Origin of the sequence: Streptomyces sp. NRRL S-646, assembly GCF_000720765.1 — a bacterium.
Taxonomy (GTDB): Bacteria; Actinomycetota; Actinomycetes; order Streptomycetales; family Streptomycetaceae; genus Streptomyces.
In genome coordinates, this window is the sequence record NZ_JODC01000007.1 from 113,415 (window position 1) to 226,758 (window position 113,344).

The window sequence follows — 113,344 nt, forward strand, 5'->3', positions numbered from 1 at the left end:
CGGGACAGCACGGGGGTGGCCCGCAGGGCCGCCGGGATCGACGGGGAAGGCCCCTGAGCCCGCGCCCACGGCGGTGCTGCAAGAGGAGCGCTGTCTCTCCCTTGCGGTAGCCCCATTCCGGCGTATTCCCGACCCCCTGGTTCTCTGCTTAGCTGCCTCTCGACAGCCGCGGAGCCCGGGGGTTGCCGCTGTCGCTCAACTACGGGGGTACGGCTGTGAAAGCCTCTCAGAGAATGTGATCCCGCCCAGGCGGGAGCCGGCGAGCAGCGCCGTCCGTACCGCCCTTCAGTAGTTGCCACCGCTTCCAGCGTTTTCCGCCGTGCGGCGACGTGTGCCCGCACGGCGTGACGGACGCGCCCCGCCCCGTCCGGGCCCGGTCGCGCTCCGCCCTGCCCTGCCCTGCCCGCCGTGCGGCGGCCGGCAGGGGCACCGACACGCCCCGAGCACGAAGGAGGGTTCCTCATGCCTGTCAACGACCCGCTGGACCTCGACCACCTCAGGTCGGTACTCGACCAGGCGGGCAATCCGTGGCACATGACCACGACCAGCATGACGGCGCTCACCGAGGAGCAGCGCGTCGTGCGCCTCGGTGTCCCCGTCGAGTCCGGCGACCGCTCCGCGATCGAGAGCGCCAAGCAGAGCAACATCGCAGCCGCCCTGTCCGCCACCGCCGACTCGGTGGGCGCGCCCGCCGCGTTCGACCTGCGCAACATCGGAGGCGTCAACTACACGACGCCGGTCAAGAACCAGGGCTCGTGCGGCTCCTGCGTGGCCTTCGGCACCGTGGGCATGATGGAGCACGTCACGCGCTTCAGCTACGGCGCGCCGTATCTGCCGGTGGACCTGTCCGAGGCGCAGGCGTTCTACTACTACGGCCGCCAGGCCGGCCGGACCTGCTCCACCGGCTGGTTCCCGGAGCCCCTCGCCGACCAGGCGCGCGACAACGGCATCACCATCGAGGAGTACTTCCCGTACGCGGCGGGCGACCAGGACGCCTCCAAGCTCAACGCCGACTGGCCCAACCGGCTGGTGAAGATCCGCTCCTGGCAGTCCGTCACCAACAACCCGGCGGCGATGAAGGAGAACATCGCACGCTACGGCTCCATCACCGCCTGTTTCCTGGTCTACCAGGACTTCTTCAGCTACTCCGGCGGCGTCTACCGGCACAAGACCGGTGACCTCGCGGGCGGCCACTGCGTCACGCTCGTCGGCTACGACGACGCGCAGCAGTGCTGGATCGGCAAGAACAGCTGGGGTCCGGGCTGGGGCGACCAGGGCTTCTTCCGCATCGGCTACGGCGAGTGCGGCATCGAGACCTGGCACAACCTGGCGGCGCTCGGCACGCTCATCCACAACTGGCTGCCCGACCAGCGCATCCTCGCGCTGTGGAGCAACGAGGCCGACGCCAATGTGTGGGCGTACGGCGAGCTGCGCGGCTGGCTGAACCTCAACGGCTCCGTCGGCGCGACCGACGCGGCGATGCTCGCCGAACTCGCCGCGTCCAAGGCGAACGGCGCCAAGGTCGGCCTGTACGAGGACAACGGCAGCGTCCAGCAGATCTACGCCTGGTGAGACCGGGCAACCAGGGAGAGGAGAGTACGACATGAGCCCGCAGAACAGCGGCCCCGAGCAGCCCAAGCAGCAGCCGCCCACAACGCAGGCGGTCCGCTCCGCGGCCGAGCAGGACGAGGCCGGCCGGCCCGTGCTGCTGCCGCCGGGCGTGGACGTCGGCCTGAACGGCAGCGCGCTCACCGCGCCGGGCAAGCCGGCCAGTGATGTGATGGTCGCGCGGTTCGAGCAGACGGCGTCCGGCGAGGCCCGGCCGACGATCACGCCCGAACTCCGCGGCGACCTGCAGGCGTTCGCGGCGGCGCAGGCCGCCACGGCGTTCACGGGCACGTGGACGCAGAACGCGATCGTCGACGCGATGTGGTCCATCAACCAGCCCCGCAACGCCTTCCTGCACGTCAAGGGCGGCGCCTGGAAGAAGATCTTCAACGGCAGCGACTGGGCGTTCACCGCGCTGACGACGCTGGCCTCCCAGGCCCGCCAGACGGGCCGGCCGATCTCTTTCCGTGAGGAGGCGGACGGCCTGGTCCACGAGATCTACCTGCTGTAGCCCTGCCCGGCGAGGGGCCGCGTCCGAGCGTGCCGGGCGCGGCCCCTCGCGTGTCACTCGACGGTGACCCGCAGCGCGTACCGGTCGGCCACGTCGTCGCCCCAGGGCTGCCTGAGCACGAGCTCCAGCCGCCCCTGACCGGCCTTGGTCGGCCGCAGCCGCAGTACCCGGGTGCCGCCGGCGCCCGGGGCGAGCTCTCCCGGCGGCGCATAGTCGCTGGCCGCCACCTTCAGGCCGCCCTCGACGACTTCGACGTGCCACCGGTAGCCGGTGGTGGCGTTCTCGGCCAGCCGCACCACGAGGTCGTCGCCGATCCCCATGCGCACCTCGCCGTCCTGCGCCGACACCTGTACCTCACCCACGGGACCGCACCTCCTCGGCTCTGGTCCTCTCGGTGTACCCCGCCTTCCCGGCCCTGGCCAGCCGGAGCGACGGCCGAACCGGCCGCGGCGTCAGAAGCGGGACTCAGAGGCGGAACAGGGCCCACACGAGCTTTCCGCCGCGGGCCCGCGGGTTCCATCCCCATGCGTCGCTCAGCACCGAGACGACCTGCAGTCCCCGTCCCGACTCCGCGAGTTCATCGGCCTGCACGGCGACGGGGATCAGGTCGCTCTCGTCGGTGACCGCGCACACGGCGCAGGACCAGCGGTCCCAGTACGCGAGCCACAGCGCCGGCTGCAACTCCGCCTCGCCGTCCGCTGCTCGGCCGTAGCGCAGGGCGTTGCTCAGCAGCTCCGACACGGTGACCGCCACGTCCTCGACGCGTTCGTCCGTGGTCCGGTCGACGAGCGTCGTGCGCGTGAAGTCCCGGGCCATGTGGGCGGATTGGGCGATCGGCGGTACGACGAGCACCGAGCAGTGGGCGGGGCCGGGCCCGTCCTCGGAGCTTGGGACGAGAGGAAGGCTCAGCCCGGGCCCGGGCCGGCCGATGTGGTCCACGGCCTGGCTCAGCCACTGCCAAGTCTCCTCGATACGCAGGGGGTTGACCGGTTCTGCGACTTGCTCTGCGGACATCGCGACCCCTGGTACCCCTGCGGAGAGAACAACCGAGCGCTACACCTGTGCGAAGTATCGTGCTACGTCCGGCAGTCCGTACGCAAGTGCATCGGCAATTACCCCTGCAATTGCAGATGATCTTGCGGGCAGCGGGCGCCGGACGCTATCGTCCCGCACACCACCCGTGGATGCAATTGAGGATGCAATTGCAGCGCCGACCACGAGTCCACTCAACGCGACTTCATCTCAAAGAGGTTCAGATGCAGCACGTGAGCAACGGCATACCTGCCACCGAGCTGGCAGGGGCGGTCTGGCGCAAGAGCCACCACAGCAACCCGGAGGGCAACTGCGTCGAACTCGCCGCCCTCCCGGACGGCAGCGTCGCCGTCCGCAACTCCCGCCACCCCCAGGGTCCGGCGCTCGTCTACACCAGCGCCGAGATCTCCGCCTTCGTCCGCGGTGTGAAGGACGGCGACTTCGACGGCCTACTCCCCGCCGGCTGAGGTCGGGCACACCCGCGGACAGCCGGAGGGTACCGGCCACCGGTCTGTACCCTCCGGCCACTTCACGCACCGCAGCCGAACGACGCCTCGGTGCTACCCTCCTTGGTTGAGTCCCGAACACATGCACACGCAGCCGGTGCGGCGGCCGAGGGGATGACCATGACGGCAGTTCAGCGAGAACCCATTCCCTCCGACGTCGAGGTCCTGAGCCGACGCCACGGCGGGCCGACCGTGCAGCGCATCATGCTGGGCACCCGCCTGCGCCGCCTGCGCGAATCCCTCGACATCAGCCGGGACACGGCCGCTGCGGCCATCCGCGCCTCGGACGCCAAGCTCTGCCGCATGGAGCTGGGCCGCGTCGGCTTCAAACAGCGCGACATCGCCGACCTGCTCACGCTGTACGGCGTCCAGGACCCCGCCGTACGCCAGGAGTTCCTGGACTCGGTACGGCGGGCCAACGAACCCGGCTGGTGGCGGGCGTACGGAGACGCCTTCCCGAGCTGGTTCGAGCAGCACCTGGGCCTGGAGGAGGCCGCCTCCCTCATCCGTACCTATGAAGTCCAGTTCATCCCGGGCCTGTTGCAGACCCCGGCGTACGCCGAGGCCGTCATCCGGCTCGGCCACCCCATCACCTCCCCGGACGCGATCGCGCGCCGGGTCGAGCTGCGCATGACCCGGCAGGAGCTGCTCTCCCGGCCGGACGCGCCGAAGCTGTGGGTCGTGGTGGACGAGGCGGCGCTGCGCCGCCCGCTCGGCGGGGCCGAGGTGATGCGTGCCCAGCTGCAGCACCTGATCGAGGCGGCCGCATGGCCGAACGTGACGCTCCAGGTCCTGCCCTTCCACGTCGGCGGTCACGCCGCGGCCGGCGGGCCGATCACCGTGCTGCGCTTCCCCGTACCGGACCTGCCGGACGTCGTCTACCTCGAGCAGCTCTCCAGCGCCCTGTACCTGGACAAGCCCGAGGAGGTCGACCACTATCTCGCGGTCATGGACCGCCTGAGCCTGGTGGCCTCGCCGGCCGTGGACTCGGTGCCCTTCCTGGAACAGGTCCTCAAGGAGATCTGAGCCCGCCGCGCCGCGAGATCGACTCACCCGGCGGCTATCGTGCCGCCAATGACAGCACCGACCACCACACTGAGCGAGGCGGACTTCGTCGTACCCATCGAGGACCGCTATTTCGAGGACTACGTGCCGGGCGCGGTCTACGTCTACGGCAGCATCACCATGACCGAGGAGGACATCCTCCGCTTCGCCCGGGAGTTCGATCCACAGGGCACCCACATCGATCCGCAGGCCGCACTGCAGGGCCCGTACCAGGGGCTCATCGCCAGCGGCTGGCACACCTGCGCCGTCATGATGCGGCTCTACGCCGACCACTACATCAGCAAGGTGGGCGGCCTGGCCTCCCCGGGCGTCGAGGAACTGCGCTGGGTACGACCGGTGCGGCCCGGCGACGGTCTCTCCCTGCGCACGACCGTGCGGGAGACTCGCCTCTCCCGTTCCAAACCGGACCGCGGGCTGGTCCACACCGGAATCGAAGTCCTCAACCAGCACGGCGAGCCGGTCCTGACCATGACCGCCGTGAACTTCCTGCTGCGCCGGACGGCCGCGGGCCAGGCCGCCGCTGCCGGGTACTCGTACCCGGCAGAGAAGGGGGTCGGCAGATGGACGCTCTTGTCGACTGGCTCGCCGACCTGTCCGGTCCCGTGGTCTACGTCGTGGTCACGGCCCTGGTGTTCGCCGAGGACGCGCTGTTCTTCGGGTTTGTCCTGCCGGGCGAGACCGCGGCGATCGTCGGCGGGGTGCTGGCCCGGCGGGGCAACGTCGACCTGGCCTGGATGACCCTTGCTGTCGTCCTCGCGGCGATCGCCGGGGACAGCGTCGGCTACAAGGTCGGCCGGCGCCTCGGACCGCCGCTGCTCTCCAGCCGCCCCCTGCGCCGACGGGCCGAGCGGGTGGACAAGGCGCGCGACCTGATCCGCCGGCGCGGTCCGGCGGCGGTCTTCGTCGGCCGTTTCGTCGCCTTCTTCCGGTCCTTCGTTCCCGCGATGGCGGGTGCGTCGAACATGCCGTACCGGCGCTTCCTGCTCTACAACGCTCCGGGCGGCCTGGTCTGGGGTGTCGGCAACGTCCTCCTCGGCTATGCCGCGGGCGCTGCCTACGAACGCGTCGAGAGCATGGTCGGCCGGACCGTCGCCCTGGCCTTTGCCGCAATCGTCGTCGTGGCCCTTGTCGTCTGGCGAATCCGCCGGCACCGCCGCTCCCACTCCTGAAACGCACCGGTGAATAACGGCCGAGTTGCCGGGCGCCGAGTTGCATGGAAGCATAAAAAGAGGTATTCGCGTGTCCGGATCGGAGGTTTCCGATGCGCCTCGGACCATTCACCGGCATTGTTGCCGTCATTCTGATTGTGGTCGCTTTCGCCGTGGGCGGGTCGACACCGGACGTCGGAGATCCCGGTCCGCAGATCAAGCTCTTCTACCACCATCACGACACACGACAGGCAGTCGCTCTGTATCTGCTGGTTCTGGCCGCGGCGGTCCTGGTGTTCTTCGCCGGGAACCTGCGCCACCACCTCGCCGAGGCCGACCGGCACGGCTGGCTGCCCCAAGTCGCCTTCGCCGGCGGCATTCTGTCGGCCGTGGGGTTCTGGACCGCATCGAGTCTCACGCTCGCCATGGTCGACGCCAGCGACAAACGGCGGGTCGGCGGCCAGGCATTTCAGTCGATGAATGCCATCAGCACCGATTTCTTCATTCCCTTTGTCGCCGGAATCGCCATCATGATGCTCGCTGCCGGTCTTGACACAGCCCGCAGTGGAACGCCATTGCCGCGCTGGCTGGGCTGGGCCGGAATCGTTCTGGGCGTGGCCACCTTCATTCCGTGGGTGGGATTCTTCGCCTTCCTCGCGTCCGGTCTGTGGATCATCGCCGCGAGTGTGTTCCTCGCCCGCCCGCCGAAGGTCAAGGCGCCCGCAGAGCCTCCCGTCGCGGCGCCCGCCGGATGACCACACGGCCGCCGGCCGGCAGCGGGGCGGTCACCAGAGCGCCGACAACCCGGTGACCGCCCCGCCGCGGGTACGCCTCAGACCCGGGACCGGTACAGCTCGAACCGTGCGATCCGTACGGCGTCCCGCGCCCCTGTCACCCGCAGCCGCCACCGCCGGGCCCGTACCGGCGCCGGCAGGAGCAGGATGCGGCTCGCGCCGATCGTTCCGGCCCGGGTCACCTCCGCCCAGGCCCCGTCGCGGTACGCCTCCACCACGAAGGTCTCCACCTGCTGGCCGTGGCGGATGTCCTCCGCCAGCCGGATGCGGTCCACTTCCTGATCGGTGCCGAGATCGACGGCCCGCGTCCGGGACGAGCCGGTGACGCGTGCCCCGCGTGCCAGGTCCCCGGGCAGTTCGCGCTCGATCCGCTCACGGAACTCGCGCAGCCGGACGACGTCGGTGTCGTGCAGCCGGCCGTCCGTGTCCGGGGGGACATTGAGCAGCAGGACGGAGTTGCGGCCCACTGAGCCGAAGTAGATCCCGGTCAGGTCGTCGACGGACTTGGGCTGCTGGTCGGCGTGGTAGAACCAGCCGTCGCGGATGGACACGTCGCACTCCGCCGGCCACCACTGGAGGTAGTCCGTCTTCGGCTGAGCGGCGACGAGCGCGGCTCGGCTGCCCTCGTCGGGGGTGTCGTAGGACAGGGCCCAGTCGGTGCGGCCGTACTGGTTCTCCTTGACCGGGATGACGCTCCACTCGTCCTCGCGGGCCAGCCCGCTCTCGTTGCCGACCCAGCGCAGATCGGGTCCGGTGACGGCGATCGCCGCGTCCGGGGCGAGCGCGCGGACCAGGGTGTACCAGCTGTCCCAGTCGTAGTCCTCCACGTTGCCGGGCGGGATGCGGCCCTGGGCGCCGTCGAACCACACCTCGTCGACGGGTCCGTACTCGGTGAGCACCTCGTAGAGCGTGTTGAGCATGTGGGCGCCGTACTCGGTGGCGGGCAGGGTGAAGGTGCGGTCCAGGCTGCGGTCGTCGCCCGGCACCGGGGTGGGGATGGTGCGCTCGGTGCGGGCGCTGCCGTTGGCGTACACGCCGTGCAGGTACTGGTTCTCGTCGGCGGGCGAGATGTAGACGCCGACCTTGATGCCGTGGCTGCGCATGGAGTCGGCGAAGGAGCGCAATACGTCGCCATGGCCGCCCTGCCAACTGCTCGACGCCACGGTGTGGTTGGTGTAGCGGGACGGGTAGAGCACGAACCCGTCGTGGTGTTTGACGGTGAGGATGGCGAGCTTGAAGCCGCCGTCGCGCAGGGCGCGGGCCCACTGGTCGGTGTCGAGGCCGGCGGGCTGGAAGACGTTGGGGTCCTCGTCGCCGGTGCCCCATTCCAGGCCGGTGAAGGTGTTCACGCCGAAGTGCAGGAACGCCGCGGTCTGCTCCAGGGCCTGCCAGGCGATCTGCCGTGTGGTGGGCCGGACTTGGGAGGCCTTGCGGAGCAGCTCGTCCGGGGTGTCGTCGGGGCTGACGGGGATGCGGTGGCGGAGGTCGGCCGGGACGGGCGTCCCGGGCGCGGCGGCCGCGGGATGCCCGGAGGCGGCGAGTGCGGCGGCCGAGGTGATGGCGGAGGAGAGGAAGAGGCGTCTGGAGAGGGCCATGGCGGACTCCTCGGTTCAGTGAGCGGTCAGGTGCCAGACGGCGGGTGTGTGCTGGTCGGGCGGGTACTGCGCGAGGTGCCCGTCGTCGGTCACGCTCAGCGCCATCCGCGTGATGGCGTTGAGGAGCCGGTAGCCGCCCGTGGCCGGTTCCAGCTCCCAGCGCTGGAGGGTGTTCGCGGGATCGCAGGTCTGGGCCGTTGCCTGCTCTCCGGGCTGGAGCGGCACGTTGAGCGTGAGTTTGCCTCCGCGGACTTCGAGGCAGCCGTCCCCGGTGCGCACGGTGGCATAACCGTCCGCCGTGCGCCGGACCTGGGCGTCGAAGGACGTGCCCGCCGTCCGGAAGGTGTACGTGCCGTCCGCGACCGGCAGCCGCGTCAGGTCCCGCCGGCCGGGCGCGTGGCCCACGGCGGTGCCGCGTGCCGTGAACTCGGCGTAGGTGGCGTCGGGGTGCGGGGCGCCCCAGGTGGCCTGGGCGATGTGCCGTAGCGTGGGCCGGAGTTCGACGGCGACCTCGTTCTCGGTCTCGCCGCGGCCGTTGTCGGGCCAGAGGCTGATCTTCGCGCCGGTGATGCCCTTGTCGGAGGTCAGCTTCTCGCCTTCGAAGCTGCGCGGGTCCCAGCTCTGGTCGTACAGCGCCTTGGTGTCGCTGTGGAAGCCGCCCCGGACGAGGTAGAGCGAGTAGGCGGCGTTCATCAACGGGTAGCCCTGGGCGATGAGTCGGCTGGGTTTGGTGGTCACGTTCAGCCAGTGCTCTACCGTCGTGCCCGCCGCGACCGGGACGGTGTTGGCCCCGGTGAGGCCGTCGTTCCAGATGCGCAGTTGCCTGCCCTTGCTCGCGGCGTAGGCCTGGACGAGGTTGATGAAGTCGACGTAGGCGTCCTGCGGGGTGGCGTTCGCTCCGTACTTGGCCTGGGCGTAGCGCAGCATCTGCGGGTACTTGGAGTAGTCGGAGCCGAGCATGTACTCGTCGGCGCCCATGTGCCAGGACTTGGCGGTGAAGACCTGCGCGTACTCGTCCATCAGGCTCGTGTAGTAGTCGAAGGCGGCCTGCTGGGTGACGTCGAGGCGGGCGGGCTGCTTGTTGCCGTCGGAGTCGGTCAGCTGCAGGTCCGGGCGGTTCTCGATCCACGGGTCCATGTGCCCCGGGGAGTTGATCTCCGGAATGATCTCGACGTGGTACTTCTCGCCGAGGGCGACGAGGCTGCGGATCTCGTCCTTGGTGTAGTAGCCCCAGGTGTCGGCCTCGGGGTGGGCGTCGCTCTTCACCTTCAGTTCGAGGAGCAGCTGGTTGAGCTTGTGGTACGCCATCTCTCGGACCAGGTTCTCCAGCCAGGGCAGCGAGATGTGGATGTAGCAGGCGCAGACGCCGACGCCGCGTTCCTTGTAGCGCGGTACGTCGACCGTCCGGCCGGCCGGGATGCGGTCGCCCTGGGCGAGGAGCTGGAGGACGGTGCGGGTGCCGTGGAAGGCGCCGGTCTCGGTGGCGCCGGTCACCGTCAGCCGCCGGCCGGCGTGGAGTTCGTAGCCCTCGGCGCCGAGTGAGGTCGTCGCGGGCCGTACGTCGATCACGATGTCGCCGGTGCGGGCGCCGTCGCCGATGACCGGGACGGTGCCGTGGCCCGCCGCGCGCAGGTCGTCGGCGAGGGTGTCCGCGACCCGGCGCTCGGCGGGGCTGCCGGCCACCAGCCGCGTGCTCTTGCCGTACTGGTAACTTCCGCTCTCGGCCGTCCAGTTGGACAGCGCGGGGACTGTGACCGGCGTCTTCTCCTGGTCCTGCGCGACCGCCGACGTCGGCGCCACGAACAGCGTCAGCGCCGCCGCGACACCGAGCAGCCGCAGCTGTCTCCTTCTGAACTCACCCATGCCACTCCACCTTGAACACCCACACGTGCTGTCCCGCATTCCGGGCTGTCTCGGGTACGTCGATCACCAGTGCTCCCTTGCTGACGGTCCAGGTCAGCGGCCGGTCGTGGCCGAGCATCGTCACCTTGTCGCCGCCGCGGACCGGCACGGGCGCCTCGACGGTGAGCTTCGCGCCGGGGCGGGTCAGGGAGTGGATGTAGAAGGCCTGGTCGGGGCGGACCGTGAAGCGCAGGTCGTCGCCGAGCTGCGCCATCCGCGACCAGTACGTCGTGTCGTAGATCGCCTCGCCGTTGACCTTGAGCCAGGCGCCCGTCTCGCGCAGCCGCATCTGCATGATCTGCGGGATGGTGCCGTCGGCGCGCGGGCCGATGTCGAGCAGGAAGTTGCCGTTCTTGGAGACGATGTCGACGAGACTGTGCACGACCTCCTCGGCGGTCATGTAGGCGTCGTCGGGGGTCGCGCCGTTGTAGCCGTAGCTGAAGGGGTCCAGGCCGCGGCTGGACTCCCACTTGGCGACAACCGTGTTCTCGTACGTCGTGTACTCGGGTGTCGTGAAGTCGTGGAAGGCGATGCCCGAGCGGTTGTTGACCGTGACGTCGATCGGACGGGCCCGGTTCTTGGCGTGGTTGAAGTACTCGGCGAGGACGTGGAGGCTGTCGTTCACGCCGCCGATGTCGCACCAGATGAGCTCCGGGTCGTAGCCGTGGATCAGCTCGAGCAGCTGCGGGGCCTGGTAGTCCTTCACGTAGTCCTTGCCCGCGGTGTATCCGGTGTACGGGACCGGTTCGAGGGTGTACGGATTGCGCGGGGCGTGGCCCATCCACGGGTTGTCCGGGTTGAACCACTCGGGCATCGAGAAGTAGAGGCCGCGGTGGAGTTCGGGGGCGTAGCGCCGGGACGCCTCGAACAGCTCCTTGACCAGGTCCCGTTTCGGGCCCATCTTCACGGCGTTGCGGTCGGAGACCTTGGTGTCCCACAGGGCGAAGCCCTCATGATGCTTCGAGGTGAGCACGTGGTACTGGGCGCCCGCGTCCCGGAACAGTTCCACCCAGGCGCGCGGGTCGTACTTCTCGGCGGTGAAGCGCGGGATGAAGTCGTCGTACGCGAAGGCCTCGCCGTAGGTGGCCCGGTGGTAGGCGTGGGTGGGGTTGTTCGGGTCCTGCATCTGGTCCCAGTACCACTCGGCGTACTGCTTGCCGACCGGCGCCCAGGCGGGCACCGCGTAGACCCCCCAGTGGATGAAGATGCCGAACTTGGCGCCCTGGAACCAGTACGGGGCCTGGTGGCCGGAGAGGGAGGCCTCACTGGGCTGGTAGTCGGCCGTACCGAGCGTCAACCGGCCGTTTTGTACGGCGACTTGAGTGTCCCGTCCGGCGACGGTCACCGAGCCGTCCCGCTGCGTTCCGGGGGCGGTGCCCGTGCGGTTGCGGATGCCGACGCGGACGCGGGCCTGTTCGCCGGGGTCGAGGCGGCGGATGCGGGCGGGTTCGACGGTGCGGGCGCCGGGGACGTCGACGCGTACGGACACCCCGTCGGCGGCCAGGACGGCGACGGTGCCCGCGTTGACGACGGTGGCCTCGACGCTCTGGGCGCCAGTGGAGGGCAGCAGGGAGGAGGTGGAGCGGGCGTCGCGCAAGGCCAACGCCCGCCCCTGGGCGACGGGTTGGAGGGAGAGCGCGAAGACGTGCAGGGATGTCTTGTTCGCCTCGGCCGGGTTGGTGACCGGCAGGGTGACGGCGACGGCCTCGCGCTGCGGGTCCGTCCACACCTGCGAGGTGCCGATGCCGACGCTGTGCCCGTCCTTGGTGCCGTCCGGCTTGTAGCGGTAGGGCGCGGACAGGGCGCCGCCCGCCGCGTACCAGTCGGCGCCGCCGAGGCCGGCGGTGCTGGTCGAGCCGTCGGCGTAGTGGACGGTGGCCTTGCCGGAGGCGTTGCCGTAGCTGCCGGCGGTGAGGAAGACAGCCGACAGATAGCGGCCCTTGGGCAGTTCGATGCGCTGGCCGAGCGCGACGACGTTGTTCCTGGCGCCCGCCGTCGCGGCCGGGAAGAGGAAGGGGATGCCGTCGACCTCGACGCGACCTGCGGGGAGCTCCTCGCCCGGGAACGTGTAACCGGAGCCGTCGAAGTCGCCGCCGGGGGCGGAGGCGGTGTCGATGCCGTCGTTGTCGTAGAGGCCGTCGAGCGGGACGGGGACCGGGTCGGGGACGGGGACCCAGGGGGAGGATCCGGCCGGGTCGTCGGCCGGTGTGGCGGCGTGTGCCTCGGGTGCGGTGGTGAGGGGCAGGGCGGCCGCGGCGGCGACTCCGGCGGCGGCCGTCAGGACCTGACGTCTTGGACAGGGACTCATACTCATGAGCGGCTCCCGATTCATCCGATGTCTGATGATTGGGTGGACCCATAAGCCTGTCAATGGGGCGTGATCGCACAGGAGTTGACCCATTGATCGGATGACCTGCGAGTGAAGCCGCCATGCCCGACGGCCGCCCCGCAAAAAGTCCAAGAAGAGCCGCCCGAATGTCCAAGAGCGAATGCTCTCGACGCGGAGCCCACGGCGGGGCAGAGTGCTCTGCGTACTCATGAGTAGTTCCACGTCACGCACCCCGAGGAGCGCCCGTGACCAGCTGGGTCGGCCGGACCGCCGCCGAGATCGCCGCCGCCGTACGTGAGAAGCGGGCCACGCCCCGCGAGGTGGTGGCCGAGCACCTCGACCGGATCGAGCGGCTCGACGGCCGGATCGGGGCGTTCCGGGTCGTGCGGGCCGAGGCGGCGCTCGCGGAGGCCGACGAGCTGGCCTCCCGTGACGATCTGGCCGGACTGCCGCTGGCCGGGGTGCCAGTGGCGGTCAAGGACAATCTCGCGGTACGCGGTGAGTCCAACCGCGTGGGCTCCGCCGCGACGCCGGACACGCCCGCCGCCGACGATCACGTCACGGTGGCGCGGCTGCGGGCGGCAGGTGCGGTGGTGGTGGGCCTGACGAACGTGCCTGAGCTCTGCGTCTTCGGCACCACCGAGGGCGTCCACGGCACCGCCCGCAACCCCTGGGACCCGACCCGCACGGCGGGCGGCTCCTCGGGCGGCAGTGCGGCAGCGGTCGCCGCCGGCCTGGTGCCGATCGCCCTCGGCAACGACGGGATGGGCTCGCTGCGCATCCCGGCCGCCAACTGCGGTCTGGTCACCATCAAGCCGGGCCACGGGGTCGTCCCGGCGGGCATCAGCGACGGCGACTGGTTCGGCATGTCCGAGAACGGTCCGCTCGCCACGACGGTCGAGGACGCGCGCCTGATGCTGTCGGTGCTGGCGGACACCGAGACGGCGCCGCCGTCCGAACCCGCCATGCGCAAGATCGCCGTCTCGCTGCGCAGCCCCCTGGCCGGCGTCACGATCAGCCGGCCGTACACGACCGCGGCCCGCGACGCCGCCGGCGTCCTGATCAAGGCCGGCCACCAGGTCCGCCGGGCCGACCCGCCCTACCCGCTTTCCCTGAGCACCATGTCCCTCGCCCACTGGACCGCGGGCACTGCGGTGGACGCCCAGGGCCTGGACCCGCGCCTGCTCAACCGGCGCACCCGGGTACACGCCACCATCGGCCGCCGCTTCCTGAGCAGCATCCGCAACGGTGACAGCCGGGACCGACTGCGCCGCCGGATGGAGCCGTTCTTCGCCGAGTACGACGTCCTGCTCACCCCCGCACTCGCCCGCCGCTCCCCCAGGTCGGTGGCCTGGCACGAGCGGGGCTGGCTGGCCAACGTCCTCGCCAACACCAACTACTCGCCCCTGACCCCGCCGTGGAACCTGACCGGCTGGCCCGCCATGTCCGTCCCCTTCGGCACCCTGCCCTCCGGAGCCCCCTGCGCCGTCCAGCTGGTGGGCCGCCCGGGCTCGGAGGCGATGCTCCTGGAGGTGGCACAGCAACTGGAGAAGCTGCATCCGTGGCAGCGGACGGCACCGCTGGACCAGGAGGTCTGCAAAGGCGTGGATCCGGGGCGGTGGACGCCGGGAAAATGGAGCTGAAGAGCGGCCCCTGCCCGTGCTTGCATGGATCGCATGATGTCCACCGACCGTCTGCTCGCCTTCGCGGCGCTGTCCTTCCTGCTGATCGTGATACCCGGGCCCAGTGTGCTGTTCGTGATCGGCCGGGCGCTCGCGCAGGGGCGCCGGGCCGCGCTGACCACCGTCGTGGGCAATACGCTCGGCGCCTATCTGCTGGTGGTGGCGGTGGCGTTCGGCATCGGCTCCGTCGTGGAACGCTCGGTGCTCGTCTTCACCGTGCTCAAGCTGGCCGGCGCGGTCTACCTGGTGTACCTCGGCGTGAAGGCATGGCGTGAACGCGGGTCGCTGCGGGCTGCGTTCGCGGGCGGCGAGGTGCCCGCGCACAGCGGACTGCGCACCTTCTGGGAGGGGTTCGCGGTCGGTGTCACGAACCCGAAGACCATCGTGTTCTTCGCGGCCGTACTGCCGCAGTTCGTGGACCGTGACAGCGGACACGTCACGGTGCAGATGCTGCTGCTCGGGCTGGTCTTCAACGTGATCGCGCTGGCTTCCGACAGCGTGTGGGGCCTGATCGCCTCCACCGCCCGCGGCTGGTTCGCGCGCTCCCCGCGCCGGCTGTCCATGGTCGGCGGGGTCGGCGGCCTCACCATGATCGGCCTCGGGGTGACCGTGGCCGTGACGGGGCGCAAGGACTAGCGGGGCCCTACAGCGCCCGGTACATCACATGCAGCCCCACCCGCCCGTAGCGCGGATGCTCGTACGCCTCCGGCACCGTGCCCAGGATCTCGAAGCCCAGGGACGTCCACAGCTGCACGGCCGGGTTCGTCTCGACGACGGCGTTGAAGACCATCGCCCGGTAGCCGTCGGACCTGGCGGCGGCCAGGACGTGTTCGGCGAGGGCGCGGCCGATGCCGCGGCCCGCCCGGTCGGGGTCGACCATGAAGCCGGCGTTGGCGATGTCGGCCGCGGGGCCGCCGTAGTTGGGCGTGACGTATGCCGAGCCGACGACGGAGCCGTCCTCGTCCTCGACGACGTAGACATGCTTGGCCGGGTTCATCCACAGGGCCCGGGCCGCCTCCTCGGAGGTGTCCGGGTCCCAGGTGTAGGTCTCGCCTGCGGCGACGATCCGGTGCCAGAAAGGCCAGATCCGCGGCCAGTCCTCGGCCGCGGCTTCTCTGATCTGCATGGGCGTGAGTGTCGCACGCCCATGCAGCCGGCGATCGCGAAGGTCCTGCCGGGGTTCAGTCCACGCTGGGCAGGATGTGGGGCTCGGCGAGGTCGTCCTCGTAGCCTGCCAGGCGGATGGGGGCCGCGTGGGCCCAGACTTCCAGGCTGCCGAGTTCGTCCGACCGTCGGCCGGGGCGCTCCGTGCGTTCCTTGGGGCGCTGTTCGCGATTCGTCTTCTCCGGTGTCACCGCGCACTCCTTATGTGTCGGGTCACCCTCGGGGCGTGCCGGTCACTTTGCGGTCCGGCGCCTGACGCCCGCTCGGGTGTGAGTCGAAAGCAGTTCGGACGCGGTGGCGCCGGTAACTCGTGTGAGAACAGGCCGTTGTCTGCCGGCTTGCCCCGGGACGGACGTGGGTGTGGGTTGGACCCGGTGGAACTGTCCGTCCCCTACAGATTAACCAAATGAGCGGCCATCCGCTCTATGGGGCTGAAAACTTGGGGTTACTGTCATAAGTCGTCCTGTTTCAGACCCCTCTCCTGTCACTCGTTCGGTCTACAGGCCTGCCGAAGGGGCAACACCCGTTCCATGCTGGGTGCGAAGCCCTGTCCGGGAGGGGGATGTCATGGCGTCTGTCACCTTCGACCAGGCCACCCGGTGCTTCCCGTCGATGGAGCGGCCTGCCGTGGACTCGCTCGACCTCGAGATCGGGGACGGTGAGTTCATGGTCCTGCTCGGTCCTTCCGGTTGTGGAAAGTCGACCTGCCTGCGCATGCTCGCCGGGCTTGAGGACGTCGACTCGGGATCGATCCTCATCGGCGTCCGGGACGTGACCCATCTTCCGCCCAGGGACCGCGACATCGCGATGGTGTTCCAGGACTACGCCCTGTACCCGCATTTGTCGGCTGCCGACAACATCGGCTTCGCTCTGAGGATCGCGCGCATGTCCCGGGTGTGCGCCCGGCAGCGTGTCGAGTACGCCGCTTCCGTCCTCGACCTCGACCAGTTCCTGGGCCGTCGGCCCAGGTCGCTGGCGGGCGGCGAGCAGCAGCGTGTCGCGACGGGGCGGGTGCTCGTGCGGGACCCGCGGGTCTATCTGATGGACGAGCCGTTGTCCAATCTCGACGCCCGGCTGCGGGCGCAGACCCGCATGCAGATCGTCCGGCTGCAGCACCATCTGGGCATCACCACGGTGTACGTCACTCACGACCAGGCCGAGGCGATGGCCGTGGGCGATCGCCTCGCCGTGCTCAAGGACGGTGTGCTGCAGCAGGTGGGCACGCCGAAGGAGATCTACGCGCACCCGGCCGGCACGTTCGTGGCCGGTTTCATCGGCTCGCCCGCGATGAACCTCTTCCGGCTGCCGCTGTCCTCGGCCGGGGCCCGGTTCGGCGCCCTCGACGTGCCGCTGCCCCGTGGCACGTTGCGCGCGGCCGCAGCCGGGGGCGTCGGCGAGATCGTGCTCGGCGTCCGGCCCGAGAGCTTCGAGTTCCTCTCGCCGGAGGACCGGGAGACGCCGGGACTGGACCTCGTGGTGGAGAGGGTGGAGGACACCGGCGCCGTGGTCCACCTCCATGCGACGGCGTGGTCCGGCGAGGGGCTCGCCCGCATCGTCGTCCGGCTCCCGGGACGCCCCACGTACGGCGCGGGGGCCACTCTTCGGGTGGCGGTCCGCGCGGACGGCGTGCACTGCTTCTCGGCCGTGACGGGGCAGCGGCTTCCCTAGGACGCGGATGCCTCACCGGCGACGTGAGGTCACGGAGCGCGGTGAACTGGCCACGCAGTTCAAGTCCCGTTGGCCGAATCGCAAGGCGGCCATGATCTGCTGACGGGAAGGCAACGGCTTGTCCGGCGGAAGGACTGGCGCATGGAGCTGCGCAGTGTCGAGGAGCTGATGGATCTGCTGTACGCCTGCCGGGGCTCGTGGGATGCCCCGGGCCTGCGAAGTCGCCGGGTCGATCTGCACCAGCACGCGCTGCAGACCGCCGCACTGCTGCGGCGCCGCCGCCCCGCCGACAAGGAGCTCCAGGTCGCGGGCCTGGTCCACGCCATCGGCCCGCTGCTGCGGCCGGGCGACGAGAGCGCCCACCCGGACTGCGCGGCCGACGCGGTGCGGGGCCTGCTCGGCGAGCGGGTCGCCCGGCTGGTGCGCGAGCACCATCGCGGCGAGCTGCCCGCCGACGATGATCTGCTGCGCCTGCGCCAGGCGGACGAGGAGGGCAGAAGCGCCGGCTTCGACGCGGGGGTGCTGGAGGACTGGCGCACGGTGCTGGAGCTGGTCGCCGCACGCAACTCCCGTCTCGGGGCTGTCGACTGACGATCCGTCATGAGACCGTACGGTGATGACGTCGTCGTACGCACTCAAGGGGCACGCAGCCGACGGGTACGGGCTCGAGGGCAGGGCTGCCGTCGTCACCGGGGCGACCCGCGGGATCGGACGTGCCGTCGCCGGGCAGCTGGCCGCGGCGGGGGCGCTGGTGTGTGTGACCGCGCGGGACGTGGACGAGGTGCGCTCCACGGCCGACGAGCTGGGCGGCATCGGGGTGAGCGGCAGCGTCGCGGATCCGGATCATCTGCGGGAGGTCACGGAGCGGGCCCTGAGCGCGTTCGGCCGGATCGACGTCGTGGTCAACAACGCGGCGACGAACCAGCCGTACGGACCGCTCATGGAGGCCGGTCCCGATGCCTGGCGGGAGGCGTTCACCGTGAACGTCGAGGCGCCCCTGCGGCTGGTGCAGTGGGCGTGGCGGGCCTGGATGCGCGAGCACGGCGGCTCGGTCGTCAACGTCTGCACGGAGGGTGCCGCACATGTCGGGCCGAACGTGGGCGCCTACGGCACGAGCAAGGCGGCCCTGCTGCATCTGACGCAGCAGCTGGCCGGGGAGCTGGCACCCAAGGTGCGGGTCAACTCGGTCTCCCCCGGGCTGGTGCGCACCGAGATGGCGCGGTTCGTGTGGGAGCCGGGCGAGCAGGAGCTGGCCGCCGGGCTGCCGCTGGGGCGGATCGGTGAGCCGGAGGACGTCGCGCGGGCCGTGGTGTGGCTGGCCTCGGACGCGGCGCAGTGGATCACCGGCGCGGATCTGCTGGTGGACGGGGGTACACGCGTGAGGACGGCGTACTCCGCGCGGGAGTACGCCGTCCACGACCGCCTTCGCTCATACGCACCACCTCGCTCGTGACGGTGGCTGTGGCTCCCTCACGGGAACAGTGCGATCCCCAGGAGGATCAGCAGGATGATGCCGGCGACGAGCGCGACCGTGGCCCACGTGCCGCGGTGCTTCACCGGACTCGTGCCCCCGCCGCCGCGTGGCCGGTCCTCCGGCAGTACGGCGTGGTCGGGGCGGTCGCTGCCGTAGAACTGTTCGTCGGTCGGATAGCGGTTGCGCGGGTCGTTCTGCGCTCGCGGATCAATGCTGTGTGGACTGCTCATGGTCACTCCCTGGCGCGGTAATCACCAGGGTCCGGGTTCCCTACGGGCCCCGGGCCACACGTCACGGCGGGTGGTTCACCACTTGCCGGGCGCGTAGTCCTTCAGGAAGACGCCGTACAGGTCCTCGCCCTGCTCGCCGCGCACAATCGGATCGTAGACCCGTGCGGCCCCGTCGACCAGGTCGAGCGGGGCGTGGAAGCCCTCTTCGGCCAGGCGCAGCTTGTCGTAGTGGGGGCGCTCGTCGGTGATCCAGCCGGTGTCGACCGAGGTCATCAGGATGCCGTCGGTCTGGAACATCTCCTGGCCGCTGGTCCGGGTGACCATGTTCATGGCGGCCTTGGCGGCGTTGGTGTTGGGGTGGCCCGCGCCCTTGTAGCCGCGGCCGAAGACGCCTTCCATCGCGGAGACGTTCACGACGTACGCGCGTCCGCTGGTCGCCTTCCTGGCGGCGTCCGCCATGACCGGGCGGAGCTTGCTGATCAGGATGAACGGCGCCGTGTAGTTGCACAGCTGGGTCTCGAGGAGCTCGACCGGGGAGATCTGCTCGATGGTCTGCACCCAGGTGTTGCTGTCGACGACGTCGGGGACCAGGCCGCCCGCGTCGATGGCGGTCCCGTCGAGGTGCCGGGCGACGCTGGCGTTGCCCGCGACCAGCGCGAGGTCGGCGACCTGTTGTGCGTCGAGGCCGCTGGTGCCGAGGGGCAGGGCGGCCAGGCCGTCGACCGCGCCGGAGTTGAAGGCGCCGATGACGTGGTGGGCGGGCAGCTCTCCGGCGGGCAGCGGGGCGCTCTCTCCGTCGACCAGGGCGGCGTAGGCGGAGGGCAGGCGGCGCACGGTCTGCGTCGCGTTGTTGACGAGGATGTCGAGCGGGCCCGCCTCGGCGACCTGGTCGGCGAGGGCCACGGCCTGGGCCGGGTCGCGCAGGTCGATGCCGACGACCTCCAGGCGGTGCATCCAGTCCGCGGAGTCGTCCATGGCCTTGAAGCGGCGGATGGCGTCCTTGGGGAAGCGCGTGGTGATGGTGGTGTGCGCGCCGTCGCGCAGCAGCCTCAGCGCGATGTACATGCCGATCTTGGCGCGGCCGCCGGTGAGCAGGGCGCGCTTGCCGGTGAGGTCGGCGCGGGCGTCGCGCTTGCCGCGGTTCAGGCCGGCGCAGTCGGGACAGAGCTGGTGGTAGAAGTAGTCGACTTCCACGTACCGGGTCTTGCAGGTGTAGCAGGAGCGGGGGCGCTGGAGTATCCCGGCGATCTTGCCCTGCTCCGTCGCCGACGACGGCAGGATGCCCTCGGTCTCGTCGTCGATGCGCTGGGCGGAGCCGGTCGCCGTGGCCTCCGTGACCGCCTTGTCGTGGGCGGTCTTGGCGGCCCGGCGCTCCTGGCGGCGGCGCTGCTTGACCGTGCGGTAGATGCCCGCGGTGGCCCGGCGCACGGCGATCGCGTCGGGGTGGTCGACCTCCAGCTTGTCGAGCTCCTCCAGCACGCTGAGGCAGACGGCGAGCCGCTCCGGATCGATGCCGGGGCCGTACACGACCTCGTCACCGGGCTCGTACACGACCTCGTCCGTGATCGCCGAGCCTTCGTCTGTCACCGTCATCGCGCTGCCGTTTCCCTGATCACCCGCGCGGCGCTCCGACCGCGTCCGCTTTCGAACGGGGAATTGTACGGAGCGCCGGGCCGGTCCTCCAAAATCCGGGCGAGAGAGCCCATACGGAGGTCAGGAGCCGCAGGCGGTGATGAGCGTCTCGACCTCCTCGGTGAGGGCGGCGGCCAGCCGGTCCAGGTCGGGTACGGCCTTGGCGTCGGCGACGAGGCCGTAGTGGACGTGTCCGCGGTAGGTCGAGACGGCCACCGCCAGGGACTGGCCGCGGGCCAGCGGCGCGAACGGGAAAACCTGCGTGACCGGGTTGCCGCCGAGCTTCAGGCCGAGGCTGGGCAGCGGCACGCTGGTGACCAGGATGTCGAACCACAGCCGGGCGGCCTGGCTGACCAGCGGTCCGCCCAGCCGGTGGCCGAGCGCCGGCACATGGTCGGCGAGCAGGGCGACGGCGCCCGCACCCCGGTTGGGGCCGGCGTCCTTGTTGCGGTCCATGGCCGAGCGGACCGTGTCGAGGCGGCCGAGCGGGTCGGGGTCGTCGACGGGAAGCCGTATCACGTAGCCGGAGAGCCGGTTGCCCTGTGGGCTGGCGCTGCGCGGGCGGCGCTTGGAGACGGGGATCAGGGCGCGTGGCCGCACGCCGTCGCTGCCGTCGCCGCGCTCGTCGAGCCAGCGGCGCAGGGCGCCCGCGACGAGGGCGATCAGCACGTCGTTGACCGTGCCGCCCTGGGCCTTGCGCACGCGGTGCACGTCGTCGAGGTCGAGGACCACGCCGGCGGTGCGGCGGGTTCCGCTGGCCTCGGCGGTGAACGCCGTCGAGGAGCGCACCCCCAGGCTGGACACAGCCAGCGAGGCGCCGATGTCGAGGGCGCGCCCCACGTCGGACAGGGTGCCCCTGACCAGGCCGGGCAGCTTGCGCACGTCGGGCAGCAGGCCGGGCCTGGGCTCCTCGGGGCGGGGCTTGCGCGCCGGCATGTCCATCGGGTCCAGGATGGCGGCGGCAAGAGTCAGCGCGCGCAGGCCGTCGGCCAGGGCGTGGTGGAACTTGAACAGCACGGCGAAGGACGCGCCGTCCTCCCCCGGCAGCACATGCGCCTCCCACGGCGGCCGGCCACGCTCCAGCGACCGCTCCATGAGCCGGCCGGCCTCGGCGTGGAAATCCGCGGTCGGGGTGTGCAGCCGCACATGGTGGAGCGGATCGAAGCCGGGGTCGGGCTCACGGGTGGCGCTGCCGAAGGTCAGCGGCCGCAGCGCGGACGGCTGCCATATGTCCCGGATGCGCATCCGCAGTCCGGGTACGGCCGCGGCCCGCGCGGCGAGCAGGTCGGCGGCGTGGGCGCCCGCGGTGGGCGAGTGCGCCGAGAAGATCCCCAGCGCGCCGAGGTGCATGGGGTGTTCGGCGGACTCGATGTTCCAGAACGCCAGGTCGAGAGGAGCGAGCAGGTCAGAAGTCAATGGCTTGCCTCGCGTCGACGAAGGGTGAGCCAGCAGTCAACCCCCCCTTGGCGATTACGGTCAAGTACGATCAAGCTACGCACAGTTAACAGCAGATTAAGTCCCGCCTCTCCGTGAGAGGCGGGACTCAAGAGACACCTGAGGTCACTTCAGTGCAGGTGGCGCCGCCTGGGCCGATGTTCCCCACTCAGACGGGCGCGGGCCGACCGTGAAGTCGAGCGAGCGCAGGGAGCGCAGCGAACCGGTCGTCAGGTATGTCCGGTCATAGGCCACCCCGTCCGTCCGGGCCGACTGGATGTATCGCTCGGCGGTCGAGGTACCCCGCGCGGTGATCGTCAGGGCGCCCTGCGGGAAGTAGCGGCGGTCCAGTGTCAGGTCGACGCGGTCGAAGACCGGCGTGGACAGCCCCCAGGTGTCGTAGCCGGGCTGCACCGGGAAGATCCCGATCGACGACAGCACGTTCCAGGCGGACATCGTGCCGAGGTCGTCGTTGCCGGTCATGCCGGTCGGCGCGTCCGTGAACAGGGTCAGCGCCGCGTGCACCACGTCGGTCGTCTTCCACGGCTCGCCGGTCGACAGATAGGTGTACGGGGCGATGAGGTCGGGCTCGTTCTGCGGGTTGTACTTGTCGGCGTTGTAGTAGTCGTACGGGCCGTTGACCCACACCTCACGGGCCGTCTTCGCCGGGTCGGCCAGCAGCCGGTCGTAGGCGAAGAAGGAGTCGAGCCGGTCGTTCGCGGCCCGCTCGCCGCCGATCAGGGAGACCATGCCCGGCAGGTCCTGCGGCACCAGCCACTGGTACTGCCAGGACGTGCCCTCGTGGAAGCCCTCGCTCTGCGCCGGGTCGGCCGGCCCGGTGAAGGCACCGGAGGCGTCGCGGGCGCGGAAGAAGCCGGTCGAGGGGTCGAAGAGGCGGCGGTAGCTCTGCGCGCGGGCGGCATAACCGTCGGCGTCCGCCGTATGCCCGAGGTGGCGGGCCATCTGGGCGAGCATCGCGTCCGACAGGGCGTACTCCAGGGTCGCCGAGGCGCCGTGGTCGTAGTCCGAGTCGCCCGGCTTCACATGCGGGCGGCCCTTGATGTACGGCGCGAAGCCGTTCGCGATGTACTCCTTGTCGGCCTCGCGGCCCACCGCTGGCGAGTCCGCGGGCGGCGTCCCGTCGGCGTTCTGCTTCAGTGCCCGGTAGGCCCGCTCCTCGTAGCCCGTGAGCAGGCCCTGCTGGTAGGCGTTGGTGAGGAACGGGGTGACGGGGTCGCCGGTCATGATGTTCGTCTCGACCGTGCCGTAGCCCCACTTCGGCAGCCAGCCGCTCTCCTCGGAGATCTTGATCACCGAGATCGCCATGTCGCGAGCCTCGCGGGGCGCGAGCAGGGACAGCAGCTGGGACTGGGTGCGGTAGGTGTCCCACAGGGACCAGTTCTGGTAGTAGGTGAAGCCGTCGGTGCGGTGGATCTTCTGGTCCCAGCCGGTGTAGCGACCGTCGGCGTCGCTGCCGATGTTCGGCGCCAGGAACGAGCGGTACAGCGACGAGTAGAAGGTCCGCCGCAGGCCGTCGGCACCGCCCTTGGCGCGCACGTCGTCGAGGCGGTCCTCCCACGCCTGCTGCGCCTGGTGACGTACGGCATCGAAGGAACGCCCGCCCTCCGCACGGAGGTTGACCGCAGCGCCGTGCGTGTCGACATAGGACAGCGCGGTGGTCGCCTCGACCGTGCGGTCCTTGGTCGCGTCGAAGCGGACGTACGCGCCGTCGCGCCCGCTCTTCGAACCCGAGGTCACCGTGGAGCCGTCCCAGGTGCCGTAGGCGGTGAAGGGCCGGTCGAAGCGAGTGATCGTGTAGACGGTGTAGGGCTTGGTGTCCTGACAGAAGCCGCGGCCGGTGATGGCGGTGCGCACGGTGCGGCTGTCGAGGACCTCGACCTTGGTGGAGACCGTGGAGTGCAGCGACTGGGCCGCGTTCAGCAGGACGTTGGCCTTGTCGGTGGCCGGGAAGGTGTAGCGCTGCACGCCGGTGCGCGCGGTGGCGGAGAGCTCCGCCTCGATGCCGGTCTTCAGGCCGACCCTGTAGTAGCCGGGGCTCGCCTCCTCTTCGTCGTGGCTGAACTCGGCTGCGTACTTGGCGTAGTCCGTCTGTGTGACGTCGCCGGTGGTGGGCAGCACGGGCAGATCCCCGCCGAGCCCGCAGCCCACGCCCGACAGATGGACCAGGGAGAAGCCGCGGATGTGGTTCTGGGAGTAGTCGTAGCCGGTGTTGTGGCCGGTGTCCGGCGAGAGCTGCACCATGCCGAAGGGCACGGCGGCGCCGGGATAGGTGTTGCCCTCGTTCTCGGTTCCGATGAACGGGTTGACGAGATCGGTGAGTCGACCGTCGTTCGGCTCGGTGGCTTGGGCAGTGGCAGGTGCGGCGAACAGCGCGGACGCTGCCAGCGCACCTGCCGCGCACAGGCGCAGGTGCCGGGTCCATCTCATGTCGGAAGTCCTCCGGGGTTCAGGGGGTCGGGCAGCCTTCGGGAGTCGCCTGGGAAGCGTCGCGGATCAGGGCCTGCTGGGACGTGCGCACACGCTGGACGTCCGGCTTGAGCACCTTGCGGTCGTACGTCAGCAGGCCGTTCAACTCGCCCTCGACGTCCGAGATCTGGGTGTAGACCGCACCGTTGCTCCCCTTGCAGGCCAGGGCGCGCACTTCGGCGAGCTCGGCCAGGTAGTCGTCGGTGTAGGCCGCCGGGTCGACGTCGACGTACGACTGCTGCACGGACCAGGCGTGTCCCGGCACCGCGAGGCCGAGGCCGCCGTACTCACCGCTGACCAGGGCGCGTCGGCCGTCGGGGTGGGGCGGCAGCGCTGGGCTGGGGTAGCCGTGCTCGTCCATGACGTCGCCGGTGCCGCCGTCGGCCCCGAGGTTGAGCCCGGACATGGAGTTGACCAGGCGGGTCGGGTCCCAGGCCTCCGCCTGGTCGGCGATGCGGGCCTCGTCGTACTGGCCCCAGCCCTCGTTGAAGGTGACCCACATGACGATCGACGGGCTGCTGATGTGCTCGTCGATCATCTGCTTCATCTCGCGCTCGTACTCCGCGCGGGCCTCGGCGCTCGGGTCCACTCCGGCTGTCATCGCGGGCATGTCCTGCCACACCAGGAGGCCCAGCCGGTCGGCCCAGTGGAACCAGCGGTCGGGCTCGACCTTGATGTGCTTGCGCACGGCGTTGAAGCCCAGCTGCTTGTGGACCTTCAGGTCGTACGCGAGGGCCTCGTCGGTCGGTGCGGTGTACAGGCCGTCGGGCCAGAAGCCCTGGTCGAGGGTGGCCATCATGAAGACCGGTTTGCCGTTGAGGAGGGTGCGCGGGACGCCGTTCACCTTCTCGACGGCGATCGAGCGCATGCCGAAGTAGCTGCCGACGCGGTCGGCGCCCACAGTGACCTTCAGGTCGTAGAGGAACGGGTCGTCCGGCGACCACAGGCGCGGTTCGTGGATGGTCAGGGTGAGCGGGGCGCCGGTGCGGCCGCGGGCCGTGGCGACCTTTCGCCGTCCGTCGTACGCGGTCGCCGTGATCGGGACACCGTCGCGAACTCCCTTTGCTTCGACGGTGAGTTGGCTCTTGGCGACGTCGGGGGTCAGCTTGAGGGAGTCGACATGATCGCTCGCCACCGGCTCCATCCACACCGTCTGCCAGATGCCCGAGGTGGGCGTGTACCAGATGCCGCCGGGGTCCAGGCGCTGCTTGCCGAGCGGCGGGTTCTCGCCGGTGGCCGCGTCGGTGGGGTCGTACACGCCGACGATCAGTTCCTGGGTGCGGCCGGGCTTCAGGGCGTCGGTGATGTCGACGCCGAACTTGTCGTATCCGCCCTGGTGTTGGGCCACCTTGATGCCATTGACGTACACCTCGGAGCGCCAGTCGACCGCGCCGAAGTTGAGCCGCAGCCGCTTGCCGGAGCCGATGTTCCAGTCGGCGGGGACGGTGAAGGTGCGGCGGTACCACATGCGGTCCTCGTGCCGCTCCAGGCCGGAGAGCTGGGACTCCACGGGGTACGGGACGAGGATGCGCTCGGCGAGTGTCCTGCCGACGGGCGGCCGCTCCCCGGCCGTGGCGGCGGCGAACTGCCAGCGGCCGTTGAGGTTGCGCCAGGCGGGGCGGGTCAGCTGCGGGCGCGGGTACTCGGGAAGGGCGTTGTCCGGGCCCACCTGGTCGGTCCATTGCGTGCGCAGCTCGTACGTGGAGTGGTTGGGACCGCTGCTCCAGAACGCTTTGACAACGTTGCCGTCAGCCGTGATGAGACCGCCGTTTCCGTCGTAGCGGACGTCGGCGGTGCCGCGTGCGGTGCCGGTCTTGTTGCCGACGACGGGTTCCTTCAGGGCGACGAGCAGCGCCCTCGGGTCGGCGGGATCCGGCTGGGCAGCTGCCAGGGGCCACTTTGCCCCACCGATCACCGCTTCGAGGTGGTCGGCCAGGCCGGCCGGGGGCGCGGCGAGGCGCTGGGGGAAGTCGAGCTTGAGGGTGCGGCCGGCGCCGGTGACCGTCGCGGCGGTGGCGCCGTCGTAGGCCCATCCGTCGGGGAGGCGGAACGCGGACTGCGGGACGGCCTCCTTGCTGCCGCCGGGCTCGGTCCAGCACAGGTGGAGGTTGGAGCCGCCGTAGTGCTCGAAGTACTCGACCTTGATGTCGTAGGCCCTGCCGGCGGTCAACTCCACGGGTTCACCGGTCTGTTCGCGGTCCCAGTCGTCCACCCAGTGGTCTATGACGATCTTCCCGTCGATCCACAGCCGGAAGCCGTTGTCGCCGATGATCGAGAAGGTGTGGGGGCCGGTCCTCTCCGGGACGATCTTCCCGGTCCAGCGGACGCTGACGTCGTCCGACTGGCCGGTGGTGAAGGCGAGGCGCGGCTCGAGGTTGCCGAAGTCGAGGTTCGGGTCGAATCCGGTGGCCTCGAGCCGGTCGAAGTCGAAGGCGCCGGGGGCGGACTGGGTGTAGTACTCACCCTTCAGGCCGTGGATCTCCACGGGGTCGACGGCCGCCGCAGTCGCGGTGGGGGCGGCGGCGAGGCCGGGGGCGCCGAGCAGCACGGCGAGCAGTAAGGCAAGTCTGTCTCCGAGGCGGCGGAAGTGCACGGAACCTCCCATAACAACGTTGTCATGGACAGCAGTTGGCATGACAACACGGATTCCAGTGCACGTCCAGGGACATGACAAGTCCTACCGGATGCCGTTCGCTGGGCGGGCGCGGAGGATGGGCAGAGAAGCCACCTCGGCAGAGAGAAGGCGACGATCATGTCGAAGGTATCCAGGGAGACGGCCTCCCAGGGCGGCGACTTCGGAATCGTTCTCGACCGGTCCGAGGAGTTGGACGACTACACGGTGGACTTCATCACCTTCCGTGAGAACGTCGATCACACGCCGCTGCTCAAGGGACTGCCCGACGACCGGTGCCAGTGCCCGCACTGGGGCTATGTCTTCAAGGGGCAGCTGATCTTCCACTACGCGGACCGCGACGAGGTCTATGAGGCGGGCGACGCGTACTACGCACCGCCCGGACATGTCCCCGTGCGCACCGCGCCGGGCACCGAGGCCCTGCAGTTCAGCCCGACCGAGGAGGTGCGGCCCACCAGCGAGGCCATCATGAAGAACTTCCGGGCGATGCAGGAGACCTCCGGCTGACCGGCCCGCCGGCTACGGCACCACCTGCCCCTTCCCCAGCGCGATCACTCCGCCCTTGGAGACGGTGTACAGCTCCGCGTCCCGCTCCGGGTTGACGCCGATCGTCGCGCCCGGCGGCACCTCGACGTTCTTGTCCAGCACCGCCCCGCGCACGACCGCGCCCCGCCCGATGTGGACGTTGTCGTGCAGCACCGAGCCCTGGACCACCGCCCCCGGGTCGACCCTGACTCCGGGCGACAGGATCGAGCGGGTGACCTGGCCCCGGATGAGACAGCCGGCGCTGATGATGGACTCGCTGGCCATGCCGCCCGCATTGAAACGGGCCGGGGAGAGCTGGTAGGAGTGCGTGTAGATGGGCCACTGGCGGTTGTACAGGTTGAAGGCGGGGCGCTCGGCGATCAGGTCCATGTGGGCGTCGTAGTACGCGTCCAGGGTGCCGACGTCGCGCCAGTAGCCGCGGTCGCGGTTGGTCTCGCCGGGCACGTGGTTGGCGCTGAAGTCGTACAGCTGGGCCTCGCCGCGGTCGGTGAGCTGGGGCAGGATCGAGCCGCCCATGTCGTGCACGGAGTTCTCGTCGTCGGCGTCCCGCTGCAGCGCCTCGATCAGGGCCTTGGTGGTGAAGATGTAGTTGCCCATGGAGGCGAAGATCGTCTCCGGGTCGTCCGCCAGGCCGGGCGGGTCGACGGGCTTCTCCAGGAAGCGCTCGACCGTCAGGCCGTCCGAGCCCGGGGTGATCACACCGAACTGCGAGGACTCGGCACGCGGGACCCGGATGCCCGCGACCGTGACGCCCGCGCCGCTCTCGATGTGCTGGGCGAGCATCTGCCGCGGGTCCATGCGGTAGACGTGGTCGGCGCCGAAGACCACCACGTACTCGGGGCTTTCGTCATGCACGAGGTTCAGCGACTGCAGCAGCGCGTCGGCGCTGCCCAGGTACCAGCGCGGGCCGAGCCGCTGCTGGGCGGGGACCGGGGTGACGTAGTTGCCGAGCAGGCTCGACATCCGCCAGGTGGTGGTGATGTGCCGGTCCAGCGAGTGCGACTTGTACTGCGTCAGCACGCAGATGCGCAGGATGTCGCCGTTGACGAGATTGGACAGGACGAAGTCGACGAGGCGGTATGTACCGCCGAAGGTGACCGCTGGTTTCGCGCGGTCCGCAGTCAGGGGCATGAGGCGTTTGCCTTCTCCGCCCGCCAGTACGATCCCGAGCACCGAAGGTCCGCCACGACGCATGGCCGCTCCCCTCACCGTGGTTGATCCATCCCTGCCCCTGCCCAGGGCGGAGTAAGCCTGTTCGAGGAAGTCCCCTTCGTTCTAGTCCTGCTTGAGGATCTCCTCGTAAAGCCGGACCGTACGGCGGGCGACGGCATCCCAGCCGAACTCCCCCACCGCTCGCTCGCGCCCCGCCTCGCCCATCCGCCGGGCCGCCTCCGGGTCGCCGGTCACCTGGTCCAGCGCCCGCGCGAGGCCCGCCTCGAAGTCGTCGTCCACATCGACGAGCAGGCCGGTCTTGCCGTCGTCCACCACCTCGGGGATGCCGCCGACCCGGGAGGCCACGACCGGTGTCCCGCAGGCCATCGCCTCGAGGTTGACGATACCGAGGGGTTCGTACACCGACGGGCAGACGAACGCGGCAGCGTGGGTGAGGAGTTGGATCACCTCGGGGCGCGGCAGCATCTGCGGGACCCAGTGCACATGCTCGCGGACGCGGCTGAGCTCCTGGTAGAGGTCGCGGAACTCCCGGTCGATCTCCGGGGTGTCGGGCGCCCCGGCGCACAGCACGACCTGCACGCCCGGGTCGATGTCCCGCACCGCACGCAGCAGATGGGGCACGCCCTTCTGGCGGGTGATGCGGCCGACGAACAGGATGTAGGGACGGCCGGTGTCCAGGCCGATGCGGTCGAGGACATCGGTGCCGTGGTCGGGCCGGTAGAGCGCGGTGTCGATGCCGTTGTGCACGACCTGCACCTTGGCCGCATCGAGCGTCGGGTAGCAGGTGAGGATGTCCTCGCGCATGGCCCCCGACACGGCGATCACGGCGTCGGCGCTCTCGATCGCGGTGCGCTCGGCCCAGCTCGAGAGGGCGTATCCGCCGCCGAGTTGCTCGGCCTTCCAGGGGCGCAGCGGCTCCAGCGAGTGCGCGGTCATCACATGCGGTATGCCATACAGCAGCTTGCCGAAGTGGCCGGCGAGGTTGGCGTACCAGGTGTGGGAATGCACCAGTTCGCGGCCTTCGAGGCCGGCGGCCATCGCGAGGTCCACGGAGAAGGTACGCAGCGCGTCGTTGGCAGTGTCCAGGGCGGCCCAGGAGCGGTGGCGCACCACGCCCACTCCGCGGCCCTCGCCCCAGCAGTGCACCTCCAGGTCGACCAGGGAGTTCAACTCCCGGGCGAGGAACTCGACATGGACACCCGCGCCGCCGTACACGTCCGGGGGGTATTCCCGGGTCAGCAGTCCGACTCGCACCCGCAACCCCCATGTCTTGGCGACCGGTTCCTTCATGGTCACCCAGATGCGCCGCGCGCGGAAGGGCGCGGGGCTCGTGTGAAGCAACAGTCACCGCATACACCCCCGCCGGGCACCCGGTAGTAGAGGCAGCAGCTGCGGCGCCGGAAGGCGGTGCCGGTGAGGGTGCCGGTGTCCGACAGGAGGGGGTGCGCGAGGAGTTCCGCGGCGAGGGCGCGGGTGCGGGCGGCGGCCTCGGTACGGCCGTGCAGACGCGCCCAGTCGTCCAGTTGCCGGGCGGCTCCGGCCAGCGCGGAGGCCGCGTTGCCCCACAGCAGACCGGGGGCGATCCGGTGGTGCGCCCGCAGCGCCGTCACCAGTGGGGCGAGGTGGCCGTGCAGGACGACGTCCACCAGGGTCGCGAAGTCCGCGGGCAGCGGGCGGACCTCCGTCAGCCACAGGTCGTCGGGGGCGGAGGCGTCGGGGTCCCAGTGCAGCAGCCCGGCATCCAGGTCGGGCACGCGGCCGTACAGTGCGGCACAGCCGAGCGCCACCGACCACAGCCGTGCCGCCAGCCCCTGCTGGGCCACGGAGGCCGCGATCCGCAACTCGGGGGCGCGGAGAACATGCGCCACCTTTTCGACCCGGAAAGTAATAGCATTTCCGTATACATCGGAAGACCGGTTCTCGTACGCGTGGGCGAGCGTCGGCAGTGGCGTGCGTGACGCTCCGCCCGTCCGCAGTACGAAAAAGCCGCCGAGGGGTCCGAGGGCGGCGAGATCCTGATCGAGGTCCACGAAGAGCAGTAGTACCAAGGTCCCTAGGGGTTCCCACCGAGGGGTGTCCACCCCGTGTCGCCCACCCTGGGGAGGACGGCGCCCGATTCATACTCCATCGGCAGTAGGACCCATTGCCTGCTCTGGGACGACGACGGGAACAGATCGACAAGGCATCGTGTTCGCTATGAAGGCCGACCGTTCGTCGCGCAGGGCTCAGCGCCCCCGCCACACGCAGAGGAGCAACTCATGAGTGCCCTCGCGTTGTCCGTTCTCCTCTCGCTCGTCTCCGCCGTCGCCTACGCCGGCGGGGCGATCGTGCAGGAGTACGTGGCGGTGTCCTCGCCCGTTCAGGAGTACGCGCCGCTGCGCCGGCCGACCTGGTGGGCCGCGGTGGCGCTCAACGGCCTCGGCGGACTGCTGCATGTGGTGGCGCTGGCCTACGGCCCGCTGAGCCTGGTGCAGCCGCTGGGCGCACTGACCATCGTGTTCGCGCTGCCCATGGCGGCGCTGTTCGTGGGCCGCAAGGCGGGCGCCACCGCCTGGCGGGGCGCGATCATGGCGACCGTGGGCCTGGCCGGTCTGCTGGCCCTGGTCGGCACCTCCGACGCGCAGTCCCTGGACACGGCGCAGCGGATCGCCGTCGCCGTGGTCTCCGGCAGCGTCGTCGTGGCCCTGATGATCGCGGGCCGGGCCGCCCACCGGCACCCGGCGGTGCGCAGCATGCTGCTCGCCACCGCGTCCGGCATCGCCTTCGGCATGTCCTCGGTGTTCACGAAGACCGTCGCGGTCGACTGGACCGCCGGGGTCTCCGCGGCCGACATCCCCTCCCTGGCCGTGATCGGCGTCTTCGCCACGGCCGGCATGCTGCTCTCCCAGGCCTCCTACCGGGGCGCCGGACTCGCGGCCCCGCTGGCCACCCTGACCGTCGTGAACCCGGTGGTGGCGGCCGCGGTCGGCATCACGATGTTCGGCGAAACCTTCCGCTACGGCAGCACAGGCACCGCGCTCGCCCTGAGCTGCGGCGTCGTCGCGGCCGGCGGCCTGATCCTGCTGACGACGGAGCGCCTCGCCCGCACCACCGCCGAGACCGCGCCGCAGCCGGCCGCGCCCGCCACCGAGCCGATCCCCGTCACGGAATCCATCGGGGAATCCGTCGAGGAACTGCTCGCCACGATCCCCGAGCAGCCGGTGGCCCCGCTCCGCGAGGAGATCCTCATCCCCGCCCAGGTCGGCCCCACCGTCCTGGCGGTGGCCTACGACGAGGACGACGAGCTGCCTCCGGACCCGGCCCGCTACCGCTTCTACGGCCCCTTCTACGGCGGCTCGTACATCCCGTCGCCGGACGGCGACCGGCACCGGGTACGCGTCAAATCCTGACGCCACCGGCCCTGAGATACGCGAGAGGGTCGATGTCGGAACCGAAATCGGGCCCCGTCCGCACCTCGAAGTGCAGATGCGGGCCCGTTGCGTTGCCCGTCGCCCCGGAGCGGCCGATGCGCTGCCCGCCGCCCACGCCCTGCCCGGCCTTCACGGAGATCGCCGAGAGATGGCCGTACTGGCTGTAGCGGCCGTCGGCGTGCCGGATCACCACCTGGTAGCCGTAGGAGCCGCCCCAGCCGGCGGAGACGACCCGGCCCGCGGCGACCGCCTTCACGGTCGTGCCGGTGGGCACGGGGAAGTCGACGCCGGTGTGGTAGCCCTTCGACCAGGAGGAGCCGGCCACGTGGTACGGAGTGCCGATCGGGCCGCTCACCGGGGCGACGAGGGAGTGGCCGGTCGTGGCCTTCTCCTCGGTGGCCGAAGAGGCCTTCTCCGTCGAGGGCCTGGAGCCGGCGTGGTGCGTGGCGGGGGCCTTCGCCCGCAGGTTCAGCCGCTGCCCGGGAAGGATCAGGTCGGGGTCGGCTCCGATGGTCTTCCGGTTCGCGGAGTACAGCCGCTGCCAGCCGCCCCGGACGTGCTCGGTCTCGGCGATCCGGGAGAGGGAGTCACCGCGGACCACGGTGTACATCTCGGCCGTAGCGGCCCGGGACTGGGGCGTGGAGTGCGGCTTCACGTCCTCGACGGAGGCCTTCACGGGGGTCTTCTTGGCGGCGGAGGCCAGGTGGATGTCCGGGGTGGCGCCGTCCCGCGTCAGCCCCGCCTGCTGCGAACACACCGGCCAGGCGCGCGGCCCCTGCCCCTGAAGGACCTTCTCCGCAACGGCGATCTGCTGGTCCTTGGTGGCCAGATCTGCGCGCCGCGCGTACTTCGCACCGCCGTAAGACTCCCAGGTGGACTGGGTGAACTGCAGCCCGCCGTAGAAGCCGTTTCCGGTGTTGATGCTCCAGTTGCTCGTCGACTCGCAGGCGGCGACCTTGTTCCAGGTGGACACGTCGGCCGCGTGGGCGGTGCCGGTGCCGATCAGCGGGATCGCCATGCCGGCGCCGCCGACCGTGACGGTGAGTGAGGCGCGGTTGATCCTGTTCGGCTGATACCGGCGGTGCCGGCCGCGTACGGCCATGAAGATCCCCCTCGACATATGCCAGAAGGGCCAAAAGTAAGCGCCCCGAACAGGCCATGACAAGACGTCAATCAGCCGCCCTGCCCCTCAAACAACCAGTGATGCACGCCAGTTGCAGAACGGCTGAGGCAGCTGGGGCCCGTCGTGCGTATCTGCCTGCGGAAAGTCGGCCACCCCGGACATGCGCTCGGCGTACCGGCAAGTCAGGATGGTCGGTGGGGCGATACTGGCGTGCACGACCGGCACCACCGATACCGGATCCTTTAGGAGCCAACCGAATGAGCAACTCAGCCCAGATCGGCGTCACGGGACTCGCGGTCATGGGCCGCAATCTCGCCCGCAACTTCGCGCGCAACGGCTACACGGTCGCCTTGCACAACCGCACAGTGGCGCGTACGAACGCCCTGGTCGAGGAGTTCGGGCACGAGGGCGACTTCATCGCGGCGGAGACCGCCAAGGAGTTCGTGGCGGCGCTGGAGCGGCCGCGGCGCCTGGTCATCATGGTCAAGGCGGGCGACCCGACCGACGCGGTGATCCAGGAGTTCGCCCCGCTCCTGGAGCCCGGCGACATGATCATCGATGGCGGCAACGCGCACTTCGCGGACACCCGCCGCCGGGAGCGCGAACTGCGCGAACAGGGCATCCACTTCGTCGGCATGGGCGTCTCCGGCGGCGAGGAGGGCGCGCTGAACGGGCCGAGCATCATGCCGGGCGGCCCGAAGGAGTCGTACGACTCGCTCGGCCCGATGCTGGAGAAGATCTCCGCGAAGGCGAAGGACGGCGCGCCCTGCGTGACGCACGTGGGTCCCGACGGCGCCGGGCACTTCGTGAAGATGGTCCACAACGGCATCGAGTACGCCGACATGCAGCTGATCGGCGAGGCGTACCAGCTGCTGCGCGATGTGGCCGGATACTCCCCCGCGCAGATCGCGGAGATCTTCCGCACCTGGAACACGGGCCGCCTGGACTCCTACCTGATCGAGATCACCGCCGAGGTGCTGTCCCACGTGGACGCGGCGACCGGCAAGCCGTTCGTGGACGTGGTGGTGGACCAGGCGGAGCAGAAGGGCACCGGCCGCTGGACCGTCCAGATCGCCCTCGACCTGGGTGTTCCGGTGTCGGGCATCGCGGAGGCGGTCTTCGCCCGCTCGCTGTCGGGTCACGCGGCGCTGCGCGAGGCCTCGCGCGGGCTGGCAGGACCGAAGGCATCCCCGCTGTCCGAGTCCGAGGCGGCGGCCTTCGCCGACCGCGTGGAGCAGGCCCTGTACGCCTCGAAGATCGTGTCGTACACCCAGGGCTTCCACGAGATCGCGGCGGCCCGCGAGGAGTACGACTGGGACATCGACCTGGGCGCGGTCTCCGCGATCTGGCGCGGCGGCTGCATCATCCGCGCGGCCTTCCTGGACCGCATCCGCTCCGCGTACGACACCCGGGCCGACCTGCCGAGCCTGCTGTCCGACGAGACGTTCGCCCGGGAGATCGCGGACGCCCAGGACGACTGGCGCGAGGTCATCATCGCCGCCACCCGCCAGGGCGTCCCGACCCCGGGCTTCGCCGCGGCGCTCGCCTACTACGACGCCCTGCGCGCGGAGCGGCTGCCGGCCGCGCTCACCCAGGGCCAGCGTGACTTCTTCGGCGCGCACACCTACCGGCGCACGGACCGGGACGGCTCGTTCCACACGCTGTGGGGCGGGGACCGGTCGGAGGTCTCCGCCTAGGACGCGACCTCGGCCGGGGACGTCGGTCGTCCGGCGTCCCCGGACCGTGGTCCCTGGACGGGGCAGAGGCCGCAGCAGACCGCGGACCACGACGCGGCGGGCCGCCGGGACGCTTTGCCGGGCTCCAGCAGATGTCGTACCAGTTCGGCGCGCAGGCCGAGCAGGCGCTTGTCGGTGGTGTAACCGCGGTGGCCGTCGATGGGCGGGAAGACCGGCGCCTCCTTGGTGCGCTCGCACACCATGTCGTGCGGGCCGCCGCAACCCTCGCCGTTGTCCGACCAGCGCTCGTCCACGCAGTCCAGGCCGACGGGGCCGCCCAGCGGGTCGGTGTCCCGCCAGACGTTGATCCACCCCGCGAGCGTTCCCGTGCCGCCGCAGGGCGCCAGGCAGGCGATCGAGTCGGTGCAGACGAACCCCGGGTAGAGCCGGGTGAAGTACGTCCGCGCCGGACAGCCCGTGGTGAGCAGAGCGATGCGCTCACGCAAGGGGTCCTTGAGCTGCCACACCGCGGCCATGGCCAGGACGGCCCCCATCGAGTTGGCCCGGATCAGGACGCGCCTGTCCTTTCCCTCCTCCTCCAGCAGCGCCTTCAGACGCCATACGAGCTCCGGTACGGCCCGCACCGTCCACGGCGGCGGGGCGAAGGGGTGGACGGCCCGGGGCCAGAACGCACCGAAGGCCCAGGCGAGACCGGCGTTCTGGCGCATCTCCTGCCGCATCGCCATGGTGCGCAGAGCGAGCACCATCAGTGCGGCGAGACCGGCGAGCATGGGGCCGCTCACGGTGCCGAGCACGTCGTACACCAGATTCCTGGCGCCCTCCTGGGACTTCTGGATGCCCCAGTGAAGGTAGTAGGCAGCCACCAGGATCAGGATGAGCGGTGCTGCGAAGGCCATCAGCCAGTCCAGTTCGCGCAGCAGATAGGTGTGGCGGCGGTGGGCCGCCCGGACCTCCCGCATGTGCCGCCAGTCGTCCTTCGACATCCGGGACGCCGGACGGGGGCCGCGGATCAGCCGGAACAGCGCCTGCGTCGCACGGGGCAGGGACAGGGCGGCCGACAGCAGCGTCCGGGCGACGCGGACCGGGTGCAATCGGCGCATGAACTCGCGGAGGGTCCCGGAGCGGCGGCGCTGGTCCGGCGGCACCGGGGCACCGGGCCGGCGCGGCGGCAGGAAGCGGACCAGGGCGGTGACGGCCGTCCAGAAGGCCCCGGCGGCGATCAGGAGGGGGACCAGCATCATGCCCATCAGGTGTGCAGGGTCTGGGATCTCGGGCCCTTTCCCCTTCTTCACCCCGAGCCAGGAACTGGTCCACTGGGCGACCGCGTCCGTGTACAGCCAGCCCACGAAACAGGCGAGCACCGCGGTGGCCGCACCAGCGAGCCCGTACAGGGCCATGCGGCGCCGGCTCTTCTCCCCGGAGGAGGTGTGGTGATGCCCTGCCGTCGGGGCTTGCCCGCCGGCTGGGGAGTTCTGCGCGTTCTCCGCGTTCTTGATCCGGCCGGTGCGGCTGCCTGCCCGTCCGGGCAGGAACACGGCGCCGATCACGAGCAGGAGGATCCCTGAGCCCTGGGCGACGAGCAGAGCTGTCGACTGCACCAGGATGCCCGGCAGTTGGCCGCCCAGGTGCCATTGGCGTCCGGGCCAGAGGCAGTACGCCACGGCGGCGGCGGTGACCGCACCGCAGCTGATCCCGGCGAGGAGCAGGTGGCGCGTCGGCCAGAGCGGAAGGAACTCCACGAGCTCCACCTCTCGTTTGAGGCGAAGTGTCTCGTCGTCCTGCCCTCCGTGCACGAGCGACGTCCGCCGACGCAGCCACGCCGCCGGCCGAGCGCGCCGGGTGACCACCGGTCGTTGGACCGGGAACCGCTTGCCGTAGAGGAACGGCACATGTTGTGCCGATCGTCGACGCAGGCTCCCCTCGGGGAGGGTGACGCCGAAGTGGTTGTGGAGCCAGGGCACGGAAAGGACCACGACCAGGGCCATGACGAGGATGACTCCGAAGAGCGCGAGACCGACCGCCTTGCGGCCGCTGCCCTGCGGGTCCTCGTGCATCGGTGTCCATGTGAGCAGGGCGGCGGTGGTGAGCACTCCCGCCCACACGTGCTGCGCGGCGATCCCGGGAGAGCGCCGGTTGTGCTCCCAGAAACCCTCCAGTTCCAGCGGGTGGCCGTCCTCGCCCTGCGTCGCGCGTTTGCGCCTTGCTTCCTCGGCCTTCTGTGCCGTGACGGTCTCCTTCACCGGCAGGTACTCCTGCCGGGAATCCCGCGCGAAGAACAACAGGACGAAGACCACGGCGGCGGGCACCATCGCCGCCAGCACCAACGCGACCGCCGGTCCGGGCAGTTGGCCGAGGGCCTTGACCGCCTCATTGCCCGAGGCGCACACCGTACTGGGCCGGCCGGGGCCGCGCGGCGAGCACTGCCAGGCGAACTGGTCCATGGCGACCTGGCCGAAGGTGCCCACCACCAGCACGGTGAGCGACAGTGCCAGCAGCCGGGCACCGAACTCGTAGACGGCGCCGGCCACTTTGGTGTGCAGCTTGTCCGTGCCGCACGGCCAGCGCGGCTGCATCCACGCCACCAGGTTGATCAGCAGGAAGGGCAGCAGGAACAGCCACAGCGCACGCCATGCGCCCCCGATCGTCAGACGTGTCCAGTCGTACAGCTCGCGCTTGAGCTGCACGACCTGACGGCCTTGATCGTCTGTGACCAGGCCGTCGTCCGGTTCCACGCCGCGGTACAGGCCCGCCTTGTTGTCACCGCTGATCCGGTCGACGCCGGTGGGCCGCAACAAGGCGTCCCGGTCGATCGTCCCCAGGCCCGGCACCAGGATCTCCACGACCTCCACGGCCGACTGTTCCTGTCCGGGCCTCTCCCCCTGCGCGTTCTCAAGCTTCGCGACATCGATCATCGCGGGACCCCCGTCCCCCGTTCGTCCCCCATGAGGCCTTCCTGGCAACAGGTTGGCAGGGGAACGACTCGTCACGCAACGGAGTTACGGTACGAGAAATTCTCACCCTCCGTGAGATCCGCTCACCTCAGAGGGGGCCCCGGCTCCGGGTTCGGCACCGGTTCCGGCCCTGGCGGGATCGGTGACGGGGACGGCTCAGGTGTCGGGTTCGGGGGTGAGGGCGGTGTGGGTTCCGGGCCCGGAGGTGCGGGCGGGGTCGGTTCCGGTCCGGGTGGTGCCGGTGGTGTGGGCTCCGGGCCGGGCGGCGGCTGGGGGTCGGGGACCGGCGACGGGTACGGGTCAGGGGGCTGGGGGCCCGGGCCAGGTGTGGGACCCGGTGGCACGGGGTCGGGGTGCGGATCGGTCATGGTGTCCTCCGGCCAGTCGGTCGACGTCGGCTCTGGACTACTGCCCCGCGTACCCGGCGGCCGCCTTCGCACTCACCCGCCCGCAGGACGGCACGCCGCCCAGGTGGGCCTACCCGGCACGCACCGCCTGCGCGGCCGCCGCGAGACCCGGGCGCGGGCTGGACAGCACCGGGACCGCCGTGCTCGTCAGCTGCTGGGCCGGGGCCATGGAGCCCTGAGCGAGGACGATCGCATCGGCGCCGGTGACCGCATCGGCCTCAGCCGCCACGAGCCGGGCGCAACCCTCGCCGTCACCTGCCGCGAAGCGGTCCCAGGCACCCTCGACGAGCCGGGTCCGCACCTCGACGGGACGTCCGGCGCGACGCGCCTCCTCCTCGATCAGGGCCACGGTCGGCCCGAAGGTGCTCTCCACGCTGGCGAGCACGACGACCCGCGAACCGGCGGCCACCGCCGCGGCCGCCATCGGACGGTCGCTGCGCAGCACCGGCACGCCGGGGGTGGCCGCCTCCGCGATGCCGCCGATGGTCGAGCAGGTGCACAGGACGGCCCGCGCGCCCTCCCCGACCGCCTTGTCCAGCGCGGCCCGCACCTCGTCCGCCACCGCCTCGGGCCCCTCGCGGCGGGCCCGCGCCAGCAGCTCCTCGTCGACGAAGTGCCGCAGTTCCAGGCCTTCGTGATCCTCGTCGCGCAGGGCCTCGAAGACGGGGATGTGCGCGGGCGAGGTGTGCAGGAGGGCGAGCATGCGGGCCGCAGGCCTTTCTACGTCAGGGGAGGGAGACGGGTGACTCAGAAGCGACCGGGGTGCGCCACCAGCCACTCCTTCGCCGCCCGCAGCAGCTCCGGGTCGGCGGCCGGGGCCTCATCGGGGTGCCGTTCGGCCCACTTGGTGACGTACGGGCACAGCGGCGCCACGACGACGCCCTCGCGCCCGGCGATGGCGTACAGCTCACGCGCCAGCGAACCCGCGATGCCCTTCCCCTCGTGCGCCGGTTCCACGATCGTGTGGACGGGGACCAGGGCTCGCCCGGGAGATTCGAGGACGAAGTACTCGATGTGACCGACGACTTCGCCGTCCGTACCGTCGCCGATGGCCTCCAGGCGGCCCGCCGCCCGGTCGTCGCGGATCTCGATGTCGCTCATGGGCACGCTCCTGGTCCGAAGGTCGGGGAGGTCAGGGAGGTCGGGGAGGACGGTGATCAGGCCGGTACGGCCTGCGGGCTGCGCTCCTGGTCCGAGCCCGGTACCGGCTCGGACGGGTCGGCGCCCAGGGCCACGATGCGGTTGTCGCGGTCCACGTGCACGACGCGGGGTTCCAGCGCACGCGCCTCGGCGTCGGTCACCTGAGCGTAGCTGATGATGATCACCAGGTCGCCGGGGTGGACGAGATGGGCTGCGGCCCCGTTGATCCCGACCACGCCGGAACCGCGCTCACCCTCGATGACGTACGTCTCCAGCCTGGCACCGTTGGTGATGTCGACGATGTGCACGAGCTCGCCGGGCAGCAGGTCGGCGGCGTCGAGGAGATCGGCGTCGATGGTCACCGATCCCACGTAGTGCAGGTCGGCCTGGGTGACGGTGGCTCGGTGGATCTTGGACTTGAACATGGTACGCAACATTGAGGCACTCCAACAAGTATGCTCCCTGCCCGCGTTTTTGCAGGTCAAGGGCTGTTTCGACACCCTACAACGAGTCGCATGTTCGGGCAGCTTTCCCCAGCTTTTTCAGGACTCATGCTGACCACTTGCCGACTTTTCTGATACATCGTCAGGCGACTGCAGGAAAACCTTCGTCGGTTCTCGCCTACCCCGTCGCGACAACGGCACAAGCCTACGCAGCACCCAGTGAAGGGCGTCCGTGATCACCGTCACTCGGGCGGCCCCTGTGGTCAACCAGAAGAGGAGGCACACGTGGGGCCACACGGAATCTGAGGGGCCGAGAGCGCGGCAACATAGCAGCAGATCGCCGGTTAGCCAACCGGCGATTCTCATGACCATGGCTATAGCTCGTCCGGCGGTGCTTGGCGGTGGCACAGGGCGAGTATTACCGGCATTTGGAATTGACCCAGAGCAGAGCGCGAACCGATGGCGCGATCACGCTCAGGCCGACCTCAAGGAGCCATCTTGCCCGTGGACCCGCAGTCCCACCGGGACGAGATCAGCGCGTCGCGCCGCAGCGTCGAGCCCGTCCTTATGGACGCGTCTGAGGTCGCTGCCATGCTGAACATGTCCACGAGTGGATTTATCGGGAGGCGTCGAAACTGGGCTTGAACGATACAAATTCTGCCGAGGTAGGAACGCCAAGGTCCTGTACAAGAGGACTGGGATCTTCAAGTGGCTGGAGCAGCAGAAGATCCATTAGACAATATCCTCGCAAGGTCATCAGGATCTTCCTCAGCGGTACCGGCGCTTGGCGCAGCGTCGGAGGATCCGCGGGACGAGCTGCCACGGTGATCGCCCCCCGGCGGTCACCGCCGCCTCCGGCCTGCTCGCCGCCCGCTGGTTCACGGAGCAGCGGCCTGCTACCCGCTGAACGCCCCACCCCTCCCGTCTGCTCCCAGGGAAGACTCCGGGGTGACCCGCCGAAGTCACCTTGGTAACTCGGCGTTGCCGATGTCCGGGTGCGACAGCGACGGCCGGGTGGACGTGAGCGGCAGGGCAATCCCATGGGCATGGCCATCGCCAGGTCCGTGCCCACCCGGTCGTCAGCCAAGGGTGAAGGGCGCGGCAGGCAGCTCGCTGGTGGTGATCTGCCGGCGGGCGGGTGTCAGGAGGGCTTGGCGGTGGCGGACGCGGGCAGGAAGGGGATTCCGGCTGCGAAGGGGCCTCAATCGGGCCGGATCCACACCGTGGCGACACCACGGCCGAGCTGGGCAAGGAAACGAACGACGGGTTGCGCCTGCTTCTCCAGGGCAAGCGGGTGCAGGACAACCGGCTCGACGACGCGTAGGCGCGAAACGCTGACCAGATGAAGCCGTTTGCCGGTGGACAGCACCGCCAAGTCGTCGAGGGAGATGAGGCAGGGTGGGCAGCACCCCGTGTTGGCAGCGAGCGCGGCCGCCCAGCTCATGGAGGCCGGGTACAGACCGGCCCTCGCGTCGGCGACGGCCCCCAGTCACAGGGAACAAGCCGACTACGACGCCGTCGTCGCCGCCTGCGCGATGCGCTCCGTGTCGGCGCATCCCCTGCCTGCGGTCACCTGCTGGATATTCAGGCTCTTGTCATCGCAGGGTGGTCAATGCCGTCCCTTGATAGGTGGCTCCGGCGTTCCAGAGCAGGAAGGAGTTCATGCCGTCCCCGGCCGCTGCTCTGATCTGGTCGGCGACTTCGGTGGGGCCGTAGTGGACGCCCAGGGAGAAGTCCTGGAGCCAGGGGACGATTGTGGCCCTGGTGCCCTTGACCTGCTTGGCGAAGTCGGCCAGCGACCGTTTGACGATCTCGTAGGGGCTGGCATTCGGACTTTCGAGCCCGTACTCACCGGCGGCCCAGTGCGAGGGGTAGACCATGGGAGCGATGTAGTCGGCGTGTTGGGCCATGGCGGGGATGTCCTGGGCGATTTCGGTGGGCCGGGTGGCGGCGATGCCAAAGACCGAGACCCCGAGATATTTGCCTTCGGGCTGGATGCGGCGCTGGGTTTCGGCGACGAACTCGGCGATGGACTTTTCGGGGGTCTGGTCGCCCAGGCCCGGGAAGCGCAGTGTGGAGAGCTTCCCGTCGGGGCGGCGCACGTAGTCGTACAGGATGTCGTCGAAGCCCAGCTTCGCCGCTTCGGTGGCGAGGGCGATGTTGTACTGGCGGACCTCGGGATCGGCGAAGTTGGTGAACGAGAGCGTGCCGTAGTGGCCGCCGTCGTACGGGCTGCCGTCAGGCGCCTGGACCAGGCGGTCATCCTTGCCCTGGCGGTGGGATGCCTGGGCAAGGATGGGATCACGGAAGGCGACGATGCGGCCGATGACGCGGGCTCCCATGCGGTGCAGGGTGTCGATCACCTTGTGTGCGTCGTAGCGGTTCTTCACGGCGCCGATCTCGCGGGCCAGCGGCACGGAGGAGTCGTAACCGACCTCGCCGTTTTCGTCCTTCACGTCGAGCTCGACGGCGTTGAGCTTCTTCTCCTTGACGAGCTGGAGAACGGGGTTGCGGACCTCGGATGAGGACCATCCGATGGCGGTCAGGTGCGCGGCCCGGGTGATGGGATAGGGCGCGACCGCGTTCACGTGCTCGCGGGTGACGTTGCCGGCCGCGTCCGTGGCCGCCACCTCGATATGGGCGGGGGGCCTTTCCAACCGGCGGGAGAAGGTGCCGTCGTTGCCGACGGACACGGGCGCACCGGCTATGGAGACCTTCACCTGGCCGGGGTCCTCGACCCGGCCGCGTACCGTCACCGGTGCGCCGGGCCCGGTGGTCTGGGCAGGAAGCAGCCGCAGTTTCGGGGCAGTGGTGTCCACGGTGAACGTCCGGGACATGTCGTCCAGGAACGGCAGGCCACTGCGGGATGTGGCCGTCAGTTCGTGCTTCCCCTCGGCGAACGAGGGGATGTCGAGTATGAGGCGGCCGTGGGCTTGGTGGGTGTGCACCGGATTACCGTCGAGCCGCACTTCCAGCTCGGACAGGTCGGCCCCTTCCTCGGCTGTGATTGCAAGGCGCGGATTGCGGACGTCGGCTCGGCCCAACACATCCTTGCTGCTGAGTCCTTCGACCCGGAGCCGACTGGAGGAGGCCTGTATCGCGAAGGCCCCGACGGCCGCGCAGAGGGGGACCAGCAGGGAAATGGCTATGACGGTGAATCGCGTTCGGAGTCGTTTTCCGCGCATGTTCACTCTGCCGTTCTCGAAAAAGGGTTCCTTGCGATATGGCATAGCCGCCACGCCGTCCACCCAAGTGGTTCCGGGTGGGTAATCATGCATTCGGCCTATCGTGCCGGGGTGTGCATCACGCTGTTGCCCGAGGCTTGGAGGCGACGGGAAGCATCTCGTTCACTCCGGAGGCATCATGCGTCAAACCCACCGAAGCGGCGGCGCGATCATCGTCGCATCGGTCATGCTGCTGGCCACCGCCTGCTCGGCAGCTCAATCCCGGCCGGAAGAGGGCCAGGACGGGCCGTCAGTACGGGCGCTCAAGGCCGACGGGCGGGCAACGGTCGCCAACCCTGCGACAGTGCAGGCCGACGAGCTCGGCGCGGTCCCGGTGCTGATGTACCACCAACTGGTGGCCGAGCCCAGGAGTGTGTACGACCGCACGCCGCAGGACTTCCGCGCCGAGCTGGAACGGCTGGCACGGGAGAGATATGTACCTGTCACCGCACGAGCGTTCAGCAGTGGGAAGATAGACATTCCCGCCGGTACCCACCCTGTGGTGCTGACCTTCGACGACTCGACGGTCACCCAGTTCCGTCTGGACGCGGATGGCCGACCCGCGTCCGACACCGCGGTGGGCATCCTGCTGGACGTCGCCCGGAAGCACCCCGGATTCCACCCCGTGGCCACCTTCTTCGTCAACGCCGACCCGTTCGGCGAGCCAGGCGGCCGAAAGTCGTTGAACTGGCTCGTCAAGCACGAATTCGAGGTCGGCAACCACACCCTGCGGCACACCGCGCTGGGGACGGTGGACGACGACACCGCCCAGAAAGCCATCGCCGACAACCAGAGGGTGATCGCCCAAGCCGTGCCCGACTTGTCGGTGGTGTCGATGGCACTTCCCAACGGTTCGATGCCCCACTCCCGGCAACTGGTGCGGCAGGGAGCCGCCGACGGCGTGCGCTACCAGCATCAGGGCGTCTACCTGGTGGGGGCCGACCCCGCCCCCTCCCCCTTCTCGACCGCCTTCGACCCGGGCGCCATCCCGCGGATCCGCTCCCAGGCGGCGACCGGCCCGGAAGCCCAGTTCACCTCGACGGTCTGGCTGGACAAGCTCCGCGACGGGACGGTCAAGCGTTACACCTCGGACGGAGACCCGAAGAAGATCAGCTTCCCCAGGTCCGAGGCGGCCCGCCTCGCCCCGGCTCACCGGCAGGCCGCCCGGCCGTACTGAACGCGCCGTACACCTCGGCCTGTTCGTCTCCAAGGCCCCGTTGCCCCCGTGAAGCCGACCGCCCCGATCGCCGAGTTTCACGACATCCCGGTCCCGCCTGCCCCCTGCCGGTGAGGACTGCGTCAAGAGGCGCAAAGCAGGCTTGCAGCGGCGCGTGGGGACGATCGGAAGCTCCGCGCCAATGCTTCCGCACGCGCTGTGTTGGGACGTCACCTACGCGTTGGGCCCCACCTGATCCGGCGAGGCAGCGGATCGGTCATCAACGTCGCATCCATCGCCGGCACTACCGCGCCGGCCTGGCCGACACGGGCCACTCCGCGGTCGAAGCGGCGCTGCGGATCCTCTCCGACGAGTTGCGAGCCATGACCTCCTGGATCGCCGCGCAGGACGACCCCCACCAGGCCGCCGCCATGATCGGTGACCGCCGACGTCGGCCGCGCAGCCAGACTCATCGACGCTGGCCTGGCCTCGTTCGAAGTCGCCACTCAGCCCCGCTGACTTGCCCAGTCGCAGATCGCGTCCGTAGTTGGGGCACGGACGCGGGCGCATCGCCATCGCCGTCAGCGGCACCCCTGATCCCGGTCCCGCGCACGTGGGGTGCGACACGTGGGGTGAGAACTGCACACGGTGTCCGACGGGAAATCATCTGGGGAAGTTTTCCCGCCTTCCAGTAGCCGTCGAGGACCTTGAACAGGCACTCGGGGTCGTCGAAGACCTCGCTGATCCGATCACCGAATTCCGCGAGGAGCGGGTCGCTCTCGACCATCTTGCGACCGGCGCCCGTGAAGGACGAGGAGTAGGCGTGGCAGTTGCCGCACCACAGGTAGTTGATCCATGACGGTTCGCTTCGGCCGTATGTCGTGTGGTGGTAGAGGCGCATGGTCGTGTGGCCACAGAGCGGGCACGTCCGTTCAGCCAAGGGCGGTGCAGTTGAGCACCGAGGGCCTCCCTGTGCAGTTGGTCGTAGGGGCGGGTCATGAAGTTGGGGACCTCTCTGTGAGGGTGGCGGTGTCCGTCTGGAATCCGTCACTTGTCCTCCGGCCAGTGCCTTCGGACTTCGGACCGGACGGCGTCGATGAACTCGGCGGGCGGTCCGTAGAGGTGGTCGACGATGTAGTGGATGATCAGGTTCGGGGCGACGTAGAGCACACCGTCGTCCGAGACCGCCCTGATCTCCGCATGGCCGAGCCGGTAGGTGATCCCCGCCCGCTTCGAGGTCGCCGTGTGCTCGGTGTACTCCCCGCAGAGCGTGCACGAGTGCCAGCCCCTGCTCCGGTGCTGCCGCAGCGAACCGAGATCGACGATGTTCGCGAGGTCCTCCTCGGAGACCTCGTCGACGGGATAGTCATGGCCCTCCTCGAGCCAGCCGATGGTGAGACCCTCGGGCTCTTCGTGGAAGTCGTAGTCGTAGAGCGAGAAATCCGCGTAATAGGTCATGTGTCGATTCTCGGGTGAGGCCGGACGCCGCGGAGAAGGTGCGTTGCGGAGGTCTCCGCGGCGCCCGGTCGGTCGGTCAAGTCACACCATGTATGGGTCGAACTCACGGCACATGGCCATGTGTACCTCGCCCATGCCCTGTGTGATCAGTGCGCTGATTCCTGTCGGACGAGTCACGGTTCTGCTTCCACTCATGATGTTCAGGTCGGTCGGGGGCCCGATGACGTAGTCGGGGAGGATGTCCCCTGGGCCGAAGCTCTCGACCGCGCCGGGCGCGTCAACTCCGCGCTCCACGGCCAGTCCTGCCGAGTCGCCGAGCTTCCGGCCGTGTGGGACGTAGAAGTGAAGCCTCGTCCCCTGGGGCACCGTGAAGTTGCCCGTGTTCCTGCCATAGGTGCCGTGCCCCGAGTACACCTTTGCCCCGTCCGCACGGCGACCGGTCGTCACACTCTCGGGGCCCTTCTTTTCGACTCCGACGTTCTTCTGGTCACGTCCCTTGACCTCCAGCGGCTGGTCGTTGGCCTCCTTCCCACTGCCGCCCGGTTCCTTGCCGCCCTTGCCGGTGCCCGCCTTCGGTGTCGACGGAGCGTCGCCGTTCTTGGGCGTCGTGGGTGCGGGGTCGGCCGGGGTGGTGGTGGGCAGGTCGCCGGAGAGGAGTCTCTTGACCGCTCCGACGAAGTCCTCGCCCTCCGACATGGCGAGCTTGACCGCCTTGACGGCCTTGATTCCGCCGCTGACCGCCTTGTAGGCGCCGTAGCCGTCGACGGCGAAGGTGCCGACCACGCCGGTCCATTGGCCGGCCACGTAGGAGGTCGAGCCGGTGTCGACGCCGAAGAGGTTGCCCAGCGGGTGGTCGTCGACGTAACCACTACTCCAGCGGCGCATACGCCTTTGCCTTCGGTCACGCCCACGCGGACGACACCGACGGCAGGTTCACCAGCGCCTGCGGACCCACGACGGGGGCGCAGAGCCCCAAGACGCACATGTGGTTCCACCTGGTGGGCGTCTTCGACGCCGACACGCAGCAATTGCGTCTCTACGTCAACGACGACCTGGCCGACACCGCCTCCTACGACGGCACGCTCTGGAACGCGACTGGGCCGCTGCAGATCGGGCGCCGCATCTTCCAGGGCGCCTACGGGGAGTACGCGGCCGGCAAGGTGGCCGACGTGCAGCTCTTCACGGAGGCGCTCACTCCGGGAGGTGTGGCCTCGCTCGGCAGGAACCGCCCGGTTTCCACCCAGCTCTCCTGAGCCCGGGTTCCACACATGGCGGTCCGGGGCACGGCAGGCGCCGCGCCCCGGACCGGCCACCACGACCTGCGTCTCAGGGACAAAATGGGCCTCCGATCTGGAGGAGGCCCGGGATGGGTTATGACCTGCACGCAGTGATCGCCGAAGAGGACGTGCTGCGCACCGCGGCACAGGGCCTGCCTGCCACCCGGTTGGCGTCGATCGGGCAGGGCCTCTCGCTGATGCCGGTGACAGGCGCTCTGTTCGATTCCGTCGCCGATGGCAGCGGTACAGGCGTGTTGGGGTTCTGGCGGTTGCCAGGAGGCTTCGACAAGATCCTCGCTGATTAGTCAGCCCGTGGGCCTGTGGCCTACGTGGAGGCTGAGTACTTCGGCGGCGTGGGCGAGCAGCGGGCTGTCGTATGGGACAGGGGGACAATCGCGCTGGGACCTCTCCATGTGGCGGAGAACCAGCCCTTTCCGCCCGCCGGCAGCCCGATCTCTCAAGCGCTACGGCAGTTGGGCGTAGCGGCGAGTGCTGAGGAAGACGAGTTCTCGGCCGTTGGGTTGCACCGGCATCGACACAGCGAGGCATGGATCGGCTGACACGGTCTCTTCCAAGCCCGTGGGATCAGCGGGTGCGGATCCAGACCGTCTTCTCGCGGGTCCACTGGTCGAAGGCGTTGGTCGACTTCTCCACACCGCCGAAACCGGACTGTTTCCAGCCGCCGAAGGGTGTGGTGATGTCGCCCTCGCTGTAGGAGTTGACGGAAACCACGCCGGCCTGGACGCCGCGTGCCAGTCGGAGAGCGGTGTCGAGGTCGCGGGTCCATACCGAGGCGGCGAGGCCGTACTCGGTGGCGTTCGCCAGGTACAGCGCCTCGTCTTCGGAGGTGAAGGTCTGGACGGTGACGACGGGGCCGAACAGTTCCTTGGTGAGTACGTCGCTGCCTTCGGGGGCGTGGGTGATCACGGTGGGCGGGTAGTAGGCGCCGCGCTGGGGCAGGCCGTGCGGCAGGCCTCCGGTGTGGATACGGGCTCCGTCGGCCCGGGCGGCTTCCACCGCCGTCGCGACCCGGTCGAAGGCCGACCGGTTGATCAGCGGGCCCAGTTGTGTGCGAGGGTCCACCGGGTCGCCAATGACCAGGCGTTCTGCGGCGGTTGTGAACCGCTCCAGTATCTGGTCGGCGATGGTGTGGTGGACCAGGACGCGGGAGCCGGCCGTGCAGTTCTGTCCCATGGTCAGGAACGCGGCCTCGATCATGTGGTCGATGAGTTCGTCGCCGTAGGCGAGAGCGTCGGCCATCAGTATTTGGGGGCTCTTGCCGCCCATCTCCAGTGAGACTCGCTTGAAGTTGGTGTCGGCCGCGTCCTTGAGGATGCGGCGGCCGGTGTCGGTGGAGCCGGTGAAAGAGAGGGCGCCCACGACGGGGTTGCGGGCCAGGGCGGTGCCGGTGACGGAGCCGTGACCGGTCAGGACCGTGAGCACTCCCTCGGGCAGGCCCGCCTCGGCGGCGAGTTCGGCCAGGTGCAGCGCCGAACGCGGAGTCGCCTCCGCGGGCTTGACCAGCAGACTGTTGCCCGCCGCCAGCGCCGGGCCGACCTTCCAGGCGGTCATGGCCAGCGGGTAGTTCCAGGGCAGGATCGCCGCGGCCACTCCGACCGGTTCCCGGGTCATGAGGCCGAGGCCGTCCGGTCCGCCGGGGGCGATTCTGCCGAACACCTTGTCGGCCGCTTCGGCGAACCAGCGGATCGACTCGACGGCACCGGGTATGTCGCCGGTGAGGCACTCGGTGATCGGCTTTCCGGCGTCCTCGCTGTCAAGCCGGGCCAGGATCCCCGTGTCGCGTTCCATCAGGTCGGCCAGTCGCAGCAGCACCGCGCTGCGCTCCCGGACCGGCAGCCCGGACCACACGCCGGATGCGAAGACCTGCTCGGCCCGCTCGGCGGCCTTGTTGACGTCTTCGGCGCTGGTGGCGGGCACCGTGGTGATCAGTTCTCCGGTGGCCGGGTTGACGACCTTCAGCGTGGTGGGACTCTCGACTGCGGTCATTTCTCCTCCACCAGTTCCCAGCGTCCGTCGGTCTGCCGGGCCAGTCCCCGGCGACGCAGGTCGTCCAGATAGCGGGCCATGCCGCGCTCCCCTCTCCGCTGGAACAGCGGGAACACCTTCGGCAGCAGGTTCGGCGCCAGCATCGCGAACCGGACGAGGCGGGACTCGCCGGTCCGGGGGTAGGCCTCGAGGCGGGGCTTGTCGAGCAGGCTCACCACGGCCGTGACGACGTCGGCGGGCTGTTGCGGCGGATCCTGGAACTGCATGGAGTTCCCGCCGTCCACGGCCTCCTGGCGCAGCATCCGGGTGTCCGTCGCCGACGGCAGCACCGATCCGGCCAGGATGCCCTTGCTCCTCAGATCGAGCCCGACGGCGAGCATCGCCCCGCGCAGCCCGAACTTCGAGGCCGTGTAGATCGGGGTCTCCCCCAGCGGGAAGATCCCACCGAGGGAGACGGTGGTGACCACGCGGGCGTCCCGGGAGGCCTGCAGCAGCGGGATCGCGATCCGGGTGGCGACCAGTGGCGAGGTCAGGTTGAGGGTGATCTCCTGCTCGATGCTCTCGACGCTGCGCACGTCGAAGCGTTCGGCGCTGGTCATGCCCACGTTGTTGACGAGGACGTCGAGACGGCCGTACGCATCGGCTACCTGGTCGAAGAGGTGCTCCACCTGGGCGCGGTCGACGAGGTCGCAGCCGAGAGCGGTGTGGCCGGCGCCGGGAAGCTCGGCGACGACGCGCTTGGCGCGGGCCTCGTCGATGTCCACGACCACGCAGCGGGCGCCCCCGGTGGCGAAGCGGCGGCACATCGCGCTGCCGATCCCGCCGGCGCCGCCGGTCACCAGCATGACCTTGTCACGGAAGTCGAAGCCGCTCACGAGACCGCCTCCACGCTCCGCAGGGACCGCACGCGCGGCGCCCGGCCCTCGGTGCGCCAGCCCATCTCGGCGGCGACCTTGGCGAGGTGCTTAACGAAGGCTCCGCTGTCGACGTAGCCGGTGTGCCGTGGCGAGTCGACGAACTTGAGGCCGCCGGACAGGTCCGGGCGGTCGGTACGGATCATGCCCGCGAAGCGCTGCGCGTTCGGCAGCCCCTGCGCCACGTCGTCGATGTGCCCGGCGATCATCTGGGCCTGGGTGTCGAAGAGCTGGTACGCGCCGGAGTTGGTCTCGACGAAGCCGACCCCGAACAGTCCCTGGTGCTCGCGGGAGAACGACGACAGGTACAGGTCGGGATGTTGCTCGTCGCCGAAGTACTTCTGCGCGACCGGGACTTGGTGGACGTAACCGGTGGCCAGGAGGATCAGGTCGAAGTCGTCGCGGGTGCCGTCCGTGAAGTGGACCGTGCTGCCCTCGGTGCGGGCGATCCCCGGCTTGGCGGTGATGTCGCCGTGCTGGAGGTGGTGGATCAGCATCGAGTTGATCGTGGGGTGGGTCTCGAAGAGTCTGTGGTCCGGCTTCTGCAGGCCCAGGCGTGTCGGGTGGCCGTTGATGATCCGCAGGAGGGTGCCGAAGACCCGCTGGGCCAGCCACATCGGCAGGTGCGGCCCGTCGTTGGCGATGGTGTCCACGGGGCGACCGAAGAGGTGCTTGGGGATGAACCAGTAGCCGCGGCGCATGCTGATCACCGCGTGGTCCGCGCTGCGGGCCGCGTCGCAGGCGATGTCGCAACCGGAGTTCCCGGCACCCACCACCAGGACCCGCTTGCTGCGCAGTTCCTCCGCGCTGCGGTAGCCGACCGTGTGGCGGACCTCGCCGGTGAAGTTGCCGGGCAGTTCAGGGACGTTGGGGTGCCACTGGGACCCCGTACACACCACGACCTGGCCGTGCACGGTCTGCCGTCCGTCCGTCCGGGTGACCGTCCAGGTGCCGTCGGCGTTCTTCTCCACGCTCTCGACCTCGACGCCGAACTGGATGCGCTCCGTCAGTTCGTAGGCGTCGGCGAAGGACGTCAGGTACGAGAGGATCTGCCGGTGCGGCGGATAGTCGGCGAATTCGTCGGGCATCGGAAAGCCTCCGAAACCCGAGAGGGTTTTGCTGGAAATGAAATGGGCCGACTCGTACATCGGGCTGCCGGTGTTGTCTATGTCCCAGATACCGCCCGGCCCGGTGTGCCGCTCAAGATGCGTGTACGGCAGGTTCCGCTCCGTCAGGGCTCTGGCGACCGCGAGCCCGGCAGGTCCCGCTCCGATCACACAGGTGTCGTACTGGATTTTTCCCATGAGGCGGATCCCCTTTTCTATCGGTTTGCAGGCCCGTTCCTGAAGGGCCAAAAAACTCAAGGACTGAAGGACTGAAGGACTGAAGGACTGAAGGGAACTTATTCATCTGCAGTTCAGCGGGAAATGGTCCGTGCGGTCAGAGAGGGGGCCTGGGCGGCCATGCGAAAGACCGCGCGGTCGCCAGGAGCGCGAGGACGAGTGCGGCCGGTATCGCGTAGGCGAGGCGGAAGTGGCCGGTGGACCCGAGGATTCCGCTGGCGGCGCCGCCGGCGAGCACGCCCGTGTAGTTGAAGACGTTCATACGGGCCAGGACTGCTTCGGTCGCCCCCGGTCGCAGGCGTCCGGCGGAGGCGAGGCACAAGGGCACGAGTGCGGAGACCCCGAGCCCGGTGCATGCGGCGGCCAGGACGGCGTACGGCCAGGCGGGGGCTGCTGCCAGTCCGCCCAGAGCAGCGGCGGTGAGCAGGGTGGCGGCACGGATCACCGCCACCGGACCGATGGTGCGTACGAGGTGGTCGGCGCAGGCCCGCCCGGTGACGGTGCCCACCTGGTAGGCCGCATAGGCCAGGGGTGCCAGGGACAGGGCGGTGTCCAGGGTCTGGTGGAGATACAGCGTCGACCACGAGGAGACCGTGGAGTCGATGACATAGGCGACCAGGAGGACAATGCCGAACGGGGCGAGTCTGACCCACAGTTCGCGGCCGAGCGCGACGGACTCTCCGTGGGACTGCTCACGGGCGGACACGGCGATGAGTGAGTTCGCGGGAAGCTCGTGCGCGCGGACGGTCAGGGCGAGGGCCAGAACGAGGCCGGCCTGTGCGGTGAGGGTGTATTCGGAGGGCCAACCGAGGTGTGCGGTGCCCGCGGTCAGCAGTGCGGCCGCGATGCCGGCCGCGCTCCAGGCGGCGTAGAAGGAGGCGAAGATGCTCCGGCCGTAGTGGCGTTCGACGGCCGCCGCCCGGGTGTTCGCCGACACGTCGATGCAGCCCAGCGCCATGCCGAACAGCCCGTAGGACACGGCGACCACGGGCCGGCTGGGTGCCCAGCCGATCAGAAGCAGGGCCGCGGCGGTCGCCACGACGGCGGCCCGCATCGCGGCGACCAGCCCCACACGCCGGATCACGGCCAGTCCGGCGAAGCTGCCGACGCCCGCGCTCAGCGCGACGGTCACGACGAGCACGGTCATCGTCAGCGGGGAGAGCGCGAGGCGCTCCTTGACAGCTGGCACCGTGGTGGACACCGCGGCCACCGCCGCCCCCTGGGCGGCGAACACCGTCGCCACGGCCCGTCGGGCCGCCGCGTGGGGGCTGCGGCGCACGGATCGTCGGCGGGCCGGGGTCTGAAGAGGTGCGGTCATGGTGAGCCTTCGTTACACCGGCGCGAGAGCGCAAGACGGGCGGATGTGGCAAAAGGTAGGGAGGGCGACAAGGTCGTGTGCAGCGCGCCGGAGGCCGAAAAGGGGGCTCCGGCGGCCACACCCGCGACAGGCGGGGCCCGGCTGCTTACAGTGAGGCGAGAAACGCCCTGGTGAGAGGGGACGCGCGATGCCCGATGCTCCCGGCCCGGTCACATCTCCGGGAACGAGCCGCAGCACCTCGGCCACCATCGCGCCGAACATCCTGCGCTACCTCGCCAGGGTCGCCGGCGAGTCCGGCGTCGATCTGCAGCCGCTGCTGACCCGGGTGGGGCTGGACCCGACGGTGATGGGCTCCGCCGCGCTGCGGGTCTCCTACCGGCAGGGCAGCGACGTCATCCGCCAGGCGGTGCAGCGGACCGGGGACGAGCACCTGGGGCTGCGGGTGGGCTCGGCGCAGCACCTCACCGCGTGGGGGCTGATCGGCCTGGCCATGATGGCCGCCGACACTCTTCAGGACGCCATCGAGACGGGTGTGCGCTATCAGAACGTCTCCGGGGCGATGACGGTGTGGTCGGCCCGCTGGGAGGATGCCGGCTATGTGCTGCGTGCCGAGCTGCCGGACCCCGCGCTGGATCCGACGGTCGCCGTCTTCCTGACCGAGGAGGCGTACTCCAGCGTCGTCACCCTCACCCGGCTGAGCGTCGGCGCCGCGTTCGCCCCGCAGGCGGTCGAGTTCGCCTTTCCCGCCCCGCGCGACACCCGCCCGTTCGACGACCTGTTCCGCTGCCCCCTGCGCTTCGACGCCGCCGGCAACCGCATGGTGTTCCCGGCCCGGTGGGCCCGTGCGGCCATGCCGGGCCGGGATCCCATCACCTACGCCTCGGTACTGGAGGTGCTGGAGAAGGAGACAGCCTCACGGCGCGACCAGCAGGACCTGCTGGAGGTGCTGGAGATCTCCATCGCGCAGAGCCTCCCGGCCGTCCCCTCCTTCACCGAACAGGCTCGCAGACATGCGTCCAGCGAACGCACCCTGCGCCGCCGCCTGGCCGAGTGCGGCACGACGTACGAGGCGATCGTCGACGGGGTACGCCGCGAGCAGGTCGAACAGCTCCTGCGCCGCGCGGAACTGACGCTCCGTGACATCACCCGCCAGGCGGGCTTCGCCGACGTGAGCGCATTGCGCCGGGCGGTGCGCCGCTGGCACGGCCTGACCCCGCTCGAGCTGCGCGCCGGACTGCTGGAGCGGGAAGCGCCGACCGGCCGGCTGCAGGCGTGAGACCGCAGTCGAGCGTCGTGTCAGCCACGGCAAACTCCCTGGTCACGCCCCTGGACGTCGCAACCGGGACGACGCATCGCAGGGGCCCCGACCCCAGCGCGGTGCTGTGGCGGCGTACTAGATCGGCTGGGGCTCGAAGTCCCAATAGGGGCGGGCCCGCGAGCGCATATAACGCGTCTGGTCGTGCTCAGGGCCGCGGCTGACGGACAGCGTCATGAGCGCCGTCCTTTCCATGGTGTCAGCTTCCTCCGCGCGGCCCAGCGCGCGAAGGTCCTGGGCGAGTCCAGCCTGCAGATTGGCCGAGAGCACGTGCCCGGAACCGACCGCGGCGACCGCCCTGGCCAATGCGTCCCTGCCCAGTCGCTGCGCGGCTTCGACATCACCGGACGCAGCCAGCGCCGAGGCACAGTTCATCGCGCAGCCCACCGACCATGCATGGCCGCGCCCTATCTCGGCTTCCAGCTCCCGCATCGACCGGTCCGCCATGCGGCATGCCGCCTCCACCTCTCCGTCGTCCAGGACGAGCAGCGCGCAGTTGTTGCGTGCGCCTATCGCGTACGGATGGAGCTCGCCGAGCCTGTGCCCGTAAGCCCGCGCGGTGGTTTCGGCCAGTCCGCGGGCCTTGCTCCGCTCCCCGAGGGCGCGCAGCAGCATCGCGTAGTCCAAGGACACCATGAGGACATCGGGGTGGTCGGCACCGCTGAGCAGGATGAGCCGCCTGCGGGCGTGGCGCATGGTCTCGCGGGCCTGTTCCAAGTCGCCGTCGCGCCGCAGGCACAGGGCCAGGTTGTGCTCGGCCAGGAGAGTCTGCCGGTGGGCCTCGTCGAGGGTCCTGCGCAGCAGGTGCACGTTGTAGGCCTGCAGGCTCTTCGCCTCGCGCAGTCTGCCCAGCAGACGCAGCATGCGGGCCGTGTAGTAGCCGGACTGGAGCGTGCGTCGCGCCCGTGACCCGAGCAGCCCTACCCTTCGGTCGTACACCTCGCGGTGCAGGTTGCCGGACTGCTCGTAGTGCCCCTGCAGCCCCATGGCCAGCGCCAGATTGGTGCGGAACTGCAGGGTCTGGGGCACATAGCGCTCGCCCAGCCAGTCGGCGGCGTTCTGCGCGGCCTCCTCGTACAGGTCGCGCGCCTGGTCGTACCGTCCGCGAGCCATCAGCGTGGCACCGAGCCCGTCCTTGGCACGCAGCAGCTCGATGCCCCTGTCGATCCCGGCCTCGCCGAGGAGCTGCAGGATGGACCGGTCTGCCTTCTCCGCCTCCTCGTATCGGCCCAGGCCGCGCACCATCCGCGCCTCCTGGTGCGCGGCCGTCAGCACACTGCGCTCGGTGGGCTCGAAGGTCGACCGCCACCTGCTCAGCACCCGCCTGGCCAAGACCCAGCCGTCCTGGTACTCGCCGCGCACGCGCAGGTAGTCGATGCAGTTCAGCAGGAGCTGGCGTACGTCGCCGTCGTCCGAGTCCAGCGCGCCAGACGGTTCGAGGTGCGGGAGGATCTCGGCGTAGCGGTGCCAGTTCCGCGGAGATCCGGGCTCGCCCGGATCGGAGGCGACCAGCACCCGTGCGGCCGTCGCGGCATAGTCGCGCTCCGTGTCACTGGAGAGGCCGCTGCGGATGAAGCGACGGAAGCTGCGGTGCATGCGCAGCGAGACGACGCTGGCGGAGTCCCCTCGGGCTTCAGCCGCGAACTCCACCCGCATCGAGGCCAGTTCGGAGATGGTCAGCAGGGCGGCATCCCAGTTGCCGGGTTCGGTGGCCAGGCCTGCGAGGTGGCTCGGCAGATCGCTGGGTCGGGCCGAGCGCAGCAGACGGACGGGCAGCATGTCGGGTGAGAAGAAGGTGAGCAGGAGCAGCAGTTCGTGTACCGACGGCGATCGTGCGGCCAGCGAGCCGAGGGTCTTTTCCCACACCTGCCGATGGGCCGACGGCACCTCGGCGGGGCCCGCGGGTCCGTCCGCGCCCGTGCCGAACGGGCCGCCCGCCTTGAGGGCACTCAGATAGCGGGGGATGTCGGCGCCGGGGTGGGCGTCGATCCAGGCTGCGCTCTGGTCGATGACGAGCGGGAGGTCGTCGAGCACGGCAGCCAGTTCACCGGCCTGCGCCTCGGTGATGCGGGGCGCCCGGCGGCAGGCGAACGCGACGCTCTCCTCACGTTCGAAGGGCAGCAGTTCCCGCAGCTCGGCCCCGTGGCGCGACCACTGAGTGTTCTGTGCTGTGAGCATGACCTGGCCGCATCCTGCGGGGAGCAGTGGCGCGATGCCGTCGACATCCTCCGCACCGTCGAAGATGATCAGCCACCGGCCCTTCTCATCGCGCTCAAGAGCCGTTTGCACCGCCTCGATCTGTCCCGTCAGTTGGTCGCCCTCGCCCAGGCCCACCTCCCTTGCCAGCGCCGCGAAACCCTCCCTCGCGGCCGCCTTCGTCGCGGAGGGGATCCACCAGATCAGGTCGTACTCGCCGGCGAACCGGCGTGCATACTCGGCGGCTGCCTGGCTCTTGCCCACGCCGGGCGGCCCGTGCAGCAGTATCCGGCGGCCTCGGCCATCGCCCGAACTCAGCACATCGTGCACCTCGTTCAGGAGGTCCTCGCGTCCGGTGAACCGCGGGTTGCGGCGCGGAGTGTTGGCCACGTCGGGCGGGTCCTCGGGATAACGCGGGCCCTGCTCCTGCCGCGCGTACGGGGAGCGGGGCACCCGCCCCACCTTGGCCAGCACCCGACGCCGGGCCTCTTCCGGGCCCACACCGCGCAAAGTTACCGCGCCGAGGCTCACCGCCTCGTCCGGCAGGACGCGGGTGGTCACAGTGACCGCTCCCACCCGGTCGTGCAGCCGGGGCATCACCTCACGCAGCACCTGAGCCCACTCCTGGTTGCGCCCGGTGTCGAAGCGTAGAAACCAGTCATCCAGCACCAGCAGTACGCGTCCGGGCTGGGCGAAGAAGTCCTGCAGCGCCGCCACTTCGGGCAGGCGACTCAACGGGGACCACCGCACCTCGCCGACCGTGCAGCCCTCCTCGGCGAGCACCCACGCGATCCACTGCGCCCACCCGTTGCTCACCCCGGCATAGACGAGTGAGACCGGAAGGGGGTGGGCCGATCGCCCTGCGGTCATGGGCAGGCTCCTGAAAGGAAGTGGCGTGAACAGAGCCGATCGCCTCTGATCTTCCAACAAATACCCTGATTTACCGAATACTTGCAGAACCAGATGCTTCCAGGAACGATTCCGACCACGGGAAGGTTCCCGAGGCGTCCTGGTGGTTTTGCCGGGCCTCCCTCACTGGGGCTGCGGTTCGAAGTCCCAGTACGGGCGCACGCGGCGCTGCGCATCCCGGGTGTGCGGATGTTCGGGGCCAAGGACGTCGCTCAGGGTGCGTACGGCCTGCCGTTCGTGGCGCGCCGCCTCGGCAGCCTGTCCCAGGCTCCGCAGATCGTCGGCAAGGGCCGTCCTCGCGGAGAGGGTCAGCGGATGCATCGCCCCGAGCACGCGGGCCGCTCCCTGCACGGTGTCCCGGCTGACTTCCCACGCGCCGTGGACGTCGTAAGCGAGACTGCGCGCGGCGCTGAGGTTGAGCGCGCACCCGACGGTCCACGGATGGTCACCGCCGACCGCCTCGGTCATGTCTTTCAGCGCCACCTCGGCCAGGCGCAGCGCCTGCTGGTGGTCGCCCGCGTGCCCCAGGGCCAGCCCCAGGTTGCCCAGTGTCCCGATGGTGTAGGGGTGTTGGGGGCCCAGCAGGTTCTCGTACCGTTCGGCGACGGACTCCGCGCACCGCAGGGCAGCGCCCAATTCGCCGTGTTCCCGCAAGAAGGTGGCGTAGTCGGCCTCGACCACGAGAGTGTCCGGGTGCTGGGGGCCCAGCACTTGGGCGGCTCGGCCGGCGGCACCGGACAGCCGCTCGCCCGCCTCGGCGACGTCTCCGGCCCGCCGGCGCGACAGACCGAGCTGGTGGTCCGCCATGATGGACTGCGGATGACGCTCGTCCAGGATCTGCCTCAGGGTGCGCACGATCTGCTCCAGCCGAGAGACTGACTCCGGGTAGTCACCCAGCAGGCGGATCAGCCGTGCGTAGACGGTGCCGGAAAGCAGGGTCAGGTGGTGCTGCGAGCGCAACCGGCGTTGCCGGATCTGCAGCACATCCCGGTGAATCGCCCTGGCCTCTCCATAGCGGCCGAGCATCAGCAGGGCGAGGCCCTGGTTGTGGCGCGAGGCCAGGGTCTGCGGGGCCTCCGTCCCGAACTGGTCCGCGAAGCGGACCGCCGCCTCCGTGAACAGCTCCCGAGCCGGGGTGAACTCTCCGAGAGCGAGCAAGGTGCTGCCCAGCCCGTCCTTGGCGCGCAGCAGTTCGGGGTGGTCCTCGGGCCTGGTCGCGGCCAGCCGCTGCACGACCGCTCGGCCGCGTTCCTCGGCCTCCGGGTAACGGCCGGCCAGACGCAGGATGCTGCCGAGCTTGTGTTGCAGCGACAGCAGGGCTCCGTGTGCGGGGTCCAGCTCGCGCTCCCAGTATGCGAGCACCTCGTCACAGAGTTTCAGGGCCGTGCGGTACTCGCCCCGCACCCGCAGGTACTCGATGCAGTTGAGCACCAGTTCCTGTACGGCCGTGCGGGTCGAGTCGAAGGCCCCGGCGAACCCCAGATGCGGGATGATCAGCGCATAGCGCTCCCAGTCGCGGGTGTCCGCCGGCCGGCGGGGATCGGCCCCGACCAGCACCTGGCAGGCCGTGTCCGTGTACGACTGGCGTTCCTGCGCGCTGAGCGTATCGCGCAGGAACCGCTGGTAGAGCCGGTGCATCCGGACCTGCTCCACCGCCGGGTTCTCGGCCAGGTCCTGCTCGTAGTCCAGCCGCACGGCCGTGTACTCGGACAGGCGGCGCAGCGCCAGGTGCCAGGAGCGCGGGTCGCGGACCAGTTCGTACAGCGACGGGGGCAGATCCCCGTAGCGCACCTCGGTGAGCAGTCGCACCGGGATCTCGTTGGGGGCGAAGAAGGCCATCAGGTTCAGCAGTTCCGCCGCCTTCGGGTGCCGGTCCCGCAGCGTGGCGAGGGTGGTCGACCATGCTGTCTGGAAGCGCAGCGGGTACTCGGCATCGCTCTCGGCGCTCCCGGTCGGATCGCGCAGCAGCTGCAGGTACTCCGACGCCGACACATCGTTGGCGTCCAGCCAGGCGGCGGTCTGGGCAAGCAGCAGCGGCAGGTCGAGGACGGTGGAGGCAAGTTCGTCCGCCTCCTCGGGGGTGAGCCGGGGGGCGCGGCGCCGTACATAGGCGACGCTCTCGGCCCGGGTGAAGGGGCGGATGCCCATCGCGCGGGTACCGGGCAGGTCGGACCAGTCCGGTCCGAGGGCGGTGAGCAGGACGTGGGCGTGGCGGTCCGGCAGCAGGTCGGACAGCTGAGCCGCGTCCTCGGCCCCGTCGAAGACCAGCAGCCACCGCCCGTGGACGGCGGAGCGCGCAGCCTCGTGCACGGCCCTGATCCGCTCTCCGATGCGCTCGCCCACGGGCAGCCCCAGCCGAGGGGCCAGCGCGGCAAGGCGCTCGCGCGCCTTGGCACGGTGCGTGGCATCGATCCACCACACCACGTCGTAGTCGTTGCCGAAACGGTGGGCGTATTCGGCGGCTATCTGGGTTTTGCCGGTCCCGCTGATGCCGTGCAGCACGAGGCGGGTGACCGGTTCACGCCCGCTCTCCGGCGTGGTCAGCAGGGCGCGGATCTGTTCCAGCTCCGCATCCCGGCCGGTGAAGCGCCGGTTGCGCCGGAGTGTGTCGAGCACCTCCGGCGGCTCGTTGGGGAAGCGGGGCGCGGCCGAGAGTTCCGCCGGGTGCTCCGTGTCGATCGACAGCCTGCGCAGCAGCCTGCGGACCGCCTCCTGCTCGTCCAGGTCGCGCAGGTCGGCGGGGTTCAACAGGGACACCGCGTCGGGCACCTTCTGGGTGGCCACGGTGACCGCGGCGAACCGGTCGGCGTACCGGGGCACCGTGAGCCGTAGCGCCCGGTCCCAGTCGGCCTCGGGAATGGGGCCCAGACCGAAGTACCAGTTGTCCAGGACCAGAAGTATCCGTCCCGGCGCGGCGAGCAGGGCGCCGAGCTCTTCCTCGAACGGCACGTCGACCCGCGGGTCCCAGCGCTCCATCGTCACCTCGTTGCCGCGCACACTCAGCTGGTGCGCGATCCAGGTCGCCCACGGCCGGTTGAATCCGGCATAGCTGATGGTGACGTGTAGGCCGTCGGCCGTCCTCCGGCTGTCCATGCGCCTGGTCTCCTCCACGGCTGCCGTACCCGGTGCAGTTTTCTGATGATGCGTCAGATGGGTTGTGGTTCGAAGTCCCAGTGAGGTCGCTTCAGTTCCTCCGCCGACCGTGTGTGCGGATGCTGCGGCCCGAGGGTCTCGCGCAGTCGGGCGACAGTCCCCCGCCGCAGCTCCTCGGCCTCCTCGGTCCGGCCGAGCGTACGCAGGTCGCAGGAGCGGGCCGTGGCCGCGGCGAGGCTGAGAGGGTGGTCCGCTCCGAGCAGCCGGGCGGCGACACCGAGGAGGTCGGAGTCGTGCTCCAGGGCGATCTGGGCCTGCCCCGACAGGGCGAGCCTTGCGGCCAGGTTCAGCCGGCAGCCCAGGGTCCAGGGGTGCTCGGGCCCCAGGGCGCGCACCATCAGCTGCCAGGCGGTGTGGGCGGAGGCATCCGCCTCGCCGCGTTCGTCACCGTCGGCCCACTGAGCGAGGGCCAGGTTGCCGAGCGAGCCCGCGGTATAGGGGTGGTCCGGGCCCAAGAGGCGCAGGTAACGCTCGGACACGATGCGGGCCAGTTCACGAGCCTCCCGCGGGCTGCTGCCGCGGAGCAGGGTGGCACGGTCGGACGCCATCATCAGTGTGTCCGGGTGGAGCTCGCCCTGTGCCTGCTGTGACCGGCCGACGACGCTGGTGAACAGGGCCGTGGCCTCCTCCAGCCGTCCGTCCCGACGCAGGCACTGGGCCAGGTTGTGCTCGGCACGCAGGGTCTGCGGATGGTGGGGGCCGAGGACGCGGCTGTGCAGTCTGGCGTTGTGCTGCTGCAAGGACAGTGCCTCGCGGTAACGTCCGAGCAGCCTCGTCATCCATGCCAGACACAGGCCCGAGTACAACGTCTGATAGTGGTCCGGTCCGAGTTCGCGGCTGCGCAGGTCGAACAATTCCCAGTGGATCTCCAGGGATTCGTCGTAGCGGCCGAGCAGGCCGAGCGTCAGGGCCATATTGCTCTTGGCGTCGAGCGCACGCGGCTCCTCCGGTCCCGACCGGTTCGCGTGCCCCCGCCAGACCTCTTCGAACAACTCCTGGGACCGCTGGAACTGGCCGAGGGCCATCAGGGTGCCGCCCAATCCGACCTTGGCACGCAGCAGTTCGGGATCGTCGGGCTCACGGGTGCCGGAGAGCTCGTCCACGACTGCCTTGCCGACGGCCTCGGCATCTCGGTAACGGCCCACGCGGCGCAGCAGGTTGGCGTGCTGGTGCACCAGGACCAGCATGTCCGCGTCGGTCTCCGGATGCCGGGGCCGCCAGCGGGCCACCGCCTGCTGGCACAGACGCAGGCCGATGTCGTGCTCGCCGCGCAGCCGGAGCGTGTCCACGCAGTCCAGTACGAGTCTGCGCACCCCGGGCTCGTCGCGGTCGAGCGTACCCGCGTAGTCGAGGTGCGGGATCAGCGCGGTGTACGCCCCCCACTCCCGCCGGTCCGCCGGACGGCCGGGGTTCGCCGCGGCGAGGACTCCGCTGGCGGCGCCCGACAGTTGCGTCCAGCGGCTCCGCGTGAGGTTGCCGCGGATGAAGCGGTGGTAGAGCCGGTGCATCTGGGCGGATTCGACGCCGTATTCCAAGGACGGGTCCTGTGTGTACCTGAGGTGGATTGCCGTGAGGTCGGCGAGGCCCGCCAGAGCGTTCTGCCAGCGTGTGGAGTCGGACACGGTGCGGGCGAGGCTGCCGGGCGGGAACACGGTGGCCGGGGCGGCCGCGATCAGGCGCAGCGGGATCGCATCCGGGGAGAACAACACCATGAGGTCGATGAGTTCCGCGGCCTCGGGATTGCGCTCCCGCAGAGAGTTGAGCAGGAGCCTCCAGGAACGTACGAACCCGACGGGGTAGTCGTCCTCGATCCGCACCGCGAGATCTTCCGGGGACTGCCGGTCCAGCGCTTCCAGGTACGCGTCGACGGACTCGGCGGGGTTGGCACTCAGCCATGCGGTGGTCTGGGCCAGCACCAGCGGCAGGTCCTGTGCGGCCTCGGCCAGGCGCTCCGCCTGGGCCTCGGTCGCTCTGGGGACCCGGCGGTGGATGAAGACGGCGCTCTCGTTCCTGGTGAAGGGGCGGACCGTGCACTCCTGGAAGCCCAACATTCCTGCCCAGTCGCGGCTGAGGCTGGTGATGAGCACATCACCCCGACCGTCGGGGAGCAGATCCCGTATCTCACCCACATCATCGGCCCCGTCGAAGATCAGTAACCAGCGCTGGCGTGGTCCGCTCATGCCGCGCAGCGCGGTGTGCACTGCGCGAATGCGCTCACCGACGTCACGTCCCACCGCGAGATCCAGGTGGACCGCGAGCGCCGCGAACTCCTCGCGGGCGGTGGCACGTTGGCCGGCCGTGATCCACCACACGACGTCGTAGCCGTCGCCGTAGCGATACGCGTACTCGGTCGCCAGCTGACTCTTGCCGACGCCGGAGATGCCGTGCAGGACGACGCGGGCGCCTTCCGGGCCGGGTTCGGCCAGCAGCTCCGACAGCTCCTCCAGATCGTCCTTGCGTCCGGTGAAGTGACCATTGCGCCTCGGCGTCTCGCGTACCTGGGGCGGGTCATTGGGAAAACGAGGCCCGTCCGGCGACTGGGATTCGTCGCGCGGCTCGATGTCCAGCCGCTCGAGGATCTTGCGCAGGGCCTCCCCTTCGTCGAGCCCGGCCACGTCCACCGGGCGCAGCATTCCCATGCCGCCGGGCAACGGCTCGTACGAGAGAGCGATCGCCGCGAAGCGCTCGCTGTGCGGTCGGACGATCAACCGGAAGGCCTCCGACCATTCCGAGTCGTCGTGCAGATCGGGGCGCAGGGCCCGTTCATTGATGAGCAGCAGAACCCGCCCCGGTGCGGCCAGCAGAGCTCCCAAGGAGTCGGTGGCCGTGCGCGAAGCGGTGTCCCAGTGCAGCAGGGTGGTGGTGCAGCCCGCGTTTTCCAGCTGGTGGGCCGTCCACTGGGCCCAGGGGCGGCCCTCCCCGGCGTAACAGATGCTGATGTGCCCGGGGCCGGTGCGTTCGGCCGTGCTCTCCTCCCCGGGCTGCGGGGGGCGCGCCCGGCGGTCCTCCAGCAGCGCCGGTTCGGGTTGGCGGACGATCGAAGAGGGCAGCGAGTACGTCGCTCCGTCCGCGGTGTTCAGCAGTCCCCCCGCCGGCCCGACCCACTCCTCGACCGCCATGTCCCGGCCCACGAGGATGGTCCTGACGGAACTGGAGGTCACCAGCTCCACGACCCGCGGGTCGGTGTCCGGCACGGTGATGGCGAACTGGTCGGGGCCGAGGGGGCCGTCGCTGAGCATGAGCCTGGGGCCGTCCCAGCCGAGGTGCAGCCGCGCCTTCGGCAACCCCTCGGCAATGACGGCGACGTCGTCGAGCGCCAGTCGCAGCGGTCGTGGCGGCACCGGCGGATCGAGGGAGAGCCTGACCGCGGAGAGAGTCAGCAACTGCCAGGCCGTGGTCGAGCGCTGCACGCGCTCCGGCAGGGTTTCCCACGCCTCCGTGAACCAGCGGGCGACGCCCTCGCGTTCTTCCTCGACCAACGCACGCAGGGCGGGCTGCAGGGCTTCCTCGATCTGTCGGTCGGCGCCCGGGTGTCCGCTGACGGCCTGCCAGGTCGCCGTCTCCTGGGCGACCATGGCCGGGGACTGTCCCGCGCGCAGCTGCCGGACGGTGGGCCACAGGCGGTGGATCGGGTCGTCCTCGGCGGCCTGCCGCAGTTTTTCGGCGAGTTCGGCACGCAGCTCGTCGAGCAGCTGAGGGTTCAGCACAACGTAGCCGAACCCCCCGTGCGTGACGAGGTCGCCGAACCAGAGGTCCACCTCCGCTGCGACATCGAGGCCGGGTGCCACGCGCAGGCGTACCGCACGCATCAGCTCAGGTTCGATGCGGGCGGCGATGCTGAGCAGAACCGCCAGCGCCCGGCCCGGCCGTTGCTCCCCACTCAACGCCTGGCCCCCAGCGCCTTGCCGACGGTGGTGCCACGGTCCCAGGTCAGCATGGGCAGCAGCCCACGTGCCCAGCGGGGCAGGTACCGCTCGGGAAGCGGCACCAGGGCCACGGGTTCACAGCCTCGCTGGCGGATGGTGTCGATGGTGGTCCGCCACTCCTGTTCGGTGGCACGCCACGGGTTCAGAGCGGGCCCACCGGCGCCGAGGTCGGAAAGTATCAGCACGCGCACGCCGGGCCGGGGCGGCCTGTACGGCCGCTGCCAGGTCGCCCGTGCACCGGGACCCGCGCCGCGACTGGGCACGTCCGCAAAACGCAGCACCTGGGTACCGGCAACGCCGGCGAGCGCGCGGACATGGGAGATCACGTCCTCCACGTCCCGGGCGAAGGGTTCCATGGCGCCGGAAGTGTCGGCGAGTATCTGCACTCCGTAACGGAGCGTGGGCAGTGGCCGCCGGGGAATGGCGGTCAGCGGCCGGGCGCGGGCCAGTTCCTCCGTGGCGCGGTCGACGTCGAGTTCGCCCTCGGGGGTGACCCTGGACAGCACCATCGTGAGCAGTGCCGCCGTGGAGCGCGGTGCGAGCAGCGGTAAGTGCGGAGGCCGTTGGGCTGCTTCGCCCCTCCCCCGGGGGCGTGGCAGCGAAGGCGTGGTCCAGCTGTGCGCGGGCCGGCTGCGCTCGTCGACGGGCACGAGGACGGTGACCGTGCCGGAGCGGGCGGGTTCGTCCCGCCTGCCGAAGACCGACTGATCAGTGTCCGGCCGTGGCCGTCCGGCGTCCTCCTCCTGCGCCGGTGCCTGCCAGGCGGGAGCATCCGGGGCCGCCTCCTCCCGGCCGGTCGGCGCCGGTTCGGCCGGTGAGCCGCCCATACCCAGCAGCGCCGCGATCCGAGCCAGATCCTCCGGAGAGCGAGTGCCGAGGGCCCGTGCGGCCCGCGCGACATCCCCGAGCCAGGCCTCCCCCGTCATGCGGGGTCACCTGTCATCTGCTGTGGTTTGATCAGCACGTTCTGGGTCAGCAGCTGCCACTCTTCGTCGCCCGGGCGGATGCCCAGCGACCGGCAGGCAAGCAGGGCGTCGAGGAACTCGGCCGTGCTCGGCCGCCGTACGTCCTGTTTGTCGGCCTGCTCCCGCACCTTCATCAGCTTGTCGGCCACCGCCTCGGCCAGCTCCTCGTCGGCCGTGGTGACTTCGCCGGGCCAGACAGCCATGTGTTTCTTCGCGATCCGTACGAGCATCTGCTTGTCGTGTTCCGGAAGCACATGCACCACACACCGCCGTAACAGGGCCTGGGGCAGCTCGCGTTCCTCGTTGGTGGTCAGCACCACGAGGTGGCGGGCACGGTGCACGTTCTCCTGGGACGGGTCCGGTGCGACGGCCTGCTGCTCGGTGCGGATCGCCTCGCCGATCTCCGCGACGACGAACCGGTGCGAGCCGAGCGGGACGAGGAGGCTGTTCGGCACGTCCGGATCCGCCTTGTCGATCTCGTCGATGAGGACGACGGCGTGGTCCGGGCTGCGGTCCGCGTTGGTCTTCTCGAACGGGTCCGGGCAGGGGTCCGGGACCTCCGCGCCCTCGGGCCTGCCACGCCTGCGGGCCGACCGCGGGGCAAGGGCCCACCAAAGGACGCCCGGCTGAACGTAGCTGGCGTCGTCGGGCCTCTCTCCCCGACGTGCGGCAACCTGGGCGTCGCCGAGCCTGCGTACGCTGTCGAAGCTCCACAGCAGTTCGCGCGGTTGTGTGCGGTAGGTGACCACGTGCTCGTAGTACCGCCAGCCCAGCTGCCCGGCGATGAACGGCGCCAGGGAGGACTTGCCGGATCCGGGCATGCCCCGCAGCAGCAGCGGCCGTCCGGTGGCGAGGGCAACCTTCACCGCGAAGTCCAGTTCGGACGGCATCACATAAACCCGTCCGTCGCCGCGGTCGGGAGTGTCGAGCCATTCGGCCCCCGTCAGACGGTCGCCCTGCTGTTGCGCGCCGGTCTGTTCCTGGCTCACCACGCCCCCCTGTCGTTCGGACGCACGCAGTCGTTCACGCGCCGCATGACGGCCTTGACCAGAGTCTCATGCCTCTGCTCGAACGGCGGGTCGAGAACCAGCACTTCGTCGTGGCTTCCCGGCCAGCTCTCCCATACGTCGACGTCCCGGCCGGGAATGACCAGGACATGCATCCACGGGATCTTCTCGTGCAGTTGGGCGATCACTCGCTGCACGATGCCCAGGTCGCACCGCTTGGCGTCCAACAGCAGAAAGAAGCGTCCGAAGCTGCGCGGCTCCTCCGGGTTGTCGAGCTCCTGGTCCGGATCCAGGCCGATCGCCTGCTTGACCGCCTGCTCGCACTGATCCAGCAGATAGAACTCAGGGTCGTCGTCGCCCGGGGGACGTCCCGCCGCTTTGGCTATGTAGTAGCTCCTGATGTCGACGCAGAAGGCCCTGGCCAGGTACTGCTCCCCGATCAGCGGGCTGTCGACGTTCAAGATGACGACACGGCGGATGGAGCCGTCGGTCTCCTTCACGATGCGCCTGGCCTCGTCCCGGTCGACCCAGACCGGGAGGATCATCGTCGCCAGCCGGCCCACCCGATCCCTCTCCAGACCGCCCATCCGGGCCACCAGCACCGCGTTGCCCAACTTCACGACGTCGTGCGTGTCGAGCATCTGCGAGGCCAGCAGCACGGGGGCGAGCCCGGGAATCAGTTCCTCGTGTTCCTCGGCGGGGATGTCCAGCTCCGTGGCGATCCGGGCAAGGGTCGACTGGTCCTTGATCTCTCTGAGCTGGATGCCGATGTTGTCGAGCCAGGCGCTGACCGCGTCGTCCCACAGTCGGCGAATCCGGGGAAACTGCCCAACGAGCCGGTTGACCTCCTCGTCCGCCCAGGTCCTCACGCGTTCGACGTCGTCGTCGGCGAGGTAGCGCAGCTCGGACGCCCGCAGTTGTCCGGCGGTGACTCCGCCCACCAGCACGGTGACCAGCACCATGCCGGGATGCAACGTCTTGCGCCAGTGCAGGATGTTGCTCTCGCGGCGCACCCAGGACGAGCCGAGGGCGGCCTCGTTGACCAGGACAAGGGCCGCGTCGCACTCGCCGAGGAACTTGGCGAGCTTCAGCTGCCAGGGCCGGCCGGGCTCCTGGAGACGTACGTCCAGCAGCACCGTGTGGTGCCGTTCCTCCAGACCCTTCGCGATGGCGTCCCGCAGCCGGGCGGTCTGTTCATCCGAACTGGTGCTGTGGCTGATGAACACCTTGACCACCCTCGCCCCGCCTTCGGTCCGCGATCCACTTGGCCATCCAACTCTCGCTCTGCACCGAGACGACGTGTTCCTGCCGCTCGGCGAGCTGATCGGCATCCGCATCCGTGACCGGATCACACGGCTTCCACCACGGCGACGGCCGTTCCGGCTCACTTGCGGTTCTTCTGAACTCGACCTGCTGGGCCATGTGGCGCGCCGACGGCCCATGGGAGATCACGACGGCCGAGACCGCGGCCACGACAGGGATCCAGCCGGCGGTCTGCTCCGCTTCGATGGCGCCGGCCACGGCGCCGAGCACCACGGAGACTGCCGCCAGTACCTGCTCCCACCGCTCGACCGGCCGAGCCCGGCCGGCCATCTCTTCGGCCTTCGGACGGTCGTAACCGCCCAGCTCCGCATCCCGCCCCACCGTCTGCCGGCACCGGGCCATGAGCGGCGCGGCTCCCGCCGCCATGAGAGCCAGGAAGGCGGACCCCGGGCCGACCTGTGGGGCGAGCAGCATGACTTGTACGGAGGCTGCTCCGAGCACCCCCGCAGCCACCAGCGCGGTCGTGCGTGCCAGGCCGATCACTGCCTTGTGCCGCCCCGCCGCCTGCGACCGGATGCTCTGGGCCCGCCAGATTTCCTCCGCCGCGGCCGCTCCCCCGCCAGTGTTCACGTCAGGATTCTGACGCGGCTTCAACTGCCTTGCAATGAGAACTGATTCAATCGGGCAGGAGCGGTCCCGACCGCAGAACCGATTCGATTCTGTGTGCGACATGTCTGATGAGCAGCTCGAGATCCGCGCAATATACCGATCTGTTTCGAAATCCGCTGCCCTTCCGATAGCGGTGGGCGTAGTGGCCGCCTCCGCAAACGCGCAACATCGGACAGTGCAGGCAGTCACCGGAGAGCGCACCGACTCCCAACTGCCGTGCCACGATGCCCGGATGCTCCAGCACGTCGTCAAAGCTGTTCCGGAAGACACTCATGCCGGTCGAGGGCGCCTGAGGATACGCCGCCTTGAGGGAATCCACCTGCTCGATGTCACCGTCCGTCTCCACGAGGACGGCCGCAACCGGGGAGAGCCCGACGGCTTCCGCCCCGCTCGAGAATCCGAGGAGCAGTCCGATGATTTCGGTGAAGAGCCGGATCCGGGTCCGATACCGGCCGTCGTCGAACCAGCGGTCGAAGACGCGGGCGAGCCACTCCCCGTAGGGCGCCGAGCCCGCGCTGGAAGGGCCCTTGCCAGGTGGCGGTGATTCCCAGTTCGCGTGCGGCAGGAGCAGGTCGAGGGCGGCAGGACTGAACTCCATCAGGGAGTCGTAGACATCCTCCGGGTCCAGATCGAGATCGATGGTGGACAGGATGCCGGCGTAGGCCTCGGGATGGCGGGCGAGCAGCACGAGGCCACGGCTGGCGGCCTCCCAGGCGGGCCGACCGGCATGGTCGACGCGCCGCTTGTTGTGCTCGGCCCTGCCGCCGTCGAGGCTGACGCCGACCCGGATGTCGGCCTTCGCCAACCGGCGTACGGCGTCCGCGGTCAGCAGCGTGCCGTTGGTCTGGACGCTGACGCACACCTCGCAGTGCGCGCCGGCGGCCGCCCGCACCGCGGCGCGCACCTCGGAGACCTGACGCAGTGCCGTCTCCACGCCGCCCAGCAGCGGCTCACCGCCATGCAGTTCGATACGGATCCGTCCGAGTCCGTGGGCTGCCACGTGCTCACCGATCCGTTCGGCACTGCGTTCGAGCACATCCTGCGCGACCCTGGGGGGACGGCCTCTCCAGGAGTCGTCTGCGGAGTTGTACACATAGCAGTAATTGCAGAGCAGATTGCAGCGACTGTTCAGTTTCAGGACGAACTGGTGGAAGGGCATCGGCGGTGTACCCGCGTGGCGGAGGGCCGGCACATCCAGCAGCCGGTGAGGCCACGGAGCCGACGCGTGCACGTCTGCCGAAGCCGCCGCTCCCCCTTCGGGACTTTCTCTCACCTCAGGGACTGTCCTCGTAGTACGCGATCGGCCGGCCGGCCGCCTGCCTCTCCCTCTCCAGCAGGTGGCGCAGCACCTCCGTCAGCACTGGGTGTCCCAGGCCGCGCCGCAGCAGCTCCAGGCCGCCGCCCGAAGCGGGGCTGAACCGAACCGCTTGATCGGGGCCGTCAGCCACGAGGTGGCCGTCCAGCCGAGGATTGGACACTCTGCTCCCTCCGCGATCAGTCACTACGTGACGTGGCTGTGCCATATCCCGTCGCTCACGACACGACGACGGGCCAATGGTAGAGCCCGCCGCGGGCCTTGGGGCCTCCAACGGCCCTTCCGCCCCAGGCGAGTCCGGCCCTCCGCTTTGACTTCGCGATGTTGATCACGCCGCGGGAGGTCTTCGCCGGTGCGCCTGGCGGCCGCGACACCCTCCGTCGCGCCGGTAACGTGCCCGATCGGCCCGGTCCTCGATGAGCCGGACTGCGTTGATCACGAGCCCTCCTCACCCGAAGGTGAAGAGGGCTCGTCCTGGGCCGTACGCCAGACCGATCTGTGCTGGCCGAGCCGCTCACACACGAACCCGTGGCTGCCGGGCCCGAGGTCCGACACAGTGATCACCCCGCCCGTCACTTCCACGCCCCGAGTCGACGCCCGACGCCCGTCCCACAGTGTCTGCCGGCCGGCGCGCACGCTCTGCCGGTGCGCGTCGCCGGGGAAGGAGACCGACCCCCGCGTGTGTGCCGGTACGTGGGCGGTGAGGCGGAAAGCCTGATCGCCGTTGTCCCACTCGACGCGCAACGGGCCGTGTGGCGTGGGCAGTTGACCCGTCGCCCAGTCGACGTCTCCGGGCTGCGGGCGTATCTCCCAGGTGGCGTAACCGGGCGAGGTCGGGCGGGCTCCCAGCAGGTGGTGCGTCAGAGCCGGCAGGACGCCCGTGGACCAGCCGTGGGCCATGCTCGTGTACGCGCCCTCGTACAGGGAGCCGCCGGGGCCGATGCCTTCCCAGTGGGTGATGCCGGGGTCGTTCTGGTCCATCCAGCCGTAGGTGCGCCGGATCTGGTCGAGCGCGGATGCGGCCCGGCCCGTCAGGAAGCGGGCCTCGATCTCGGAGTAGGAGGTGAAGGCGTACACGCGCTGGGAGGCCTGGTCGAAGAGGGTGTCGTTGTCCATGAAGGCGTTGCCGTACGGCCGCCGCGTCGTGGCGTCGAGATGGGCGAGCGCCGAGGCGGCGCGGTCCGCGTCGGCGATGCCGGTGACCACGGCCAGTGCGTTGCCGTCCTGGGCATGACGCACCGGGCCGGTGGTGGAGTCCAGGTAGGCGCCCGCCGCCGCGTCCCAGAGCAGCGCGTTGACGGCCTGGGCGACCTTGTCCGCCCTGGCGGTCCAGCGCTCGGCGTCGCTTCCGCGGCCCAGCAGGCGGGCCAGCCGGGCCCCGGCCCGCAGGGCCTGCACGTACAGGGCGTTGTAGTAGGTGACCTGGCCGGTGCGGCCCAGGAAGGCGTAGTCGCCATAACCGCCGGTGCCGTTCAGGCCCTTGCGCAGCAGACCCGCGTCGTCCGTGACGCCGGGGTACCAGGTGTCCAGGACCTTGACCAGGTTCGGGTGGTGGCGGGCGGCGTAGGAAGTGTCGCCGGTGTAGAGGACGTAGTCCCAGCTGCAGGTGACCCAGTACAGCGGATAGTCGAAGAGGGGCAGGGTGTAGTTCGAGATGGAGGCGGGCGGGATCCAGCCGTCGGAGCGCTGGTGCGCGGCGAGGTCGGCGAGCACGTTGCGGGCCGCTTCGGCGGTGTCGTCGTGGGTCAGGTACAGGGTGCGTGCGGAGACCGCGAGGTCGCCGACGTAGGGGTCGCGGTCGCGTTTGGCGCCGTCGTGCAGGACCAGCTTGCCCTCCAGGCCGGCGCTCCAGGCGCCGCGCGGGTCGACGTCGTCCTGGCGGAAGGTGTCGGTGACCAGTTCGTTGGTGTACGACGCCCCGTACCAGTAGCGGTTCAGCTCCTCGTCGGAGCACAGGAACCAGCCGCGGTAGGTGCTGGGCGTGCCCAGGTATCCGGTGAACTGCAGGGCCACCGAGTCGATCTCGACCTCGCCCCACGGCTGTGCCGCGGGAGCGTCCGTGGCGAGGGCGTCGAGGGCGATCCTGAGGTAGCGGAAGCCGTGCAGCCCGTCCGCGAAGACCTTGTCACCGGACTGGAAGCCCTTGTGGTCGGTCCAGTCGGCGCCGGTTGCCGGGACGGCGAACTGGTCCGTGCCCTGTCCGGTGCCGCCCGCCTGGTCGGAGCGGGTGAAGTCCGAGCGGTCGGTGAGGAACTGGCGGGTCTCGGAGAACGCCAGCCGCACGCCCGGGGAGTTGTCGGAGGCCGAGGTGAAGTTGATCCGCGGGTATCCGACCACGACCTTGCCGAAGTCCACGGTGACGCTCGGCACGGGGATCGGGTCGACGGGCGCGGGCCAGACTTCGTTGATACGGGTGAAAGCTCCGCGCGGTGTGTCCTGCACAGCCGTCACGGTGATGCGTACGCGGTCGGTCGTGACCGGCGAGGTGAAGGGCACGGCCTTCTGGATGACATCGTTGTCCACGACCGTGGCTGCGGTCTGCCATGCGCCGTCGCGCCACACCTCGACGGTGAACGTGGTCGGTACGCCGTCGCTGTTGGAGACGACTGTGACGCCGGGCAGCTGCATGGTTTGCGGCAGGAGGATGGTGAGGGTGTCGGGGAACGCCCCGACCGTGTCGTCGTTCCAGAACGTGTCCGGGTTGCCGTCGATGGCGTTGGCGGCGTCGTAGGTACGCGGCTGACCGTCGTTGCCGTTGTTGCCGGCATGGGCCGAGGAGGCCTCGGCAGTGGTGCCGTCGGGCCAGCGGGGTGCCGCCGCGGCGCGGGGACGCCGCAGGACCGTTGCAGCTGCGCCGGGCTTGAGCAGCGCCTCGGCATTGTCGACCTCGCCGCTGGTCGCGGCGATCCGGGCGGGCCGGACGGTGCGCGAGGACGGCGCCTGGACGTAGCGGTGCCAGCCCTTGGCGCGACGGGCCGCGTCGTCGGCGACAGGGGCGGCTTCCTCCTCGGCGGGGAGCGCCGCCGCTGCGGGGAGTCCGGCGGAGGCGAGGGCCGCCGTCAGCCCGACCGCGCCGACCCTGGCCATCACGGTGCGTCTGGGGATGTCGTTCTCCGGTGTGCCGTTCGACGTCACTGCGCCTCCCTGAGCAGACGGGGATTGAATCGTTTCAGACGATGGTGGTGACGTGACGGTATCCCGAACACCGGGCGCCCGTACAGAGATTGGACAGGAGTCGGGCGGCCCGGCGGAGAGGGCCGGAGTCGTCAGGACCGGGCCGGGAGCGCCCTCACTCGGCGTCGGCGACGACCGAGCCGACCCGCTCGGCCAGGCCCGGATCGCGGCGCACCAGCAGGCTCGCGTAACCGACGGACAGCAGCAGGGCGACCAGCGCCGCGACGGGGAACCAGCTGTACGGCGCGGGCTGGCCGGGCTTGGCCAGGTAGTACAGCGGCACCAGGATCGCGAGCGCGCCGAGGGCGGGCAGCACCAGGTGGCGGCCGGTGCGGAACTCCTGCGGCCGGTAGCGGCGGTAGTAGAGCGGCAGGGCGATGTTGGACGCGAGATAGACCAGCAGGATGAGGATGGAGCCCAGGCTGGAGGACTCGGTGAAGAAGACGACGGGATTCATCGGGCCGCCGTCGGCGCCGAGCAAATGGCCCAGCCCCCAGCCGCCGATGATCAGCAGGGAGATTGCGGCGAAGGTGACGATCGCGTTGTTCGGCGTACGGCGGGTGGGGTGGACGTAGCCGAAGAACGACGGCAGCAGTCCCTCGCGTCCGGCGTTGAACACCAGGCGGGCCTGGGAGTTGATGCCTGCGATCAGCACACCGAGGGTGGAGGTCAGACCGCCGAGGTAGGCGAGGAACGCGAGCGCGCCGAGGGTGTCGTGGGCGACGTCGATGAACGGGATGCGGGCCTCGCCGAGCCGGGCGACGTCGTAGTCGAAGCCGGTGACCGTGGCGTAGGAGAAGAGGATGTAGCTCACGGTCATGATCCCGATGGAGGAGAACACGGCGCGGCCGACGTTGCGCCGGGGGTTCTCCGTCTCCTCGGCCAGGGCCGCGGAGTTCTCCCAGCCGATGAAGAGATAGACCGCAAGCGGGAAGCCCGCCGCCAGGCCCCGCAGGCCGTGGTGGATGTGGTCGGGCAGGAACGGCGCGGCGGAGAGGTTGCCGCGGTGTTCGACGAGGGCGGCGACCGAGACCACGACGAGGACCAGCATCTCGACGCCGAAGAAGTAGCCGGCCCACTTGGTGGAGACCACCACCCCACGCAGCATCAGCACCACCGACAGTCCGGTCAGCAGCAGCGTCCAGATGATCCAGGGCAGGTCGACGCCGGTGTAGTGGTGCAGGGTGATCTGCACGAAACCGCCGGAGATCGCGATGACGGAGGCCATCGCGATGATGTAGCCGAGTACGGCGAGCAGGGCCGTGGTCACCGCGCTGACCGGCCCGAAGGTCTTGCCGACGAAGGTGATGAAGCTGCCCGCCGAGGGGTGGGCGCGGGAGAACTGGGCGAGCGTGTTGCCCAGCAGGGCGACCGCGATGCCCGCCGCGAGGATGGTCAGCGGGGACGCGACACCGGCGGTGGTGGACAGGAAGGCGAAGCCGAAGAAGAAGCTCATGGCCGGGCCGACGTTGGCCATGGTGGCGGCGGCGATGTCGGCCATGCCGAGCACGCCGCCGCGCAGCCGCTGGGGCGTGCCGCCGACGGCGCCCGGCGTCGGCGGCGGACCGACGGCTTTGGGGTCGGGCATGGCGGCGGCTCCTTCTGATCCGGTGCGTGCGGCGGTGCGAGCGGTGCGCGGGGGATGTCAGCCGGGGTGGGTGTGCTGGTGTGCCTTGACCGCCTGAACGGCGGGGTCCAGTGCGCCGCGGCCGAGTTCGGTGAGCAGGTCGGCGTGGCAGCGGTTGCGTGCCCGTACGACATCGGGGGCCGGAGTGGGCTGCACCAGGCACAGCCGGCCGAGGAGGTCGGCGGTGAGTTCGCGGACGCCCGCGCCGCCGAGCGCCTCGGCGAGGTCGAGGTGGAAGCGGGTCTCGAGCATGAGCAGTGGTCCGGGGTCGTCGGTCAGGTCCATCTCGTCGACCAGTGCCTGCAGACCGTCGAGCCGACCGGCCGGCACCTCGCCCGCACCGTGGGCCACGAGGCCGCACTCCAGGAGCAGATGGAAGGCGTTCAGCGAGGCCGCCTCGCCCTCGTCGTGCAGCGCCGGGACGATCGTGTCCCAGCCCTGGGCGACGAAGGTGCCGCCGGTCCGGCCACGCCGGCGGTCGAGCAGACCGTCCTGGCACATGGCCTCCAGCGCCCGCCGCACGGTGATCTCCCCGATGCCCAGCTCTTCGGCCAGGACGCCGGCGTCGGGCAGCCGGTCCCCCGGCGAGACGGAGGTCAGGCGCACCTGCAGGGCGATCCGTGAGCGGACGAGCTCCGCGCCGGTCTGGCCGCGGCCGGGCAGCACTCGGGCGTCGTGCACACCGGCCACCGACGCCGGAGCCGGCTGACCGTAGGGCCCGAACTTGCCCGCTGCATTCACCACGACGTCACCTTAACGGCCTGCTGAGCGGGGGTTACGGCGGGCGGCGGAGCAGTGCCCTGTGCGCGCTCGGATGCATGCTCGGAAAATAGAGCATGGTGAACAGTTAAACAAGACTGTTCTTTTGGATCGTACTGAACTAATTTCCCCGGCACGGCGCCCGTCCCCTTCGTCCGCACTCCCTCAAACGAGAGATGTCGAGATGACCACACGTCCCCCTGTTTCCGCTCCGCCCCCGGTGACCAGCACCGATGGCACTCCGGCAGACTCCGGTCTGCAGGCCGGCCTGAAGAACCGCCACCTGTCGATGATCGCCATCGGTGGTGTCATCGGCGCCGGCCTGTTCGTCGGCTCCGGCTCCGGCATCGCCGCCGCCGGCCCCGGCATCCTCGTCTCCTACGCCCTCGTCGGCATCCTCGTCGTCCTCGTCATGCGGATGCTGGGCGAGATGGCCGCGGCCAACCCCACCTCGGGCTCGTTCTCCGCGTACGCCGACCGGGCGCTGGGGCGCTGGGCCGGGTTCACCATCGGCTGGCTGTACTGGTTCTTCTGGGTCGTGGTGCTCGCGGTCGAAGCGACCGCCGGCGCGAAGATCCTGGCCGGCTGGATACCGGCGGTCCCGCAGTGGGGCTGGGCGCTGATCGTGATGGTGGTGCTGACCGTCAGCAACCTCGCCTCGGTCGCCTCCTACGGCGAGTTCGAGTTCTGGTTCGCCGGCATCAAGGTCGTCGCGATCGCCGCGTTCATCGTGGTGGGCGGTCTCGCGATCTTCGGTCTGCTGCCCGGCTCCGACCACCCGGCGTCCGGCTTCTCCAACCTGACCGCGCACGGCGGGTTCCTGCCGCACGGGCCGGGAGCGATCCTCACCGGCGTGCTGATGGTGGTCTTCTCCTTCATGGGCAGCGAGATCGTCACGCTCGCGGCCGGCGAGTCCGCGGACCCGCAGGGCGCGGTCACCAAGGCCACCAACAGCGTGATCTGGCGCATCGCCGTCTTCTACCTGGGCTCGATCCTGATCGTGGTGTCGCTGCTGCGCTGGGACGACCCGGCCATCCTCAAGGACGGCTCCTACGTCGCCGCCCTGAGCTCCATCGGCATCCCGCACGCGAGCCAGATCATGAACGCCATCGTGCTGACCTCGGTGCTGTCCTGCCTCAACTCCGGCCTGTACACCGCCTCACGCATGGCGTTCTCGCTAGCCAGGCGCAGTGACGCCCCCGCCTCCTTCGGCCGCACCACGCAGCGCGGTGTGCCGCAGGCGGCCATCCTGGCCTCGGTGGTCTTCGGCTTCGTGGCGGTGGCCTTCAACTACCTGTGGCCGGACACGGTCTTCCAGTTCCTGCTCAACTCCTCCGGTGCGATCGCCCTGTTCGTGTGGCTGGTGATCTGCTTCTCGCAGCTGCGGATGCGCAGGATCATCGAGCGGGAGACGCCGGAGAAGCTCGTCGTGCGGATGTGGCTCTACCCCTACCTGACCTGGGCCACCATCGCCCTGATCACCTTCGTCCTGGGCTACATGCTCACCGACACGGCCGACGGAGGCGGACGCGACCAGGTGGTCCTGTCCACCCTGGTGGCCATCGCCGTGGTCGTGTTCGCGCTGGTCCGCGAACGGGTGGGCCGGAAGCGGGAGGCGCTGGTCTCGTCGTAGGACCCGGGCCTGCTGGGTGACAGTGGTGGTGCGGCCCGTGTGCCGCACCACCACCGCGTCGTTGCCGCTACGGCGCACACCCCCGGATCAGGCCTCGCTGCCGCCCTCCGCCAGCTCCCTGATCGCCTCGAGGCGCTGCTCCCACCGGTCGGCGAGCACGTCGAGCCACCGTGTGGCCTGCCTGAGCGGCCGCAGCTCGGCCTCGTAGTGGACCTCGCGTCCGGCCCGGCGGGAGCGGACGAGGCCCGCCCGATCGAGGACGGCCAGATGCTTGGCCACCGCCTGCCGGGTGACGGGGAGGACGGCAGCCAGGGATGTCGGTGTCGCGCCGCCGGTACGAGCGAGGGCCGCGAGGATCTCCCTGCGGACCGGATCTGCCATGGCCGTCAGTACGTCCTCAGGGGCCGGCACGGCCTCTGCGGTGCCGGTCATGCTGCGGCCTGTTCGCATTCCGTGCGCAGTTGGTCGAGTTTGGCGGGCCAGTTCCCTGCGTTGGCGCGGTGGCGGTCGGCGGCCTCGTCGTCCGGCAGTCCCAGGCGGCCGAAACCGCTCTCGACCATCGTGAGCCGGGTGCGGTCCGCGGAGTCGTCCCGGGTGAGGGTGAACTCGACCCGGGTGGCGTTGCTGTCGTCCGGCTCCTCACCGGCGGCACCCTGGGACCAGCGCCAGGCAAGGACGCGGGGCGGATCGACTGTCTCGATGCGGGCCGGGATGACTCCATGCACTCCATGCTCGAAGACCAGCAGGCCGCCCGGGCGAAGGTCGATCTTGACCGGTCCGCCATTGCCGAACCAGCGGCCGAGGAAGGCGGGTTCGGTCAACACGGTCCACACCCTCTCCGGCGAGGCGTTGATCAGTACGGAGCGTTCGATCGCGTCGGGAATCATGGCGGCCCAGTCTCCTTCGAACCATCGGGATGCGCAACCCAACGGTTGCACATCCCGGTCCGATGCGCAACCAGATGGTTGCGCATGGGCGCTATGCCACCGCCTCGACGTCCGGCGCGCCACCCTCCCGGTCGCGCTCCTCGAACTGCGTCCGGTACAGCTCCGCATACCGCCCGCCGGCCACCAGCAGTTCCTCGTGCGTCCCCCGCTCCACGATCAGACCGCCCTCGATCACCAGGATCACGTCCGCCGCCCGCACCGTGGACAGCCGGTGGGCGATCACGACCGCGGTGCGGCCCTCCAGCGCCTCCGCCAGCGCCTCCTGGACGGCGGCCTCCGAGGTGTTGTCGAGGTGGGCGGTGGCCTCGTCGAGGATGACCACGCGCTGGCGGGCCAGCAGCAGCCGGGCGATGGTCATGCGCTGGCGTTCACCGCCGGAGAGACGGTAACCGCGCTCGCCGACCACCGTGTCGAGACCGTCGGGCAGGGACCGTACGAGATCGTCGAGGCGAGAGCGGCGCAGGGCGTCCCACAGTTCGTCCTCGGTGGCCGTGGGGGCGGCCAGCAGGAGGTTGGCGCGGACCGAGTCGTGGAAGAGGTGGCCGTCCTGGGTGACCATGCCGAGGGTGGCGCGCAGGGACCGTGCGGTCAGGTCGCGGACGTCGCTCCCGCCTACGCGCACGGCGCCCCCGTCGACGTCGTACAGGCGCGGAAGCAGTCCGGCGATCGTCGACTTGCCCGCACCGGACGAGCCGACGAGTGCCACGGTCTGGCCCGGTTCGGCCCGGAAGGAGACGCCGTGCAGGACCTCGGCGCCGCCCCGGGTGTCCAGACTCGCCACCTCCTCCAGGGAGGCCAGGGAGACCTTGTCGGCGGACGGGTAGGCGAAGCGCACGTCGTCGAACTCGACGGCGACCGGGCCGTCGGGCACCGCGTGCGCGTCCGGCTTCTCCTCGATGAGGGGCTTGAGGTCGAGCACCTCGAAGACCCGCTCGAAGCTGACCAGGGCGCTCATCACCTCGACGCGCGCCCCGGCGAGCGAGGTGAGCGGGGCGTACATGCGGGTCAGCAGGAGCGCCAGCGACACGACCGCGCCCGGCTCCAGGCTGCCGCGCAGCGCGAACCAGCCGCCGAGGCCGTAGACCAGGGCGAGGGCCAGGGAGGAGACCAGGGTCAGGGCGGTGATGAACACCGACTGAGCAGTGGCTGTGCGCACGCCGATCTCCGCGACCCGGCGGGCGCGGGCCGCGAACTCCATCGACTCCTCCTCCGGCCGCCCGAAGAGCTTGACGAGCGTGGCTCCCGGAGCGGAGAACCGCTCGGTCATCCGGGTGCCCATCGCCGCGTTGAGCGTCGCCGCCTCCCGCTGCATACGGGCCATGCGGCTGCCCATGCGCCGGGCGGGGATCACGAACACCGGCAGCAGCACCAGCGCGAGCAGGGTGATCTGCCAGGACAGCGTCAGCATGACGGCAAGGGTGAGCAGGAGGGTGACCAGGTTGCTGACCACTCCGGACAGTGTGTTGCTGAACGCACGCTGGGCGCCGATCACGTCGTTGTTGAGACGGGAGACCAGCGCTCCCGTACGTGTGCGTGTGAAGAACGCGACCGGCATCCGCTGCACATGATCGAACACAGCCGTGCGCAGATCGAGGATGAGTCCCTCCCCGAGCGTCGCAGAAAGTCTCCTGCCGAGGATGCCGAGGGCCGCCTCCGCGACCGCGATGAGCGCGATGAGCAGGGCCAGGCGTACGACCTTGGCCTCGTCGCCGCCCGACACGATCGCGTTCACGACACGCCCGGCCAGTACGGGGGTCGCGACGGCGAGCAGTGCGGTCACCACCCCGAGCACCACGAACTGCACCATGCGGGCGCGGTGCGGGCGGGCGAAGGCGGCGATACGGCGCAGCGTGGCGCGCGCCAGAGGGCGCCGTTCCTGCTCGGCGTTCATGACACTGTGCAGCTGCATCCAGGCTGTGGTCTCCATGCTCATGAGAGAGACCGTAGGACCTCAAGCGACATTGAGGTCAATGTTTTCCTGACGTCCCCCGCGAAGGACCCGATGACCGTACGCAAGCCGCTGTCCCCGCTTCAGCCGCTGTCCCCGCTTCCGCAACCCGCCGTTGGCACGGCCTGGAAACCCTCTCCGGATGTGACTGCGGTACACCTTCCCCAAGGGCCACTGCCCCCAGGACGATTCCCCCGACGCGTCCCGGCCCGCGTGCTCCGGCAGATCCTGTGCCTGCTGCCGCTGCTGCTCGTGTCCGTCGTGGCCGTGCAGCACCGCTCGGTCCTCGTCGAGGGCTTCGGTCATCTACGGGCCGCCGAGTGGCCCTGGCTGCTGGCGGCGGCCGGCGCCACCTGTCTGACCTGGGTGGCGGCCGCCTTCACCCGGCAGGGCGCGGTTGTCGACCGGCTGCCCAAGCGGCGGCTGCTCGCCACCCAGTTCGCGGCGGGCTCGGCCAACCACCTGCTGCCGACCGGCCTCGGCGCGGGCGCGGTCAACCTGCGGTTCATGACCGTGTGCGGGATTCCGCTCGCCCGCTCCTCGGCCGCGCTCGCCCTGTATCTGCTGGCTGAGACGGTCGCCCGGCTGAGCCTGCTGGCCGGGCTGCTGCTCGCCTTCCCGGGCGCGCTGCACCTCGGCACGCTGCTGCCCGACGGTGCGGTGGGCCCGCTGCTGTTCGCCGTCGCCGGGGCCGTGGTCGTGGCCGCGGCCGTCCTGGTTCTCGTACGACGGCTGCGCACGGCCGTCGTGTCCTTCCTGCGCACGGCGCTGTGCGAGCTGCGCTCGGTGCACACCCGCCCGTCCCGCGCGCTCGCGCTGTGGGGCGGTTCGCTCGCCTTCCCCGCGCTGCAGGCGGCCGGGCTGGTCCTGGTCGGCATGTCGCTGGGGCTGCCGGTGCCGCCCGTGCACATGGCGGTCGCGTATCTGGCGGCGACGGTCGCCGTCGCGCTGGTGCCGACGCCGGGCGGGCTCGGCTCGGTGGAGGCGGCGCTGGTCGTGGCGTTGGTGGCGGCGGGCGGTCCGGTGGCCGTGGCGACGGCGGTGGTGCTCGCCTACCGGATCATCACGGTGTGGCTGCCGCTGCTGCCGGGCGCACTGACGCTGGGCGCGCTGGTACGGCTGAAGGTCATCTGAGCCGCCTCCCCGGTGTCACCACGGCACCGGCTTGCCGTCCCGGAAGAAGCCGCCGGTCGGCCCGTTGTCGGGCAGCGTGGCCGCCCACACGATCCCGGCGGCTCCTTCAGCGACGGGACGTCCGCCACCGCCGCCCATGTCGGTGGCGACCCAGCCGGGACAGATCGCGTTGACAAGAACGCGATGCCGGCGCAACTCACCGGCCAGCAGGCAGGTCAGGGCGTTCAGCGCGGCCTTGGAGACGCTGTAGGCAGGGGTTCCGCCGCTCATCGACTGCAGCGAACCGCCCTCGCTGCTCACCATGACCACCCGCGGGTGCGGGCTGCGCTGCAGCAGCGGGAGCAGCGCCTGGGTGACCCGCCAAGCACCGAACAGATTGGTGTCCAAGGCCCTTTGGACCTCGCCGAGATCGGCCGACCGTGCCTGCGCCCAGGTGTCGTACAGGATCGCCGCGTTGTTGACGACCACGTCCACACGCCCCAGGTTCCCGCCCACCCAGTCGGCCATGGCGGCCACGCTCGCCGCGTCGGAGACGTCGAGCTGTACCGCACTCACCCGCTCGCCACCCGGGTCGATACGCGCGGCGGCGGCACGCCCCTTGGCGAGGTCGCGGGAGCCGAGCACCACGTGGTGGCCGCGGGCGGCGAGCTGCCGCACGACCTCGTACCCGATACCGCGGTTGGCGCCGGTCACGACGGCGACCGGCGGCGCGCCCGCAGGTGCAGCTGCCATCAGGAACACTCCTCTGTACGGTGTTCCAGCCTCGCACAGCCGTTCCACGATCGCCCCGCCGGTCACCGACCGCACCGGCACTGTCGGAGAAAGGGGCCGCCCCATGCCGGTCCGTACCGAACGCCAGGGACACGTCACCACCGTCGTCCTCTCCCGCCCCGAGGCCCGCAACGCGGTGGACGGTCCGACGGCCGCCGAACTCGTAGCCGCCTTCCGGGCGTTCGAGGCGGACGACGAGGCGCGGGTGGCGGTGCTGTGGGGCGAGGGCGGCACGTTCTGCGCGGGCGCCGACCTCAAGGCGATCGGCACCGAGCGCGGCAACCGGGTCGCGCAGGACGGGGACGGCCCGATGGGGCCGACGCGGCTTCGGCTGTCCAAGCCGGTGATCGCCGCGGTCGCGGGGCATGCCGTGGCCGGCGGGCTCGAGCTGGCGCTCTGGTGTGATCTGCGGGTCGCCGAGGAGGATGCCGTCTTCGGCGTGTTCTGCCGCCGCTGGGGCGTCCCGCTGATCGACGGCGGCACGGTACGGCTGCCCCGGCTGATCGGGCAGAGCCGCGCACTGGACATGATCCTCACCGGGCGGGCGGTGCCGGCGCGGGAGGCATACGAGATGGGCCTCGCCAACCGGCTCGTCCCCACCGGCACGGCACGCACCGAGGCGGAGGCGCTGGCCGCCGAGATCGCCCGCTTCCCACAGGCCTGTCTGCGGGGCGACCGGGCGTCGGTGCTGGAGCAGGACGGGCTGGAAGAGGAGGAGGCCATGCGGGGCGAACTCCGCTATGGCAGGGGGGCGTTGGCGGAGAGCCTGGAGGGGGCGGCACGCTTCGCTGCCGGTGCGGGACGACACGGGTCGTTCACGGACGGGTGACGGATGCGCCTCCGGCCGGGGGCGCGACATGCGGCTTCGAAGAGGTGACAAAGGCGTACAGCAACGTCCGTGAGGTCGTGCGTTCCTGGTCGAGCTCCGCCCGGGTCCCGGCGCGGTTGATCCGGTCGATCGACTCCAGTGCCTGCCGGCCGGCCTCGACCGGACCCGGCTCCTCCGTCAGCAGCTCCACCCGGAACATCGCCTCCAACGCGGCCGCCCGCAGGGCCTGTTCCTCTCTGCGCAAGTCACGCAGCTCGGATTCGGGCAACCGGTCACGTCTTGCGAACCAGAGGTCCATCTGGCCGCGGCGGTAGTTCGCGAGCGCGCCGGCGAAAGCACAGTAGGCCTCGATGCGTTCCTGCCGCAGCCGCTCGTTCCTGGTGAACTGCTGGGCCCGGTCGGCCGTGCGCCGCTGGAACACGTAGGTCAGCGCGGAGCCCAGCAGCGTGCCGAACACGGCTATGACGCTCGTCGCAACAACTTCCATGCCCTAGAGATATCTTGCGCCCCTGTCTCTTGGCTCGCCCGGTCGAAGCTCCCGGACCTCCGCCCGCACCGGCCCGCCCTTCGGATCAACGCGGCGCGCCCAGCCGGCGGCGAGGCGCAGGGGGTCACCCCGGTGCGGACGACTGCTCCGGTGCGTACGGCCGCGTCGGCGTCCGTGACGTTGGCGCCGGTGAGGCGGTGGATCAGCCAGGCGTCGCTGGTGGTGACGACGCCCTCGTGGGTGCGGTGCCGTCGTATCCAGGACATCTTGGGCGCGGCGAAGTACGGGTCGAGGGGCAGGCCGGTCAGCTGCCGTAACTCGTCGGCCTGCGGGGCGAGTTCGGTGCAGACGGGCTCGGCTCGGCGGTCCTGCCGGACCAGGGCGTCGGTCAGCGGGCGGCCGGTTGCCGGGTCCCGGGCGAGTACGTTCTCGCCCTGGTTGGCAAGGCCCAGTGGGACAACGGGTTCGCGGGCCTCGGACCCGGGCCCGGCGGCCCGCGTCGAGCACCGAGCGGTACAGCTCCTCCGGGTCGACCTCCATCAGGCCGCCGGGAAGATGGCGGGGGTGCACCTCGGCGAACCCGGTGCCGACGACGCCGCGCTCGGGGCAGACGACCAGCGCCTTGGTGCCGGACGTGCCCTGGTCGACCGCGAGGACCGCACCCGTCATCGCGCCTCTCCCCCTTCGAAGCCCTCGCCGCTCCGGCGCCCTGGACGCCGTCGGCGATCACTGCGCGCCGGCCTGCCGCCGTCCCCGGGCGCAGGACGTCGTCCGAAACCGCACCGTCCGGGCGGCCACCAGGTACGAACTCCTGTGCGGAATAGGGCAGGATGAGCGGCTGCACATCCTGAACTTGGAGGTAACCGGTGAACCGAGCGCTCACCGTGGACGACCTGGTCATCGCCTCAGTCGCGCTGGCGGCGGGCCTGTTGGCCGCGTTCCTGCTGCGCATGCTGCTGCGCTGGCTGGGCAAGCACGCCGACCGCACCCGCTGGAGCGGCGACGACGTCATCGTCGACGCGCTGCGCACGGTGGTGCCGTGGGCGGCGATCGTGGGCGGAGCGGCCTCCGCGGGAGCGGTGCTGCCGCTGACCAGAACGGTCCAGAACCACGTCAACCAGGTGCTGACGGTGGTGCTCATCTTCGTCGTCACGGTGACGGCGGCCCGGGTGATCGCCGGTCTGGTACGGGCGGTCACCACCTCCCGCTCCGGGGTCGCCGGGTCGGCCACGATCTTCGTGAACATCACCCGGGTCCTGGTCCTGGCGATCGGCTTCCTGGTGGTGCTGCAGACGCTGGGCATCTCGATCGCCCCGATGCTCACCGCCCTGGGCGTGGGCGGTCTGGCCGTCGCGCTGGCGCTGCAGGACACCCTCGCCAACCTCTTCGCGGGCATCCACATCCTGGCCTCGAAGACCGTGCAGCCCGGCGACTACATCCGGCTGAGCAGCGGCGAGGAGGGCTACGTCGAGGACATCAACTGGCGTCAGACGACCGTGCGCGCGCTCTCCAACAACCTGGTCGTCATCCCCAACGGGCAGCTGGCGAAGACGAACATGACCAACTTCATGCGCCCGGAGCAGCGGTTGACCATCCTGGTCCAGGTCGGAGTCGCCTACGACAGCGACCTGGAGCAGGTCGAGCGCGTGACCATGGAGGTCATCGCCGAGGTGATGACCGGGTGCAGCGGCGCGGTCCCGGACCACGAGCCGGCGATCCGCTTCCACACCTTCGGCGACTCCCGGATCGGCTTCACCGTCATTCTGGGCGTGGGCGAGTTCAGCGACCAGTTCCGGATCAAGCACGAGTTCATCAAGGCACTGCACAAGCGCTACCGCGACGAGGGCATCCGCATCCCGGCGCCCGCGCGGACGGTGGCGCTGCAGCAGGGTTCGGTCAGCATCCCGCAGCAGCGCGGCCCGCAGGAGGCGATCGTCGAGGCGGGCGAGGTGTCCCCCGCCCGCCTCGACTGAGAGCCTGAGGGCTCGGCGAGGTCAGAGCGTCGCCGAGTTCTCGTGCCAGTGCCCGCCCCGGCGGCTGTGCGGGGAGGCGAGCGCCGAGTTCACCGGCTTGACCGTCCAGTCCGGGTGGCCGGGCATCCGCGGCGTCTTCGTACCGTAGAGCCAGTCCTTGAGGAACCCGGACAGGTCCTGCCCATAGACCTCCGAGGCGACCGCGATGTAGTCGTCCGTCGTCGCCGCGGAGTTGCGGTGCCGGTCCAGGAAGCACCGCTCGATGGCGTGGAAGACGTCCTCGCCGACGACCTGGCGCAGCGCGTACAGGACCAGGACGCCGCCGGTGTAGCGCTGGCTGTCGAAGAGGTTCACCGCGTTCGGGGCCGCGACCGGCCCCGAGTCGTGGCGCCACTGGTCGCCGAGCCCGTAGGTGTACTTCATACGGTCCTCGAAGGTGCTGTAGCCGAGCGAGTCGGTCCAGCCGCGCTCGTAGCGGTACAGCAGTCCGTAGAAGTCGGCGTGGCCCTCGTTCAGCCACAGGTCGGCCCAGTTGGCGGGGCTGACGAGATTGCCGAACCAGGAGTGGACCAGCTCGTGCATCATGTGCGAGCCGATCTTCTTCTCCTCCTGGAGCAGGAAGTTCGGCTTGTACAGGGTGAGGGTCTGGGTCTCCAGACCGGTGAAGTCGAAGGCGTTCGGGTTGTCGGAGTTGCAGGGCAGCAGTCCGTACGTCTCGAAGGGGAACGCGCCGAGCCGCTGCTCCAGCCAGTCGACCAGCCCAGGGGTGAGCGCGAGCGCCGGTTCCAGGGCGGCGGCCCGGGCGGTGGGCACGACGTCCCGCAGCGGCAGCCCGTGCGGGCCCTGCCGGTCCTTGACGACGTAGTCGCCGACCGTGATCTGCACCAGTTCGGTGGCCATCGGCTCGCGGGAGCGGTACGAGTACGCCGTGCGGCCGTCGGCGAGGGTCTCGGTGCCGACGAGCAGGCCGTTCGCGACGCCGCGCAGGCCGGCGGGGACGGTGACGCGGAAGGTGAAGGCCGCCTTGTCGACGGGGTGGTCGTTGCAGGGGAAGACGGTGTGCGCCGAGTTCGGCTGCGGGCAGATCGCGAAGCCGTCCGGGGTGACGACCCACGCGGTGTGCGCGAGGGTGCGGCTCGGGTCGGCGCCGTACTCGATGCACACCGTCGTCCGGGCCCCGGCGGGCAGCGGGCGGGCGGGCGTGATCCGCAGCTTCTCGTCCGCCTGCTCGAAGGTGGCGGTGCGGCCGCCGACGCGCACGGAGCGTATGTCCAGGCCGAGCGCGTCCAGGGAGAAGCGGGTGAGCGCCTGGGTGGCGCTGATCCTCAGGAGGGCGGTGGCGTCGACGAGCTTGGTCGTCGAGTCGTAGGAGAGGTCGAGGTGGTAGGCCCTGACGCGGTAGCCGTCGTTGCCGAGGCTCGGGAAGACGGAGTCGCCGAGGGTCTCGGGGCCCGGGGTGCCGTCGTCCTTCGGAGTCCCCTTGTCCTTCGGTGCGGCGGACGCCGTACCCCCCACGGTCAGTGCCGCGGCCGTGCCGATCAGGGCAGCCGCGGGGGCCGTCACTCTGCTGCGATATCTCATGGTCAGCTTTCGCTCGGGCGGCCGGGTGGTCGGTTCCGGCCGTCGACGATCAGATGCACGATCTACATGCAGGACCACGGGATCGGACGTTTGGTTGCAGCCCGGCCGCAGGTTCGCGCTCCGCAAGTGCGGGAAGCCTGCGGGGAGTTCTTCCGGCGGCCGGGCAGACCTGAGTGTCAGGCGTGGCGGACGACGTCGTAGAACGTCTGGGACGCCGGCGCCGGGTGCGGCGTGTCGTTCCAGCCGATTTCCTCGGCGCGCCGCTCGATGGCCTCCCGCGCCGCCGCAGCGGCGGCCTCGTCCTCGAAGAACGCGATGGCCAGGCCGTTCCCCGTGGCGGGGTCGATCAGGTGATACGCGCCGTGGACACCGGGAACGGCCGCCGCGGCCTCAAGGACCCAGTCCCGGTCGTCTGTCGGCATCGGTTCCCACACCGCCACCCTCGCGATCATGGTCTTCTCCTTCGTCCGAGTTGTGGGCCTTCAGAATCGCGCGCCTTTCGTCACCACAGGCCGATATCGCTCGGTTGTCCCGGCCGGGGCAACCGATGTCACCGCCCACCCCTGTCGAGCCTCCCCCGATCACGAGATATCTTGATGTCGAGCAATGTTGCAGACGTGGAGCGGAGCACCCGGTGACTGACTCGACCATCTTCTATACGCACACTGACGAGGCCCCGGCCCTGGCGACGTATTCCTTCCTGCCGGTGGTCCAGGCATACGCCTCGCAGGCGGGTGTCGCTGTGGAGACCCGTGACATCTCGCTGGCCGGGCGCATCATCGCCCTGTTCCCGGAGTACCTGACCGAGGACCAGCGGATTCCGGACGCCCTCCACGAGCTGGGCGAGCTGGCCAAGACGCCCGAGGCCAACATCATCAAGCTGCCGAACATCTCGGCGTCGATCCCGCAGCTCAAGGCCGCGATCGCCGAGCTGCAGGGCCAGGGCTACGCGCTGCCGGCGTACCCGGACGACCCGAAGACCGACGAGCAGCGGGACATCCAGGCCCGCTACGACAAGGTCAAGGGCTCCGCGGTGAACCCGGTGCTGCGTGAGGGCAACTCCGACCGCCGCGCCCCCGCCTCGGTCAAGAACTACGCCAAGACCCACCCGCACCGCATGGGCGCCTGGACCGCGGAGTCCAAGACCAACGTCGCGACCATGGGCGAGAACGACTTCCGCTCCACCGAGAAGTCCACGGTGATCTCCGAGGCCGGCGCGCTGCGGATCGAGCTGCTCGGCGAGGACGGCAGCACCACGGTGCTGCGCGAGTCCGTACCGGTGCTCGCGGGCGAGGTCGTCGACGCCTCCGTGATGCGCGCCGCCGCGCTCAACGAGTTCCTCGCCGCGCAGGTTGCCCGCGCCAAGGCCGAGGGCGTGCTGTTCTCCGTGCACCTCAAGGCCACGATGATGAAGGTCTCCGACCCGATCGTCTTCGGTCACGTGGTGCGCGCCTTCTTCCCGAAGACGTTCGCCAAGTACGGCGAGACCCTCGCCGCGGCCGGCCTGTCCCCGAACGACGGTCTGGGCGGCATCTACAAGGGTCTGGAGGGCCTGCCGGAGGGCGCCGAGATCAAGGCCTCCTTCGACGCCGAGCTCGCCGAGGGCCCGGCCCTGGCGATGGTCGACTCCGACAAGGGCATCACCAACCTGCACGTGCCGTCCGACGTGATCGTCGACGCCTCGATGCCGGCCATGATCCGCACCTCCGGCCACATGTGGGGCCCGGACGGCCAGGAGGCCGACACCCTCGCGGTCCTGCCGGACTCCTCCTACTCCGGCGTCTACCAGGCCGTCATCGACGACTGCCGTGCCAACGGCGCCTACGACCCCGCCACCATGGGTTCGGTCCCGAACGTCGGCCTGATGGCGCAGAAGGCCGAGGAGTACGGCTCCCACGACAAGACCTTCGAGATCAAGACGGCCGGCACGGTCCGTCTGGTCGACCAGGCCGGCAACGTCGTCCTGGAGCAGCCGGTCGCGGTCGGCGACATCTTCCGCGCCTGCCAGACCAAGGACGCGCCGATCCGCGACTGGGTGAAGCTGGCCGCCACCCGCGCCCGCGCCACCGGCGACCCGGCGGTGTTCTGGCTGGACGAGACCCGCGGCCACGACGCCGTGATCATCGAGAAGGTCAAGCAGTACCTGCCGGAGCACGACACCGAGGGCCTGGACATCCGGATCCTCGCCCCGGTCGAGGCGACCAAGCTGTCGATCGAGCGCATCCGCCGCGGCGAGAACACCATCTCGGTGACCGGCAACGTGCTGCGTGACTACCTCACCGACCTCTTCCCCATCCTGGAGCTGGGCACCAGCGCCAAGATGCTGTCGGTCGTCCCGCTGATGGCGGGCGGCGGCCTGTTCGAGACGGGCGCCGGCGGTTCCGCACCGAAGCACGTCCAGCAGCTGGTCAAGGAGAACTACCTGCGCTGGGACTCGCTGGGCGAGTTCTTCGCGCTTGTGCCGTCCCTGGAGCAGTACGCCACGGCCACCGGCAACACCCGCGCCAAGGTCCTCGCCGACACCCTCGACCGCGCCACGGCGACCTTCCTCAACGAGGACAAGTCCCCGACCCGTCGCGTCGGCGGCATCGACAACCGCGGCAGCCACTTCTACCTGTCCCTGTACTGGGCGCAGGAGCTGGCCGCGCAGACCGAGGACGCGGACCTGGCGAAGGTCTTCGCCCCGCTCGCCGAGACGCTCACCGCCAATGAGCAGAAGATCGTCGACGAGCTGCTCGCCGTCCAGGGCAAGCCGGCCGACATCGGCGGCTACTACCAGCCCGACCCGGCCAAGGCCGCCGCGGTCATGCGCCCCTCGGCCACCTGGAACGAGGCGCTGGCGTCCCTGAGCTGACGCGCCAGGCCTCGACGGCCCGTTCCTGACTCCGCCCCGGTCGGCACACTGCCCGGCCGGGGCGGAGCCGTGTCACGAACGGCCTACCACGGCAGGTGACCGCTGTCCCAGCTCGGTGTACTGGTCAGGGGGAACCGGACAGAGGAGGCAAGTCATATGGCTGTTGTGTTGTCCTTGACCTGGCCAGGGGTCTCGCCCCAGCAGTACGACACCGTGCGGCAACTGGTCGACTGGGAGCAGGACCAACCGGACGGCGCCGTCATGCACGTGGCCTGGTTCGACGGGGGCGCGCTGCATGTCACCGACGTGTGGAACGCCCAGTCCGACTTCGAGCGGTTCTTCGCCGGCCGGCTGGCACCCGCCGTCAAGGAAGCCGGCATCACCGGCGAGCCGGAGTCCACGTTCACGCCGCTGCACCGGCGTTTCGTGGCCTCGGGAGTCAGCGGCGGCGGCAGCTGACGACAGGCCGGTCGAGCCGTCACAGGCCGGGCCGTACGAGCTCAAGCTGGAGCCAGCGGGCCAGGTCCTCGATCTCCCGGCCGATCTCCGCCGCCATGGCCGGGGTGAACGGGACGTCCTCATGGACGGCGCCGACCCGCAGCACTCCGGCCCTGCGGTCCGCGGTGGCATCGAGTTTCCCGACCAGCCGGTCCCCGTACAGGACCGGCAGCGCGAAGTAGCCCCAGCGGCGCTTGGCGGCGGGCTTGTACATCTCCAGCTGGTATTCGTACTCGAACAGCTCGGCGGTGCGTCTGCGGTCGTGGACGAGGCGGTCGAAGGGTGACAGCAGTGCCGCCCGCCCCTCGAAGGGCAGGCCCAACTGGGCAGGATCCACCCGCCACTTGCCCCGCACACCGTCCACGACCGCGGGCTCACCCGCCTCCCCCACGTCCGCCGGCTCCACCTGGCACTCCGGGCCGCGGGCGCGGGCGATGCCGAGGGCGCGCAGTCGCCGCTCGTCGCGGACGCGCAGCGCCTCCTCCACCGGGATCGGCGGGAGGTCGGGGTAGACCCTCCCGGCCAGGTCCCACAGCCGCTCCCCGCCGCTGCGCCCGGCGACGGCGACCTCACCGCGCTGCACCATCAGTTCCAGCAGCTTGGTGACATTGCGGTTGTTGGTCCAGCCGCTCGACTTCCACGGTGTGGCGCAGGTGTCCGGGAGGGCGCGGGAGGGCAGTGGCCCTTCGGCGCCGAGCCGGTCGAGGATGTCCCGGCGGCAGGCGTCGTTCGCCGCCACCCACGACCGGTGATACTCACGCCACGACGAGGGCGTCCCCCGCTCCGGCCATTCGGCCATCTCGGCGCGGTACAGGGCGAGATCCTCGGCGGGCCGGATCATCGCCTGCAGCTCCAGCAGCCTGCGCTTCTCCCGTTCAGCGCTCAACTGTTCTGGCGCGTACGGCGATCCGAGCCGGCTCCACGCCACCAGGTCGGCGTTGGGCGCGACGGCGGCGGTCGGGTCGATCTGCAGCAGCGTCAGCCCGCGCACCACGTCGAGCAGCCCGGCCGGCCGTACGGCGTCCAGGAGTTGGGCGCGTACGGCGATGCGGCGGGCGTCGATGCGCGAGAGCTCATGGACGGTCATGATCCGACGGTAGGCGACGGCACTGACGACGGCCCGCCGCTCCTCCGGAGTGACATCGCCGACGGCTCACCACTCCCGGGTGGCGATCAGCTTCTCCGCGTCCGCGTCCTCGAAGCCGTCGGCCTGGGAGATGAACCAGAAGTCGCCGCCGATCTCCTCCCGCGCCACGGTCTCGATCTCACTGCCCGCCGCGTCGAACTCGGCCTCCAGGGCGTTGAACTCCTCCGCGGCCGCCTGCGTCACGCTGCACCCGCACCTGTGCCCGTCGAACGAAGGTGGGCCACACCGTAAGGCCTTGGGGGCGCACGGATATCACGCGGCGACTCATGGCGGGTGCTGGCAGGCTGTGGCCATGGAGTTCTTCTGTTACCACCGTGACCGGCCCGGATCCGTCCCTTTGCGCGAGAAGCTGGCCGAGGAGCACTGGTCCTACATGGACCGGTACGCGGCCGAGCTGATCGCCCGGGGGCCGACCTTCGCCGGCGACGATGAGACGCCCTCCGGCAGTGTGCACATCGTCGATCTGCCGGATCCCGCGGCGGCCCGCGCGTTCGCCTTCGACGAGCCCAACTACCAGGCCGGCGTGTACCGCGACGTGCTGCTGCGGCGGTGGCGGAATCTGCTGGGGCGCACGATGTGGGACTTCCCGGGTGGCGCGACCGGCGGCAACCGCTACCTGGTGCTCGGCTTCGGCTCGGGGCAGGCCGCCGATCTCGACATACCGCCCGACCGGGACGAGCTGATCGCGTACGGGCCGCTGCTGTCGGACGACGGCTCCGCCTGGCTCGGCACCGCGGCGCTGGTCCGGGCCCCGGACACGGCCAAGGCGCGCGCCGTCCTGATCGCGGAGCGGTACGCCGACATCGAGGTCCACGCCTGGGAGTTCGGCGGGCGGCGATGACCACCTCCGCCGTCCCGTCCTTCGAGCTCCTGCCGGGCGCGGACGACTCCCCCGTAATCCTGCATGTGCCGCACTCCGCGCGGGAGATTCCGAACCACGTGCGCTCCCAGATGGTGCTGGACGACGCCGCCCTGGAGCGGGAGTTGGACCACATCACGGACGCGCACACGGCGGAACTGGCCGAGGCAGCGGCCCCGTTGTCGAGGGTGGCTCCGTGGCGGTTCGTCAACCGGTTCTCGCGACTGGTGGTCGATCCGGAGCGGTTTCCCGACGAGCGGGAGGAGATGCTCGCCGTCGGGATGGGTGCCGTGTACACGCGGACCACGCACCGGGAGGTGCTGCGGGGCGACGACACCGACCCCGCGCCGCTGATCGAGCGGTATTTCCGGCCGTACGCGCAGGCCATGACGGACGCCGTGGCCGGTCGGCTGGCCGCCGCCGGGCGGGCCGTGATCGTCGACGTCCACTCGTACCCGACCGCCCCGCTGCCCTACGAGCTGCACGGCGAGGGCCCGCGGCCGCCCGTCTGCCTGGGCACCGACTCCTTCCACACACCGCCAAAGCTGCTGGCAGCGGCGCGGGAGGCGTTCGCGGTGTGCGGAGAGACGGGGCTGGACAGCCCGTTCAGTGGGACGTACGTGCCGCTCGACTTCTATGGCCGGGATCCGCGAGTGAGCGCGCTGATGGTGGAGATCCGCCGGGACACGTACATGAGGGAGCCGGGCGGGCCCGTCGGCCCGGGGCTCGACCGACTGGCGTCGGCGCTGGCCGTACTCGTCGATGCCGTGACGGGCTGAGTGCCTGCGTCACGTCCCCGGTCGGATCAGCGCGCGTCGTACGGGGGGGTCCCCTCGCTCGGGCGAGGCCGAGAGCGAGGGAGGAGACACGGGGGGCGGTTCGGCGACGCGGCGGCGTGCCCGGACGGCGGGCGCCCGGCCGGGGAGGTTACGCCGGCTCTGCGGTGCGGTCCCTGACCTCCGGCTGGAGCACTCCCGCGCGACAGGCGCCCGGGCCGCGGTGAGGGTGGAGGGCATGACTGAGGAGACCACCACGCTGACGGAGCAGGTCCCGCCCCCGGTACGGGAGTGGCCCGCGCACGACCTGACCGGGACGGAGTTCGACCCGGTGCTCGCGGACCTCATGCGCGAGGGCCCGCTCACCCGCATCCGGCTGCCGCACGGCGAGGGCTGGGCGTGGCTGGCCACCCGCTACGACGACGTGAAGCTGATCACCAACGATCCGCGGTTCAGCCGCACGGAGGTCACCCGCCGTCAGGTGACCCGGCTCGCCCCGAACTTCGCGCCCCGCCCGGGTTCGCTCGCCTGGGCCGACCAGCCCGACCACAACCGGCTGCGCAAGCCGGTCGCCGGCGCCTTCACCGTGGGCGCCATGAAGCGGCTGCGGCCCCGCGCGCAGCAGATCCTCGACGAGCTGCTCGACGGGGTCGTGCGCGACGGGCCGCCGGCCGATCTCGTCGAGCGGGTCCTGGAGCCGTTCCCGATCACCGTGGTCAGCGAGGTGATGGGGGTGCCCGCCGAGGACCGGGAGCAGGTGCATGCCTGGACGCGGCAGATCATCTCCACCTCCGGCGGGTCCGAGGCCGCCGACCGTGCCAAGAACGGCATGTACGGATGGATCAGCGACACCATCCGCGCCCGGGCCCACAGCAGGGACGAGGACGTGTACGCGCTGCTCGGTGCAGCTGTGGGCCGCGGCGAGATCAGCGAGGAGGAGGCCGTGGGCCTCGCCGGGCCGCTGCAGATCGGTGGCGAGGCCGTCACCCACAACTGCGGGCAGATGCTGTTCCTGCTGCTCACCCGGTCGGAGTTGAGGGAGCGGATGCGGGAGCCGCACGCGCGCGGGCGGGTGCTGGACGAGCTGCTGCGCTACATCCCGCACCGCACCTCGGTCGGTCTGGCCCGCATCGCCCTGGAGGACGTGGAGCTGCACGGCCACCGCATCAGCGCCGGCGAGCCGGTGTACGTCTCCTACCTGGCCGCCAACCGGGACCCGGACGTCTTCCCCGAACCGGACCGGATCGACCCCGACCGCGACCCCAACCCGCATGTGGCGTTCGGCAACGGCGCGCACTACTGCACCGGCGCCGTGCTCGCCCGTCTGCAGACCGAACTCCTCGTCGACACGGTGCTGGAGCAACTGCCGGGCCTGCGCCTCGCGGTCCCCGCCGACCAGGTCGTCTGGCGCCGCAAGACCATGATCCGCGGGCCGCAGACCCTGCCCGTCACCTGGTGAGGGCAGGGCCTCGCGTCAGGCCGTCACCCAGTCCGTGACGAGCACTCCCTCGCCGGTCCGCAGCCGCAGCGCGAAGGGGCCGGCGGGGGGTTCGTCATAGGTGAAGCGACCCATGTCGTCGGTGGTCAGCGGCGAGCCGGCCTGCGGGCCGCTGAGCACCTCGATGCCGGCCGACTGCGGCGGCAGCACCTGACCCATCAGCCCCTGTGCGGTCAGTTCGACGTCGACCGTCACCCCGCCCACGTGGAACGTGAGCATCCGCGGCACATCCGTCGCTCCCCTGACGGGGATGGCGTCGACCACCGAGTCGAAGGTCAGCTCGGCGATGCGGGCGTCGAGGTCGTGCAGTGCGAAGGCCTCGACGGCGATCTGCCGCAGCCCGGCCGGCACCGGGTCCAGGATGGCCGCGGCCCGCCGGAGCTCCTCCTCCACCAGGTCGTACGCCATCTCGTCGATGCCGTTGATGTCGTCCAGCTCGTTGATGTCGTCGTTGTGGTCGGCGTTGTTGTTGGCGTTGTTCATGTCGGTCACACCGCTCCCCGTGCTTCCAGTCGTGCCCGCAGGCGCCGCAGACAGCGCTGGCGGAGCGGTCCGATGCTGCCCACGGCGATGCCGAGGGCCGCGGACACCTCCTGGTAGCTGGGCGGCGGCGAGGCCATCAGGACGCGCAGCAACTGCCTGCAGCGATCGCCGAGTTCCTCGAACTCCTGCCACAGGTGCCGGATGCGCTCGGTCTCGGCGGCCGCCTCCTCCAGGTCGAGGAACGACTGCTCGGGCGTACGGTCCTCACTGACCCGGTCCAGCAGTTGCGGATCGTCCGTCGGGGTCAGCCGCCTTAAGCTCTTGAGGACCTTCAGGGACTCGTGGCGCGCGGTGCTCGCCAGCCACGAGCCGGCCTTGTCGGGTTCGCGGATGCGCCCCAGGTGCTGGGCGAAGCGGAACCATACCGTCTGGTACACCTCGTGCGCGTCGGCGTCGGAGAGCCGGTGCGCGCGCACGACGGACCACACCAGTGGGCTCAGCCCCTCCACGAGCGCCTTCCAGGCCGCCGCGTCGCCGTCGACGGCAGACTGGACCAGCGCGCCGACATCTGCTCGGTCCACGGCCCCACCCCTCGTGTACGGCAAGTCATCGTACGCCGTGGAGGGGACCGTTCCGGACGTCATGCGGGAGGTGCCAGCTGCGTGACGGGCGTGGGGCGCCAAGTCGGCGGGCGCAGCGCCGGCACATGCGCCCCGCGCACCTCCGCGTACGCCCCGGTCTCCGCCAGGAGCTTCTTGCGGGCGGCGCGCGCATCGCTCAGTTTGTTGGCGGTCATGTAGGCGACGACCATGCCCGCGGCGACCGGCGCGGCGAACGAGGTGCCGCTCCAGTGCGCGTAGCCCTCGAACATCACCTGGTCCGCCTTGCCGGCCGTGGGGGTGCCCGCCGTGCTCAGCACGCCGGTGTGCCGCGGGTACTGGCAGGTGCACGCGTATGTGAAGTGGTACCGGCACTCGTCGTAGGTGGAGTGCTGGTAGAGGTACGGCACGGGTGCGTCGAAGCCGGTCAGCGTGCTGGTCAGCCGCTCTCCGGGAGCGTAGGCCTTCACCCAGGAGCCGTAGTTGGAGAAACAGGCGCCGAACTCGCCATCGCTGCGCAGGGCTCCGACCGACAGCACGGCGTCCTCGTAGTCGGGCAGATCGGCGTAGGCGGCGGGCCAGAACTTCGACGCGCTGGAGTTGTTGCCGGCCGCCGCGACCAGCAGGGTGCGCTGCCTGCGCAGTTCCTGCATGAAGCTCTGCACGCCGAGCAGGCCGTCGTCGCGGCCGTTGGCGGTGCCGGCGGAGAGGCTGATGACATCCGGCCAGCCGTGCTCGTCGACGGCGTCGAAGAGCCGCTGCCCGAACTGGTCCTCCAGGATCGCGCCGGCGTCGTTGAGGGTGCTGCGAACGGTGATGTTCGTGTTGGGTGCGACGGCCGCCAGCAGGCCCGCGATGAAGGTGCCGTGGCCGACGTACTGCAGGAGGTTGCCCTGCGCATCGGTCTCGGTACCGTGCAGGTCGCCCTGGACATGGGCGAGCAGCGGCACCGTCCGGTAGTCGTGGGTGAGGCCGTTGTCGATGACGAGGACGCCCACGGCGGTGTCCGCGTCGTAACCGGCCTCGGCGGCGGCCGGGTTGGTGCCCTGGGTGAGCGGGGCGGGCACGGGCTCGTCGCCGGGACAGGAGTTGACCGCGATCGACACCACGTGGTTGCGGCTGACCAGCCTGCGCCGGGCGCGTCCCTCGTGCTCGCGCATGGCCCGCAGGGCGTGCGCGACCGCCCGGTCGCCGCGCCGGTCGCCGTGGCCGGGGTCACCGACCTGGATACGGGTGATGCCGGATCGGTTGGTCTCCGGGCTCACCCGCTGCACGTGGTCGGCGGTCAGTCCGGTCGCCTCGGTGAAGTGGCCGCGCACGGTGTCCTCGACGAGCCGAGCCTCCTCACCGTCACGGGCCAGGACCACGCCCTTCTCGTAGATGAACTCGGCCGCGTCGTCGGGCCCCATCGCCAGGGAGACGTCCGGCATCGAACGCTGGATCTGGTCGAACTGTTCGTGGAATCGCTGAGGTGCCATGGCGTGTCCTCCCCCTTGAGGCGACTGTCGTCAATCAGAGTCGCGCAGCCGTCGATTGATACAGCGCCAAACCGGTGTGGGGCGCAACCACGGCCACTACCATCCTTTGAGTGACAGCGGGAAGCGACTCGGTTCTCGAACTGCTGCCGATGGTGTTCGCCGACCCGGGCGAGGCCCGGGCGCGGGCGCAGGGCGTGCTGGACTCCGATCCCACGCCCTGGCGCGCCTCCGTCGCGCACCAGGTGATCGGCATCTGGCAGCGGGACTGGGGCGACATGCGGATCGCGCTGCACCATCTGCGCCGCGCCCGCGATCTGGCGGCCCGCGCCCAGACACCCGACCGGGAGGCGGACGTACTGGCCACGCTCGGCGTGGCGCTCGTGCACGCGGGCCGCACCCGCCAGGGCCTGGAGGCACTGCAGCGGGGTGTCGCGGTGAGCAGCGGGCACACCCGCGCGCGGGTCCTGTTCCGGCGGGCCTACGCCTCCTGGGTGCTGGGCCGTCACCGGGAGGCGCTGGAGGACGTACGCCGGGCGATTCCGGTGCTGCGGCAGGCGGACGACGTCATCTGGACGGCGCGGGCGCTGACCCTGCGGGCCACGGTGCATCTGGCGCTCGGCGCGGTGGACCGGGCGGAGGCGGACTTCACCGCCGCGCACGCGCAGTGGGACACCACCGGCCAGGAGCACGACAAGGCGGACGTGGTGGAGAGCCGGGGGCTTGCCGCGTTCCGGTCGGGCGACATCCCGGTGGCGCTGCGGCTGCTGGACGAGGCCGAGGAGCGCTACGCCAAGCTCGGCACGCCGTCGTTCATGCTCTACATCCGGCGCTGCGAGGTGCTGATGGCCGCCGGGCTCGCCCGGGAGGCGCTCGCCGAGGCGGACACCGCCACAGGGGCGCTCGACGGCATCGGCGGGCAGTCCACCCGCAAGGCGGAGCTGCTGCTGGTCGCGGCCCGCGCGGCGCGTCTGGCGGGCGATCCGCACACCGCGATCGCGCGCGCGGCACTGGCCGTTCGGCTGTTCGCCGGGCAGCGGCGCACCTGGTGGGAGACGCACGCCCGGCTGGTGCTGATCGAGGCGCGGGTGGCCGCAGGGCGCGGCTCGGGTCGTCTGGTCGCGGACGCGGCGGCGGTGGCCGAACGGCTCGCCTCGTTCGGCGCGCCGGCCGCCCCGGAGGCCTCGCTGCTCGCGGGCCGGATCGCGCTCTCCCTGGGCTGGACGGCGGACGCGGAGCGGCATCTGGCCGTCGCCGCCCGCAGCCGGCACAGCGGGCCGCCGCTGGCGCGGATGACAGGCTGGGCCGCGCAGGCGCTGCGCGCCCGGGCCGCAGGCTCCGGCCGGGGTGTCCTGGAGGCGTGCCGGCGCGGCCTCGACGTGCTCGACGACCACCGGATGACTCTGGGCGCCTCCGAGTTGCGGGCCCGCGCCACCGAACAGGGCGCGGAGCTGGCCGCGTTGGCCCAGCAGGCCAGCCTCGACTCGGGCAGTCCGCGCCGGCTGCTGATGTGGAGCGAACGCTGGCGGGCCACCGTCCTGTCCACGCCTCCCACCCGGCCGCCCGCCGATCCGGTCCTGCTCGGCAACCTGACCGCGTTCCGGGAGATCGCCGCCCGCGCCGAGGAGGCCCGCAGCGACGGCCGCCCGATCCCCACCCTGGAGCGTGAACAGCGGCGTCTGGAGCGGGAGATCCGCTCCCGGACGCTGCACATGCGCGGCGACGCGCCCGGTGCCGAGGACCGCTTCGACCCCGGGCGGCTGCTGGAGCGGCTGGGCGAGGTGCGGCTGGTGGAGCTCGCCGTGCTCGACGGGCGGGTCCAGGTGCTGCTGTGCGGGCAGGGGCGGGTGCGGCGGTTCGAGGCGGGGCTGCTCGCCGACGCCGAGACCGAGGCCGAGCATGTGCAGGCCGGGCTGCGCCGGCTGGCCCACCCGGGGGCGGAGGCACGCCTTCCGGTGGTCGAGGCGATGGGCCGCCGTCTGGAGGAGCTGCTGCTCGGCCCGGCCGCCGCGCAGCTCGGCTGCGGCCCGGTGGTGGTCGTACCGCCCAGCCGGCTGCACCGCGTGCCGTGGGCGCTGCTGCCGTCGCTGCGGGAGCGGGTGCTCAGCGTGTCGCCGTCGGCGAGCAGCTGGCTGCGCGCCCACGGGACCGAGCCGCCGCCCGGTGGCCGCCACGTCCTGGTCCGCGGGCCGGGGCTCGCCACCGGCGGCGCGGAAGTGCCCGAACTCGCCGACCGCTACGGCAGACCGACCCTCCTGGAACACGACGATGCGCGCGTGCCGCGCGTTCTGGAGGAACTCGACGGCGCCGCGCTCGCCCACATCGCCGCGCACGGCACCTTTCGCGCCGACAGCCCCCTGTTCTCCGCCCTGCGAATGGCCGACGGCCCGCTCATCGTGCACGACTTCGAACGCCTGGACCGCAGCCCGTACCGGATCATCCTGTCCAGCTGCGACACCGCCCGCCTCGCCTCGGTCGGCGCGGACGAACTCCTCGGCCTGGTCACCGCCCTGCTGCCGCTGGGTACGGCGGGGGTGCTGGCCAGCAGCGCACCCGTCAACGACCATGCCGTGGTGCCGCTGATGCTGGCCCTGCACAAGGGCCTGAGCGCGGGCCTGTCCCTGGCCGAGGCCCTGCGCGACGCGCGGGCATCACTGCCGGGGGATGCCGTGCACCAGGCCACGGGGTGGGCGTTCACGGCGTTCGGGGCGGCCTGAGAAGCCACCGAGCCTTACCGATCACGACTTGGTCACCCGCCCCATACATCCTGTGCAGCGGGCGAAGGTCGGGTGGGCGCGGTGCCGGCGGTATGGGTGCGGTGTACGGGTTGGTCATCGCGTGGCGCAAGCGTGTGTGGCCGGGCGGCGCCGGTCTGCTCCTCGGGGGCGTGCTCATCGGCGCCACGGGGAACACAGGGCAGCAGCTCGTCGAGACCAAGGTCAAACCGGCGACGACCATCACCGCGACCGTCACGGCCACGCCCCGACCCGGCCCCACGGTCACCGAAACCGTCGAGGTCAAGGCCAAGCCGACCCCCACGGTCACCGTCACCAGAACCGCCGCCGCCAAAGCCGCAAGCAGCGGCTGCGGGGGCAGCAGCAGCCATAACAGCGTCGGCACCTGCTCGATCAAGTCCAACGCGGGCAACTGCTACTCGGCGGGCCGGTTCTGCCGCAACAGCGACCACGGCGCCGTCACGACCACCGCGGGCGGCACACCGATCAAGTGCACGTACAGCTCGAACGCGTGGCGCTGGAAATACGCCTGACACGCCCGGCGCTCCGGGCAGGGGTCGGCGGCCTGACCCCTCCCCCGAATACTGGGGGTCAGACCGCCGGTTCATGGGCGCGGCTCAGGCCGGCTGCGCGTCCGGCAGCTCCACGAGCCACGGCAGGGAACCCCGGTCGCTCGCGCCGAGCCGGGCGTAGGCGCTGTAGAGGTGGTTGCCGACGGTGCGGATGGACAGCGTCAGCTGTTCCGCGATCTGCCGGTTGCTCAGGCCCGCCGCCGCCAGGGTGACGATCTGCCGCTGGCGGGCGGTCAGTTCACCCAGGACCAGCCCCGACAGGGCCGGGGTGCGGGCGCCCTGGCAGCGGCGGGCCAGGGCGACGGCACGTGTGCGTGAGGTGCGTGCGGCGCGCGGGTCGCGGTGCGCGCGTACGGCCTGCGCGTGCGCCTCGGCCGCGAACAGCAGGAACCCACGCCCCTCCAGCGCCTCCGCGGCCCGGTCCAGGGCCGGTCCGTCCCCACGGGCCAGCGCCTCGGCATGCTGAGCGAACACTCCGTCGGCCGGGAGGCGTTCGGCGACCTTCTCGGGCACCCCGAGGCGTACGGCGTCGTAGAGGATGAACGCGCTGTCGGTGCCGGCGATTTCGGACGTCGCGGTGGCCGTGCGAGGGGATTCGGCGGTCATACGGTCGCTGCCGTCGCCGTACCGCTGCACCATGCCGTCGGTGGCCTCGCCGATCGCCGCGAGCGCCCCGTCCATGTCTCCGCGGGCCGCGATCAGCCATGCGGACGGCTCATCCAGGTCCGGGCAGCCCGCCACGGCCTCCTGGGCGGTCGCCGCATCCCCCGACTGCGCGGCGGCCAGGGCGAGTTCGGTGCGGCAGGGCACGTCGTCCACAGCGCCCCGCAGTCCTTCCCGCGCCCAGGCCGCCGCCTCCCGCAGCTCCCCCCGAAGCCGCGAGAACCGTGCCCGTACGGCCGCGTACCCGGCGGGCACCGGTGCGCCCTCCTGCGCGAACCACTCCCCCACAGGCGTCGGCAGCGGCCGTACGTCCGCCTGCTCGATCCGGCGGGTCAGCGCGGCCGACTCGACGGCGAGGGCCGCGGCACACTGGGCGGGTGTGCGGGCCAGCCGCCGGGCCCTGAGCCTGCCCGCCGCGGCGCGCAGCACCGGGCCGTGCAGGGGGTGGGCGAGGCGGACAGTGCCCTGGTCGTCCCGGTCGCCCTGGTCGTCGATGCGGATCAGCCCGTCGGCCTCCAGGTCCTCCAGGATCCGCAGGTCGAAGTCGTCCACATGCAGGGCCAGGGGCTCTGCGAAGGCGAGGCGTTCGAGCGTATTGCTCTCCTCGGGGCCGGAGCGTTCGAGGAGCTCGGCGGTGCGCCGGCGGACGGTCGCCGTCACCGGCACCGGGCCCCGCCACGCCCATTCCCCCGCGTCCGGGAAGAGGCGGGTCAGCAGGCCCCGCTCGCGCACCGCGTCCACCAGTTCGCGCAGCAGCCTCAAGTCTCCCTGGCACAGGTGGTGGAGGCGGTTCAGGGTGAGCGGCTCCAGGTGACCGCCGACGCCCGCCGCGAGGAGCTGTTCGGTGTCCTCGTGCGGCAGCGGCTGCAGGGCGAGACGCGGCAGCAGCTCACCGGTCCACAGCCGGGAGATCGCGCCGGGGTACGGGCCCCCGTCGGCGGCGACGACGATCAGGCGGGTGCGGCCGTGCACGGCCAGCTGGTGCACGAGGGCGGCCGAGGCGTCGTCGAGCAGATGCGCGTCGTCGACCACCAGCAGCCGTACCCCGGACAGGAGTTGGACCGCACGGTGCAGAGTGACCGCCTCAGGCAGCAGGTGGGCGAACGCGGCGAAGGGGATGTGCCGGGTCTCGGGTGTCCCGGCCGCGCGGGCGCGGTCGCTGCCCCGCACGGCCTCGGTGACGAGCCGGGTCTTGCCGCAGCCGGCCGGTCCGGTCACCACGATGCCGTGCCGGCCTGCGGTCAGGGAGCGGCGGATCAGCTCGAGCTCTTCCTCACGTCCGGTGAACTGCCAGGGCAGCTCAAGGGTCTTCGCGTCGCGTTCGAAAGTCGTCACGGGAGTATGAGCGCGAGTACTCAACCCTGATACAGGGTGACTTGAGTAGCCCCCGACTCAGGCGCCTGTGTCCCTGCCCACGGCAACCTGTGCGCATGACCGGACGCTACTGCTCCCTCGCGCAGCAGTCGGCCCCCGCTTTCACACCGGGGCTGACCGCCGAGCGGCTCAGTGCGCTCATCGGCGGACGGTCGATGTGGGTCAACGGCACCGTGCTGCACTACTGGTTCTTCGACGGCGACACCGACGGGTCGGTCATTCCCGTACCGGGAACCGGGCAGTCCCGCCGGGTGTCGTGGGTCGGCGCCAAGGAGCAGCGGGACGTGGTGCGCGAGTGCTTCGAGGAGTGGCAGGGCCTCGGCATCGGTGTGTCCTTCGTCGAGGTCGGCGACCGCTCGGAGGCCGAGCTGCGCATCGGGTTCCAGCTCGGTGACGGCTCCTGGTCGATGGTGGGCAAGGACTGCCTGCAGGCCGGGCAGAACGAACGGACCATGAACTTCGGCTGGGACCTGACCGCGCCCGGGGAGCGCGGGACGGCCCTGCACGAGATCGGGCATGCGCTCGGCATGCTGCACGAGCACCAGAGCCCGTTCGCCGGCATCCACTGGGACGACGAGGCCGTCTACGCCGAGCTGGCGGGCCCGCCGAACTTCTGGAGCCGGGACAGGACGTACTTCAACATCCTGCGCAAGCTCGACCCGGACGAGGTCAACGGCTCCGTCTGGGACCCGCAGTCGATCATGGAGTATCCGTTCTCGGACGGGCTGATCCTGGAGCCGGAGCAGTTCCGTGGGGGCCTGAACCCGCCCGGCACGCTCTCTCCCGCCGACAAGGAGTTCGTGCTGCGCTGGTACCCGCCGGCCGACGTGCCGCGGCCGCCCGCGCTGGTGCCCTTCCGCTCCGCGCCGCTCGGTCTGGGCCCCGGAGAGCAGGCCGACTTCACCGTCGATCCGCCGGAGACCCGCGAGTACACGATCGGCACCTTCGGTGCGAGCGACTGCGTCGTCGTGGTCTTCGAGGAGCGGGACGGGGAGCCCCGCTACCTCGCAGGACGGGACGACGGCGGAGCACCGCACAACGCCACCATCAAGGCCCGGCTCGTCAAGGGCCGCAGCTACTTCGTCCGAGTACGTCTGTACTCCGCGTGGGGTCCGGGGGAAACAGCGGTCATGTGCTGGTGACAGCACAGACCCGCGCCCACGCGGTCAGCCGGCCCACAGTCCGGCGCCGGGGGAGCGGTCGGGGAACGGTACCTTCGGGGGAGGGAACCGTTCCCCGACCCATGTCCGGGGTCGGGGACGTGAGCGGCCGTTCCGGGGTGATGTCAGTGGCGGCCGATAGCTTCGAGGCATGAGTCGATCACACATCAGTGGATACGTCATCGGCGAGAGTCTCCGGCCCGGAGCGGTCTTCCAGCCTGCTGGGCTGCGTCTGCGCAACGTCACCCGCCTCGACGTCTCGGCAAGCGTGAGCGCGGCGCAGCCCGGGCTGTGGACGCTCGTCGAGTGGGAGACCGACAGCGACGACGTGAGCGGCCTCGCGGAGGCGCTTGCCGAAGCGCTGAAGCCGGAGAACGGCTGGTACGCGGACTTCACCGCGGGGGACGAGCGCGTGGTCGTCTTCGCCGGGAAGGTGTTCAGGTATCGGCGTGGCGATGCGGCGGGGCGCGCCGAAGCGATTGCGTACGGGCGGTCGGTGGGGACGCCCGAGCATCAGCTCGACTGGAAGGAGTGAGCCGGGCAGGGGTCAGGCGCTGCCCTTGTTCACCGCCGCGTCGAGGACAGGGCCCAGTTCCTGCACCACTGCCGTCAGGGCGCGGACGCTCTGCTCGGCGCGGGCGATGAGGAGCGCCCCCTCCAGGGCTCCGATCATGAGCGTGGCGAGCGCCCCGGCCCGTTCCTCGGGTGCGCCCATGTCCGTCAGGGCCCGGGCGACCGAGCCGGTCCAGGTGGCGAACGCGGCAGCCGCGGCCTCCCGTGTCGACACCGTGGACTCGGCGCAGTCCACCGTGGCGGCCGCCACCGGGCAGCCACCCGCAAATCCGGCGGTCTCGTACTCGTCGGTCCACTGGCGCACCATCTCGGCGAACAGCCCGCTGGGCGTCGGCGTGGGCAGCGCGGCGAGGAAGCGGTCGATGCGGTTGCCGGCGTATCTCCCGGCCCAGCCCACCGCCTCGTTGACGAGCTGCTCCTTGCCGCCGGGGAAGTAGTGCTGGAGGGAACCGCGTGGCGCCTGCGCGTACGCGGCGACGTCCCGCATCCCCGTGGCGGCCACCCCGTCGCGCCGGATGAGCTGGGCCGCACCGAAGACCATCCGCTCCCGTGGTCCAGGCCGCGGCGCCTCTGCCGCCGTCATTCTCGGTCTCCTCCCACCGCTCCGTGCGCTGACGAACCTCCCCTGCACTCTATGACCGCCGTCATAGTGCGGGCTACTATGACCGCTGTCATAGTCGGGCGCAGGGACAGCTCGGACCCCGCGTGAGCCAGGACGGTGGTACATCGTGTACGTGGGTTTCGTCGGCCTCGGGGTCATGGGTCGGCCCATGGCGCTCAACCTCGCCCGCGCCGGGACACGTCTGGTCGTCTTCAACCGCACCCCGGCCCGGTGCGAACCCCTCCGGGCCGCCGGAGCCGAGGTCGCGGCGAGCGCCGGCGAGGTCTTCGACCGGGCGGAGACGGTGATCCTGATGCTGGCCGACGAGAGCGCCGTCGACGCGGTCCTGGGGCGCGGCGGCCCGGACTTCGCCGTGCGGGTCGCCGGGCACACCGTGGTCCACATGGGCACGACCTCGCCGGAGTACTCGGCCGCCCTGCAGGACGACATCCGAGCCGCCGGTGGGTGTTACGTCGAAGCCCCGGTCTCCGGGTCCCGAGTCCCTGCGGAGGAGGGGCAGTTGGTGGCGATGCTGGCGGGGGACGACGACGCCGTGGAGGCCGTACGGCCCCTGCTGGCCCCCATGTGCCGGGAGACGTTCGGCTGCGGCTCCGTGCCGGGCGCGCTGCTGATGAAGTTCTCGGTGAACCTGTTCCTGATCACGCTTGTCACCGGACTGACGGAGGCCTTCCACTTCGCCGACCGGCAAGGGCTCGACCCGCGGCTGCTGCGGGATGTCCTGGACGCGGGGCCGATGGCCAGCGCCGTCTCCCGGATGAAGGCGTCCAAACTGCTGGACCGTGACTTCAGCGTTCAGGCAGCGGCTGCGGACGTCCTGAAGAACAACCGGCTGATCGCCGAGACAGCCCGCAAGGCGGGTCTCGCCTCCCCTCTGCTCGACGTCTGCCATGCCCTGTTCGGCGAAGCGGTGGCGCAGGGCCATGGAGGCGAGGACATGGCGGCTGTCCTGCGGGCACTGGAGGCACGCTCCGACGGCACCGCCGCATCCGCCCGCCCCACGCCTGCTGCGTCAGATGTTTCGGCAGGGTTTCAGGTGCACTGAGGTGCCCCCTCGATGGTCAAGACTTGTACAGGAACGCTTGTGCGGTTGTGCAGCGGCGCAGATCATGGCCGGATCGCACCCGCTTACCCCGCGCGCACGCAGGAGCCCCAGTGACCGTTGGCCAGATAGCGTCCGAGCCGGCAACGGCCCAGACGGAGCGGCAGAAGCTGCGCAAGCACTTCGGCCGCTTCGACATCCTCTTCTTCCTCCTGTGCACCATCGTCGGCGTGGACACCATCGGCACGGTGGCCTCGTCCGGTGCCGAGGCGTTCACCTGGCTCATCGTGCTGGCCGTCGTGTTCTTCGTGCCCTCCGCGCTGCTGACCGCGGAGCTCGGGGCCGCGTTCCCCGAAGAGGGCGGTCCCTACATCTGGACCAGCCGGGCCTTCGGCCGCCTCGCGGGCGCCGTCAACAACTTCCTTTACTGGATCACCAACCCGGTGTGGCTGGGCGGCACGCTCTCGGTCTCCGCCGTCACGGCCTTCACCACCTTCTTCAACGACGGCAAGGACCTGAGCACACCGGCCTTCTACGTCTTCACCCTGGTGTTCGTCTGGGTCGGCGTACTCGCCGCGATCCTCTCCTTCGACGTCGGCAAGTGGATTCCCACCATCGGCGCCTGGAGCCGTTTCGTCCTCCTCGGCCTGTTCACCGTCACCGTCGTGATCTACGGGATCAAGCACGGCCTGCACGGCTTCGGAGCCGGCGACTTCTCGCCGACGTACGCGGGCTTCGTCGCTCTGGTGCCGGTCCTGATGTTCAACTACGTCGGCTTCGAACTGCCCAACACCGCCGGCGACGAGATGACCGACGCCCAGAAGGACGTGCCCTTCGCCATCTTCCGCAGCCAGCGCTGCCCTCTCCGTTGCGCTGTACGCACTGCCGATCCTCGGCATTCTGCTGGTCCTTCCGGTCAAGGCCGTCACCGGTCTCGGCGGGTTCATCGACGCGATCCGCCAGGTCTTCACCGTCTACGGCGGCCACGTCGCCGCCGACGGCACGGCCACGCTCAGCGGTGCCGGCAGCCTGCTCGGGCATCTCGCCGCGATCATGTTCATCCTCACCGTGCTGTCCTCCGGAGTCACCTGGATCATGGGCTCCGACCGCGCGCTCGCCGTCTCCGGCTACGACGGTGCCGCGCCCCGCTTCCTCGGCGTCATCTCCAGCCGCTTCGGCACCCCGGTGCGGGTCAACATCCTCAGCGGCCTGGTCTCCACCGTCGTCCTGGTCCTGGCCCACGAACTGACCCACGGCAGCGCGGCCAAGCTCTTCGGAGCGGTCCTGGGTCTCGCCGTCTCCACCACCCTCGTCAGCTACCTGGGCATCTTCCCCGCGCTCGCGGTACTGCGCCGCAAGGCCCCGGACGTTCCCCGCCCGTACAAGGCGCCCCTCCCCCGCACCATCAGCGTCGTCCTCACCGCGCTCATCCTGTTCGCCAGCGTGCAGCTGGTCGCCCCCGGGCTCGGCGACCACTGGTTCGGATCCGCCTACGCGCCGGACGGCTGGAGTCACGCCGAGCGCTGGAAGTACCTGCTGACGGAGGCCGTCCCGCTCCTCGGGTTCATGCTCCTGGGCGTGCTCTTCTGGGCGCTGGGCAGGCCGACCCGCGCGTCACTCGCCGCCAAGAAATGACCTGATCCGCTCCCCCTCGGACTGCACGTCCCACCACCGCAACTCGCCGATCATCACCCGGCGTCTCAATTCGCCGAGACGGCCGTGGAATCGGCGGCGTGGGCCGGCGCACCGGTCACTGCTGCCGGATGCGCCGGGCGATCTCGCTGTTCTCGGTCTCCCACCACGGGCGTACGAGGTCGGGGGACTCGGTCTGCCCCTGCGCAGGCGTGGCCGGGATCAGTTCGGTTGCCAGGCGGCTGTCCAGCGCGGCGGTCGTCGCGCGTTCCGTGCGGGCCCACTGGACGAGGATGGCGAGGAGGAAGGGCAGGGCCACCAGCTCGGCGATGCCGACCATCGCGCCGCCGCCGAGCTGCTGGTCGTGGTGCACGTCCGGTGACCAGGGCGGGGCGTGGTGCAGATACCAGGCGCCGGCGATCAGCGTGCCGTGGGTCATGACGACGATGCCGGGGACGGCGTCGACGATGCCGTCGAGGAACACCAGCGCCGCCCGCACGGGGTGGGTGCACCAGGCGGGCAGTGCCTCCTCGCGGGTGAGCACCGGCACCACGAACAGGCAGCCGGCCAGCAGCAGGTGCAGATACATCAGCTGGTGCAGCCAGCCGTGGCGCAGGGCCGTCTCGAAGTACGGGGTGAAGTACACGGTCAGTTCGGTCGCCAGCACCAGGGCCGTGCTGACCAGCGGGAAGGTGAGCAGGCGTACCAGGCGTGCGGTCATCGCCCGTTGGACGCGCCCGGCGGCCCGTTCGGGAAGGGCGCGGACGGCCAGTCCCAGGGGGTCGCCCAGCGCCAGGCCGAGCGGTGCGACGAGGTCGAGCAGGATGTTCTGCACCGCGGCCGGCCAGAACAGCACACGGTCGTAGACGGCGAGGGCCGACATGGTGGCCACGACCAGCGTGCCGAGGCCGAGCACCGCGAATGCGGCGATGCGGGATGCGGGCCAGCGTTCGCCCCGGCGCCGCAGCCGCAGCACGCCCCATCCGTACAGGGCACCCAGCAGCAGGACGAGCAGCAGCGCGGGCAGGTCCGGTTGCCATGAGGACAGCAGCCGCCCCATGGTGAGTTCCGGCGGACTGGCCATCGCGCGCTCCCTCCACGGCATGCCGGGCCACCCGACCGGACCCGGCCAGGCACTTTACGCCGCCCCCGACCGGCCGGACCGCGCTGTGCCGGGCGATCGGCGCCCGTCATACCGATCTCATGCCGAACCCTTACCGAGATCTCCGGGCCGATCATTTTCGGCCAGGGATCGGCTACGCTGGCCGCCGACCTCAGGGGGAGACATGTTCATGACGCGTCGGCTGCTGGCGGCCGGGGTGGCGGCCGTTCTGATGGCCGGGCTCGGCGCATGTGCGAGCGGCGGGACCGACGACGGCACGCAGGACGGCGTCGCCGGGTACACCCGGCCCAGCCCGGAAACCGTCTCCGGGCTCCGGGACGCCGTCCGGCACCTCTCCCGGAAGACGGTCACGGACACGCGGGCGCACCTGGTCAGAAAGTGCACATCCGCCACCAAGCAGGTCCGGCACACCTCGCGTTCGGGCTCCGGCACCCGGAAGACGACCCGCGTCTGGTACACCACCGAGCACTACCGGAGCTGCAGGAAGGTCCGTCAGGGTACGGAGATGTACCGGCGGGTCGTCCGGCCGGAGCGGTGGTGCGTGAGCGTCGACGACGTGAACGGCGTCAAAGCCGAGGACGACGTCTGGTACCAGGTCACCCGCGAGATCTACGACCGGGCACAGGCGGCGGACCGGCACACCCGTATGGTGTTCGCCCCGACCGGTTCCGGCTGCTGAGGGTCACCGCCGCTTCCGCTCCTGCGCCGGCAGCTCGTACGACACCCGGTCCGCGTCGGCCACCCGGCCCGGGGAGCCGACGAACCGGGTGTCGAGGCGGTCCTGGACGAGGACGCGGTCCTCGTCGGTCCAGGTGTGGGCGCGTGCCTCCTGCGGCGTCGGGAACTCGATCGCGCCGTCGGCGATGCGGATGCTGCGCACCCACGGACCGTAGCCGGTGGCTGGTTCGCGGGCCGTCTCGTCGTCCTCGGCGACCACGACGTCCGCGGAGACGCTGACGTACGGCTTGTCGAGGTCGTCGGAGGGCTGGAAGAAGGGACCTGCGATTCGGCGCGCGCCGTGCCAGACCCCGGAGCGGCTGCTGTTAGGGGCGCGGCCACACCTCCGTCTCCTCCAGCTCGGGGCGGAAGCGGGTCGCCGGGGTGACCCTTGTGCTGCCGCCAGAGCTGCCGGAAGTCCTCGTCGCTCTCGGCGTTGCGGTTCCACTGGTCCTCGGGCGTGGCGTGGAACAGGTCGCGCTGGGCAGCGCCGTTACCCTTGCCGGTGATCAACTCGCAACGGCTGCTCGTGCCGCTCCCCCACGCCGAAGCCGTCGCAGCCCAGCTTCACGACGCCGCCCGCCGGTCGGCGGCCACCTCGTCCGGGTGGGCGAGGCCCAGGTGGTGGCGGAGGGTCGGGCCCTCGTACTCCGTGCGGAACACGCCCTGTTCCTGGAGCAGCGGGACGACCTGGTCGGCGAAGACGTCGAGGCCGCTGGGTGTGATGTGCGGGACGAGGATGAAGCCGTCACTGGCGTCGGCCTGGACGTAGTCGTTGATGGTCTTGGCGACGGTGGCCGGGGAGCCGATGAAGTTCTGGCGGTTGCCGGTCTCGATGACGAGGTCGCGGATGGACCAGTTGTTGGCGGCGGCCAGTTCGCGCCACTCGCGGGCGGTGGCCAGCGGGTCGCGGTACATGCGCACCTGGGCCCGGCCCTTGGAGATGTGGTTGTCGCTGACGTCCGGGTCGATGTCGGGCAGTGGACCCTCCGGGTCGTAGGAGGACAGGTCCCGGTTCCAGACGAACTCCAGGTGCTTGATGGCGGTGGCCCCGCTGACCTGCTGGCGGCGCACCTCCTTGGCCAGTTCCTCGGCCTCCGCGTCGGTGTCGGCGAGGATGAAGCTCGCGGCGGGCAGGATGAGCAACTGGTCCGAGCGGCGGCCGTACTTGGCGAGGCGGTTCTTGACGTCCTTGTAGAAGCTCTGGCCCGCCTCCAGGGTGGCGTACCGGCTGAAGATCGCGTCGGCGGAGGACGCGGCGAACTCGCGGCCCTCGTCGGAGTCTCCGGCCTGGAAGATGACCGGGCGGCCCTGCGGGGACCGCGGGACGTTGAACTGACCGTGGATGTCGAAGTGTTGGCCGGAGTGGACGAAGGAGCCGGCTTTCGCGTCCCGCAGGAAGGTCCCGGACGCCTGGTCGGCCACGATCTCGTCGCCGTGCCAGGAGTCGAAGAGTTCGTGCGCGGTGGCCAGGAACTCCCTGGCACGGGAGTAGCGCTCGTCCTGCGGGAGGAAGCCGCCCCGGCGGAAGTTCTCGCCGGTGAAGGCATCCCAGGAGGTGACGACGTTCCAGGCGGAACGGCCGCCGGAGAGGTGGTCGAGGCTGGCGAACTGGCGGGCCACCTCGTAGGGCTCGTTGAAGGTGGAGTTGATGGTGCCGGTCAGGCCAAGGTGTTCGGTGACTGCGGCGAGCGCGGCCAGGATGGTGAAGGTGTCGGGGCGGCCGACGACGTCCAGGTCGTAGATCTTTCCGCCCTGTTCGCGGAGCCTGAGCCCCTCGGCGAGGAAGAGGAAGTCGAACTTGGCGCGTTCGGCGGTCTGCGCGAAGTGGACGAAGGAGCTGAACTCGATGTGGCTGCCGGCCTTCGGGTCGCTCCACACGGTGGTGTTGTTGACGCCCGGGAAGTGCGCGGCCAGATGGATCTGCTTCAGCGGCTTGGTCATGTCGGTGCGGTCCTTCCGGCTCAGGCGGTGGCGGCTGCGGCGTAGCGGTTGGCGGGGCGGGGCAGGCCCAGCAGGCCGCGCAGGGTGTCGGCCTCGTAGGCGGTGCGGAAGGCGCCCCGGCGCTGGAGTTCGGGGACCAGGCCCCGGGTGATGGCGGGCAGGTCGTGTCCGGCCACGGCGGGCCGCAGCCGGAATCCGGTCAGTCCCGCCTCCCCGAACTCCTGGAGCAGATCGGCGAGTTGGGCAGGCGTACCGGCGAAGATGCGTGCGTCGCTGGTGTACGGCTCTGCCGCGAGGGCGTCGAGGCGGGCGCGGCGGTCCTCGGCGGCGGCCTGGTCGTCGTCGAGAAGGACCACCAAGTCACCGAAGACATGGAGGAGTTCGTCACCGCGTCCGGCTGCCTCCTGCTCCGCGCGGATCTCGGCGACGATGGCACGCGCCTGGTCGGTGTCGTGCGGGGTGACGTAGCCGACGTCCGTCTGGCGCGCCACCAGGCGGTAGGGGACGGTCTGGTGGGCGAGGGAGGTGACGAGGGGCTGGCCCTGCGGCGGGCGCGGAGTGATGGAGGGGCCCTTGATGCTGAAGTGCCTGCCCTCGAAGTCGATGTAGTGCAGTTTGTTGCGGTCGACGAAGCGGCCGGTGGCGACGTCGCGGATCTCGGCGTCGTCCTCCCAGCTGTCCCAGAGCCGGCGCACGACCTCGATGTAGTCGGCGGCCTCGTCGAACAGGTCGGTGAGCCGTTCCTGTCCGGCCGGGCTCCGGAGTTCCTCCAGGTTGACCGGCGGGAAGGTGCGGCGGCCGAAGTGGTCGGCCTCGTGCGGGCGGGCGGTGATCTGCACCCGTAGGCCGGCGCGGCCGGTGCTGACGTAGTCGAGGGTGGCGATCGCCTTGGAGATGTGGAACGGCTCCGTATGGGTGGCGATCACGGTCGGCACCAGGCCGATGTGCCGGCTGAGGGGCGCGATGCGGGACGCGATCAGTACGGCGTCGAGGCGGCCGCGTACCTCGTCGGTGCGGCCGTCCGGCTCGCCGTAGTCCGAGGACTGCAGGCCTAGGCCGTCTTCGAGGGTGACGAAGTCGAGCAGTCCGCGCTCGGCCTCGGCGACCTGATCGGCCCAGTATCCGGCGGTGAACAGCTCCCGGGGGCGGGCCACTTGCTCGCGCCAGGAGGCGGGGTGCCAGCCGGTGCCCTCAAGGGCGACGGCAAGGTGCAGAGGGGAAACGGGAGTTGAGGACACGTGGGTGCCTTCCTGGATGTCCGTACGAGATCGCCGGCCCGGGCATCACGCACTCAGGGCACGGCGGCGGGGAAACGGGGTCAGGGGCGACAGAGAGCGCCGGCGACACGCTGGAGGTCGATGTGCAGGCGCTGGTAGGGGGTACACACGTCCCTGCCTCCCGCTTTCTCGGCGCGTGCCTCGTCCTGGATCACAACGCCCCCGCCACGGCATCTGTTCCTGGTGTACGCACCTGGAGGATGGTCGTCCGGCGGCGCAGGGTGAAACCGATCGACTCGTACAAGCGGATCGCCCGCGCGTTGTGCGCGGCGGCGTGCAGGAACGGGGTCTCCCCACGCTCCCTGATGCCCGCCGCGACGGCACGCACCAGCCGGGTCCCCAGACCACGGCCGCGGTGTTGCGGGTCGGTGCAGACGGCGCTGATCTCCCTCCAGCCGGGCAGGTGAAGCCGTTCACCCGCCATGGCGATCAGCCGGCCGCGGTGCCGGATGCCGAGATAGGTGCCGAGGCGGACGGTGCGGGGCAGGAAGGGTCCCGGTCGGGTGCGGGCGACGAGATCCAGGATCTCCGGTACGTCCTCGGGGCCCAGGCGTACGGCCTCCGGGGCGGGCTCGGCTCGCAGCCGGGTGTCGATCAGCTGGACGCCCTGGCCGCTGCCGACGACGACCCACCCTTCCGGGACGTCGTCGACTCCCTTGAGCCGGACAGTGGTTGCCGGGCCGAGCAGGGCGTGCAGGTCGGCCCAGGCGGCCGGGTCCGCCGGGTCGGCGAGCGCGGCGAACGCGTACACGTCCGCCGGGTAGCGCGCCGCCCGGCCGACCCTCCCCCGGCCTTCGGCCGGCGGTGCCCCCATCTCGCGGCGCTCGGCGAAGACCGCATGCGGGCCGTCCAGTGCCGCCCAGACGGGGTTGTCGAGCGGATGGGTGCCGAGGGATCCGCCGCCGCGGACGTCGATCTGTTGGAACACGGTGACGAAGTCCCCTCCGGATACAGGTCGATGACGGATAGTCAGGAGTTGTCGAGCGGCAGGCCGGGCGGGTTGACCTCGGACTTGGCGACGGCCTCGTTGGAGAGGTTCCAGGCCTTCAGCCACTTGGCGTACTGGCCATTCTTGATCAGGTAGTTGATGGCGTCGGCGAGCGGCTTGGCGAGGCCGCTGTCCTTCTTGGCGGTGGCGGCGATCAGGCCCTGCAGCGAGGCACCGGCGCCGGAGTAGGTGCCCGCGTTGCGGGTCGGGTTGGGCGTGCTCGCGGACTGGGTGATGTGGTACGCGATGCCGGGGTTGGGGCCGAAGAAGGAGTCGATCTTGCCGCTGTTCAGGGCCAGGTACGTGCCGTTGCGGTCCGGGTAGTACTTGACGGTGAGCTTCTTGCCCTCGCTCTCCAGCTTCTTCTTCCACTCCAGGAGGAGCTTCTCCTGGTTGGTGCCGGCGCCGACGGAGACGGTCTTGCCGGCGAGGTTCTCGTAGTTGCCGTCGAAGTTCCACTTACTGGACTTGAGCACCTCGAAGCCGAGGTTGTCCTTGCGGTAGGAGGCGAACTCGTACTTCTTCTTGCGCTCCTCGGTGTCGGTGACGTTCGAGAAGGCCACGTTCACCTTGCCGCTGTCGATGCCGACGAAGAGGTTCTCCCAGGTGAAGTTCTTCAGCTCGGGCTTGAGGCCGAGGACCGCGGCGACCAGGCGGCCGAAGTCGGGCTCGGCG

At 70.5% G+C, this 113,344-nt stretch carries 95 protein-coding genes and 5 pseudogenes (2 of these 100 only partly in view); 37 read left to right on the forward strand and 63 right to left on the reverse strand.

Translation table 11 applies throughout. The features are described 5' to 3' along the window. The 3 genes from IH68_RS0116050 to IH68_RS0116060 all read left to right on the forward strand — a co-directional run. On the forward strand, positions 1 to 57 hold the end of the coding sequence (locus tag IH68_RS0116050; protein WP_030935233.1) for a LacI family DNA-binding transcriptional regulator. It extends 1,014 nt beyond the left edge of the window; 57 of the gene's 1,071 nt are visible here — the last part of the coding sequence; the start codon falls outside the window, past its left edge; its stop codon occupies positions 55 to 57. A 405-nt stretch (positions 58 to 462) separates the two neighbouring features. Continuing rightward, positions 463 to 1,572 (forward strand): C1 family peptidase, encoded by a 1,110-nt coding sequence (locus IH68_RS0116055; RefSeq protein WP_030935236.1) that lies wholly within the window; start codon positions 463 to 465, stop codon positions 1,570 to 1,572. 31 nt (positions 1,573 to 1,603) lie between these two features. Beyond that, on the forward strand, positions 1,604 to 2,119 hold the full coding sequence (locus tag IH68_RS0116060; protein WP_030935238.1) for a hypothetical protein: 516 nt from the start codon (positions 1,604 to 1,606) through the stop codon (positions 2,117 to 2,119). A gap of 53 nt (positions 2,120 to 2,172) precedes the next feature. Here the strand turns inward: IH68_RS0116060 and IH68_RS0116065 are convergent, their stop codons facing one another. Both IH68_RS0116065 and IH68_RS0116070 read right to left on the reverse strand, forming a co-directional pair. Continuing rightward, positions 2,173 to 2,481 (reverse strand): protease inhibitor I42 family protein, encoded by a 309-nt coding sequence (locus IH68_RS0116065; RefSeq protein ID WP_030935241.1) that lies wholly within the window; start codon positions 2,479 to 2,481, stop codon positions 2,173 to 2,175. A 103-nt stretch (positions 2,482 to 2,584) separates the two neighbouring features. Continuing rightward, positions 2,585 to 3,133 carry an ATP-binding protein gene (locus tag IH68_RS0116070; protein WP_030935244.1) on the reverse strand — a complete coding sequence of 183 codons (549 nt, stop codon included), beginning with the start codon at positions 3,131 to 3,133 and terminating at the stop codon, positions 2,585 to 2,587. 242 nt (positions 3,134 to 3,375) lie between these two features. Between IH68_RS0116070 and IH68_RS0116075 the strand changes: the two genes are divergently transcribed. From IH68_RS0116075 to IH68_RS0116095, 5 genes are all read left to right on the forward strand, one after another. Next, entirely contained in the window at positions 3,376 to 3,618 is a 243-nt protein-coding gene (locus tag IH68_RS0116075; protein ID WP_030935249.1) for a DUF397 domain-containing protein, read from the forward strand. A gap of 159 nt (positions 3,619 to 3,777) precedes the next feature. Further along, on the forward strand, positions 3,778 to 4,683 hold the full coding sequence (locus tag IH68_RS0116080) for a DUF5753 domain-containing protein (RefSeq protein WP_030935251.1): 906 nt from the start codon (positions 3,778 to 3,780) through the stop codon (positions 4,681 to 4,683). Positions 4,684 to 4,731: 48 nt separating this feature from the next. After that, positions 4,732 to 5,460, forward strand: coding sequence for a MaoC family dehydratase (locus IH68_RS0116085; RefSeq protein ID WP_234341376.1), 729 nt, complete (start codon positions 4,732 to 4,734; stop codon positions 5,458 to 5,460). Further along, positions 5,421 to 5,891: a DedA family protein gene (locus IH68_RS0116090; RefSeq protein ID WP_234341377.1), complete on the forward strand. Its 471-nt coding sequence runs from the start codon at positions 5,421 to 5,423 to the stop codon at positions 5,889 to 5,891. Before IH68_RS0116085 ends, IH68_RS0116090 begins: the two co-directional genes overlap by 40 nt. A gap of 92 nt (positions 5,892 to 5,983) precedes the next feature. Then, positions 5,984 to 6,625 carry a hypothetical protein gene (locus IH68_RS0116095; protein ID WP_030935258.1) on the forward strand — a complete coding sequence of 214 codons (642 nt, stop codon included), beginning with the start codon at positions 5,984 to 5,986 and terminating at the stop codon, positions 6,623 to 6,625. A 77-nt stretch (positions 6,626 to 6,702) separates the two neighbouring features. Here the strand turns inward: IH68_RS0116095 and IH68_RS0116100 are convergent, their stop codons facing one another. From IH68_RS0116100 to IH68_RS0116110, 3 genes are read right to left on the reverse strand one after another with little or no spacing between them, the layout of a single operon-like run. Then, positions 6,703 to 8,259, reverse strand: coding sequence for an alpha-L-fucosidase (locus IH68_RS0116100; RefSeq protein WP_030935260.1), 1,557 nt, complete (start codon positions 8,257 to 8,259; stop codon positions 6,703 to 6,705). A gap of 15 nt (positions 8,260 to 8,274) precedes the next feature. Beyond that, positions 8,275 to 10,122 (reverse strand): family 20 glycosylhydrolase, encoded by a 1,848-nt coding sequence (locus tag IH68_RS0116105; protein ID WP_030935262.1) that lies wholly within the window; start codon positions 10,120 to 10,122, stop codon positions 8,275 to 8,277. Next, complete coding sequence (locus tag IH68_RS0116110; protein WP_030935265.1) at positions 10,115 to 12,469, reverse strand: alpha-L-fucosidase; 2,355 nt, start codon at positions 12,467 to 12,469, stop codon at positions 10,115 to 10,117. The genes IH68_RS0116105 and IH68_RS0116110 overlap by 8 nt, the downstream gene beginning before the upstream one ends. A gap of 266 nt (positions 12,470 to 12,735) precedes the next feature. Here IH68_RS0116110 and IH68_RS0116115 point away from each other — a divergent pair, with 266 nt between their 5' ends. Both IH68_RS0116115 and IH68_RS0116120 read left to right on the forward strand, forming a co-directional pair. Continuing rightward, positions 12,736 to 14,133 carry an amidase gene (locus tag IH68_RS0116115; RefSeq protein WP_051833469.1) on the forward strand — a complete coding sequence of 466 codons (1,398 nt, stop codon included), beginning with the start codon at positions 12,736 to 12,738 and terminating at the stop codon, positions 14,131 to 14,133. Between the two features lie 33 nt (positions 14,134 to 14,166). After that, positions 14,167 to 14,808, forward strand: coding sequence for a LysE family translocator (locus tag IH68_RS0116120; RefSeq protein ID WP_037884869.1), 642 nt, complete (start codon positions 14,167 to 14,169; stop codon positions 14,806 to 14,808). 7 nt (positions 14,809 to 14,815) lie between these two features. On the opposite strand, the gene IH68_RS0116125 is transcribed toward IH68_RS0116120, so the two are convergent. Both IH68_RS0116125 and IH68_RS57110 read right to left on the reverse strand, forming a co-directional pair. Continuing rightward, complete coding sequence (locus IH68_RS0116125; RefSeq protein ID WP_030935274.1) at positions 14,816 to 15,298, reverse strand: GNAT family N-acetyltransferase; 483 nt, start codon at positions 15,296 to 15,298, stop codon at positions 14,816 to 14,818. A gap of 55 nt (positions 15,299 to 15,353) precedes the next feature. Then, complete coding sequence (locus IH68_RS57110; RefSeq protein WP_180292383.1) at positions 15,354 to 15,527, reverse strand: hypothetical protein; 174 nt, start codon at positions 15,525 to 15,527, stop codon at positions 15,354 to 15,356. Positions 15,528 to 15,903: 376 nt separating this feature from the next. On the opposite strand from IH68_RS57110, the gene IH68_RS0116135 reads away from it, so the two are divergent. The 3 genes from IH68_RS0116135 to IH68_RS0116145 all read left to right on the forward strand — a co-directional run bounded on the left by IH68_RS0116135 (position 15,904) and on the right by IH68_RS0116145 (position 18,457). Further along, positions 15,904 to 17,004, forward strand: a complete 1,101-nt coding sequence (locus IH68_RS0116135) for an ABC transporter ATP-binding protein (protein WP_030935277.1) — start codon at positions 15,904 to 15,906, stop codon at positions 17,002 to 17,004. A 141-nt stretch (positions 17,005 to 17,145) separates the two neighbouring features. After that, positions 17,146 to 17,595 carry an HD domain-containing protein gene (locus IH68_RS0116140; RefSeq protein WP_030935280.1) on the forward strand — a complete coding sequence of 150 codons (450 nt, stop codon included), beginning with the start codon at positions 17,146 to 17,148 and terminating at the stop codon, positions 17,593 to 17,595. A 25-nt stretch (positions 17,596 to 17,620) separates the two neighbouring features. Next, on the forward strand, positions 17,621 to 18,457 hold the full coding sequence (locus tag IH68_RS0116145) for an SDR family oxidoreductase (protein ID WP_030935283.1): 837 nt from the start codon (positions 17,621 to 17,623) through the stop codon (positions 18,455 to 18,457). A 17-nt stretch (positions 18,458 to 18,474) separates the two neighbouring features. Here the strand turns inward: IH68_RS0116145 and IH68_RS0116150 are convergent, their stop codons facing one another. The 5 genes from IH68_RS0116150 to IH68_RS0116170 form a co-directional block, all read right to left on the reverse strand. Continuing rightward, on the reverse strand, positions 18,475 to 18,708 hold the full coding sequence (locus IH68_RS0116150) for a hypothetical protein (protein WP_030935286.1): 234 nt from the start codon (positions 18,706 to 18,708) through the stop codon (positions 18,475 to 18,477). 75 nt (positions 18,709 to 18,783) lie between these two features. Then, complete coding sequence (locus IH68_RS0116155) at positions 18,784 to 20,301, reverse strand: SDR family NAD(P)-dependent oxidoreductase (protein WP_030935289.1); 1,518 nt, start codon at positions 20,299 to 20,301, stop codon at positions 18,784 to 18,786. Positions 20,302 to 20,421: 120 nt separating this feature from the next. After that, entirely contained in the window at positions 20,422 to 21,756 is a 1,335-nt protein-coding gene (locus IH68_RS0116160) for a wax ester/triacylglycerol synthase family O-acyltransferase (RefSeq protein WP_030935292.1), read from the reverse strand. Between the two features lie 144 nt (positions 21,757 to 21,900). After that, positions 21,901 to 24,222, reverse strand: coding sequence for a GH92 family glycosyl hydrolase (locus tag IH68_RS0116165; RefSeq protein WP_030935294.1), 2,322 nt, complete (start codon positions 24,220 to 24,222; stop codon positions 21,901 to 21,903). Between the two features lie 19 nt (positions 24,223 to 24,241). Further along, the gene (locus tag IH68_RS0116170) at positions 24,242 to 26,866 is read right to left on the reverse strand and encodes a glycoside hydrolase family 2 (RefSeq protein WP_030935297.1); all 2,625 of its coding nucleotides are present in this window, start codon (positions 26,864 to 26,866) and stop codon (positions 24,242 to 24,244) included. A 147-nt stretch (positions 26,867 to 27,013) separates the two neighbouring features. On the opposite strand from IH68_RS0116170, the gene IH68_RS0116175 reads away from it, so the two are divergent. Beyond that, positions 27,014 to 27,400 (forward strand): hypothetical protein, encoded by a 387-nt coding sequence (locus IH68_RS0116175; RefSeq protein WP_030935319.1) that lies wholly within the window; start codon positions 27,014 to 27,016, stop codon positions 27,398 to 27,400. 12 nt (positions 27,401 to 27,412) lie between these two features. On the opposite strand, the gene glgC is transcribed toward IH68_RS0116175, so the two are convergent. The 3 genes from glgC to IH68_RS0116190 all read right to left on the reverse strand — a co-directional run bounded on the left by glgC (position 27,413) and on the right by IH68_RS0116190 (position 30,660). Next, entirely contained in the window at positions 27,413 to 28,633 is a 1,221-nt protein-coding gene (gene glgC, locus IH68_RS0116180) for a glucose-1-phosphate adenylyltransferase (RefSeq protein ID WP_030935322.1), read from the reverse strand. 81 nt (positions 28,634 to 28,714) lie between these two features. After that, the gene (gene glgA / locus IH68_RS0116185; RefSeq protein WP_030935325.1) at positions 28,715 to 29,866 is read right to left on the reverse strand and encodes a glycogen synthase; all 1,152 of its coding nucleotides are present in this window, start codon (positions 29,864 to 29,866) and stop codon (positions 28,715 to 28,717) included. A gap of 38 nt (positions 29,867 to 29,904) precedes the next feature. Beyond that, entirely contained in the window at positions 29,905 to 30,660 is a 756-nt protein-coding gene (locus IH68_RS0116190; RefSeq protein ID WP_030935328.1) for a (2Fe-2S)-binding protein, read from the reverse strand. A gap of 210 nt (positions 30,661 to 30,870) precedes the next feature. Here IH68_RS0116190 and IH68_RS0116195 point away from each other — a divergent pair, with 210 nt between their 5' ends. Beyond that, entirely contained in the window at positions 30,871 to 32,001 is a 1,131-nt protein-coding gene (locus IH68_RS0116195) for a DMT family transporter (protein ID WP_030935330.1), read from the forward strand. Here the strand turns inward: IH68_RS0116195 and IH68_RS0116200 are convergent. Then, on the reverse strand, positions 31,991 to 33,124 hold the full coding sequence (locus IH68_RS0116200; protein ID WP_030935332.1) for a transglycosylase family protein: 1,134 nt from the start codon (positions 33,122 to 33,124) through the stop codon (positions 31,991 to 31,993). The genes IH68_RS0116195 and IH68_RS0116200 overlap by 11 nt on opposite strands. Positions 33,125 to 33,402: 278 nt before the next feature. Between IH68_RS0116200 and gndA the strand changes: the two genes are divergently transcribed. Then, a complete protein-coding gene (gene gndA / locus IH68_RS0116205; protein ID WP_030935335.1) occupies positions 33,403 to 34,842 on the forward strand; it encodes an NADP-dependent phosphogluconate dehydrogenase in 1,440 nt (479 codons plus the stop codon). On the opposite strand, the gene IH68_RS0116210 is transcribed toward gndA, so the two are convergent. The 6 genes from IH68_RS0116210 to IH68_RS0116240 form a co-directional block, all read right to left on the reverse strand. Then, entirely contained in the window at positions 34,839 to 37,754 is a 2,916-nt protein-coding gene (locus tag IH68_RS0116210) for a hypothetical protein (RefSeq protein WP_030935338.1), read from the reverse strand. The genes gndA and IH68_RS0116210 overlap by 4 nt on opposite strands. 516 nt (positions 37,755 to 38,270) lie before the next feature. Then, a complete protein-coding gene (locus tag IH68_RS0116215) occupies positions 38,271 to 38,903 on the reverse strand; it encodes an aspartate/glutamate racemase family protein (RefSeq protein WP_030935341.1) in 633 nt (210 codons plus the stop codon). Between the two features lie 44 nt (positions 38,904 to 38,947). Then, positions 38,948 to 39,301, reverse strand: a complete 354-nt coding sequence (locus tag IH68_RS0116220) for a GNAT family N-acetyltransferase (RefSeq protein ID WP_030935344.1) — start codon at positions 39,299 to 39,301, stop codon at positions 38,948 to 38,950. A 56-nt stretch (positions 39,302 to 39,357) separates the two neighbouring features. Next, entirely contained in the window at positions 39,358 to 39,777 is a 420-nt protein-coding gene (panD, locus tag IH68_RS0116225; RefSeq protein ID WP_030935347.1) for an aspartate 1-decarboxylase, read from the reverse strand. Positions 39,778 to 40,984: 1,207 nt separating this feature from the next. Then, positions 40,985 to 41,227: a lantibiotic dehydratase gene (locus tag IH68_RS0116235; RefSeq protein WP_030935350.1), complete on the reverse strand. Its 243-nt coding sequence runs from the start codon at positions 41,225 to 41,227 to the stop codon at positions 40,985 to 40,987. Positions 41,228 to 41,378: 151 nt separating this feature from the next. Next, positions 41,379 to 42,731, reverse strand: a complete 1,353-nt coding sequence (locus tag IH68_RS0116240; protein ID WP_234341379.1) for a putative glycoside hydrolase — start codon at positions 42,729 to 42,731, stop codon at positions 41,379 to 41,381. Between the two features lie 415 nt (positions 42,732 to 43,146). On the opposite strand from IH68_RS0116240, the gene IH68_RS59125 reads away from it, so the two are divergent. Then, entirely contained in the window at positions 43,147 to 44,184 is a 1,038-nt protein-coding gene (locus IH68_RS59125) for a polysaccharide deacetylase family protein (protein ID WP_030935357.1), read from the forward strand. Positions 44,185 to 45,210: 1,026 nt separating this feature from the next. Here IH68_RS59125 and IH68_RS0116255 read toward each other — a convergent pair. Both IH68_RS0116255 and IH68_RS0116260 read right to left on the reverse strand, forming a co-directional pair. Next, positions 45,211 to 45,621, reverse strand: a complete 411-nt coding sequence (locus IH68_RS0116255) for a hypothetical protein (protein WP_051833471.1) — start codon at positions 45,619 to 45,621, stop codon at positions 45,211 to 45,213. An 81-nt stretch (positions 45,622 to 45,702) separates the two neighbouring features. Further along, positions 45,703 to 46,506, reverse strand: a complete 804-nt coding sequence (locus IH68_RS0116260; RefSeq protein ID WP_030935363.1) for a putative adhesin — start codon at positions 46,504 to 46,506, stop codon at positions 45,703 to 45,705. Here IH68_RS0116260 and IH68_RS59130 point away from each other — a divergent pair. Together IH68_RS59130 and IH68_RS57115 are read left to right on the forward strand one after the other, a co-directional pair. Continuing rightward, positions 46,413 to 46,874 carry a LamG-like jellyroll fold domain-containing protein gene (locus tag IH68_RS59130; RefSeq protein ID WP_078912475.1) on the forward strand — a complete coding sequence of 154 codons (462 nt, stop codon included), beginning with the start codon at positions 46,413 to 46,415 and terminating at the stop codon, positions 46,872 to 46,874. The two genes, IH68_RS0116260 and IH68_RS59130, sit on opposite strands and share 94 nt — an antisense overlap. A gap of 113 nt (positions 46,875 to 46,987) precedes the next feature. Then, positions 46,988 to 47,203, forward strand: a complete 216-nt coding sequence (locus IH68_RS57115) for a hypothetical protein (protein ID WP_199931886.1) — start codon at positions 46,988 to 46,990, stop codon at positions 47,201 to 47,203. Between the two features lie 280 nt (positions 47,204 to 47,483). Here the strand turns inward: IH68_RS57115 and IH68_RS0116275 are convergent, their stop codons facing one another. From IH68_RS0116275 to IH68_RS0116290, 4 genes are all read right to left on the reverse strand, one after another. Then, positions 47,484 to 48,905 (reverse strand): aldehyde dehydrogenase family protein, encoded by a 1,422-nt coding sequence (locus IH68_RS0116275; protein ID WP_051833473.1) that lies wholly within the window; start codon positions 48,903 to 48,905, stop codon positions 47,484 to 47,486. Further along, entirely contained in the window at positions 48,902 to 49,780 is an 879-nt protein-coding gene (locus IH68_RS0116280; protein ID WP_078912476.1) for an SDR family NAD(P)-dependent oxidoreductase, read from the reverse strand. Before IH68_RS0116280 ends, IH68_RS0116275 begins: the two co-directional genes overlap by 4 nt. Then, a complete protein-coding gene (locus IH68_RS0116285) occupies positions 49,777 to 51,123 on the reverse strand; it encodes a flavin-containing monooxygenase (protein WP_030935374.1) in 1,347 nt (448 codons plus the stop codon). Before IH68_RS0116285 ends, IH68_RS0116280 begins: the two co-directional genes overlap by 4 nt. A 136-nt stretch (positions 51,124 to 51,259) precedes the next feature. Beyond that, the gene (locus IH68_RS0116290) at positions 51,260 to 52,480 is read right to left on the reverse strand and encodes an MFS transporter (RefSeq protein WP_078912477.1); all 1,221 of its coding nucleotides are present in this window, start codon (positions 52,478 to 52,480) and stop codon (positions 51,260 to 51,262) included. A 187-nt stretch (positions 52,481 to 52,667) separates the two neighbouring features. On the opposite strand from IH68_RS0116290, the gene IH68_RS0116295 reads away from it, so the two are divergent. Beyond that, positions 52,668 to 53,756: an AraC family transcriptional regulator gene (locus IH68_RS0116295; RefSeq protein WP_037884871.1), complete on the forward strand. Its 1,089-nt coding sequence runs from the start codon at positions 52,668 to 52,670 to the stop codon at positions 53,754 to 53,756. A 117-nt stretch (positions 53,757 to 53,873) separates the two neighbouring features. Here IH68_RS0116295 and fxsT (IH68_RS0116300) read toward each other — a convergent pair whose 3' ends face one another. From fxsT (IH68_RS0116300) to IH68_RS0116355, 12 genes are all read right to left on the reverse strand, one after another. Continuing rightward, complete coding sequence (gene fxsT / locus IH68_RS0116300; protein WP_030935382.1) at positions 53,874 to 56,861, reverse strand: FxSxx-COOH system tetratricopeptide repeat protein; 2,988 nt, start codon at positions 56,859 to 56,861, stop codon at positions 53,874 to 53,876. A 162-nt stretch (positions 56,862 to 57,023) separates the two neighbouring features. Continuing rightward, entirely contained in the window at positions 57,024 to 59,993 is a 2,970-nt protein-coding gene (fxsT, locus tag IH68_RS0116305) for an FxSxx-COOH system tetratricopeptide repeat protein (protein WP_030935385.1), read from the reverse strand. 53 nt (positions 59,994 to 60,046) lie between these two features. Further along, complete coding sequence (gene fxsT, locus IH68_RS0116310) at positions 60,047 to 63,862, reverse strand: FxSxx-COOH system tetratricopeptide repeat protein (RefSeq protein WP_051833475.1); 3,816 nt, start codon at positions 63,860 to 63,862, stop codon at positions 60,047 to 60,049. 71 nt (positions 63,863 to 63,933) lie between these two features. Then, complete coding sequence (locus IH68_RS51750; RefSeq protein ID WP_051833476.1) at positions 63,934 to 64,905, reverse strand: hypothetical protein; 972 nt, start codon at positions 64,903 to 64,905, stop codon at positions 63,934 to 63,936. After that, positions 64,902 to 65,933 carry an AAA family ATPase gene (locus tag IH68_RS0116320; RefSeq protein ID WP_199931887.1) on the reverse strand — a complete coding sequence of 344 codons (1,032 nt, stop codon included), beginning with the start codon at positions 65,931 to 65,933 and terminating at the stop codon, positions 64,902 to 64,904. Before IH68_RS0116320 ends, IH68_RS51750 begins: the two co-directional genes overlap by 4 nt. After that, the gene (locus tag IH68_RS0116325) at positions 65,930 to 67,186 is read right to left on the reverse strand and encodes a toll/interleukin-1 receptor domain-containing protein (RefSeq protein WP_030935396.1); all 1,257 of its coding nucleotides are present in this window, start codon (positions 67,184 to 67,186) and stop codon (positions 65,930 to 65,932) included. The genes IH68_RS0116320 and IH68_RS0116325 overlap by 4 nt, the downstream gene beginning before the upstream one ends. Beyond that, the gene (locus tag IH68_RS0116330) at positions 67,146 to 67,844 is read right to left on the reverse strand and encodes an SLATT domain-containing protein (protein WP_051833478.1); all 699 of its coding nucleotides are present in this window, start codon (positions 67,842 to 67,844) and stop codon (positions 67,146 to 67,148) included. Before IH68_RS0116330 ends, IH68_RS0116325 begins: the two co-directional genes overlap by 41 nt. 46 nt (positions 67,845 to 67,890) lie before the next feature. Then, positions 67,891 to 69,042, reverse strand: coding sequence for an FxsB family cyclophane-forming radical SAM/SPASM peptide maturase (locus IH68_RS0116335; protein ID WP_037884873.1), 1,152 nt, complete (start codon positions 69,040 to 69,042; stop codon positions 67,891 to 67,893). Between the two features lie 115 nt (positions 69,043 to 69,157). Continuing rightward, positions 69,158 to 69,361 carry a YxD-tail cyclophane-containing RiPP peptide gene (locus IH68_RS0116340; protein ID WP_030935404.1) on the reverse strand — a complete coding sequence of 68 codons (204 nt, stop codon included), beginning with the start codon at positions 69,359 to 69,361 and terminating at the stop codon, positions 69,158 to 69,160. Between the two features lie 272 nt (positions 69,362 to 69,633). Then, positions 69,634 to 72,333 (reverse strand): alpha-L-rhamnosidase C-terminal domain-containing protein, encoded by a 2,700-nt coding sequence (locus IH68_RS0116345; protein WP_107057472.1) that lies wholly within the window; start codon positions 72,331 to 72,333, stop codon positions 69,634 to 69,636. 154 nt (positions 72,334 to 72,487) lie between these two features. Next, positions 72,488 to 73,960, reverse strand: coding sequence for an APC family permease (locus IH68_RS0116350; RefSeq protein WP_030935408.1), 1,473 nt, complete (start codon positions 73,958 to 73,960; stop codon positions 72,488 to 72,490). 57 nt (positions 73,961 to 74,017) lie between these two features. After that, positions 74,018 to 74,743 carry a FadR/GntR family transcriptional regulator gene (locus IH68_RS0116355; RefSeq protein ID WP_030935410.1) on the reverse strand — a complete coding sequence of 242 codons (726 nt, stop codon included), beginning with the start codon at positions 74,741 to 74,743 and terminating at the stop codon, positions 74,018 to 74,020. A 199-nt stretch (positions 74,744 to 74,942) separates the two neighbouring features. On the opposite strand from IH68_RS0116355, the gene IH68_RS0116360 reads away from it, so the two are divergent. Beyond that, positions 74,943 to 76,391 (forward strand): amino acid permease, encoded by a 1,449-nt coding sequence (locus tag IH68_RS0116360; RefSeq protein WP_030935412.1) that lies wholly within the window; start codon positions 74,943 to 74,945, stop codon positions 76,389 to 76,391. A gap of 87 nt (positions 76,392 to 76,478) precedes the next feature. On the opposite strand, the gene IH68_RS0116365 is transcribed toward IH68_RS0116360, so the two are convergent. The 3 genes from IH68_RS0116365 to IH68_RS0116375 all read right to left on the reverse strand — a co-directional run bounded on the left by IH68_RS0116365 (position 76,479) and on the right by IH68_RS0116375 (position 79,265). After that, the gene (locus tag IH68_RS0116365) at positions 76,479 to 76,823 is read right to left on the reverse strand and encodes an ArsR/SmtB family transcription factor (RefSeq protein WP_030935414.1); all 345 of its coding nucleotides are present in this window, start codon (positions 76,821 to 76,823) and stop codon (positions 76,479 to 76,481) included. Then, entirely contained in the window at positions 76,820 to 77,278 is a 459-nt protein-coding gene (locus IH68_RS0116370; protein WP_030935416.1) for an SRPBCC domain-containing protein, read from the reverse strand. The genes IH68_RS0116365 and IH68_RS0116370 overlap by 4 nt, the downstream gene beginning before the upstream one ends. Before the next feature lie 91 nt (positions 77,279 to 77,369). Then, positions 77,370 to 79,265 carry an ABC transporter ATP-binding protein gene (locus IH68_RS0116375; RefSeq protein WP_037884875.1) on the reverse strand — a complete coding sequence of 632 codons (1,896 nt, stop codon included), beginning with the start codon at positions 79,263 to 79,265 and terminating at the stop codon, positions 77,370 to 77,372. A 165-nt stretch (positions 79,266 to 79,430) separates the two neighbouring features. Here IH68_RS0116375 and IH68_RS0116380 point away from each other — a divergent pair, with 165 nt between their 5' ends. Next, positions 79,431 to 80,420, forward strand: a complete 990-nt coding sequence (locus IH68_RS0116380) for a lysylphosphatidylglycerol synthase transmembrane domain-containing protein (protein WP_234341380.1) — start codon at positions 79,431 to 79,433, stop codon at positions 80,418 to 80,420. Positions 80,421 to 80,435: 15 nt separating this feature from the next. On the opposite strand, the gene IH68_RS0116385 is transcribed toward IH68_RS0116380, so the two are convergent. Then, complete coding sequence (locus tag IH68_RS0116385) at positions 80,436 to 81,152, reverse strand: SDR family oxidoreductase (RefSeq protein WP_030935425.1); 717 nt, start codon at positions 81,150 to 81,152, stop codon at positions 80,436 to 80,438. A gap of 103 nt (positions 81,153 to 81,255) precedes the next feature. Between IH68_RS0116385 and IH68_RS0116390 the strand changes: the two genes are divergently transcribed. After that, the gene (locus tag IH68_RS0116390; protein ID WP_030935427.1) at positions 81,256 to 82,020 is read left to right on the forward strand and encodes a crotonase/enoyl-CoA hydratase family protein; all 765 of its coding nucleotides are present in this window, start codon (positions 81,256 to 81,258) and stop codon (positions 82,018 to 82,020) included. On the opposite strand, the gene IH68_RS0116395 is transcribed toward IH68_RS0116390, so the two are convergent. Continuing rightward, a complete protein-coding gene (locus IH68_RS0116395; protein WP_030935430.1) occupies positions 82,007 to 82,507 on the reverse strand; it encodes a hypothetical protein in 501 nt (166 codons plus the stop codon). The two genes, IH68_RS0116390 and IH68_RS0116395, sit on opposite strands and share 14 nt — an antisense overlap. A gap of 149 nt (positions 82,508 to 82,656) precedes the next feature. Beyond that, a pseudogene (locus IH68_RS53135) lies at positions 82,657 to 83,176 on the reverse strand (FGGY family carbohydrate kinase); the annotation flags it as partial. A gap of 197 nt (positions 83,177 to 83,373) precedes the next feature. On the opposite strand from IH68_RS53135, the gene IH68_RS0116400 reads away from it, so the two are divergent. Then, a complete protein-coding gene (locus tag IH68_RS0116400; protein ID WP_030935433.1) occupies positions 83,374 to 84,480 on the forward strand; it encodes a mechanosensitive ion channel family protein in 1,107 nt (368 codons plus the stop codon). Positions 84,481 to 84,501: 21 nt separating this feature from the next. On the opposite strand, the gene IH68_RS0116405 is transcribed toward IH68_RS0116400, so the two are convergent. Together IH68_RS0116405 and IH68_RS0116410 are read right to left on the reverse strand one after the other, a co-directional pair. After that, entirely contained in the window at positions 84,502 to 86,061 is a 1,560-nt protein-coding gene (locus tag IH68_RS0116405; RefSeq protein ID WP_030935435.1) for a M1 family metallopeptidase, read from the reverse strand. A gap of 176 nt (positions 86,062 to 86,237) precedes the next feature. Further along, positions 86,238 to 86,513: a hypothetical protein gene (locus tag IH68_RS0116410; protein ID WP_030935438.1), complete on the reverse strand. Its 276-nt coding sequence runs from the start codon at positions 86,511 to 86,513 to the stop codon at positions 86,238 to 86,240. Between the two features lie 182 nt (positions 86,514 to 86,695). On the opposite strand from IH68_RS0116410, the gene IH68_RS0116415 reads away from it, so the two are divergent. Together IH68_RS0116415 and IH68_RS0116420 are read left to right on the forward strand one after the other, a co-directional pair. Next, a complete protein-coding gene (locus IH68_RS0116415; RefSeq protein ID WP_030935440.1) occupies positions 86,696 to 88,915 on the forward strand; it encodes an NADP-dependent isocitrate dehydrogenase in 2,220 nt (739 codons plus the stop codon). 156 nt (positions 88,916 to 89,071) lie between these two features. Further along, a complete protein-coding gene (locus IH68_RS0116420; RefSeq protein ID WP_030935442.1) occupies positions 89,072 to 89,374 on the forward strand; it encodes a hypothetical protein in 303 nt (100 codons plus the stop codon). 19 nt (positions 89,375 to 89,393) lie between these two features. On the opposite strand, the gene IH68_RS0116425 is transcribed toward IH68_RS0116420, so the two are convergent. Together IH68_RS0116425 and IH68_RS0116430 are read right to left on the reverse strand one after the other, a co-directional pair. Further along, positions 89,394 to 90,500 carry a DNA glycosylase AlkZ-like family protein gene (locus IH68_RS0116425; RefSeq protein ID WP_030935444.1) on the reverse strand — a complete coding sequence of 369 codons (1,107 nt, stop codon included), beginning with the start codon at positions 90,498 to 90,500 and terminating at the stop codon, positions 89,394 to 89,396. A gap of 66 nt (positions 90,501 to 90,566) precedes the next feature. Beyond that, a pseudogene (locus tag IH68_RS0116430) lies at positions 90,567 to 90,743 on the reverse strand (DUF5713 family protein); the annotation flags it as partial. A 109-nt stretch (positions 90,744 to 90,852) separates the two neighbouring features. Here IH68_RS0116430 and IH68_RS0116435 point away from each other — a divergent pair. The 3 genes from IH68_RS0116435 (at position 90,853) to IH68_RS0116445 (ending at position 93,654) form a co-directional block, all read left to right on the forward strand. Continuing rightward, positions 90,853 to 91,401, forward strand: a complete 549-nt coding sequence (locus IH68_RS0116435) for a YciI family protein (RefSeq protein WP_030935447.1) — start codon at positions 90,853 to 90,855, stop codon at positions 91,399 to 91,401. Beyond that, positions 91,398 to 92,198 carry an N-formylglutamate amidohydrolase gene (locus tag IH68_RS0116440; protein WP_030935449.1) on the forward strand — a complete coding sequence of 267 codons (801 nt, stop codon included), beginning with the start codon at positions 91,398 to 91,400 and terminating at the stop codon, positions 92,196 to 92,198. The genes IH68_RS0116435 and IH68_RS0116440 overlap by 4 nt, the downstream gene beginning before the upstream one ends. A 235-nt stretch (positions 92,199 to 92,433) precedes the next feature. After that, entirely contained in the window at positions 92,434 to 93,654 is a 1,221-nt protein-coding gene (locus IH68_RS0116445) for a cytochrome P450 (protein ID WP_030935452.1), read from the forward strand. A gap of 15 nt (positions 93,655 to 93,669) precedes the next feature. Here IH68_RS0116445 and IH68_RS0116450 read toward each other — a convergent pair whose 3' ends face one another. The 3 genes from IH68_RS0116450 to IH68_RS0116460 form a co-directional block, all read right to left on the reverse strand. After that, positions 93,670 to 94,101, reverse strand: a complete 432-nt coding sequence (locus tag IH68_RS0116450; protein WP_107057495.1) for a hypothetical protein — start codon at positions 94,099 to 94,101, stop codon at positions 93,670 to 93,672. A gap of 80 nt (positions 94,102 to 94,181) precedes the next feature. Beyond that, positions 94,182 to 94,757, reverse strand: a complete 576-nt coding sequence (locus IH68_RS0116455) for an RNA polymerase sigma factor (RefSeq protein ID WP_030935456.1) — start codon at positions 94,755 to 94,757, stop codon at positions 94,182 to 94,184. Between the two features lie 59 nt (positions 94,758 to 94,816). Next, the gene (locus IH68_RS0116460) at positions 94,817 to 96,253 is read right to left on the reverse strand and encodes a S8/S53 family peptidase (RefSeq protein ID WP_030935459.1); all 1,437 of its coding nucleotides are present in this window, start codon (positions 96,251 to 96,253) and stop codon (positions 94,817 to 94,819) included. 149 nt (positions 96,254 to 96,402) lie between these two features. Here IH68_RS0116460 and IH68_RS0116465 point away from each other — a divergent pair, with 149 nt between their 5' ends. Next, entirely contained in the window at positions 96,403 to 98,967 is a 2,565-nt protein-coding gene (locus IH68_RS0116465) for a CHAT domain-containing protein (protein WP_030935461.1), read from the forward strand. Between the two features lie 92 nt (positions 98,968 to 99,059). Beyond that, positions 99,060 to 99,518, forward strand: coding sequence for a hypothetical protein (locus tag IH68_RS0116470; protein ID WP_051833481.1), 459 nt, complete (start codon positions 99,060 to 99,062; stop codon positions 99,516 to 99,518). Between the two features lie 84 nt (positions 99,519 to 99,602). Here the strand turns inward: IH68_RS0116470 and IH68_RS0116475 are convergent, their stop codons facing one another. Next, complete coding sequence (locus IH68_RS0116475) at positions 99,603 to 101,555, reverse strand: LuxR C-terminal-related transcriptional regulator (protein ID WP_030935467.1); 1,953 nt, start codon at positions 101,553 to 101,555, stop codon at positions 99,603 to 99,605. Positions 101,556 to 101,650: 95 nt separating this feature from the next. On the opposite strand from IH68_RS0116475, the gene IH68_RS0116480 reads away from it, so the two are divergent. Both IH68_RS0116480 and IH68_RS0116485 read left to right on the forward strand, forming a co-directional pair. Beyond that, positions 101,651 to 102,736: a M12 family metallopeptidase gene (locus IH68_RS0116480; protein WP_030935470.1), complete on the forward strand. Its 1,086-nt coding sequence runs from the start codon at positions 101,651 to 101,653 to the stop codon at positions 102,734 to 102,736. A gap of 169 nt (positions 102,737 to 102,905) precedes the next feature. After that, positions 102,906 to 103,289: a hypothetical protein gene (locus IH68_RS0116485; RefSeq protein ID WP_030935472.1), complete on the forward strand. Its 384-nt coding sequence runs from the start codon at positions 102,906 to 102,908 to the stop codon at positions 103,287 to 103,289. A gap of 12 nt (positions 103,290 to 103,301) precedes the next feature. Here IH68_RS0116485 and IH68_RS0116490 read toward each other — a convergent pair whose 3' ends face one another. Beyond that, positions 103,302 to 103,910 carry a TetR/AcrR family transcriptional regulator gene (locus IH68_RS0116490; RefSeq protein ID WP_030935475.1) on the reverse strand — a complete coding sequence of 203 codons (609 nt, stop codon included), beginning with the start codon at positions 103,908 to 103,910 and terminating at the stop codon, positions 103,302 to 103,304. A gap of 145 nt (positions 103,911 to 104,055) precedes the next feature. Between IH68_RS0116490 and IH68_RS0116495 the strand changes: the two genes are divergently transcribed. The 3 genes and pseudogenes from IH68_RS0116495 to IH68_RS59140 all read left to right on the forward strand — a co-directional run bounded on the left by IH68_RS0116495 (position 104,056) and on the right by IH68_RS59140 (position 106,623). After that, the gene (locus IH68_RS0116495) at positions 104,056 to 104,991 is read left to right on the forward strand and encodes an NAD(P)-dependent oxidoreductase (RefSeq protein WP_037884878.1); all 936 of its coding nucleotides are present in this window, start codon (positions 104,056 to 104,058) and stop codon (positions 104,989 to 104,991) included. 227 nt (positions 104,992 to 105,218) lie between these two features. After that, positions 105,219 to 105,773 (forward strand): annotated as a pseudogene (locus IH68_RS59135) (amino acid permease); the annotation flags it as partial. 118 nt (positions 105,774 to 105,891) lie between these two features. Then, positions 105,892 to 106,623, forward strand: a complete 732-nt coding sequence (locus IH68_RS59140; protein ID WP_267883735.1) for an amino acid permease — start codon at positions 105,892 to 105,894, stop codon at positions 106,621 to 106,623. A 115-nt stretch (positions 106,624 to 106,738) separates the two neighbouring features. Here the strand turns inward: IH68_RS59140 and IH68_RS0116505 are convergent, their stop codons facing one another. Beyond that, on the reverse strand, positions 106,739 to 107,704 hold the full coding sequence (locus IH68_RS0116505) for a cytochrome c oxidase assembly protein (RefSeq protein ID WP_030935481.1): 966 nt from the start codon (positions 107,702 to 107,704) through the stop codon (positions 106,739 to 106,741). Positions 107,705 to 107,912: 208 nt separating this feature from the next. Here IH68_RS0116505 and IH68_RS0116510 point away from each other — a divergent pair, with 208 nt between their 5' ends. After that, entirely contained in the window at positions 107,913 to 108,422 is a 510-nt protein-coding gene (locus IH68_RS0116510) for a hypothetical protein (RefSeq protein WP_107057496.1), read from the forward strand. 3 nt (positions 108,423 to 108,425) lie between these two features. On the opposite strand, the pseudogene IH68_RS0116515 reads toward IH68_RS0116510, so the two are convergent. From IH68_RS0116515 to IH68_RS0116540, 7 genes and pseudogenes are all read right to left on the reverse strand, one after another. Further along, positions 108,426 to 108,734, reverse strand: a pseudogene (locus tag IH68_RS0116515) (LLM class flavin-dependent oxidoreductase); the annotation flags it as partial. A gap of 55 nt (positions 108,735 to 108,789) precedes the next feature. Next, positions 108,790 to 108,982 (reverse strand): annotated as a pseudogene (locus tag IH68_RS58020) (LLM class flavin-dependent oxidoreductase); the annotation flags it as partial. A gap of 45 nt (positions 108,983 to 109,027) precedes the next feature. Then, complete coding sequence (locus tag IH68_RS0116520) at positions 109,028 to 110,404, reverse strand: NtaA/DmoA family FMN-dependent monooxygenase (protein ID WP_030935490.1); 1,377 nt, start codon at positions 110,402 to 110,404, stop codon at positions 109,028 to 109,030. Between the two features lie 20 nt (positions 110,405 to 110,424). Next, positions 110,425 to 111,642, reverse strand: coding sequence for an LLM class flavin-dependent oxidoreductase (locus IH68_RS0116525; RefSeq protein ID WP_030935493.1), 1,218 nt, complete (start codon positions 111,640 to 111,642; stop codon positions 110,425 to 110,427). Between the two features lie 80 nt (positions 111,643 to 111,722). Continuing rightward, a complete protein-coding gene (locus IH68_RS59780; RefSeq protein ID WP_420718989.1) occupies positions 111,723 to 111,836 on the reverse strand; it encodes a putative leader peptide in 114 nt (37 codons plus the stop codon). Then, complete coding sequence (locus tag IH68_RS0116535) at positions 111,833 to 112,609, reverse strand: GNAT family N-acetyltransferase (protein ID WP_030935496.1); 777 nt, start codon at positions 112,607 to 112,609, stop codon at positions 111,833 to 111,835. The genes IH68_RS59780 and IH68_RS0116535 overlap by 4 nt, the downstream gene beginning before the upstream one ends. A gap of 41 nt (positions 112,610 to 112,650) precedes the next feature. Then, positions 112,651 to 113,344: the 3' portion of a transporter substrate-binding domain-containing protein gene (locus IH68_RS0116540; RefSeq protein ID WP_030935498.1), read on the reverse strand. The gene runs 329 nt beyond the window's last position; 694 of the gene's 1,023 nt are visible here — the last part of the coding sequence; the start codon falls outside the window, past its right edge; its stop codon occupies positions 112,651 to 112,653.

What these genes read in the sequence shown, in the direction of transcription:
- IH68_RS0116370 (WP_030935416.1), bottom strand. Translation starts at nt 77,278, where the DNA reads ATGATTCCCGACGCGATCGAACGCTCCGTACTGATCAACGCCTCGCCG.
- IH68_RS0116260 (WP_030935363.1), bottom strand. Translation starts at nt 46,506, where the DNA reads ATGCGCCGCTGGAGTAGTGGTTACGTCGACGACCACCCGCTGGGCAAC.
- IH68_RS0116485 (WP_030935472.1), top strand. Translation starts at nt 102,906, where the DNA reads ATGAGTCGATCACACATCAGTGGATACGTCATCGGCGAGAGTCTCCGG.
- fxsT (WP_030935385.1), bottom strand. Translation starts at nt 59,993, where the DNA reads ATGGACAGCCGGAGGACGGCCGACGGCCTACACGTCACCATCAGCTAT.
- IH68_RS0116285 (WP_030935374.1), bottom strand. Translation starts at nt 51,123, where the DNA reads ATGGGAAAAATCCAGTACGACACCTGTGTGATCGGAGCGGGACCTGCC.
- IH68_RS0116125 (WP_030935274.1), bottom strand. Translation starts at nt 15,298, where the DNA reads ATGCAGATCAGAGAAGCCGCGGCCGAGGACTGGCCGCGGATCTGGCCT.
- IH68_RS0116395 (WP_030935430.1), bottom strand. Translation starts at nt 82,507, where the DNA reads ATGGAAGTTGTTGCGACGAGCGTCATAGCCGTGTTCGGCACGCTGCTG.
- IH68_RS0116435 (WP_030935447.1), top strand. Translation starts at nt 90,853, where the DNA reads ATGGAGTTCTTCTGTTACCACCGTGACCGGCCCGGATCCGTCCCTTTG.
- gndA (WP_030935335.1), top strand. Translation starts at nt 33,403, where the DNA reads ATGAGCAACTCAGCCCAGATCGGCGTCACGGGACTCGCGGTCATGGGC.
- IH68_RS0116150 (WP_030935286.1), bottom strand. Translation starts at nt 18,708, where the DNA reads ATGAGCAGTCCACACAGCATTGATCCGCGAGCGCAGAACGACCCGCGC.
- IH68_RS0116490 (WP_030935475.1), bottom strand. Translation starts at nt 103,910, where the DNA reads ATGACGGCGGCAGAGGCGCCGCGGCCTGGACCACGGGAGCGGATGGTC.
- IH68_RS0116295 (WP_037884871.1), top strand. Translation starts at nt 52,668, where the DNA reads ATGCCCGATGCTCCCGGCCCGGTCACATCTCCGGGAACGAGCCGCAGC.
- IH68_RS0116290 (WP_078912477.1), bottom strand. Translation starts at nt 52,480, where the DNA reads ATGACCGCACCTCTTCAGACCCCGGCCCGCCGACGATCCGTGCGCCGC.
- IH68_RS0116200 (WP_030935332.1), bottom strand. Translation starts at nt 33,124, where the DNA reads ATGGCCGTACGCGGCCGGCACCGCCGGTATCAGCCGAACAGGATCAAC.
- IH68_RS0116155 (WP_030935289.1), bottom strand. Translation starts at nt 20,301, where the DNA reads ATGACGGTGACAGACGAAGGCTCGGCGATCACGGACGAGGTCGTGTAC.
- IH68_RS0116385 (WP_030935425.1), bottom strand. Translation starts at nt 81,152, where the DNA reads ATGGCAGCTGCACCTGCGGGCGCGCCGCCGGTCGCCGTCGTGACCGGC.
- IH68_RS0116375 (WP_037884875.1), bottom strand. Translation starts at nt 79,265, where the DNA reads ATGGAGACCACAGCCTGGATGCAGCTGCACAGTGTCATGAACGCCGAG.
- IH68_RS0116420 (WP_030935442.1), top strand. Translation starts at nt 89,072, where the DNA reads ATGGCTGTTGTGTTGTCCTTGACCTGGCCAGGGGTCTCGCCCCAGCAG.
- fxsT (WP_051833475.1), bottom strand. Translation starts at nt 63,862, where the DNA reads ATGCGTGCGGTACGCCTGCGCGTGGCACCCGGCCTCGATGTCGCAGCG.
- IH68_RS0116210 (WP_030935338.1), bottom strand. Translation starts at nt 37,754, where the DNA reads ATGATCGATGTCGCGAAGCTTGAGAACGCGCAGGGGGAGAGGCCCGGA.
- IH68_RS0116055 (WP_030935236.1), top strand. Translation starts at nt 463, where the DNA reads ATGCCTGTCAACGACCCGCTGGACCTCGACCACCTCAGGTCGGTACTC.
- IH68_RS0116080 (WP_030935251.1), top strand. Translation starts at nt 3,778, where the DNA reads ATGACGGCAGTTCAGCGAGAACCCATTCCCTCCGACGTCGAGGTCCTG.
- IH68_RS0116140 (WP_030935280.1), top strand. Translation starts at nt 17,146, where the DNA reads ATGGAGCTGCGCAGTGTCGAGGAGCTGATGGATCTGCTGTACGCCTGC.
- IH68_RS0116405 (WP_030935435.1), bottom strand. Translation starts at nt 86,061, where the DNA reads ATGAGATATCGCAGCAGAGTGACGGCCCCCGCGGCTGCCCTGATCGGC.
- IH68_RS0116275 (WP_051833473.1), bottom strand. Translation starts at nt 48,905, where the DNA reads ATGACCGCAGTCGAGAGTCCCACCACGCTGAAGGTCGTCAACCCGGCC.
- IH68_RS0116425 (WP_030935444.1), bottom strand. Translation starts at nt 90,500, where the DNA reads ATGACCGTCCATGAGCTCTCGCGCATCGACGCCCGCCGCATCGCCGTA.
- IH68_RS0116060 (WP_030935238.1), top strand. Translation starts at nt 1,604, where the DNA reads ATGAGCCCGCAGAACAGCGGCCCCGAGCAGCCCAAGCAGCAGCCGCCC.
- IH68_RS0116170 (WP_030935297.1), bottom strand. Translation starts at nt 26,866, where the DNA reads ATGGGAGGTTCCGTGCACTTCCGCCGCCTCGGAGACAGACTTGCCTTA.
- IH68_RS51750 (WP_051833476.1), bottom strand. Translation starts at nt 64,905, where the DNA reads ATGACGGGGGAGGCCTGGCTCGGGGATGTCGCGCGGGCCGCACGGGCC.
- IH68_RS0116095 (WP_030935258.1), top strand. Translation starts at nt 5,984, where the DNA reads ATGCGCCTCGGACCATTCACCGGCATTGTTGCCGTCATTCTGATTGTG.
- IH68_RS57115 (WP_199931886.1), top strand. Translation starts at nt 46,988, where the DNA reads ATGGGTTATGACCTGCACGCAGTGATCGCCGAAGAGGACGTGCTGCGC.
- IH68_RS0116335 (WP_037884873.1), bottom strand. Translation starts at nt 69,042, where the DNA reads ATGCCCTTCCACCAGTTCGTCCTGAAACTGAACAGTCGCTGCAATCTG.
- IH68_RS0116350 (WP_030935408.1), bottom strand. Translation starts at nt 73,960, where the DNA reads ATGCCCGACCCCAAAGCCGTCGGTCCGCCGCCGACGCCGGGCGCCGTC.
- IH68_RS0116175 (WP_030935319.1), top strand. Translation starts at nt 27,014, where the DNA reads ATGTCGAAGGTATCCAGGGAGACGGCCTCCCAGGGCGGCGACTTCGGA.
- IH68_RS0116505 (WP_030935481.1), bottom strand. Translation starts at nt 107,704, where the DNA reads ATGGCCAGTCCGCCGGAACTCACCATGGGGCGGCTGCTGTCCTCATGG.
- IH68_RS0116460 (WP_030935459.1), bottom strand. Translation starts at nt 96,253, where the DNA reads ATGGCACCTCAGCGATTCCACGAACAGTTCGACCAGATCCAGCGTTCG.
- IH68_RS0116085 (WP_234341376.1), top strand. Translation starts at nt 4,732, where the DNA reads ATGACAGCACCGACCACCACACTGAGCGAGGCGGACTTCGTCGTACCC.
- IH68_RS0116510 (WP_107057496.1), top strand. Translation starts at nt 107,913, where the DNA reads ATGACGCGTCGGCTGCTGGCGGCCGGGGTGGCGGCCGTTCTGATGGCC.
- IH68_RS0116470 (WP_051833481.1), top strand. Translation starts at nt 99,060, where the DNA reads ATGGGTGCGGTGTACGGGTTGGTCATCGCGTGGCGCAAGCGTGTGTGG.
- IH68_RS0116135 (WP_030935277.1), top strand. Translation starts at nt 15,904, where the DNA reads ATGGCGTCTGTCACCTTCGACCAGGCCACCCGGTGCTTCCCGTCGATG.
- IH68_RS0116110 (WP_030935265.1), bottom strand. Translation starts at nt 12,469, where the DNA reads ATGAGTCCCTGTCCAAGACGTCAGGTCCTGACGGCCGCCGCCGGAGTC.
- IH68_RS59125 (WP_030935357.1), top strand. Translation starts at nt 43,147, where the DNA reads ATGCGTCAAACCCACCGAAGCGGCGGCGCGATCATCGTCGCATCGGTC.
- fxsT (WP_030935382.1), bottom strand. Translation starts at nt 56,861, where the DNA reads ATGACCGCAGGGCGATCGGCCCACCCCCTTCCGGTCTCACTCGTCTAT.
- IH68_RS0116440 (WP_030935449.1), top strand. Translation starts at nt 91,398, where the DNA reads ATGACCACCTCCGCCGTCCCGTCCTTCGAGCTCCTGCCGGGCGCGGAC.
- IH68_RS0116365 (WP_030935414.1), bottom strand. Translation starts at nt 76,823, where the DNA reads ATGACCGGCACCGCAGAGGCCGTGCCGGCCCCTGAGGACGTACTGACG.
- IH68_RS0116165 (WP_030935294.1), bottom strand. Translation starts at nt 24,222, where the DNA reads ATGAGATGGACCCGGCACCTGCGCCTGTGCGCGGCAGGTGCGCTGGCA.
- IH68_RS0116120 (WP_037884869.1), top strand. Translation starts at nt 14,167, where the DNA reads ATGATGTCCACCGACCGTCTGCTCGCCTTCGCGGCGCTGTCCTTCCTG.
- IH68_RS0116445 (WP_030935452.1), top strand. Translation starts at nt 92,434, where the DNA reads ATGACTGAGGAGACCACCACGCTGACGGAGCAGGTCCCGCCCCCGGTA.
- IH68_RS0116520 (WP_030935490.1), bottom strand. Translation starts at nt 110,404, where the DNA reads ATGACCAAGCCGCTGAAGCAGATCCATCTGGCCGCGCACTTCCCGGGC.
- IH68_RS0116105 (WP_030935262.1), bottom strand. Translation starts at nt 10,122, where the DNA reads ATGGGTGAGTTCAGAAGGAGACAGCTGCGGCTGCTCGGTGTCGCGGCG.
- IH68_RS0116360 (WP_030935412.1), top strand. Translation starts at nt 74,943, where the DNA reads ATGACCACACGTCCCCCTGTTTCCGCTCCGCCCCCGGTGACCAGCACC.
- IH68_RS0116215 (WP_030935341.1), bottom strand. Translation starts at nt 38,903, where the DNA reads ATGCTCGCCCTCCTGCACACCTCGCCCGCGCACATCCCCGTCTTCGAG.
- glgC (WP_030935322.1), bottom strand. Translation starts at nt 28,633, where the DNA reads ATGCGTCGTGGCGGACCTTCGGTGCTCGGGATCGTACTGGCGGGCGGA.
- IH68_RS0116195 (WP_030935330.1), top strand. Translation starts at nt 30,871, where the DNA reads ATGAGTGCCCTCGCGTTGTCCGTTCTCCTCTCGCTCGTCTCCGCCGTC.
- IH68_RS0116235 (WP_030935350.1), bottom strand. Translation starts at nt 41,227, where the DNA reads ATGAGCTGGGCGGCCGCGCTCGCTGCCAACACGGGGTGCTGCCCACCC.
- IH68_RS0116145 (WP_030935283.1), top strand. Translation starts at nt 17,621, where the DNA reads ATGACGTCGTCGTACGCACTCAAGGGGCACGCAGCCGACGGGTACGGG.
- IH68_RS0116075 (WP_030935249.1), top strand. Translation starts at nt 3,376, where the DNA reads ATGCAGCACGTGAGCAACGGCATACCTGCCACCGAGCTGGCAGGGGCG.
- IH68_RS0116100 (WP_030935260.1), bottom strand. Translation starts at nt 8,259, where the DNA reads ATGGCCCTCTCCAGACGCCTCTTCCTCTCCTCCGCCATCACCTCGGCC.
- panD (WP_030935347.1), bottom strand. Translation starts at nt 39,777, where the DNA reads ATGTTGCGTACCATGTTCAAGTCCAAGATCCACCGAGCCACCGTCACC.
- IH68_RS0116390 (WP_030935427.1), top strand. Translation starts at nt 81,256, where the DNA reads ATGCCGGTCCGTACCGAACGCCAGGGACACGTCACCACCGTCGTCCTC.
- IH68_RS0116410 (WP_030935438.1), bottom strand. Translation starts at nt 86,513, where the DNA reads ATGATCGCGAGGGTGGCGGTGTGGGAACCGATGCCGACAGACGACCGG.
- IH68_RS0116480 (WP_030935470.1), top strand. Translation starts at nt 101,651, where the DNA reads ATGACCGGACGCTACTGCTCCCTCGCGCAGCAGTCGGCCCCCGCTTTC.
- IH68_RS0116070 (WP_030935244.1), bottom strand. Translation starts at nt 3,133, where the DNA reads ATGTCCGCAGAGCAAGTCGCAGAACCGGTCAACCCCCTGCGTATCGAG.
- IH68_RS0116450 (WP_107057495.1), bottom strand. Translation starts at nt 94,101, where the DNA reads ATGGCGTACGACCTGGTGGAGGAGGAGCTCCGGCGGGCCGCGGCCATC.
- IH68_RS0116220 (WP_030935344.1), bottom strand. Translation starts at nt 39,301, where the DNA reads ATGAGCGACATCGAGATCCGCGACGACCGGGCGGCGGGCCGCCTGGAG.
- IH68_RS0116255 (WP_051833471.1), bottom strand. Translation starts at nt 45,621, where the DNA reads ATGACCTATTACGCGGATTTCTCGCTCTACGACTACGACTTCCACGAA.
- IH68_RS0116465 (WP_030935461.1), top strand. Translation starts at nt 96,403, where the DNA reads ATGGTGTTCGCCGACCCGGGCGAGGCCCGGGCGCGGGCGCAGGGCGTG.